General features: G+C 72.7%; 106 protein-coding genes, 1 other RNA gene and 2 pseudogenes (1 of these 109 only partly in view). 44 read left to right on the top strand and 65 right to left on the bottom strand.

Features of this window, described 5'->3' with window-relative positions; genetic code table 11:
* The 4 genes from BZZ08_RS05200 to BZZ08_RS05185 form a co-directional block, all read right to left on the bottom strand.
* Positions 1-612: the 5' portion of a DUF5336 domain-containing protein gene (locus tag BZZ08_RS05200; RefSeq protein ID WP_104630939.1), read on the bottom strand. It extends 267 nt beyond the left edge of the window; 612 of the gene's 879 nt are visible here — the first part of the coding sequence; its start codon is at positions 610-612; the stop codon falls past the left edge of the window.
* Between the two features lie 158 nt (positions 613-770).
* Positions 771-1,760 carry an N-acetylmuramoyl-L-alanine amidase gene (locus tag BZZ08_RS05195; protein WP_104630938.1) on the bottom strand — a complete coding sequence of 330 codons (990 nt, stop codon included), beginning with the start codon at positions 1,758-1,760 and terminating at the stop codon, positions 771-773.
* 22 nt (positions 1,761-1,782) lie between these two features.
* A complete protein-coding gene (locus BZZ08_RS05190; protein ID WP_104630937.1) occupies positions 1,783-2,463 on the bottom strand; it encodes a class I SAM-dependent methyltransferase in 681 nt (226 codons plus the stop codon).
* A 156-nt stretch (positions 2,464-2,619) separates the two neighbouring features.
* Positions 2,620-4,377: an MFS transporter gene (locus BZZ08_RS05185; RefSeq protein ID WP_104630936.1), complete on the bottom strand. Its 1,758-nt coding sequence runs from the start codon at positions 4,375-4,377 to the stop codon at positions 2,620-2,622.
* A gap of 225 nt (positions 4,378-4,602) precedes the next feature.
* Here BZZ08_RS05185 and BZZ08_RS05180 point away from each other — a divergent pair, with 225 nt between their 5' ends.
* On the top strand, positions 4,603-6,057 hold the full coding sequence (locus BZZ08_RS05180) for an MFS transporter (RefSeq protein WP_241965383.1): 1,455 nt from the start codon (positions 4,603-4,605) through the stop codon (positions 6,055-6,057).
* Between the two features lie 167 nt (positions 6,058-6,224).
* On the opposite strand, the gene BZZ08_RS05175 is transcribed toward BZZ08_RS05180, so the two are convergent.
* The 4 genes from BZZ08_RS05175 to BZZ08_RS05160 are packed head-to-tail and all read right to left on the bottom strand — an operon-like array spanning position 6,225 to position 9,813.
* Entirely contained in the window at positions 6,225-6,857 is a 633-nt protein-coding gene (locus BZZ08_RS05175; RefSeq protein ID WP_104630934.1) for a response regulator transcription factor, read from the bottom strand.
* Between the two features lie 56 nt (positions 6,858-6,913).
* Entirely contained in the window at positions 6,914-8,137 is a 1,224-nt protein-coding gene (locus tag BZZ08_RS05170; RefSeq protein ID WP_104630933.1) for a sensor histidine kinase, read from the bottom strand.
* Between the two features lie 36 nt (positions 8,138-8,173).
* Positions 8,174-8,890, bottom strand: coding sequence for an ABC transporter permease (locus BZZ08_RS05165; RefSeq protein ID WP_104630932.1), 717 nt, complete (start codon positions 8,888-8,890; stop codon positions 8,174-8,176).
* On the bottom strand, positions 8,887-9,813 hold the full coding sequence (locus tag BZZ08_RS05160; RefSeq protein ID WP_104630931.1) for an ABC transporter ATP-binding protein: 927 nt from the start codon (positions 9,811-9,813) through the stop codon (positions 8,887-8,889). Before BZZ08_RS05160 ends, BZZ08_RS05165 begins: the two co-directional genes overlap by 4 nt.
* A 214-nt stretch (positions 9,814-10,027) precedes the next feature.
* On the opposite strand from BZZ08_RS05160, the gene BZZ08_RS05155 reads away from it, so the two are divergent.
* Positions 10,028-10,909: a MaoC/PaaZ C-terminal domain-containing protein gene (locus tag BZZ08_RS05155; protein ID WP_104630930.1), complete on the top strand. Its 882-nt coding sequence runs from the start codon at positions 10,028-10,030 to the stop codon at positions 10,907-10,909.
* A gap of 120 nt (positions 10,910-11,029) precedes the next feature.
* Here the strand turns inward: BZZ08_RS05155 and BZZ08_RS05150 are convergent, their stop codons facing one another.
* Positions 11,030-11,197, bottom strand: a complete 168-nt coding sequence (locus BZZ08_RS05150; RefSeq protein WP_104630929.1) for a hypothetical protein — start codon at positions 11,195-11,197, stop codon at positions 11,030-11,032.
* Positions 11,198-11,294: 97 nt separating this feature from the next.
* Positions 11,295-12,524 (bottom strand): hypothetical protein, encoded by a 1,230-nt coding sequence (locus BZZ08_RS05145; protein WP_104630928.1) that lies wholly within the window; start codon positions 12,522-12,524, stop codon positions 11,295-11,297.
* 209 nt (positions 12,525-12,733) lie between these two features.
* Between BZZ08_RS05145 and BZZ08_RS05140 the strand changes: the two genes are divergently transcribed.
* From BZZ08_RS05140 to BZZ08_RS05130, 3 genes are read left to right on the top strand one after another with little or no spacing between them, the layout of a single operon-like run.
* On the top strand, positions 12,734-13,618 hold the full coding sequence (locus BZZ08_RS05140; RefSeq protein ID WP_104630927.1) for a Nif3-like dinuclear metal center hexameric protein: 885 nt from the start codon (positions 12,734-12,736) through the stop codon (positions 13,616-13,618).
* Positions 13,615-14,358: a CT398-like coiled coil hairpin domain-containing protein gene (locus tag BZZ08_RS05135; RefSeq protein ID WP_198601305.1), complete on the top strand. Its 744-nt coding sequence runs from the start codon at positions 13,615-13,617 to the stop codon at positions 14,356-14,358. Before BZZ08_RS05140 ends, BZZ08_RS05135 begins: the two co-directional genes overlap by 4 nt.
* Before the next feature lie 34 nt (positions 14,359-14,392).
* The gene (locus BZZ08_RS05130; protein ID WP_104630925.1) at positions 14,393-15,592 is read left to right on the top strand and encodes a bifunctional RNase H/acid phosphatase; all 1,200 of its coding nucleotides are present in this window, start codon (positions 14,393-14,395) and stop codon (positions 15,590-15,592) included.
* Here the strand turns inward: BZZ08_RS05130 and eda are convergent.
* The 4 genes from eda to BZZ08_RS05110 form a co-directional block, all read right to left on the bottom strand.
* On the bottom strand, positions 15,567-16,253 hold the full coding sequence (eda, locus tag BZZ08_RS05125; RefSeq protein WP_104630924.1) for a bifunctional 4-hydroxy-2-oxoglutarate aldolase/2-dehydro-3-deoxy-phosphogluconate aldolase: 687 nt from the start codon (positions 16,251-16,253) through the stop codon (positions 15,567-15,569). The two genes, BZZ08_RS05130 and eda, sit on opposite strands and share 26 nt — an antisense overlap.
* Positions 16,254-16,350: 97 nt before the next feature.
* Positions 16,351-17,133 carry a peroxide stress protein YaaA gene (yaaA, locus tag BZZ08_RS05120; protein ID WP_104630923.1) on the bottom strand — a complete coding sequence of 261 codons (783 nt, stop codon included), beginning with the start codon at positions 17,131-17,133 and terminating at the stop codon, positions 16,351-16,353.
* Between the two features lie 34 nt (positions 17,134-17,167).
* Positions 17,168-17,788 (bottom strand): hypothetical protein, encoded by a 621-nt coding sequence (locus BZZ08_RS05115; RefSeq protein ID WP_104630922.1) that lies wholly within the window; start codon positions 17,786-17,788, stop codon positions 17,168-17,170.
* A complete protein-coding gene (locus tag BZZ08_RS05110; RefSeq protein WP_104630921.1) occupies positions 17,785-18,546 on the bottom strand; it encodes a MerR family transcriptional regulator in 762 nt (253 codons plus the stop codon). Before BZZ08_RS05110 ends, BZZ08_RS05115 begins: the two co-directional genes overlap by 4 nt.
* A gap of 203 nt (positions 18,547-18,749) precedes the next feature.
* Here BZZ08_RS05110 and BZZ08_RS05105 point away from each other — a divergent pair, with 203 nt between their 5' ends.
* The 3 genes and pseudogenes from BZZ08_RS05105 (at position 18,750) to rnpB (ending at position 20,914) form a co-directional block, all read left to right on the top strand.
* Positions 18,750-19,583: an AraC family transcriptional regulator gene (locus tag BZZ08_RS05105; RefSeq protein ID WP_104630920.1), complete on the top strand. Its 834-nt coding sequence runs from the start codon at positions 18,750-18,752 to the stop codon at positions 19,581-19,583.
* A gap of 19 nt (positions 19,584-19,602) precedes the next feature.
* Positions 19,603-20,430, top strand: a pseudogene (locus BZZ08_RS40065) (DMT family transporter); the annotation flags it as partial.
* Between the two features lie 70 nt (positions 20,431-20,500).
* An RNA gene (gene rnpB / locus BZZ08_RS05095) (RNase P RNA component class A) lies at positions 20,501-20,914 on the top strand.
* A 64-nt stretch (positions 20,915-20,978) separates the two neighbouring features.
* On the opposite strand, the gene BZZ08_RS05090 is transcribed toward rnpB, so the two are convergent.
* Complete coding sequence (locus tag BZZ08_RS05090; RefSeq protein ID WP_104630919.1) at positions 20,979-21,779, bottom strand: 8-oxoguanine DNA glycosylase OGG fold protein; 801 nt, start codon at positions 21,777-21,779, stop codon at positions 20,979-20,981.
* A gap of 8 nt (positions 21,780-21,787) precedes the next feature.
* Positions 21,788-21,898: pseudogene (locus BZZ08_RS40060) on the bottom strand (LLM class flavin-dependent oxidoreductase); the annotation flags it as partial.
* A gap of 405 nt (positions 21,899-22,303) precedes the next feature.
* On the opposite strand from BZZ08_RS40060, the gene BZZ08_RS05080 reads away from it, so the two are divergent.
* Positions 22,304-23,305, top strand: coding sequence for a glycoside hydrolase family 11 protein (locus BZZ08_RS05080; protein ID WP_104630918.1), 1,002 nt, complete (start codon positions 22,304-22,306; stop codon positions 23,303-23,305).
* 34 nt (positions 23,306-23,339) lie between these two features.
* Positions 23,340-24,344, top strand: a complete 1,005-nt coding sequence (locus BZZ08_RS05075; RefSeq protein ID WP_104630917.1) for a polysaccharide deacetylase family protein — start codon at positions 23,340-23,342, stop codon at positions 24,342-24,344.
* Between the two features lie 70 nt (positions 24,345-24,414).
* On the opposite strand, the gene BZZ08_RS05070 is transcribed toward BZZ08_RS05075, so the two are convergent.
* Together BZZ08_RS05070 and BZZ08_RS05065 are read right to left on the bottom strand one after the other, a co-directional pair.
* Positions 24,415-24,756: a MazG-like family protein gene (locus BZZ08_RS05070; protein WP_104630916.1), complete on the bottom strand. Its 342-nt coding sequence runs from the start codon at positions 24,754-24,756 to the stop codon at positions 24,415-24,417.
* A gap of 30 nt (positions 24,757-24,786) precedes the next feature.
* Positions 24,787-25,329: a DoxX family protein gene (locus tag BZZ08_RS05065; RefSeq protein ID WP_104630915.1), complete on the bottom strand. Its 543-nt coding sequence runs from the start codon at positions 25,327-25,329 to the stop codon at positions 24,787-24,789.
* A gap of 152 nt (positions 25,330-25,481) precedes the next feature.
* Here BZZ08_RS05065 and BZZ08_RS05060 point away from each other — a divergent pair, with 152 nt between their 5' ends.
* On the top strand, positions 25,482-25,808 hold the full coding sequence (locus BZZ08_RS05060; RefSeq protein WP_104630914.1) for a nuclear transport factor 2 family protein: 327 nt from the start codon (positions 25,482-25,484) through the stop codon (positions 25,806-25,808).
* A 214-nt stretch (positions 25,809-26,022) separates the two neighbouring features.
* Here the strand turns inward: BZZ08_RS05060 and BZZ08_RS05055 are convergent, their stop codons facing one another.
* Positions 26,023-26,814 carry an SDR family oxidoreductase gene (locus tag BZZ08_RS05055; protein WP_104630913.1) on the bottom strand — a complete coding sequence of 264 codons (792 nt, stop codon included), beginning with the start codon at positions 26,812-26,814 and terminating at the stop codon, positions 26,023-26,025.
* Positions 26,815-26,946: 132 nt separating this feature from the next.
* Here BZZ08_RS05055 and BZZ08_RS05050 point away from each other — a divergent pair, with 132 nt between their 5' ends.
* On the top strand, positions 26,947-28,617 hold the full coding sequence (locus BZZ08_RS05050) for an alkaline phosphatase D family protein (RefSeq protein WP_104630912.1): 1,671 nt from the start codon (positions 26,947-26,949) through the stop codon (positions 28,615-28,617).
* Here the strand turns inward: BZZ08_RS05050 and BZZ08_RS05045 are convergent.
* Complete coding sequence (locus BZZ08_RS05045; RefSeq protein ID WP_198601296.1) at positions 28,604-29,662, bottom strand: Gfo/Idh/MocA family protein; 1,059 nt, start codon at positions 29,660-29,662, stop codon at positions 28,604-28,606. The genes BZZ08_RS05050 and BZZ08_RS05045 overlap by 14 nt on opposite strands.
* Before the next feature lie 147 nt (positions 29,663-29,809).
* Here BZZ08_RS05045 and BZZ08_RS05040 point away from each other — a divergent pair, with 147 nt between their 5' ends.
* The 6 genes from BZZ08_RS05040 (at position 29,810) to BZZ08_RS05010 (ending at position 35,913) form a co-directional block, all read left to right on the top strand.
* On the top strand, positions 29,810-31,114 hold the full coding sequence (locus tag BZZ08_RS05040) for a multidrug effflux MFS transporter (RefSeq protein ID WP_104630910.1): 1,305 nt from the start codon (positions 29,810-29,812) through the stop codon (positions 31,112-31,114).
* The gene (locus tag BZZ08_RS05035; RefSeq protein WP_198601295.1) at positions 31,081-32,238 is read left to right on the top strand and encodes a serine hydrolase domain-containing protein; all 1,158 of its coding nucleotides are present in this window, start codon (positions 31,081-31,083) and stop codon (positions 32,236-32,238) included. The genes BZZ08_RS05040 and BZZ08_RS05035 overlap by 34 nt, the downstream gene beginning before the upstream one ends.
* Positions 32,239-32,658: 420 nt before the next feature.
* Complete coding sequence (locus BZZ08_RS05025; protein WP_104630909.1) at positions 32,659-33,648, top strand: small ribosomal subunit Rsm22 family protein; 990 nt, start codon at positions 32,659-32,661, stop codon at positions 33,646-33,648.
* A gap of 57 nt (positions 33,649-33,705) precedes the next feature.
* Positions 33,706-34,368, top strand: a complete 663-nt coding sequence (locus BZZ08_RS05020; protein WP_198601304.1) for a response regulator transcription factor — start codon at positions 33,706-33,708, stop codon at positions 34,366-34,368.
* A gap of 54 nt (positions 34,369-34,422) precedes the next feature.
* Positions 34,423-35,076: a TetR/AcrR family transcriptional regulator gene (locus BZZ08_RS05015; protein WP_104630908.1), complete on the top strand. Its 654-nt coding sequence runs from the start codon at positions 34,423-34,425 to the stop codon at positions 35,074-35,076.
* A gap of 105 nt (positions 35,077-35,181) precedes the next feature.
* Positions 35,182-35,913 carry a bifunctional DNA primase/polymerase gene (locus BZZ08_RS05010; protein WP_104630907.1) on the top strand — a complete coding sequence of 244 codons (732 nt, stop codon included), beginning with the start codon at positions 35,182-35,184 and terminating at the stop codon, positions 35,911-35,913.
* Positions 35,914-35,931: 18 nt separating this feature from the next.
* On the opposite strand, the gene BZZ08_RS05005 is transcribed toward BZZ08_RS05010, so the two are convergent.
* Genes BZZ08_RS05005 through efeO form a run of 4 tightly spaced genes read right to left on the bottom strand, consistent with a single transcriptional unit; the run spans position 35,932 to position 40,183 of the window.
* Positions 35,932-36,921: a hypothetical protein gene (locus BZZ08_RS05005; protein WP_198601294.1), complete on the bottom strand. Its 990-nt coding sequence runs from the start codon at positions 36,919-36,921 to the stop codon at positions 35,932-35,934.
* Positions 36,881-37,753, bottom strand: coding sequence for an iron uptake transporter permease EfeU (gene efeU, locus BZZ08_RS05000; protein WP_104630906.1), 873 nt, complete (start codon positions 37,751-37,753; stop codon positions 36,881-36,883). Before efeU ends, BZZ08_RS05005 begins: the two co-directional genes overlap by 41 nt.
* 2 nt (positions 37,754-37,755) lie before the next feature.
* Positions 37,756-39,012: an iron uptake transporter deferrochelatase/peroxidase subunit gene (gene efeB, locus BZZ08_RS04995; protein WP_104630905.1), complete on the bottom strand. Its 1,257-nt coding sequence runs from the start codon at positions 39,010-39,012 to the stop codon at positions 37,756-37,758.
* Between the two features lie 16 nt (positions 39,013-39,028).
* Entirely contained in the window at positions 39,029-40,183 is a 1,155-nt protein-coding gene (gene efeO, locus BZZ08_RS04990; protein WP_104630904.1) for an iron uptake system protein EfeO, read from the bottom strand.
* A gap of 304 nt (positions 40,184-40,487) precedes the next feature.
* Between efeO and BZZ08_RS04985 the strand changes: the two genes are divergently transcribed.
* Together BZZ08_RS04985 and BZZ08_RS04980 are read left to right on the top strand one after the other, a co-directional pair.
* Positions 40,488-41,132, top strand: coding sequence for a PhzF family phenazine biosynthesis protein (locus BZZ08_RS04985; protein WP_104630903.1), 645 nt, complete (start codon positions 40,488-40,490; stop codon positions 41,130-41,132).
* A 104-nt stretch (positions 41,133-41,236) separates the two neighbouring features.
* Positions 41,237-41,449 carry a hypothetical protein gene (locus BZZ08_RS04980; protein ID WP_087809693.1) on the top strand — a complete coding sequence of 71 codons (213 nt, stop codon included), beginning with the start codon at positions 41,237-41,239 and terminating at the stop codon, positions 41,447-41,449.
* Positions 41,450-41,539: 90 nt separating this feature from the next.
* Here the strand turns inward: BZZ08_RS04980 and BZZ08_RS04975 are convergent, their stop codons facing one another.
* Entirely contained in the window at positions 41,540-42,187 is a 648-nt protein-coding gene (locus BZZ08_RS04975; RefSeq protein WP_104630902.1) for a biliverdin-producing heme oxygenase, read from the bottom strand.
* 131 nt (positions 42,188-42,318) lie between these two features.
* Complete coding sequence (gene map, locus BZZ08_RS04970) at positions 42,319-43,176, bottom strand: type I methionyl aminopeptidase (protein ID WP_104630901.1); 858 nt, start codon at positions 43,174-43,176, stop codon at positions 42,319-42,321.
* A 57-nt stretch (positions 43,177-43,233) separates the two neighbouring features.
* On the opposite strand from map, the gene BZZ08_RS04965 reads away from it, so the two are divergent.
* Positions 43,234-43,476, top strand: coding sequence for a hypothetical protein (locus BZZ08_RS04965; RefSeq protein WP_198601293.1), 243 nt, complete (start codon positions 43,234-43,236; stop codon positions 43,474-43,476).
* Here BZZ08_RS04965 and BZZ08_RS04960 read toward each other — a convergent pair whose 3' ends face one another.
* Both BZZ08_RS04960 and BZZ08_RS04955 read right to left on the bottom strand, forming a co-directional pair.
* Positions 43,477-44,805: an MFS transporter gene (locus BZZ08_RS04960; RefSeq protein ID WP_104630900.1), complete on the bottom strand. Its 1,329-nt coding sequence runs from the start codon at positions 44,803-44,805 to the stop codon at positions 43,477-43,479. It abuts the gene before it with no gap.
* Positions 44,806-44,947: 142 nt separating this feature from the next.
* On the bottom strand, positions 44,948-45,562 hold the full coding sequence (locus tag BZZ08_RS04955) for a hypothetical protein (protein WP_104630899.1): 615 nt from the start codon (positions 45,560-45,562) through the stop codon (positions 44,948-44,950).
* Positions 45,563-45,693: 131 nt separating this feature from the next.
* On the opposite strand from BZZ08_RS04955, the gene npdG reads away from it, so the two are divergent.
* Both npdG and BZZ08_RS04945 read left to right on the top strand, forming a co-directional pair.
* Entirely contained in the window at positions 45,694-46,413 is a 720-nt protein-coding gene (gene npdG, locus BZZ08_RS04950) for an NADPH-dependent F420 reductase (protein WP_104630898.1), read from the top strand.
* A 53-nt stretch (positions 46,414-46,466) separates the two neighbouring features.
* The gene (locus BZZ08_RS04945) at positions 46,467-46,667 is read left to right on the top strand and encodes a hypothetical protein (protein ID WP_198601292.1); all 201 of its coding nucleotides are present in this window, start codon (positions 46,467-46,469) and stop codon (positions 46,665-46,667) included.
* A 6-nt stretch (positions 46,668-46,673) separates the two neighbouring features.
* Here BZZ08_RS04945 and BZZ08_RS04940 read toward each other — a convergent pair whose 3' ends face one another.
* Entirely contained in the window at positions 46,674-47,471 is a 798-nt protein-coding gene (locus tag BZZ08_RS04940) for a site-2 protease family protein (protein ID WP_104630896.1), read from the bottom strand.
* A gap of 198 nt (positions 47,472-47,669) precedes the next feature.
* Between BZZ08_RS04940 and BZZ08_RS04935 the strand changes: the two genes are divergently transcribed.
* Entirely contained in the window at positions 47,670-51,362 is a 3,693-nt protein-coding gene (locus BZZ08_RS04935; protein WP_241965382.1) for an AfsR/SARP family transcriptional regulator, read from the top strand.
* A gap of 12 nt (positions 51,363-51,374) precedes the next feature.
* Here the strand turns inward: BZZ08_RS04935 and BZZ08_RS04930 are convergent, their stop codons facing one another.
* The 3 genes from BZZ08_RS04930 to panB all read right to left on the bottom strand — a co-directional run bounded on the left by BZZ08_RS04930 (position 51,375) and on the right by panB (position 54,293).
* Positions 51,375-52,199, bottom strand: a complete 825-nt coding sequence (locus tag BZZ08_RS04930; protein WP_104630894.1) for an ABC transporter permease — start codon at positions 52,197-52,199, stop codon at positions 51,375-51,377.
* A complete protein-coding gene (locus BZZ08_RS04925; RefSeq protein ID WP_104630893.1) occupies positions 52,196-53,227 on the bottom strand; it encodes an ATP-binding cassette domain-containing protein in 1,032 nt (343 codons plus the stop codon). Before BZZ08_RS04925 ends, BZZ08_RS04930 begins: the two co-directional genes overlap by 4 nt.
* A gap of 190 nt (positions 53,228-53,417) precedes the next feature.
* Positions 53,418-54,293 carry a 3-methyl-2-oxobutanoate hydroxymethyltransferase gene (gene panB, locus BZZ08_RS04920; protein WP_104630892.1) on the bottom strand — a complete coding sequence of 292 codons (876 nt, stop codon included), beginning with the start codon at positions 54,291-54,293 and terminating at the stop codon, positions 53,418-53,420.
* A 319-nt stretch (positions 54,294-54,612) separates the two neighbouring features.
* Between panB and BZZ08_RS04915 the strand changes: the two genes are divergently transcribed.
* Both BZZ08_RS04915 and BZZ08_RS04910 read left to right on the top strand, forming a co-directional pair.
* Entirely contained in the window at positions 54,613-55,665 is a 1,053-nt protein-coding gene (locus BZZ08_RS04915) for an endonuclease/exonuclease/phosphatase family protein (RefSeq protein WP_104630891.1), read from the top strand.
* A gap of 115 nt (positions 55,666-55,780) precedes the next feature.
* The gene (locus BZZ08_RS04910) at positions 55,781-57,007 is read left to right on the top strand and encodes an MFS transporter (RefSeq protein ID WP_104630890.1); all 1,227 of its coding nucleotides are present in this window, start codon (positions 55,781-55,783) and stop codon (positions 57,005-57,007) included.
* Between the two features lie 100 nt (positions 57,008-57,107).
* On the opposite strand, the gene BZZ08_RS04905 is transcribed toward BZZ08_RS04910, so the two are convergent.
* Together BZZ08_RS04905 and BZZ08_RS04900 are read right to left on the bottom strand one after the other, a co-directional pair.
* On the bottom strand, positions 57,108-57,326 hold the full coding sequence (locus BZZ08_RS04905; protein ID WP_104630889.1) for a hypothetical protein: 219 nt from the start codon (positions 57,324-57,326) through the stop codon (positions 57,108-57,110).
* Positions 57,327-57,727: 401 nt separating this feature from the next.
* Positions 57,728-58,306, bottom strand: coding sequence for a TetR/AcrR family transcriptional regulator (locus BZZ08_RS04900; RefSeq protein WP_104630888.1), 579 nt, complete (start codon positions 58,304-58,306; stop codon positions 57,728-57,730).
* Positions 58,307-58,396: 90 nt separating this feature from the next.
* On the opposite strand from BZZ08_RS04900, the gene BZZ08_RS04895 reads away from it, so the two are divergent.
* On the top strand, positions 58,397-58,843 hold the full coding sequence (locus BZZ08_RS04895) for a DUF1772 domain-containing protein (RefSeq protein WP_104630887.1): 447 nt from the start codon (positions 58,397-58,399) through the stop codon (positions 58,841-58,843).
* Between the two features lie 34 nt (positions 58,844-58,877).
* Here the strand turns inward: BZZ08_RS04895 and glnA (BZZ08_RS04890) are convergent, their stop codons facing one another.
* On the bottom strand, positions 58,878-60,239 hold the full coding sequence (gene glnA, locus BZZ08_RS04890; protein WP_104631010.1) for a type I glutamate--ammonia ligase: 1,362 nt from the start codon (positions 60,237-60,239) through the stop codon (positions 58,878-58,880).
* A 289-nt stretch (positions 60,240-60,528) separates the two neighbouring features.
* Between glnA (BZZ08_RS04890) and BZZ08_RS04885 the strand changes: the two genes are divergently transcribed.
* The 3 genes from BZZ08_RS04885 to BZZ08_RS04875 all read left to right on the top strand — a co-directional run bounded on the left by BZZ08_RS04885 (position 60,529) and on the right by BZZ08_RS04875 (position 63,687).
* Positions 60,529-61,197: a DUF3105 domain-containing protein gene (locus tag BZZ08_RS04885; protein WP_104630886.1), complete on the top strand. Its 669-nt coding sequence runs from the start codon at positions 60,529-60,531 to the stop codon at positions 61,195-61,197.
* The gene (locus BZZ08_RS04880) at positions 61,194-61,820 is read left to right on the top strand and encodes a DUF305 domain-containing protein (RefSeq protein WP_104630885.1); all 627 of its coding nucleotides are present in this window, start codon (positions 61,194-61,196) and stop codon (positions 61,818-61,820) included. The genes BZZ08_RS04885 and BZZ08_RS04880 overlap by 4 nt, the downstream gene beginning before the upstream one ends.
* Positions 61,821-61,926: 106 nt before the next feature.
* Entirely contained in the window at positions 61,927-63,687 is a 1,761-nt protein-coding gene (locus BZZ08_RS04875) for an NAD+ synthase (protein WP_198601291.1), read from the top strand.
* Positions 63,688-63,714: 27 nt separating this feature from the next.
* Here BZZ08_RS04875 and BZZ08_RS04870 read toward each other — a convergent pair whose 3' ends face one another.
* From BZZ08_RS04870 to BZZ08_RS04860, 3 genes are read right to left on the bottom strand one after another with little or no spacing between them, the layout of a single operon-like run.
* A complete protein-coding gene (locus tag BZZ08_RS04870) occupies positions 63,715-64,161 on the bottom strand; it encodes a VOC family protein (RefSeq protein WP_104630883.1) in 447 nt (148 codons plus the stop codon).
* 56 nt (positions 64,162-64,217) lie between these two features.
* On the bottom strand, positions 64,218-64,472 hold the full coding sequence (locus BZZ08_RS04865; protein ID WP_030189135.1) for a Txe/YoeB family addiction module toxin: 255 nt from the start codon (positions 64,470-64,472) through the stop codon (positions 64,218-64,220).
* Complete coding sequence (locus BZZ08_RS04860; RefSeq protein ID WP_052839935.1) at positions 64,469-64,732, bottom strand: type II toxin-antitoxin system Phd/YefM family antitoxin; 264 nt, start codon at positions 64,730-64,732, stop codon at positions 64,469-64,471. Before BZZ08_RS04860 ends, BZZ08_RS04865 begins: the two co-directional genes overlap by 4 nt.
* A gap of 174 nt (positions 64,733-64,906) precedes the next feature.
* On the opposite strand from BZZ08_RS04860, the gene BZZ08_RS04850 reads away from it, so the two are divergent.
* On the top strand, positions 64,907-67,918 hold the full coding sequence (locus BZZ08_RS04850; protein WP_104630882.1) for a bifunctional [glutamine synthetase] adenylyltransferase/[glutamine synthetase]-adenylyl-L-tyrosine phosphorylase: 3,012 nt from the start codon (positions 64,907-64,909) through the stop codon (positions 67,916-67,918).
* Between the two features lie 124 nt (positions 67,919-68,042).
* On the opposite strand, the gene BZZ08_RS04845 is transcribed toward BZZ08_RS04850, so the two are convergent.
* Both BZZ08_RS04845 and BZZ08_RS04840 read right to left on the bottom strand, forming a co-directional pair.
* Positions 68,043-68,906: a phosphatase PAP2 family protein gene (locus tag BZZ08_RS04845; protein ID WP_104630881.1), complete on the bottom strand. Its 864-nt coding sequence runs from the start codon at positions 68,904-68,906 to the stop codon at positions 68,043-68,045.
* A gap of 94 nt (positions 68,907-69,000) precedes the next feature.
* Positions 69,001-70,035 (bottom strand): LacI family DNA-binding transcriptional regulator, encoded by a 1,035-nt coding sequence (locus BZZ08_RS04840; protein WP_104630880.1) that lies wholly within the window; start codon positions 70,033-70,035, stop codon positions 69,001-69,003.
* A 390-nt stretch (positions 70,036-70,425) separates the two neighbouring features.
* Here BZZ08_RS04840 and BZZ08_RS04835 point away from each other — a divergent pair, with 390 nt between their 5' ends.
* From BZZ08_RS04835 to BZZ08_RS04805, 7 genes are all read left to right on the top strand, one after another.
* On the top strand, positions 70,426-71,697 hold the full coding sequence (locus BZZ08_RS04835; protein ID WP_104630879.1) for an extracellular solute-binding protein: 1,272 nt from the start codon (positions 70,426-70,428) through the stop codon (positions 71,695-71,697).
* A gap of 115 nt (positions 71,698-71,812) precedes the next feature.
* Complete coding sequence (locus BZZ08_RS04830; RefSeq protein ID WP_104630878.1) at positions 71,813-72,817, top strand: carbohydrate ABC transporter permease; 1,005 nt, start codon at positions 71,813-71,815, stop codon at positions 72,815-72,817.
* Positions 72,818-72,830: 13 nt separating this feature from the next.
* Positions 72,831-73,742, top strand: coding sequence for a sugar ABC transporter permease (locus BZZ08_RS04825; protein WP_104630877.1), 912 nt, complete (start codon positions 72,831-72,833; stop codon positions 73,740-73,742).
* A 110-nt stretch (positions 73,743-73,852) separates the two neighbouring features.
* Positions 73,853-75,535, top strand: coding sequence for a glycoside hydrolase family 13 protein (locus tag BZZ08_RS04820; RefSeq protein ID WP_104630876.1), 1,683 nt, complete (start codon positions 73,853-73,855; stop codon positions 75,533-75,535).
* A gap of 88 nt (positions 75,536-75,623) precedes the next feature.
* Positions 75,624-76,184, top strand: a complete 561-nt coding sequence (locus BZZ08_RS04815; protein WP_104630875.1) for a GNAT family N-acetyltransferase — start codon at positions 75,624-75,626, stop codon at positions 76,182-76,184.
* Positions 76,185-76,290: 106 nt separating this feature from the next.
* Positions 76,291-81,705: a pullulanase-type alpha-1,6-glucosidase gene (gene pulA, locus BZZ08_RS04810; protein ID WP_198601290.1), complete on the top strand. Its 5,415-nt coding sequence runs from the start codon at positions 76,291-76,293 to the stop codon at positions 81,703-81,705.
* 55 nt (positions 81,706-81,760) lie between these two features.
* The gene (locus BZZ08_RS04805) at positions 81,761-82,117 is read left to right on the top strand and encodes a 5-carboxymethyl-2-hydroxymuconate Delta-isomerase (protein ID WP_104630873.1); all 357 of its coding nucleotides are present in this window, start codon (positions 81,761-81,763) and stop codon (positions 82,115-82,117) included.
* A gap of 3 nt (positions 82,118-82,120) precedes the next feature.
* Here BZZ08_RS04805 and BZZ08_RS04800 read toward each other — a convergent pair whose 3' ends face one another.
* The 5 genes from BZZ08_RS04800 to BZZ08_RS04780 form a co-directional block, all read right to left on the bottom strand.
* Entirely contained in the window at positions 82,121-82,786 is a 666-nt protein-coding gene (locus BZZ08_RS04800; protein WP_198601303.1) for a TetR/AcrR family transcriptional regulator, read from the bottom strand.
* An 80-nt stretch (positions 82,787-82,866) separates the two neighbouring features.
* Positions 82,867-83,943 (bottom strand): PDR/VanB family oxidoreductase, encoded by a 1,077-nt coding sequence (locus BZZ08_RS04795; protein WP_104630871.1) that lies wholly within the window; start codon positions 83,941-83,943, stop codon positions 82,867-82,869.
* Positions 83,940-84,830 carry a metal-dependent hydrolase gene (locus tag BZZ08_RS04790; protein ID WP_104630870.1) on the bottom strand — a complete coding sequence of 297 codons (891 nt, stop codon included), beginning with the start codon at positions 84,828-84,830 and terminating at the stop codon, positions 83,940-83,942. Before BZZ08_RS04790 ends, BZZ08_RS04795 begins: the two co-directional genes overlap by 4 nt.
* A gap of 144 nt (positions 84,831-84,974) precedes the next feature.
* The gene (locus BZZ08_RS04785; protein WP_104630869.1) at positions 84,975-86,906 is read right to left on the bottom strand and encodes a hypothetical protein; all 1,932 of its coding nucleotides are present in this window, start codon (positions 86,904-86,906) and stop codon (positions 84,975-84,977) included.
* A gap of 61 nt (positions 86,907-86,967) precedes the next feature.
* Positions 86,968-87,477: a tetratricopeptide repeat protein gene (locus tag BZZ08_RS04780; RefSeq protein WP_241965381.1), complete on the bottom strand. Its 510-nt coding sequence runs from the start codon at positions 87,475-87,477 to the stop codon at positions 86,968-86,970.
* A 132-nt stretch (positions 87,478-87,609) separates the two neighbouring features.
* Here BZZ08_RS04780 and BZZ08_RS04775 point away from each other — a divergent pair, with 132 nt between their 5' ends.
* A complete protein-coding gene (locus BZZ08_RS04775; RefSeq protein ID WP_104630867.1) occupies positions 87,610-88,053 on the top strand; it encodes a hypothetical protein in 444 nt (147 codons plus the stop codon).
* A 74-nt stretch (positions 88,054-88,127) separates the two neighbouring features.
* Here BZZ08_RS04775 and BZZ08_RS04770 read toward each other — a convergent pair whose 3' ends face one another.
* The 8 genes from BZZ08_RS04770 to BZZ08_RS04730 form a co-directional block, all read right to left on the bottom strand.
* Positions 88,128-89,675: a DUF1996 domain-containing protein gene (locus BZZ08_RS04770; protein ID WP_104630866.1), complete on the bottom strand. Its 1,548-nt coding sequence runs from the start codon at positions 89,673-89,675 to the stop codon at positions 88,128-88,130.
* A 158-nt stretch (positions 89,676-89,833) separates the two neighbouring features.
* Positions 89,834-90,487 (bottom strand): LuxR C-terminal-related transcriptional regulator, encoded by a 654-nt coding sequence (locus BZZ08_RS04765; protein WP_104630865.1) that lies wholly within the window; start codon positions 90,485-90,487, stop codon positions 89,834-89,836.
* Positions 90,472-91,749: a sensor histidine kinase gene (locus BZZ08_RS04760; RefSeq protein WP_104630864.1), complete on the bottom strand. Its 1,278-nt coding sequence runs from the start codon at positions 91,747-91,749 to the stop codon at positions 90,472-90,474. Before BZZ08_RS04760 ends, BZZ08_RS04765 begins: the two co-directional genes overlap by 16 nt.
* Before the next feature lie 53 nt (positions 91,750-91,802).
* Positions 91,803-92,831, bottom strand: coding sequence for an SDR family oxidoreductase (locus BZZ08_RS04755; RefSeq protein ID WP_104630863.1), 1,029 nt, complete (start codon positions 92,829-92,831; stop codon positions 91,803-91,805).
* Between the two features lie 70 nt (positions 92,832-92,901).
* A complete protein-coding gene (locus tag BZZ08_RS04750) occupies positions 92,902-93,483 on the bottom strand; it encodes a winged helix-turn-helix domain-containing protein (RefSeq protein ID WP_104630862.1) in 582 nt (193 codons plus the stop codon).
* 340 nt (positions 93,484-93,823) lie between these two features.
* Positions 93,824-94,753 (bottom strand): DUF6891 domain-containing protein, encoded by a 930-nt coding sequence (locus BZZ08_RS04740; RefSeq protein ID WP_104630861.1) that lies wholly within the window; start codon positions 94,751-94,753, stop codon positions 93,824-93,826.
* A 56-nt stretch (positions 94,754-94,809) separates the two neighbouring features.
* Complete coding sequence (glnII, locus tag BZZ08_RS04735) at positions 94,810-95,850, bottom strand: glutamine synthetase (RefSeq protein WP_104630860.1); 1,041 nt, start codon at positions 95,848-95,850, stop codon at positions 94,810-94,812.
* A gap of 136 nt (positions 95,851-95,986) precedes the next feature.
* The gene (locus BZZ08_RS04730) at positions 95,987-96,463 is read right to left on the bottom strand and encodes a MarR family transcriptional regulator (protein WP_104630859.1); all 477 of its coding nucleotides are present in this window, start codon (positions 96,461-96,463) and stop codon (positions 95,987-95,989) included.
* Positions 96,464-96,575: 112 nt separating this feature from the next.
* Here BZZ08_RS04730 and BZZ08_RS04725 point away from each other — a divergent pair, with 112 nt between their 5' ends.
* Positions 96,576-97,448, top strand: a complete 873-nt coding sequence (locus tag BZZ08_RS04725) for an alpha/beta fold hydrolase (RefSeq protein WP_104630858.1) — start codon at positions 96,576-96,578, stop codon at positions 97,446-97,448.
* 3 nt (positions 97,449-97,451) lie between these two features.
* Here the strand turns inward: BZZ08_RS04725 and BZZ08_RS04720 are convergent, their stop codons facing one another.
* The gene (locus BZZ08_RS04720) at positions 97,452-98,147 is read right to left on the bottom strand and encodes a hypothetical protein (protein WP_104630857.1); all 696 of its coding nucleotides are present in this window, start codon (positions 98,145-98,147) and stop codon (positions 97,452-97,454) included.
* Positions 98,148-98,262: 115 nt separating this feature from the next.
* Positions 98,263-98,622 carry an arsenate reductase family protein gene (locus BZZ08_RS04715; RefSeq protein WP_104630856.1) on the bottom strand — a complete coding sequence of 120 codons (360 nt, stop codon included), beginning with the start codon at positions 98,620-98,622 and terminating at the stop codon, positions 98,263-98,265.
* A gap of 175 nt (positions 98,623-98,797) precedes the next feature.
* Between BZZ08_RS04715 and BZZ08_RS04710 the strand changes: the two genes are divergently transcribed.
* A complete protein-coding gene (locus tag BZZ08_RS04710; RefSeq protein ID WP_052840238.1) occupies positions 98,798-99,112 on the top strand; it encodes a hypothetical protein in 315 nt (104 codons plus the stop codon).
* Between the two features lie 55 nt (positions 99,113-99,167).
* Here BZZ08_RS04710 and pspAB read toward each other — a convergent pair whose 3' ends face one another.
* The 3 genes from pspAB to BZZ08_RS04695 form a co-directional block, all read right to left on the bottom strand.
* Positions 99,168-99,746, bottom strand: coding sequence for a PspA-associated protein PspAB (gene pspAB, locus BZZ08_RS04705; RefSeq protein ID WP_104630855.1), 579 nt, complete (start codon positions 99,744-99,746; stop codon positions 99,168-99,170).
* A gap of 36 nt (positions 99,747-99,782) precedes the next feature.
* On the bottom strand, positions 99,783-100,697 hold the full coding sequence (gene htpX, locus BZZ08_RS04700; RefSeq protein WP_104631009.1) for a zinc metalloprotease HtpX: 915 nt from the start codon (positions 100,695-100,697) through the stop codon (positions 99,783-99,785).
* Positions 100,698-100,761: 64 nt separating this feature from the next.
* Positions 100,762-101,133 (bottom strand): winged helix-turn-helix transcriptional regulator, encoded by a 372-nt coding sequence (locus tag BZZ08_RS04695; protein WP_104630854.1) that lies wholly within the window; start codon positions 101,131-101,133, stop codon positions 100,762-100,764.
* A 93-nt stretch (positions 101,134-101,226) separates the two neighbouring features.
* Between BZZ08_RS04695 and BZZ08_RS04690 the strand changes: the two genes are divergently transcribed.
* Positions 101,227-102,066 (top strand): SDR family oxidoreductase, encoded by an 840-nt coding sequence (locus BZZ08_RS04690; RefSeq protein WP_104630853.1) that lies wholly within the window; start codon positions 101,227-101,229, stop codon positions 102,064-102,066.
* Between the two features lie 23 nt (positions 102,067-102,089).
* Here BZZ08_RS04690 and BZZ08_RS04685 read toward each other — a convergent pair whose 3' ends face one another.
* Positions 102,090-102,350, bottom strand: a complete 261-nt coding sequence (locus tag BZZ08_RS04685; RefSeq protein ID WP_198601289.1) for an SCO2583/SCO2584 N-terminal domain-containing protein — start codon at positions 102,348-102,350, stop codon at positions 102,090-102,092.
* 160 nt (positions 102,351-102,510) lie between these two features.
* A complete protein-coding gene (glnA, locus tag BZZ08_RS04680; protein WP_104630851.1) occupies positions 102,511-103,920 on the bottom strand; it encodes a type I glutamate--ammonia ligase in 1,410 nt (469 codons plus the stop codon).
* A 220-nt stretch (positions 103,921-104,140) separates the two neighbouring features.
* Here glnA (BZZ08_RS04680) and BZZ08_RS04675 point away from each other — a divergent pair, with 220 nt between their 5' ends.
* Positions 104,141-104,608, top strand: coding sequence for an RDD family protein (locus tag BZZ08_RS04675; protein WP_104630850.1), 468 nt, complete (start codon positions 104,141-104,143; stop codon positions 104,606-104,608).
* Between the two features lie 106 nt (positions 104,609-104,714).
* Here BZZ08_RS04675 and BZZ08_RS04670 read toward each other — a convergent pair whose 3' ends face one another.
* From BZZ08_RS04670 to lipB, 4 genes are all read right to left on the bottom strand, one after another.
* Entirely contained in the window at positions 104,715-105,419 is a 705-nt protein-coding gene (locus BZZ08_RS04670; protein WP_104630849.1) for a DUF4191 domain-containing protein, read from the bottom strand.
* Positions 105,420-105,489: 70 nt separating this feature from the next.
* Complete coding sequence (locus BZZ08_RS04665) at positions 105,490-105,720, bottom strand: SCO2195 family GlnR-regulated protein (RefSeq protein ID WP_104630848.1); 231 nt, start codon at positions 105,718-105,720, stop codon at positions 105,490-105,492.
* Between the two features lie 244 nt (positions 105,721-105,964).
* Positions 105,965-106,918 carry a lipoyl synthase gene (gene lipA, locus BZZ08_RS04660; RefSeq protein ID WP_104630847.1) on the bottom strand — a complete coding sequence of 318 codons (954 nt, stop codon included), beginning with the start codon at positions 106,916-106,918 and terminating at the stop codon, positions 105,965-105,967.
* A 156-nt stretch (positions 106,919-107,074) separates the two neighbouring features.
* Positions 107,075-107,875: a lipoyl(octanoyl) transferase LipB gene (gene lipB, locus BZZ08_RS04655; protein ID WP_104630846.1), complete on the bottom strand. Its 801-nt coding sequence runs from the start codon at positions 107,873-107,875 to the stop codon at positions 107,075-107,077.
* Between the two features lie 234 nt (positions 107,876-108,109).
* On the opposite strand from lipB, the gene BZZ08_RS04650 reads away from it, so the two are divergent.
* Positions 108,110-109,573 carry a regulator gene (locus tag BZZ08_RS04650; RefSeq protein WP_104630845.1) on the top strand — a complete coding sequence of 488 codons (1,464 nt, stop codon included), beginning with the start codon at positions 108,110-108,112 and terminating at the stop codon, positions 109,571-109,573.
* Between the two features lie 14 nt (positions 109,574-109,587).
* Here BZZ08_RS04650 and BZZ08_RS04645 read toward each other — a convergent pair.
* The coding region (locus tag BZZ08_RS04645; RefSeq protein ID WP_198601288.1) for an NAD(P)/FAD-dependent oxidoreductase at positions 109,588-110,457 on the bottom strand (870 nt) is incomplete at its 5' end.

The following is a 110,457-nucleotide window of genomic DNA, read 5'->3' as shown; positions in this document are numbered from 1 at the left end:
CTGCCCCGGCTGCGGCTGGCCGCCGAAGGCCGGACCCGGCTGACCCGGCTGCCCGGGGTGGCCCGGCTGGCCGCCGTACGGCTGCTGCTGGGCGCCCGGGTAGCCGTAACCACCCTGGGGCTGGCCGCCGTAGGGCTGCGGCGCGGCCGGGCGGGGGGCCGGGATCAGGGTGCCCTTGAGGGCGGGGAGCAGCGGCGTGGCCACGGCCGCGGCGGCCATGAGCAGCGTGGCGATGAGGGCGAGGATCAGGCCGATCCCGGCCCCGATGTTGTCCAGGCCCCCGTCGTTGTCGAAGGCGCCCGCCGGGTCGAAGATGTTGCCGAGCGCGCACCACGCGGCGAAGACCGTGAACGCGGTGCCGAACTGGCCGAGGTCGAGACCGGCCACCTTCATGGGCTGCGGCATGGCGCGGTTCACGACGACGAGCGCGGCGCCGATGACGCCCGCCAGGACGACACCGAGCACGACCGAGCCACTGCCCCACAGGCTGGGGATCTCCGCGCTGTCCGGCGCACCGTCGATCGAGTAGATGTCGAGGAACGACGCGATCAACAGCAACACCGCTGCTCCGATCACCACGCCGTCGCCTCGAGTGAGCGAGCGGATATTCACTTCAGGTCCTTCGTAGGTCGTCTCGTCGTCGGTAGAGGCGTCGCTGTCACGATGGCGCCGAAAGGTTCCGGTGTGAAGCGCGGGGGTGGCCCCTCATCGTACGGACGACACTATCGTCCGGACCTCGGGGCTGTCCGCAGGGACCGGAGCGCCGATCGCTACCCGCGCAGGAAACTCACGATTCCCTCAGACATCCCTTGCGCCGCCTTCTGCCGCCAACTGCCGCTGGTCAGCAGGGCCGCGTCCTTGCCGTCGCGCATGTTGCCGCACTCGATGAACACCTTGGGAACCGTTGACAGATTGAGACCGCCCAGGTCCGTGCGCGTGACCAGACCGGTGCCGTCGCCGAGGTAGTTGGCGGGTGCGGTGCCCGTGACCCGCACGAAACCGCCCGCGACCCGCTCGCCCAGTTCGGCGGAGGGCGCCACGATCGCACGGGTGTCGGCGGGCCCGTCGTGCACCTGCCCCGGCAGGATCACGTGGAAGCCGCGGTTGCCGGCCCCCGACCCGTCGGCGTGGATCGAGATCGCGGCGTCGGCCTTCGCCTCGTTGCCGATCCGGGCCCGCTCGTCCACACAGGGTCCGTACGGACGGTTGCCGTCCTGCGTCAGCTTCACCGTCGCGCCCTGCGCCTCCAGCAGGGTGCGCAGCCGGTGGGCCACGTCGAGGGTGAACTTCGCCTCGGGCCAGCCCGCGTCGGTGGCCGTGCCCGTGGTGTCGCACTCCTTCCAGTGCGTACCGACGTTCACCTTGCGGTTGATCTCGGACGCGTGCCGGAAGTTGGCGGGGTTGTGGCCCGGGTCGATGACGACGACCTTGCCCTTGAGGGTGCCGGAGCCCGCGGCGGGCGCGGACTTCGAGGCGGACGCGGACGGCTTCTCGGACGTGGGCGCCGGTGACGGACCCGCGGGCTTCCTGGCGTCGCGGCCCGGGGAGCCGGGGGCGTCGGACGAGGCAGCCGCCGACGTCCGTACGCCCGCCGCGCGGCCGCTGTCGCCGCCCCCGTCGTCCGGGCCGCCGACCGCCGCGTACACCCCCCAGCCGAGCAGCGCCCCGGGCACGAGCGCGGCGACCGCCACGGTCAGCGGGCGGCGCAGCGGGGAGCGGCGGGGGTGGGGAGGGTCGAAGTCCGGGCCTGTGTACGACACGTCAGCGACTCTAACCGTGCCCTCAGATCCCCGCGCCGGTTCGCCGCAGGACGCGCAGCGAGTCGGTCGCGGCGACCTCGGTGAACGCGCCGGACGCCAGCGCCCTGAGGTAGACCCGGTACGGGGCCTGGCCGGTGAACTCGTCGGCCGGGTCCGGGAAGACGTCGTGGATGACCAGCAGCCCGCCGTCGGCCACGTGCGGGGCCCAGCCCTCGTAGTCGGCGTTCGCGTGCTCGTCGGTGTGGCCGCCGTCGATGAAGACGAGGCCGAGCGGGGTGTTCCAGACCGCCGCGACCTGGGGGGAGCGTCCGACCAGGGCGACCACGTGCTCCTCCAGACCGGCCCGGTGCAGGGTGCGGCGGAAGGTGGGCAGGGTGTCCATCACGCCCAGCTCCGGGTCGACCGTCTCCGGGTCGTGGTAGTCCCAGCCCGGCTGCTGCTCCTCGCTGCCCCGGTGGTGGTCGACGGTGAGCGCGGTGACCCCGGCCCGGCGGGCCGCGTCGGCCAGCAGCACGGTGGAGCGCCCGCAGTAGGTGCCGACCTCCAGCAGCGGCAGCCCGAGCCCGCCCGCCGCCACGGCGGCGGCGTACAGCGCGCGGCCCTCGTGCGCGGGCATGAACCCCTTCGCGGCCTCGAAGACGGCCAGGACGTCGGGGGAGGGGGAGGGAGCGGAGTCGGGGATGGAGTCGGGGGCCGCGGTCATGGGGGCCTTTCGGTGGTGCGGGTGCGGGTGCGGGTGCGGGTGCGTGGGGACGGGGGCGCCGGTCCGGTGGCGGGGGTGTGCCGGCGCCCCATGCTGCCGCACCCCCTGCCGCGTGGTGCGACAGGGGGTGCGGGGACCGGCCGGGGCCGGGTGGGGTCAGGCCGGGACCGTCTCGCCCGGCAGCGACAGGTCCAGGTCGACCGGGCGGTCGCCGCCGTGGGTGGCCGCGTGGGCGAGCGGGGCGTGGCCCGCGGCGCGGGCGGCCAGGACGTACGGGCCCTCGGCGGGCACGGCGAGGGCGTAGCTGCCGTCGCCCGCGGAGAGGGTCGCGCCCGCCTGCCGTCCGTGCCGGTCGATGAGCGTGACCTTGGCGCGGGGGACGGGGGCGCCGTCGGCGGCCAGCACCCGGCCGCGGAAGCCGTGCGGCGGCTGTCCGGCCCCGGCGAGCGCCTGCTCGGCGCGGGCCAGGTTCGCGTCCTCCTCGCTGCTCGCCCGCAGCTGCGAGACCGCGGACGGGGTGCGGCGCGGGAGGAAGAAGGCCAGCACCAGGCCGACGACGACGGCGCCCGCCGCGATCATGAAGGAGACGCGGAAGCCGTGCAGGGTGGGGACGGCGACACCGCCCGCGTCGTTCGCCGTGTTGGCGAGCACCATGCCGATGACGGCGCTCGACACCGACGTACCGATGGACCGCATCAGCGTGTTGAGGCCGTTGGCGGCGCCCGTCTCGGAGGCCGGGACCGCGCTGATGATCAGGGCGGGCAGGGAGGAGTAGGCGAGGCCGATGCCCGCGCCGATCAGCACCGAGGTGACGACGGTCTGCCAGGCGGCGCTCATCAGGCCGAGGCCGCCGGCGTAGCCGATCCCGATGATCACCAGGCCGATGATGAGGGTGGTGCGGGGGCCGTAGCGGGCGGACAGGCGGGCGTAGACCGGGGCGGTGAACATCATCGTCAGGCCCAGCGGGGCCACGCACAGGCCCGCGACGACCATCGACTGACCGAGGCCGTAGCCGGTCTCGGAGGGCAGCTGGAGGAGCTGCGGCAGGACGAGGGAGATGACGAAGAAGGAGACGCCGACCATGATCGAGGCGAGGTTGGTGAGCAGCACCTCGCGGCGCGCCGTGGTGCGCAGGTCGACCAGCGGGGCCGCGACGCGCAGCTCCATCAGGCCCCACAGGAGCAGGACCACGACGGCGGCGGCGAACAGGCCGAGCGTGGTGGGCGACGACCAGCCCCAGTCGCTGCCCTTGCTGATCGGCAGCAGGAAGAGGATCAGACCGGCCGTCAGGCCCAGCGCGCCCGGCAGGTCGAAGGAGCCCTTGGCGCGCAGCGGGGACTCCGGCACGACCAGCAGGGTCAGGGCGATGGAGACGACACCGAGGCCGGCGGCGCCGTAGTACAGGACGTGCCAGTCGGTGTGCTGCGCGACCAGGGCCGCGGCGGGCAGCGCGAGGCCGCCGCCGACGCCGATCGAGGAACTCATCAGCGCCATCGCCGAGCCCAGCCGCTCACGGGGCAGCATGTCGCGCATCAGGCCGATGCCGAGGGGTATGGCGCCCATCGCGAAGCCCTGGAGCGTACGGCCGACGATCATCGGGATCAGGGCGTCGGTGAGCGCGCTGAGCAGTGCGCCGACGACCATCACCGACAGGCTGGCGATCAGCATGCGGCGCTTGCCGAACAGGTCGCCGAGCCGGCCCATGATCGGGGTGGCCACGGCTCCGGACAGGAGCGTGGAGGTCAGGACCCAGGTGGCGTTGCTGGGTGAGGTGTCCAGAAGTCGGGGCAGGTCCTTGATGACCGGGACCAGCAGGGTCTGCATCACCGCGACGACGATGCCCGCGAACGCGAGTACCGGGACGGTGGCCCCGCTCGCTCGCCGCGCGGGTTCGTCGGTCGTCGTGTGGGACATGGGGTGGGGCCTCCAGGCCGGAGTGTGTGGACGCGGTGCGTGATCGGATACGTGCAGACTGAACCTCGTGCGCCGGGGCAACTATTCCGTTGCTTCGAGTCGCTAACTAATTCTTGACCTTCTCTTGGGGTGACCGCCAGAGGGCGATTACGTCGCGGGACCTAGGCCGGTCCGGGGCCGAAATACCGATGCAAGGGGTGCACCGGGGTTGAGACCATGACACCCATGCTGGAAGCCAGCGGTACCTCCACCGCCCCCCGAATATCGCCGCGCCGTACCCCACCCACCTGGCTGGTCGTCGCGATCGCCTGCGCCGGACAGTTCCTGGTTGTCCTCGACGTGTCCGTCGTCAACGTCGCCCTGCCGTCGATGCGGGCCGACCTCGGGTTGAGCGCGCAGGGGCTCCAGTGGGTGGTCAACGCCTACGCCATCGCCTTCGCCGGGTTCATGCTGCTCGGCGGACGGGCCGGTGACCTGTACGGGCGCAAGCGGATGTTCCTGGTCGGGCTCGGGCTCTTCACGCTGGCCTCGCTGGGCGGCGGTCTCGCCCAGGAGGGCTGGCAGCTGCTGGCCGCCCGCGCCGTCCAGGGGCTCGGTGCCGCCGTGCTCGCCCCCTCGACGCTGACCATCCTGACCGCCGCGGTGCCGGAGGGCGCGGCGCGGGCCCGCGCGATCGCGACCTGGACCGCGGTGGGCGCGGGCGGCGGTGCCGCGGGCGGCCTGGTGGGCGGCGCCCTGGTGGACGGGCTGTCCTGGCGCTGGGTACTGCTGATCAACGTGCCGGTGGGCGCGGTCGTGCTGGGCGGCGCCGCGCTGTGGCTGGCCGAGAGCAAGGGCGGCCCGCGGCGCCGCCTCGACCTGCCGGGCGCGCTGCTGGTGACCGCCGGTCTGGCCACGCTGGCCTACGGCATCTCGCAGACCGAGTCCGAGGGGTGGGCGGCGACGGCGACCCTGGTGCCACTGCTGGCCGGGCTCGCGCTGCTCGGGCTCTTCCTCCTCGTCGAGGCGCGGACGGCGGCGCCGCTGATGCCGCTCGGGCTGCTGCGGCTGCGGTCGGTCGCGTCGGCGAACGTGGCGATGCTGGTGTCCGGCTCGTCGATGTTCTCGATGTGGTTCTTCATGACCCTGTACGCGCAGAACGTGCTCGGCTACTCCCCGCTGGAGGCGGGCCTGGCCCTCGTGCCCAGCTCCCTGGCGGTGATCCTCGGCTCGAAGGCGGCCCCGCGGTTCCTGCCGGTGCTCGGGGCCCGCAACGTGGCCGTGCTCGGCACGCTCGTCGCGGCGGTCGGCTTCGGCTGGCAGTCGACGATGACCGCGGACGGCGGCTATCTGACCGCGATCATGATCCCCGGCGTGCTGATGATGCTGGGCGCGGGCATCGCGGCGACCCCGCTGGCCTCGCTGGCCATCTCCGGCGCGGCGCCCGGGGACGCCGGACTGGTCTCCGGGCTGATCAACACCTCCCGGACGATGGGCGGTTCGCTGGGACTCGCGGTGATGTCGACGATCGCGGCGGCGCGGGCCGGGGGCGAGGACGCGGACCCGGTGGCCCTGACGGACGGCTACGCGCTGGTCTTCCGCACGGCGGCGGCCGTCCTCCTCGCCGCGGCCCTGCTGATGTGGTCCTGGCTCCCACCGGGACGCCCGAAGCCCGAGCCGACGGCCCACAGCACGGACTGATCGCCCCCAAGGGGCACCCTCTCGCGCCGGGTTCCTGGAGCGCCCCAAAGGGGCGCGGGGCCGTATCCATGTGCGGCTCCGCCGCGGGGCGCGAACGGCCCCCACCGGCCCGCGGCCGACGAACCGCTCCGCCCCGCGGCCGACGAACCGCTCCGCCCCGCGGCCGGTCAGAGCCACCCCTGCCGCCGCGCCGCGCGGAGCGCCTCCGTGCGGTTGCGCGTCGCGGTCTTGCCGATCGCGGCGGAGAGGTAGTTGCGGACCGTGGACTCGGACAGATGCAGCGCGCCGGCGATGTCGGCGACCGTCGCACCGTCCGCCGAGGCCCGCAGGACGTCGCACTCCCGCGCCGTGAGCGGGCTGGGCCCCGCGCTCAGCGCGGCCGCGGCGAGCGCCGGGTCGACGACCGTCTCTCCGGCCAGCACCCGGCGGATCGCGCCGGCCAGCTCCTCCACCGGGCCGTCCTTGACCAGGAAACCCGCGGCGCCCGCCTCCATGGCCCGCCGCAGATACCCGGGGCGGCCGAACGTCGTCAGGATCAGCACCCGGCAGCCCGGCATCCGCTTGCGCAGCTCGGCGGCGGCGTCCAGGCCGCTCAGGCCCGGCAGTTCGATGTCGAGGAGGGCGATGTCGGGGCGGTGCGTGAGCGCGGCGGGGACGATCTCGTCACCGGCCGCCACCTGCGCGACCACCTCGATGTCCGCCTCCATCCCGAGCAGCAGCGCCAGCGCGCCCCGCATCATGCCCTGGTCCTCGGCGAGGAGGACGCGGACGGGATGGGCGCGGGGCGTCTGGTCGGTCACGGGGCAAGGGTAGAGGGCGGGCGCGGCGGGGGCCGGGGTGTCGCACGGCGCGAGGGCTACGCCGGTGCGCCCACCGGTTTCCCCTCCGCCGGCACCGGCAGTTCCGCCGTCACCGAGAAGCCGCCCCGCGGCTCCGCCCCCGCCGTCAGCGAACCGCCCGCCGTGGCGAGGCGTTCCCTGAGCCCGGTCAGACCGGTGCCCGGCCCCTGGGCGGAGAGCGCGGTGCCCGCGCCGTTGTCCGTGACCGTCAGCCGCACCCGGTCTCCGCTGCCCGCGACCGCGATCTCGCACCGGCTCGCCCCGCTGTGCCGTACGACGTTGGTGACCGCCTCCCGCACCACCCACCCCAGCAGCGCCTCCGCCTGCGGGGGCAGCGGCGGGCCGGAGCGGCGCACCACCGGGTCCACGTCCGCCGCGCTCAGCGCGGAGCGCGCCCGGTCCAGCTCGGTGCCGAGGCTGCCCTCCCGGTAGCCGGTGACCGCCTCGCGGACCTCGGTCAACGCCTGGCGGCCGACCGACTCGATGTCCGTGATCTGGGTCAGCGCCGCGTCCAGGTCGCGGGGCGCCAGCCGACGGGCCGCCTCCGACTTGACCACGATCACCGACAGCGTGTGCCCCAGCAGGTCGTGCAGGTCCCGCGAGAACCGCAGCCGCTCCTCCGCCACCGCCCGCGTGGCCAGTTCCTCCCTGGCGGCGCGCAACTGCCGTACGGCGTCGGACAGGCTCAGGATCGCGGCCGTCACCATGGTCGACAGGAAGGTCCCGTAGGCGATGTTCAGACCGTTCCAGCCGTCCTTGACGCCCGCCACGACACCCGCCGCCACCGCCAGCGACCAGCCCCAGCGGCCCAGCCACCGGCCGCGCAGCGCCGCCCCCGCGGCCAGGCCGAGCAGCGGGAAGAACAGCAGCCAACTGCCCCCGTACGCCAGGGCCAGACCGCAGGTCACCAGCGCCATGGCGGCCAGCGCCAGCCGGGTGGACGGCGACTCGCGCAACTCCTTGTCGAAGGACCGGAAGGCGACATAGATGTAGAGCGAGTTGAAGACGAACAGGCCCGCCCCGCCGATCCAGGGGTTGGAGTCGTTCCCCTGGAAGATGTTCGCGAGGCTGCCCAGCCCCATCAGCAGCCACGGCAGCAGCGTGAAACCGGTGGGCGGCGGCCCCATCCGCTCCGACCGCTCGCCCGCCCCGGCCGCGTCGGCCGGATCCGACTGCCGTGCCAGCTGCCACGCGTCCAGGCGGCACGACATACCGCGCAGCCGCCCTCGGGTCCCGGTCATGGGTGTCGGCTCCTTTCCACTTGGGCGTTCGGGCGCTCAGTCGGTCGCCGCGACACGGCGGTAGGACAGGACGGCGTACGCGCCGAAGGCCAGCAGCCATCCCGTCAGGACGAGAATGGCACCCGCGGGAGGCGCGTGCCCTGTGGCGACCGAGGTGCCCAGCTGGGCGAAGCGGTTGGTCGGGGTGTACGCCGACACCGCGCGCAGCCACTGAGGGAACAGCGCCAGCGGGAACCACAGTCCGCCGAGCACCGCGAGACCGAGGTTGGCCACCATGTTCGCCACCCCCGTGGTCTGCCCGGTCAGCCGGTAGCCGTTGCCGAGCCCCAGCAGCGTGAAGGGCACCGACCCCAGCCAGAGCAGCAGCGCCAGCGCCGCCCACTGCCAGGCGTCCAGCCGTACGCCGTTGAGCAGGCCGCCCGCGGCCAGCACGGCCGTGATCGCCGGCAGCACGGTGACCGAGGCGGTCAGGGCACGGCCCACGACCACCTGGTGCGGGCGCATCGGAGTCACCCGCAACTGCCGCAGCCAGCCGATGGCACGGTCCTCGGCGACCCCGCCGCCGGTGTTGAGGGCGGAGCCGACCGCGCCGTACGCGGCCATGCCGACCATCGCGCCCGTCTTCCAGTCGCCCGCGTCGCCCCCGAGGTTGGTGAACAGCAGGTACATCAGCACCGGCATGGCCACCCCGCCGACGACGAAACCGGGGTCGCGCAGCGTGCGGCGGGTTTCGAGGATCAGGTAGTCCCTCATCGCACGCTCTCCTTCTCCGGCACCGGTGCCGCCGTCGTCAGGGCCAGGAACGCGTCGTCCAGGGACGCGGGGGCGACCTCCAGGCCGCGTATCGCGCCGAGCCGGGCGAGGGCGATCACGGTCGCGTCGGAGTCGTCGGTGCGCAGCACCGCGCGGTCCCCGCGCACCTCCAGTGCACGGACCCCGGGCAGCAGCGCCAGGTCCTCGGTGGGCCGTCCGGCCAGGTCGAAGGAGACGCGGCTGCCGCCCGCCGCCCGGCGCAGCTCGTCGCCGGTGCCGTCGGCGACGACCCGCCCCCGGTCGACGACCAGGATCCGGTCGGCGTGCGCCTCGGCCTCCTCCAGGTAGTGGGTGGAGAAGAGGACCGTGCTGCCGCGCCGGGCGTAGGCCCGCATCGACCGCCAGAAGGCGTGCCGGGCCTCCACGTCCAGGGCCGCCGTCGGCTCGTCCAGGACCAGCAGGTCGGGGCGGCCGGCCAGGGCGAGCGCGAACCGCACGCGCTGGGTCTGCCCGCCGGACAGCCGGTCCACGCGCCGCCCGGCCAACGGCCCGATCCCGGCCAGCTCCAGGGCCTCCCCGACGGGCATCGGCGCCGGATAACGGCCGGCCACGAAGGCGACCAGCTCGCCCACGGTGACCCGGGGCACCGCCCGTGCCTCCTGGAGCATGGCGCCCACCCGGCCGGCGCGCACGGCCCGCTCCGGAGGCCCGCCGAACAGCTCCACGGTGCCCCCGTCGGGCGGGCACAGGCCGAGCAGCAGCGCGATCGCCGTCGACTTGCCCGCGCCGTTGCGGCCGAGCAGCGCGACCGTCTCACCGCGCTCGATGTCCAGATCCACGCCGTCGACGGCGCGGACGTCGCCGTACGCCTTGGATGCCCCCGTGAAGGACACGGCGGGAGTGGCGCCCTGTGTCGGTCTCATACCGGTGACGCTACGGAGCGGGCGGGGACGGGCGGCAGATGCGGTTGTCCGGAGTTGGCGATGACAAATGTCATGGGTGGCCGGCGTCCCGTACGGTCGGGGCTGTCCGTGATCGTCGTCGTGCCCGGGTCGTCGTGACCGGGTCGTCTTGCCAGGGTCGTCGTGCCCGGGTTGTCGTGCCCGGGTTGTCGTACCGGGGAGGAGCAGGAGGGTCATGCCCATCGACGCGGCCGGGGTACTCGGCGCCGCACCCCGGGTCCGGGAGATCGCCTGGGACCACAAGGACGTCCAGCTCTACCACCTCGGCGTCGGCGCCGGCCGTCCCGCCACCGACCCGCGCGAGCTGCGCTACACCCTGGAGTCCCGGCTGCACGTCCTGCCGAGCTTCGCGACGGTGGCCGGCGGCGACGCCCCGGGCGTGATCCGCGCGCTGTCCGTGCCCGGCGTCGACGTCGACCTCGCCCACGTCCTGCACGGCGGGCAGCGACTGCGCCTGCACCGGTCCCTTCCGGTGCGCGGCCGGGCCACCGCGGCCTCGCGCGTCGTCGCCGCGTACGACAAGGGCACGGCGGCCGTCCTGGCGCTGCGCACCGAGGTCACCGACGCGGACGGACCGCTGTGGACCGACGAGGCCGAGGTCTACGTACGCGGGGAAGGCGGCTGGGGCGGTGAGCGGGGCCCGTCCGGACGCCCCTCGCCCCCGCCCGCCGGGCCGCCGGACCACGTCGTCGAACGGGCCCTGAGGGAGGACCAGGCGCTGCTCTACCGGCTCTCCGGCGACTGGAACCCCCTGCACGCCGACCCGGAGTTCGCCGCGCGCGCCGGCTTCGAACGGCCCGTCCTGCACGGCCTGTGCACCTACGGCGCCACCCTCAAGACGGTCGTGGACACGCTGCTGGACGGCGACGTGTCCCGGGTGCGCGCCTACCGCACGCGGTTCGCCGGGGTGGTGTACCCGGGGGAGACGCTGCGGGTGCGGATGTGGGGGCCCGCCGGGGCGGGTGGTGCCGGTGCGGGAGAGGTCCGGGTGGCCGTGAGCGCCGTCGAGCGCGACGACGCGCCCGTCCTCGCCGACACCGTCGTCCGGTACGGGTGAACGACCACGGCCCCGTCCGCCGGATGCGACGAACGGGGCCGGAGCCGCTTGCTTTCCGTACCTGTACCTGTACCTGTACCTGTGCCTGACCTGCACCTGTGCGGGTGCCGGTCCGTGCCGTCAGGCGGCCGTCTCGGACTCCTCGGCCGGCCTGCGGTGGCGGCCCCTGGGAGTCGCCACGCCCTCCTGGCTGGAGACCGGTCCGCGGTGCTTGCCGTGGCCGGTGTCGGACTCGGGAACGTCGGCACCGGCGGCCTGTATCGGCTGGGTCGTGCTGGTGTCGTTCATCGGAAGGAATTCACCCCGTCAACATGATCTTTCCTACAGCCGGGCGAGTCTAACCGGCACACCTCGGGCGGAATCCAGGCGGCCGCGCCAACCGGCACTACTTCGTTACAAGCCGTGCCAGCGGGGCCTGTTGCAGCGGTACGGGGCGGGGCTGAGCCGGGGTGGGAGCGGGCGTCGAGGTGTCCGTCACGCCGGGTTCGCGGGGTTCGCGGGGTTCGCCCGGAGCCGTATCGTCCGGAGTCGGTTCTTCCGGGTCCCCGGGCCGCTCGCCGCCCGCGCCGGGAACGCCGCGAACGCCGGGTGCGGCGAGCCGGGCCACGCCGCAGGGCGACCGCGGGGTGGAGCACGGCAGCCGCAGCTCGCCGTCCGGGGTCCACAGCCCGGCGCCCGTCAACCACCCCTCGGGCGCCGGAAGATGCCGTACGTGCCGCTCGGCGGGCCGCCACACTCCGACCCAGCTGCCGAACGCGCCGTCCACCCGCAGGGCCACCGCGCAGCGTTCCGGAGTCAGCACCTGCCCCGGCTGGACGGCGAACGGCGTCACGACGCAGTCCGGCAGCCGCAGGCACTCCGGGAAGCGCACCGGCAGCGTGCTGCCCAGCACCCCCCAGCCGAGCCGCTCCCGCCCCGGCGAGGGCGCGTCCGAGCCGATCAGCACCAGCCCGCTGTCGGGGTCGGCCAGCAGGAGCCGGTCGTCGCTGTCCGCCGCGATCTGCAGCAGCGGCGACACCTCGCCCTCCCGCTCCAGGTCCACCACGACCGCCTTGACGCGCCCGCCGGTCTCCCGGTCCACCGCCAGCATCCGGCCGGTGCGGTCCAGCCAGACCCCGCCCGAGCACCGGCCGGGGATCTCGGCCACCCGCTCCGGCCCGAAGGCACCGCCCGCCACCTGCCACAGCACCGTCGACCGCGGACCGGCCGCGAGGGCGTACGCCCGCTCGCCGCCCGGAACCGGCGGCAGCAGCCGCAGCCCGGTACCGTCCGCCGGGCACTCGACCGCGCCGAGCGGCAGCTCGCCGGTACCGGGCCCGGTCGGGTACAGCAGCGCGAAGACGTGCCGGCCGGCCGCGATCCGGTGGACCAGGACCCGCCCGTCGCCCATCGGCTGCACCTCGGTGCCGGGCTCCTCGGGCTGGTTGCCCGGCAGCGGCACCGCGTACGGCTCGGGGCCGTCCAGGGTCCAGCGCTCCGGGAACCACGAGTCGCCGCCCTCCCCGCTCCGGGCGAGACGCGCGGCGTAGGCACCCTCCGCGGTGATGCTGCAGCCCGCCCGCGGACCCCCGCCGTTCCCGGGGTCCGCCGAAGGCTCGATCGCACAGGCCGTCATCGTTCGGTCACCTCCGGCGACGAAGCTAGTTTTCGTACGCGCGGGCGGGGGACCGGCAGCCGCCCCCATCACACATACGTGTGTCACAGGAACGATTCACCTGAGGGAAGGGCACGGCGTGTGCTGCGCCGGAGCGGACGGCCGCGGCGGCGGGCGGCGTGCGCATCGGCGGGTACAACGGCCCAGAACCTCCAGGTAGCCTTGCACGCGTGCCCCGTCTGTCAGAAGTCATCGCCGCGCTGGACAACCTGTGGCCCGCCGAGCGGGCCGAGTCCTGGGACGCGGTCGGCACCGTCGTGGGCGAGCCCGGCCAGGAGGTCTCCCGCGTCCTGTTCGCCGTGGACCCCGTCCAGGAGATCGTCGACGAGGCCGTGAAGCTCGGCGCCGACCTGCTCGTCACCCACCACCCGCTGTATCTGCGCGGGACGACGACGGTCGCGGCGTCCACCTTCAAGGGCCGCGTGGTGCACACGCTCATCAAGAACGACATCGCCCTGCACGTCGCCCACACCAACGCCGACGCCGCCGACCCGGGCGTCTCCGACGCGCTGGCCGGTGCCCTCGACCTGAGCGTCGTACGGCCCCTGGTGCCGGACCCGAGCGACCCCGAGGGGCGCCGCGGCCTGGGCAGGGTGTGCGAGGTGCGGCACCCCCTGACGGTCCGCGAGTTCGCCGCCCGCGCCGCCGAGCGGCTGCCCGCCACGGCGCAGGGCATCCGCGTCGCCGGCGACCCGGAGGCGACCGTGCGCACCGTCGCCGTCAGCGGCGGCTCCGGCGACAGCCTCTTCGACCACGTACGGGCGGCCGGCGTCGACGCCTTCCTCACCGCGGACCTGCGACACCACCCCGTGTCCGAGTTCTCAGCGTTCTCTGCGTTCTCCGCGAACCGCGCCCACAGTCCCCTCGCGCTGCTCGACGCGGCGCACTGGGCCACCGAGTGGCCCTGGTGCGAGCTGGGCGCGGCCCAGCTCGACGAGATCTCCGACCGCAACGGCTGGGACCTCAGGGTCCACGTCTCGAAGACGGTCACCGACCCCTGGACCGCCCACGTGGCGTCCGCCCCGACCTCTAGCGCAATGGGAGCCCCCAACTGAAAGCCGCGCCCGCCGACCAGATCCGACTCCTCGACGTCCAGGGCCTCGACACGCGTCTCCAGCAGCTCGCGCACAAGCGCCGGTCCCTGCCCGAGCACGCCGAGATCGAGTCGCTGACCAAGGACCACACCCAGCTGCGCGACCTGCTCGTGGCCGCGCAGACCGAGGAGAGCGACTGCGCCCGCGAGCAGACCAAGGCCGAGCAGGACGTGGACCAGGTGCGCCAGCGCGCCGGCCGCGACCAGCAGCGGCTGGACTCCGGCGCCGTCACCTCCCCGAAGGACCTGGAGAACCTCCAGCGCGAGATCGCCTCCCTCGCCAAGCGCCAGGGCGACCTGGAGGACGTCGTCCTGGAGGTGATGGAGCGCCGCGAGTCCGCGCAGGAGCGGGTCGCCGAGCTGACCGAGCGGGTCGGTGCGGTGCAGGGCAAGATCGACGACGCCACCGCGCGCCGTGACGCGGCCGTCGAGGAGCTGGACGGCGAGATGGCCTCGGTGACCAAGGAGCGCGAGGTCATCGCCGGCTCCGTCCCCGACGACCTGCTGAAGCTCTACGACAAGCTGCGCGAGCAGCAGGGCGGCGTCGGCGCGGCCAAGCTGTACCAGCGCAGCTGCCAGGGCTGCCGCCAGGAGCTGGCCATCACCGAGCTGAGCGAGATCCGCTCCGCGGCACCCGACACGGTCGTACGCTGCGAGAACTGCCGCCGCATCCTGGTGCGTACGGCGGACTCCGGGCTGTAGGGGGCCGGTCGGTGGCTGATCGGCGGGAGACGCGGTGACCGGTTCCGCGCGGGAGTTCGTGGTCGAGGCCGACGGCGGGTCACGGGGCAACCCGGGGCCCGCGGGCTACGGCGCGGTGGTGCTGGACGCGGCGACGGGGGAGACCCTGGCGGAGGCCGCCGAGTACCTCGGGGTCGTCACGAACAACGTCGCCGAGTACCGGGGCCTGCTGGCCGGCCTGCGCGCGGCGAGGGAGCTGGACCCGGACGCCGCCGTGCACGTCCGCATGGACTCCAAGCTCGTCGTCGAGCAGATGTCGGGCCGCTGGAAGATCAAGCACCCGGACATGAAGCCCCTGGCGGCCGAGGCGGCCCGCGTCTTCCCACCGGGGCGCGTGACGTACGAGTGGATCCCCCGCGCGAACAACAAGCACGCCGACCGCCTGGCCAACGAGGCGATGGACGCGGGCGCACGCGGCGAACAGTGGTCACCGTCCACGTCGACGGCGGACCTGGACTCGGGCGACGCCGTCGACGTTCCCGCAGCCCGTGTCACCGCCGAGACCTCGGGCGAGGCCGACGTGCGGGCCGCGAAGGCCGTGGCCTCGCCCGGCTGGGGACCTCCCGACATGGGTGCCCCCGCCACCTTCGTCCTCCTGCGGCACGGGGAGACGCCCCTCACCCCGCAGAAGCGGTTCTCCGGGAGCGGCGGCAGCGACCCCTCCCTGTCGCCCGTCGGCCGCGAGCAGGCCGAGAAGGTCGCCGAGAGCCTCGCCCGGCGCGGCACGATCGAGGCGGTCGTCGCCTCGCCCCTGGCCCGCACCCGCGAGACCGCCGGCATCGTCGCCGCCCGCCTGGGGCTGGAGGTGACGGTCGAGGAGGGGCTGCGCGAGACCGACTTCGGCGCGTGGGAGGGGCTCACCTTCGGCGAGGTGCGCGACCGCTACCCCGCCGACCTGGACGCCTGGCTGGCCTCCCCGGACGCGGAACCGACCGGCGGCGGCGAGAGCTTCGCGGCCACCGGCGCCCGGATCGCCGTCACCCGCGACCGGCTCGTCACGGCGTACGCGGGCCGCACGGTGCTGCTGGTCTCCCACGTCACGCCGATCAAGACGTTCCTGCGACTCGCCCTGGGCGCCCCGCCCGAGTCGCTGTTCCGGATGGAGCTGTCGGCGGCGTCGCTGTCGGCGGTGGCGTACTACGCGGACGGCGGCGCCAGTGTCCGCCTGTTCAACGAGACGTCCCACCTGCGCTGAGTCCACCCGCGCCGAGTCCGCCTGCGCCGAGCGCCGCCGCCTCCCGGGCCAGTGCTTCGACGCGCCCCCAGTCCCGGCCGGCCACCGCGTCCTTGGGCAGCATCCAACTCCCCCCGACGCAGCCGACGTTGGGCAGCGCCAGATACTCCGGCGCGGAGGCCGCGGAGATGCCGCCGGTCGGGCAGAAGCGGGCCTGCGGCAGCGGCGCGGCGAGCGCCTTGAGATAGGCGGTGCCGCCCGCGGCCTCGGCCGGGAAGAACTTCATCTCCCGCACCCCGCGCTCCAGCAGCGCCACCACCTCCGACGTGGTCGACACCCCCGGCAGGAACGGCACCCCGGACGCCCGCATCGCCTCCAGCAGCGCGTCCGTCCACCCCGGGCTGACCAGGAACCGCGCCCCGGCCGCCACGACCTCCGCGACCTGCTCCGCCGTGATGACCGTGCCCGCGCCGACCACCGCGCCCGGTACCTCACCGGCGATGGCCCGGATCGCGTCGAGGGCGACCGGCGTCCGCAGCGTCACCTCGATCGCGGGCAGCCCACCGGCGACGAGCGCCCTGGCGAGCGGCACGGCGTCGGCGAGGTCGTCGACGACCACGACGGGCACGACGGGCGCGAGATCCAGTACCGAGGCGGGGGAGGAGGGCAGCGGAGAACTCATGCCCTCATCGTGCCGCCCAAACGCACTCCCTGCAATCTCCGTTGCAGTCAGCGCAACGGTCGCGATCGGCGCATCGATCGGCGCATCGATCGGCGGATCAGTGCACCTCGTCCACCAGCACGTCCAGCGACCACGGCCGCCCGGCCTTCGCGGGCGCCGCCGCCTCCACCTCGTACCCCAGGTCCCGCAGGGACTCCACCAGCTCCGCGGGCCCCGCGGGCGCGGTCCCGGACGCCAGCAGACTCCGTACGATCCGCCCCTTGGTCGCCTTGTTGAAGTGGCTGACCACCTTCCGGGTCGGCGCGTGCAGCACCCGCACGGTCGCCGTCCGCGAGGCGACCTCGCCCGTCGGCTTCCACGCCGCCGCGTACGCCGCCGAACGCAGGTCGAGCACCAGCCCGTTCCCGGCCGCCTCCGGCAGGGCCTCGGCCATCGGCACCCGCCAGTGCGCGCCCAGTGCACCGAGCCCGGGCAGCTTCACACCCATCGAGCACCGGTAGGAGGGGATCCGGTCGGTCACCCGTACGGCACCCCACAACCCCGAGAACACCAGCAGCGACCTGGCGGCCCGCCGCTTGGCGGCGGCGTCCAGCGAGGCCAGGTCCAGGGCGTCGTACAGCACACCGGTGTAGATCTCCCCGGCCGGACGCGCGCCCGCCGTCAGCAGCTCCACGTTCTTGGCGACCTCGCCGCGCAGCCCCTCGCTCAGCCCGAGCACCTCGCGCGCCTTCTCCTCGTCGGCGGCGCACAGCTCCACCAGCTCGCCGAGGACGGCCTCCCGGGCCGCGGTGAGCCCCGGCAGGGACAGCGACCCGGTCTTCAGCGGGGCGCCCCGGCCGGACGCGGCCTTCCCCTCGGACGGCGGCAGCAGGACAAGCACACGTACTCCTTCACGACAAGCTCCGGGCCCCCGGTCAGGGTACGGCGTACCCCTCCCGTGTCTGCTCGACGGCCCGTACGAGCGCCCCGGGGTCGTCGGCGTGACACCGCACCACGCGGACCTCGCGCCGCCGCCCGAAGAAGGAGACGTGGGCGACGGGCTCGGCCAGTTCGACGGTGACGGAGGTCTGGGACCCCACGGCGAGATCCAGCTCGCCGTCGGCCCGTGCGTGCGTCGTACGCAGCTCACGCCGGACGGAGGCGATCCGCTCCAGCGGTATCCGCACGTCGACGTGGACGGCCCGCCGGATCCGCAGCGTCCCGGCGGCCGGGTCCAGGACGTGCGGCCGGACCACGGACGCGGCGTGCAGCCCGACCACGATCAAGACCGTGTACACGTCCAGCACCAGCACCACGTGGTGCACGGCGGGCCAGCTCCGCAGCAGCACGGACAGCATCACGGACTCGACGACACACACGAACGCGAACCCGGACATCATCGCGCCCTGCCCCCGCGCGTACCCGAAGACCGACCCGCCGGCCACCGCCCCGTGGGTCCGCCGGACCGCCCACAGCCACAGACTGGCCAGCAGCCGCAGCTCGTGCCGGAGCAGGAGGTACGGGACCGTGACGAGAGACGCGCCCGGGCCCGTCATGACCGCCGCTCCCGCGACACGAGGGCGAGCGCCTGCCGCACCGCCTCCGCCTGCCCCGGCGCGAAGTCGGCGTACATGGCGCGCAGGACGCCGTGGCCGGAGTCGAGGTCCACGCCCCCGGTGGGCAGCAGCTCCGCCGGGATGCAGTCGGCGAGCGTCCGCGCGGCCCCGGCCACCCGGGGATCGTCGGCATCGGCGTCCGCCAGCTCGTCCAGCAGGGCGTACGCCCGGTGGGCGCGCGCCACCGACTCCGGCGACTCGAACGCGCCCCGCAGCGTGGCCAGCAGCCCCTCCCGCTCCTCCGGGCCCACCGCGCTCTCCATGAACGCCAGCATCTCCCGGTCCCGGACGGCCATCGGCGAACCGGACACGTCCCCCATCCCGGCGAACAACCCGGCCAGCTCCGGCGAGACCGGCCCCTCGGCCGGCAGCCCGCCCTCCGTCTCCAGCAGCGCCCGCAACCGCGCCCGGCGCTCCCGGATCGCCGCCTCCTGCCGCGCGAGATCCGCGTCCAGTTCCTCCAGCACCTCGGCGAGATCCTTCCCGGCCTCGTCCGCGAGCACGTCCCGCACCTCCGCGAGCCCGAGCCCCAGCTCGGTCAGCCGCCGGATCCGGGCCAGCACGACGACGTGCCGCAGGGTGTACGTCCGATACCCGTTGGCCAGCCGCTCCGGCTCGGGCAACAGGCCCTGGTGGTGGTAGTGCCGCACGGTCCGCGTGGTGATGCCCACGGCGCCGGCGAGTTCTCCGATCCGCATGGCCCCAGTAGAAACGTTGACGCTGCGACAGGGTCAAGCGCGACGAGCCCGCCTTCCGGACAGGGACCTCGCGCCTGTGCCACGATCGAGGAAACGTTTCCGATGATCGAGGAAACGGCTCCCGATCTCCTCGGACAGGTGGCTCCTTCGACCTGGACACCACCGACTTCCTCTGATCCCGTAGGGGCAGGGGGTGGGCGGCGGTGGACGCACGCGGCGAGCAGGCACGCTGGACCAGGGCACGGCTGGGGACGGCCGGCCCGCCCCTCGACCTCCTCACCGCCCGCTTCGACCGGCACGTCTACGCCCCGCACGCCCACGACGAGTACACGGTCGGCGTCACCGTCGGCGGCCTGGAGGTCATCGCCTACCGGGGCGGGCACATCCACTCCGGGCCGGGCTCCCTCGTCGTCCTGGAGCCGGGCGAGGTGCACACCGGCGGCCCCGCCGCCCCCGACGGCTACTCGTACCGCGCCCTGTACGCGACCCCGAACCTCCTCACCGACGGCACCCGCGGCGCCGCCCTCCCGCACTTCCGCGAGCCCGTCCTCGACGATCCCGAACTCGCCGCCGCGCTGCGCGCCGCCCACATGGACCTGGCCCGCTGCCCCGACCCCCTGGAGGCGGAGTCCCGCCTGCCCTGGCTGCTCACGGCGCTCGCCCGCCGCCACTCCACGGCCCGCGCGGCCGACGACCCGGTCCCCGGCGCCGACCGCGTCGCCCGCGTCGTACGCGACCGCCTCGCCGACGAACTCCTCGCCCCGCCGTCCCTGGCGGCCCTCGCCACCGACCTCGGCCTGTCCCGCTACCAACTCCTGCGGGCCTTCCGTACGGCGACGGGGATACCGCCGTACGCCTGGCTCGCCCAGCACCGGGTGACCAGGGCGCGCGGACTCCTGGAGACGGGCCTGCGCCCCGCCGAGGTGGCGGCGCTGGTGGGCTTCGCCGACCAGGCACATCTGACCCGCTGGTTCCGGCGGGTCCTCGGGGTGACCCCGGCGGCGTACCGCAACAGCGTTCAAGACCACGTGGGGTGAGACGGCCGAGACTCGCCGCATGACTGCACGCGGCTGGTTCCTGTTCTCCCTGATGGGAGTGGTCTGGGGCGTTCCCTACCTGATGATCAAGGTGGCGGTGGACGAGGTGTCCCCGTCCGGAGTGGTGTTCGCGCGCTGCGCCCTCGGCGCGGCCCTCCTGCTCCCCTTCGCCCTGCGCAAGGGAGACCTCCTCGGCACCGTGCGACGCCACTGGAAGCCGATGCTCGCCTTCGCGGTGATCGAGATCATCGGCCCCTGGTGGACCCTGACGGACGCCGAACGCCACCTGTCCAGCTCCACCGCCGGACTGCTGATCGCGGGCGTGCCGATCGTCGCCGTCCTCCTGGCCCGCTTCTTCGGCGCCGAGGAACGAGTCGGCGCCCGCCGCGTCACCGGACTCGGCCTCGGCCTCGGGGGCGTCGCCGTCCTCACCGTGCCGCACCTCACCGGCGGCGACGCCCGTTCGCTGGCCGAGGTGCTGGTGACGGTCGTCGGTTACGCCACCGCCCCCCTGATAGCCGCCCGCCACCTCAAGGACGTCCCCACCCTCCAACTCATCACCCCCTGCCTCACGCTGGCCGCCGTCGTCTACGCTCCGGCCGCCTTCCTGACCCGGCCCGCCGCCCTGCCCTCGGGGGAGGCCCTGGCAGCCCTGGCCGGCCTCGGCCTCGTCTGCACCGCGATCGCCTTCGTGGCCTTCCTGGAGCTGATCAAGGAGGTCGGCCCGACCCGGGCCGGCGTCATCACCTACGTCAACCCGGCGGTCGCCGTCGCCGCGGGCGCCCTCCTCCTGGACGAGGACCTCACCCTCGGCATCGGCGTCGCCTTCACCCTGATCCTGGCCGGCTCGGTCCTCGCGACGGCCGCCGCCGGTCCGGGGCGGGAGGTCCGCCGGGTACCATGGTCGACACGGCAGACGAGCCGGGCGGGCGGCCGCGTGGAGTCCCTCACGGGACTTCCCGAGGAACGTCCGGGCTCCACAGGGCAGGGTGATGGCTAACGGCCACCCGGGGTGACCCGCGGGACAGTGCCACAGAAAGCAGACCGCCGGAGGCTTCGGCCCCCGGTAAGGGTGAAACGGTGGTGTAAGAGACCACCAGTGCCCAGGGCGACCTGGGCAGCTAGGTAAACCCCACCCGGAGCAAGGTCAAGAGGAGACGCCTTCTCGCAAGAAGAGGCGCCTCTGCGCGGACGATCGAGGGCTGCCCGCCCGAGTCCGCGGGTAGACCGCTGGAGGCCGGTGGCAACGCCGGCCCTAGATGGATGGCCGTCGCCGACGGGACCGCGAGGCCCCGTCGGAACAGAACCCGGCGTACAGCCCGACTCGTCTGCCGCCCTCCGCCGCTTTGCCTGAGGAAGGGCCTCTGAACTGCACCGGAGACCCTTTCCGGTGGGCTATTCGGGATTCCAGGCGCCGCTGAACAGAGCCAGCTCGAGCACGTCCGGAGCCGCGGGCCAGTCGATCGTCGCGGCCGTGAGTCGAGCATGGGCCGCGTGCATCCACCGAAGGTAGACGTCGTATCGGTGGGGACTCCAGCCACCGTCGCGCCAGATCCACCGGGCGACCGCCCCGGACCATTCGTAGCCATGCGCGCGTCCGGCCTTCGAGGCGTGCCTGCGCAGGACACCGGCCAGCACTCGGTCGAGGATCAGGGGGCGCGGGCCCTTCACCTCCGGCAGCGCCAGACCCGCGAAGTAGAGGAACTTGGTGAAAAACGACGGCCCGAGGCCATGGAGCGTATTCAGCAGCTCGTAGGCCGCGACCGCGCCCTCATCGACGAGCAGGGACACCGCTTCCGTGAGGACGGCCTCGGCGTTGGGCTGGGCGAGCACCTGACGAGTGCGGTATGGGCCGTAGCCGCTACCGCCGTACCCCCAGACCTGCGTCGCCACGAATGCCTTCGCCCAGCTCTCGGACCGCTCCGCGGCCCGGACTGCGGCTACGACCTCGGCTCGGCTCACCGAGGCCGACTCGTCCACCGCCCGGTCGGCGAAGGTGATGGGCCAAGGCGTTACGGCCGTCCACTTGGCCGGCGCGTACAGGATGGTGTGAGGGCCGCTGCCGTCCGCGTACCGCCGACCGCGCTCCGGGTCGGCCAGCCACCGACCCAGTGCCTTCACCGCGCTGTCCGGCAGCGGTGGTTCGAGCATCGCCTCATCGAGCTGGTCGGCCCGCCGCTGGTCGTACCTCGTCACTGTCGTCGCCCGAGCTTCAGCGGCAGCCGGTCCTGGACGGGCCGGGCGAAGGTGAACAGGCCGTCGTAGGAGAAGAACTCGCCCTCGTACGTGATGGCGCCCTCGTCGAGGAAGGTGCGCAGGCGTGGAATCCGAGGTCGTCGGCGAGCCGGATCGGCTCCAGGGGCTCGGCCAGGGGGTGGTCGGGGAGCATCGCGTAGCTGAACTTCACGAGCGCCAGCCCCCGTTGTGGGGAACGGTGCTCTGCCTCAACCGAGGATGTGAGTCCGGGCGGGGCCGTCCAGGGAGCGGTGCGTCGAAATTTTCGGTGGTGGGCATCCCTCTTTCCGGTGGGACTGGTGAGGGGGTTCCGCTTGCGGGGCGCAGTCCTGGGGTGAGTGCGGGGTGATCTGCGTATTCGGCACACCAGAGCCGCCACCCCGCGCGTCGAAGGTTTCGAAACATCTACCGAAACTGTTGACGCTTGATGGGTGCAGGTCAACACTGTCGCCGATGTCCGAACCCGCAGGAGAGGAACACCCCCCATGAACCTGCTCGTCCCACCGAGGCGTCGCAGACGAGGTCCCGTCACCCTGCTCATCAGGAGCGCGTGGGCCGTCGCCCTCGCCGCGCTCGCCGCGCTGATGCTGCCGGGCACCGCCCAGGCCGACACGGTCGTCACGACCAACCAGGAGGGCACCAACAACGGCTACTACTACTCGTTCTGGACCGACAGCCAGGGCACCGTCTCCATGAACATGGGCTCCGGCGGTCAGTACAGCACCTCGTGGCGCAACACCGGCAACTTCGTCGCGGGCAAGGGCTGGAGCAACGGCGGGCGCAGGACGGTGCAGTACTCGGGCAGCTTCAACCCGTCCGGCAACGCGTACCTGGCGCTCTACGGGTGGACGTCGAACCCGCTCGTCGAGTACTACATCGTCGACAACTGGGGCACCTACCGGCCCACGGGTGAGTTCAAGGGCACCGTCACCACCGACGGCGGTACGTACGACATCTACAAGACGACGCGCTACAACGCCCCCTCCGTCGAGGGCACCCGCACCTTCGACCAGTACTGGAGCGTCAGGCAGTCGAAGCGGACCGGCGGCACCATCACCACCGGCAACCACTTCGACGCGTGGGCGCGGGCCGGGATGCCGCTCGGCAACTTCAGCTACTACATGATCATGGCCACCGAGGGCTACCAGAGCAGCGGCAGCTCCAACATCAACGTCGGGGGGACCGGCGGCGGTGGCGGCGACAACGGGGGCGGTGGTGGCGGCGCGTGCACCGCGACGCTGTCCGCCGGGCAGAAGTGGAGCGACCGGTACAACCTCAACGTCTCGGTCAGCGGTGCCAGCGACTGGACGGTGACGATGAACGTGCCGTCCCCGGCGAAGGTCCTGTCGACCTGGAACGTCAACGCGAGTTATCCCAGCGCGCAGACGCTGACCGCGAAGTCGAACGGGAGCGGCAGCAACTGGGGCGCCACCATCCAGGCCAACGGCAACTGGACCTGGCCGAGCGTGTCCTGCAGCGCGGGCTGACCCACCCCACCAGCGGAGAGGAGGAATCACTCGTATGCGTACCAGACCACGTGCGTCCTCGCGCCCCCTGCGCACCCTGGCCACCGGCGTCGCCGTCACCGCGCTCGCCGCCGCGGGCACCGTCGTGGCCGGCGCCGCCCCGGCCCAGGCCGCGGCCTGCAACGGCTACGTCGGGCTCACCTTCGACGACGGCCCCTCCGGCACCACCCAGTCCCTGCTCAACGCGCTCAGGCAGAACGGGCTGCGGGCCACCATGTTCAACCAGGGGCAGTACGCCGCCCAGAACCCGTCCCTGGTCCGGGCCCAGGTCGACGCCGGTATGTGGGTCGCCAACCACAGCTACACCCACCCGCACATGACCCAGCTCAGCCAGGCCCAGATGGACTCGGAGATCTCCCGGACCCAGCAGGCGATCGCGGGCGCGGGGGGCGGGACGCCCCGGCTGTTCCGGCCGCCGTACGGCGAGACCAACGCGACGCTCCGGTCGGTCGAGGCCAAGTACGGGCTGACCGAGGTGATCTGGGACGTCGACTCCCAGGACTGGAACAACGCCAGTACCGACGCGATCGTGCAGGCCGTCTCACGCCTCGGCAACGGCCAGGTCATCCTCATGCACGACTGGCCCGCCAACACGCTCGCGGCCATTCCTCGCATCGCGCAGACCCTGGCCGGCAAGGGACTGTGCTCCGGCATGATCTCGCCGCAGACCGGCCGCGCCGTCGCCCCCGACGGCAGCGGCGGCGGAGGAGGCGGAGGAGGCGGGGGCGGCGGGGGTGCCTGTACCGCGACGCTGTCCGCCGGCCAGCGGTGGGGCGACCGGTACAACCTCAACGTCTCCGTGAGCGGTGCCGCCGACTGGACGGTGACGATGAACGTGCCGTCCCCGGCGAAGGTCATGACGACCTGGAACGTCAACGCGAGTTATCCCAGCGCGCAGACGCTGACCGCCAAGTCGAACGGCAGCGGCGACAACTGGGGTGCCACCATCCAGGCCAACGGCAACTGGACCTGGCCGAGCGTGTCGTGCAGCGCGGGCTGACCAGGCGGTGACCGGTCCGCACCCGTGACCGACTCCCACGGGTGCGGGCCTTCTGGCTGCCCCGGCCCCCTCACTCACCCAGCGAGCGTCCCGCCACCCGCGCCAGGTGCCGGCCGAAGACCTCCCGGGCCTCGGGTGTCAGGGTCCGCAGGGCCACCATCGCCGTGATCACGACGTCGCACAGCTCCGCCGCCACGTCGTCCCAGGTGTGGGTGACGCCCTTCCTCGGATTCTGGCCGGTCGCGCCGATCACCGCCTCGGCGACCTCGCCGACCTCCTCCGACAGCTTCAGCATGCGCAGCAGCAGGCCCTCCCGGCCGCCGACGGGCTGGTCCGCCTCCAGCCACTTCCACAGGTTCTCGACGGTGTTCCAGAGGTCGTCGGCCCGCGCGCCGTCCGTCGTGTCGCTCATGTGGAGCAGCGTGCCCCGTTCCCGCGGGCGTCAGTCGAAGAGTGCTTCCTGCCGCCCCTCGGCGGCCCTGCGCAGCCGCCTGTTCCGCGCGCCCACGACCACCGTCGTGGCCGCCGCCGTCACCGCGAGGGCGGCCGGGACCATCCAGTTCCGGTTGACCGCGTGGCCGAGGGCGTGGTCGAGGGAGAGGCGGCCGGGTCCCGAGACGGCGAGGCCCGCGGCGGTCAGACCGAGGGAGACCGCGTACTCGTAGCCGCCGGCCTGGGCGAAGAAGCCGTTCGGGGCGTGCACCGCCGCGGCGCCCGCCATCGCGCCGGCCGCGGCCGCGCCCGCGGCCGGAGTGGCCAGGCCCAGCGCCAGCAGTGTCCCGCCGCCCGCCTCGGCGAGGCCCGCCGCGGTGGCGCTGGCCCGGCCCGGTGCGTAGCCCATGGCCTCCATGGCCCGGCCGGTCTCCCCGAGGCCGGTGCCGCCGAACCAGCCGAGCAGCTTCTGTGTGCCGTGCGCGGCCAGGACGCCGCCGGTCCCCAGGCGGAGCAGCAGCAGCCCCAGATCACGCCGGTCACAGCACTTCACGTCGACTCCTCGCGGACGGTGGCGGCTCATCTGTCCACCGTCGCCCGTCGGCGGCGTCCGGGCCCGTCACCGGGCGCCGTTCGGGTGGCGGCGGGTGGGTGGAGGGCGGCGGCCCGGTGGCGGGGGTGCGGGGCCGGTGTGACGCTGCGGCCATGACGATTCAGACCACGCGACTCAGCGACCCGGCCGTCCGCGCCTTCGTCGCCGCCGTCAACGCCCACGACCGCGAGGGCTTCCTCGCGCTGCTCGCGCCGGACGCCACCATGGCCGACGACGGGGACGACCGGAACCTCGACCAGTGGATCGACCAGGAGATCTTCTCCTCCAACGGTCACCTGGAGGTCGACCGGGAGACGAACGGCGGTCGCGCCCTCATCGCCCGCTACCGCAACGACACCTGGGGCGAGATGCGGACCCGGTGGGACTTCACCGTGGACGAGGACGGCCGGATCGCACGCTTCGAGACCGGGCAGGCGTAACCGGGAAATGGTGCGGCAGCCGTTCCGTGCACCGGAGTGCCGGTGGACGGAACGGCTGCCGCCTCCCCCCTCGGTATGGTCCGTGGAGCGTTGCGGAAGGGCCTTGCGGAAGCCCAACGCCTCAAGTGTGAAGTTCCGGTGAAGGAGATTTGAGCATACGTTCTCCACCGGCCGCAATACCGTGGATGTTGAAATTCCGATTGTGTGAACCGGCTCAGCCGCGCCCCACGTACGGCATCGCCGTCGCCATGACCGTCGCGAACTGCACGTTGGCCTCCAGGGGCAGCCCGGCCATGTGCCGCACCGTGCGCGCGACGTCGGCGACGTCCATCACGGGCTCGGGTGCCGTCTCCCCGTTGGCCTGGAGCGCGCCGGTCTGCATGCCGGCCGTCATGTCGGTCGCCGCGTTGCCGATGTCGATCTGGCCGACCGCGATGCCGTAGCGGCGGCCGTCCAGCGACAGCGACTTGGTCAGGCCGGTCAGCGCGTGCTTGGTCGCCGTGTACGCCACCGAGTGCGGTCGCGGCGTGTGTGCCGAGATCGAGCCGTTGTTGATGATCCGGCCGCCCTGCGGGTCCTGCTCCTTCATCTGCCGGTACGCCGCCTGCGCGCACAGGAACGCCCCGTTGAGGTTGGTGTCCACCACGTGCCGCCAGGCCTCGTAGGGCAGTTCCTCGACCGGCACCCCGCCGGGGCCGAACGTACCGGCGTTGTTGAACAGCAGGTCCAGCCGCCCGAACCGGTCGCGCACGGCGTCGAACAGGGCCGCCACGTCCTCGGGGCGCGACACGTCGGCGCGGACGGTGAGGGCCGTGCCGCCGCCCGACGGTGCCGTCGCGGCCGTCTCCGCCAGCGGCTCGGGGCGGCGGCCGGCCAGGGCCACCGACCAGCCGGCGGTGAGCAGCTCGACGGCGACCGCCCGGCCGATGCCGGATCCGGCACCCGTGACGACGGCGACCTTCGGTGCGCCGGTGCTTTCCTCGTCGCTGGTTCTCACGGTGTTCATGAGTCGGCAGGGTACGGGTCGCGGAACATGCGGAACTCATCCGTCCGACATGCGATCGCCATGTCCGCGCCAAGCTCGGGTCGTTCCCGGCCCTTCGAATTCCCCTTGCAACCACCGCAAGGGGAGGAACGGATGACACCCGCGAACCACCAGGCCCCGACCCCGGTCCCGGCCCAGTCGCAGTCCTCGCACGCGCCCGAACTCCGCGCCGCCGCCCGCAGCATGGGCCGCCGCCGCTTCCTGACCGTCACCGGTGCCGCCGCCGCGCTCGCCTTCTCCGTGAACCTGCCGGCCGCCGGCACCGCGAGCGCCGCCGAGCTGGACGCCGCGCAGCTCTCCGCCGACCCCTTCACGCTCGGCGTCGCCTCGGGCGACCCCCAGCCCGGCTCCGTGCTGCTGTGGACGCGCCTGGCCCCGGTCCCGTACCAGGCCGACAGCGGACTGCCCGCCAAACGCGTCGAGGTGAGCTGGGAGGTGGCCCTGGACGAACGCTTCCGCCGCGTCGTCAGAAGGGGCCGGGCCACCGCCCACCCCGAGTTCCACCACACCGTGCACGTCGAGGTCGACCACCTCGCGCCCGGCCACGTCTACTACTACCGCTTCCGCGCCGGCCGGTACGTCAGCCCGGCCGGCCGCACCCGCACCGCGCCCGCCCAGCACAGCCGGGTCTCCGACCTCACCTTCGGCCTCGTCTCCTGCCAGAAGTACGACGAGGGCTACTACACCGCGTACAAGCACCTGGCCCAGGAGGACGTGGACGTCGTCTTCCACCTCGGCGACTACCTCTACGAGTACGCCGTCAAAGCCACCGGCGGCTCCCGCGCCTACCCCGCGGGCACCCTGCCCGCCCACTTCAACCACGAGACGGTGACGCTGGAGGACTACCGCCTGCGGTACGCCCTCTACAAGTCGGACCCCGACCTGCGGGCCGCGCACGCCGCGCACCCGTTCGTCGTGACCTGGGACGACCACGAGACCGAGAACAACTACGCCGACGAGACGCCGGAGAACAGTGTCCCGCCGGAGGAGTTCCTCATCCGCCGGGCCGCCGCCTACCGCGCCTACTGGGAGAACATGCCGCTGCGCCGGCCCCAGCTGCCCGACGGCCCCGACCTGAAGCTCTACCGCCGCCTGCACTGGGGGCGCCTGGCCCAGTTCGACGTGCTCGACACCCGGCAGTACCGCTCCAACCAGGCGTACGGCGACGGCTGGCAGTTCCCCGGGCCCGAGTCCGAGGACCCGGGCCGCACGCTCACCGGCGACGCCCAGGAGCGCTGGCTGATCAACGGCTGGCACCGGTCCGACGCCCTGTGGAATGTGGTGCCCCAGCAGGTCACCTTCGCCCAGCGCTACAACATGACCACCACGCCGTCCAAGGTCTCCATGGACTCCTGGGACGGCTACCCGGCCTCCCGCGAGCGGGTCCTGGCCGGTGCGCAGGCCGCCGGGATCGAGAACCTCATGGTCCTCACCGGCGACGTGCACGTCTCCTACGGCTTCGACATCAAGCGCGACTTCGACGACCCGGACTCCCGGACCCTGGGCACGGAGATCGTCACCACCTCGATCACCAGCGGCGGCGACGGCTCGGCGAAGCCGTCCAACTGGGACACCCTCATGACCGCCAACCCGCACCTGAAGTTCTTCAACGGGCTGCGCGGCTACGCGACGGTGTCACTGGGCCGCGAGTCGGCGCGCGCCGACTTCAAGACGGTGTCCCACGTCAGCAGCGAGGGCGCGCCGCTCACGACCGCCGGGTCCTTCGTGACGGAGGCGGGGGAGCCGGGGCTCAAGCCGGCGTGACGACCGGCTCCGCCGCGTCTCCCAGCCCTCCCTGCTCGCCCTGTTCGCCCTGCTCTCCCGGGTAGCGGACGCCGACGCGGTCCCGGATCGCGTCGAGCGTCCGCATCACGGCCAGCGTGCCGTCGAGGGGCACCAGCGGTGACTCGGTCTCCCCGGCGCGCAGGGCCCGCATCACCTCCTCGGCCTCGTGCCGCAGGCTCTCGCGGGGCCCGTCGGCCGGGTCGGCGCGGAACTCCTGCGGGTCCCGGCCGGTGCGGTGCAGCACGAAGTGGTCCGGGAAGAAAAAGCCGTTCGGGACGTCGATGCGGCCCTCGGAGCCGGTGATCGACGCGGAGTTGGGCGTACCGCCGGTGATGGAGCAGTGCACCGAGGCGAGAGCGCCGCTCTCGTAGGAGAGCAGTGCGCCCGTCTGGAGATCGACCCCCTCCTCGGAGAGCACCGCTCGCGCCGCGACGTCCGAGGGCTCACCGAGCAGCAGCTGTGCGAACGACACCGGGTACACCCCCAGGTCCAGCAGCGCGCCGCCGCCCTGCGCGGGATCGCGGAGCCGGTGCGCGGGCGGGAAGGGGCCCGCGAGGCCGAAGTCCGCCTGGAGGCTGCGGACCTCGCCGATCGCGCCGTCGCCGACCAGCGCCTTCAGGCGCCGCACCAGCGGGTTGCAGTACATCCACATCGCTTCCATGAGGAAGACGTTCTTCTCCCGGGCGAGCGCGACCAGTTCCGCCGCCTCCCGCGCGTTCAGCGTGAACGGCTTCTCGCACAGCACGTTCCGGCCCGCCTCCAGGCACAGGCCGGCCGCGGTCCGGTGCGCCGAGTGCGGGGTCGCGACGTACACCACGTCGACGTCCTCGTCCCGCGCCAGCGTCTCCCACGCGCCGTACGCCCGGGGTATCCCGAACCGCTCGGCGAACGCCTTCGCCGACGCCTCGGTCCGCGACGCCACCGCCACGACCTCCGCGTCCGGCAGATCGACCAGATCCGCCGTGAACCGCGCCGCCATCCCGCCGGTCGCGAGAATCCCCCAGCGCACCTTCTGTCCGGTCACCGCTGACACCCTGCCCCACCCTCACTCAGGTTCGTTCGTCGTTCGTCGTTCGTTCGTCGTGCGTGCGTCGTTCGAGTTTGTTCGTTCGAGTCCGTACGAGCTGAGAGCATAGGTGGCGGATCTGTAGAAGAGGGAGGGGCACATCACATGCCCGAGCGCGGGCCGTCCATACCGCACCAGTCACCGGACACGACCACCACACCAACGACCCGTCACACACCGACGACCGTCCCTTCGCTGCCCGCCGCCCGGCGCATCGGTCTGCTCGTCACCCTCATCCTCGGCAGCCTGACCGCCACGCCGCCGCTGGCGATGGACATGTACCTCCCCGCGCTCCCGGAGGTCACCCGGTCCCTGAGCGCACCGGCCGCGACCGTCCAGCTCACGCTCACCGCCTGCCTGGCCGGCATGGCCCTCGGGCAGATCGTGGTCGGCCCGATGAGCGACAAGTGGGGGCGCAGGCGTCCCCTGCTGGCCGGTCTCGCCGTCTACGTCGTCGCCACCGCGCTGTGCGCCGTCGCGCCGAACGTGGAACTCCTCGTCGCCTTCCGGCTGGTGCAGGGGCTCGCGGGCGCCGCCGGGATCGTCATCGCCCGAGCCGTCGTACGCGACCTGTACGACGGCGTGGCCATGGCCCGCTTCTTCTCCACCCTCATGCTGATCTCGGGTGTCGCGCCGGTCGTCGCGCCGCTCATCGGCGGGCAGATCCTGCGCGTGACGGACTGGCGGGGTGTGTTCGTCGTCCTCGTGGTCGTCGGGGTGGTACTGGGCGTCGTCGTGTGGGCCAGGCTGCCGGAGACGCTGCCCGTCGAGGAGCGGCACGCGGGCGGGGTCGGCGACACCCTGCGCGCGATGCGCGGCCTGCTCGCCGACCGGGCCTTCACCGGGTACATGCTCGTCGGCGGCTTCGCCTTCGCCTCGCTGTTCGCCTACGTCGCGGCGTCGCCGTTCGTCATGCAGGAGATCTACGGGGCGTCCGCGCAGACGTTCAGCCTGCTGTTCGGCCTCAACTCGATCGGCCTCGTGGTGGTCGGGCAGATCAACGGCAAGATCCTCGTCGGGCGGGTCAGGATGGACCGGGTGCTCGGCCTCGGCCTCGTCGTCGTGATCGCCGCCGCGACCGTGCTGCTGCTGATGTCCCTGGGCGTCTTCGGCGAGGTCGGGCTCGGGCCGGTCGCCGCCGTGCTGTTCGTACTGATGTCGGCGATGGGCATCAGCCTGCCCAACACGCAGGCGCTCGCGCTGATGCGGGTCAAGAAGTCCGCCGGTTCCGCCTCCGCGCTGCTCGGCACGTCCTCCTTCCTCATCGGCGCGGTGGCCTCGCCGCTGGTCGGGATCGCGGGGGAGGACACCGCCGTACCGATGGCCGTGGTCCAGCTGGTGGCGGCGGTGGTGGCGCTCGGGTTCCTCGTCACCCTGTGCCGGCCCTCCGCCAAGGGGGAGGACAGCTGAGCGCTCCGAGACTGCGCCTCGACACCCCGGAGCGGGCCGGACTCGACCCCGGGCAGCTCCGTCGTGCCGTCGCCCAGGTGCGCGGCCTCACCACCGGCGAACGGCCCTGGGCGGCGGGCGCGGTCGTGGCCGTCGGACGCGGGCCCGTGCTCGCCGTCGAGGAGGCGGCGGGCTGGGCCGTGCGCTACGCCTCCTACGACCCGCGCACCGACACGGGCGTGGAGCTGCCGGCGGCCTCGCGGGTGCCGGTGACCGTGGACACGCCGTTCGACCTCGCCTCGCTGACGAAGCTGTTCACTGCGGTCGCCGCCGTGCAGCAGATCGAGCGGGGCACGCTCGGCATCGACGCGGAGGTCGGCGCCTACCTGCCGGACTTCCGGGCCGCGGCCCGGCACCACGTCACCGTACGGCAACTGCTCACCCACACCTCCGGACTGCGGCCCGAACTCCCGCTGTACGACTGTGCCGACGGCGAGGAACGGCTGCGGCGGCTGCGGGCGGAGCCGCCGGTGGGGGTGCCGGGCACGTACTGCTACTCGGACCTGAACATGCTGCTCCTGCAGCAGGTGCTGGAGCGGATCACCGGGCGGGGTCTGGACGTCCTGGTCCGGGACGGGATCACCCGGCCGCTGGGCATGACGGCGACGCGCTTCGGACCGTGTCCGGACGCCGCGGCCACGGAGGACCAGCGGCGGCCGTGGGCCAAGGTGGACCGGGGGATGCTGCGCGGGGTCGTCCACGACGAGAACGCCTGGGCGCTGGGCGGGGTGGCGGGGCACGCGGGGCTGTTCTCGACGGGGCGGGACCTCGCGGTCTTCTGCCGGACGCTGCTCGCGGGCGGCTCCCACGGGCCGGCGCGGATCCTCGGGCCGGACTTCGTGGAGCTGCTGCTGGCCGCGCCGGGGCTGGGCTTCGCCCTGGACCAGCCGTGGTTCATGGGTGAGCTGGCGGGGCGTGGGGCGGCGGGGCACACCGGGTTCACGGGGACGATGCTGGTCCTCGACCGGGCGACGGACACCTTCGCGGTCCTCCTCGCCAACACGGTCCACCCACGCCGCCGGGCTCCGGACAACCGGCCACGCGCGGCGCTGTGCACACGGGTGGCACGGGCGGTGCGGGTCTGATCGCTGCGGGGTGCCTGCGGCGCCGGTGCGGGTTCGGTGGGGGTGCGCGTAGCGCCTGGGGTCCGGTGGGTGGGTCGGGGCCGCGCCGGGGGATGTCCGTCCTCGGAACGGCGCGGAATCGGGTGCTTACAGGGCTCGCGGCGTTGACGCGCCAACCGCTGCGGGCGGACACCCCCCGACACGACCCCTTCCCGCCGTACGCGGCTGCGGCTCGCCATCCCTCCAGGGGCCCGCCCCGCCGTGCGCGGCTGTCCGTCCATCCCGCTCAGCTGCGGGCCCCCCATGCCTGAACGGCCTGGGAGGTGCCCCCAGGCGGCACGGGTGGGTGCAGCGGCACCCGCTACGCCGAGCCGCGCGCCCCACCCCCGCGCCGGGTGGCCGAGGAACCCCGCCCCACGGAGTGCCTCGTACAATCGCCGGGTGAGTCACCCCGCCGCCCCCGCCGACACCCTGCGGGCCGCCCTCGCCGACCTCGTCGACGGGTTGCCGCCCCGGCAGGCCGCGCAGGCCGTGGAGCGGCTGATCGCCAACTACCGCGGGGACACCCCGACCGACGCCCCCATCCTGCGCGACCGCGCCGACGTCGTCGCCTACGCCGCCTACCGCATGCCCGCCACCTTCGCCGCCGTGCGCTCGGCGCTGGACGCGTTCGCCGCGGCCGTGCCGGGATGGGTGCCCGGCGGTCACGTGGACGTGGGCGGGGGGACCGGCGCCGCGACCTGGGCCGTCAGCGACACCTGGGACGGGACCCGTCCGGTGACCGTGCTCGACTGGGCCGAACCCGCCCTCGCCCTGGGGCGGGAGATCGCCGCCTCGCTCCCCGCCCTGCACGAGGTCCGCTGGCAGCGTGCACGGATCGGAGCGGCGCTCGCCATCGAGAGCGCCGACCTCGTCACGGTGTCCTACGTACTCAACGAGCTGACCGGTGCCGACCGCGCCGCCCTCGTCGACGCCGCCGCCGCTGCCGCGCGGGCGGTCGTGATCGTCGAGGCCGGCACCCCCGCCGGATACGCCCGTGTCATCGAGGCCCGCGACCGGCTGATCGCCGCCGGGTTCCGGGTCGCCGCACCCTGCCCGCACAGCGCCGCCTGCCCCATCGTGCCCGGCACGGACTGGTGCCACTTCGCGGCCCGCGTCAGCCGGTCCAGCCTGCACCGGCAGGTCAAGAGCGGGTCCCTCGCCTACGAGGACGAGAAGTTCAGCTACGTCGCCGCCACCCGGCTCCCCGCCGAACCCGCTGCCTCCCGGGTGGTCCGGCGACCCCAGATCCGCAAGGGCCAGGTACTGCTCGACCTCTGCGAGCCCGACGAGCGACTGCGGCGCCGTACGGTCACCAAGCGGCACGGCGACCTCTACAAGGCGGCCCGCGACGCGGCCTGGGGCGACTCCTGGCCGGCAGGGGAAGACTGACCCGCCCGACGAGACCTGGAAGTGGACCTCCCCGTGGAACGTGACGTGCACCGCGCCCTGCGGATCGTGATCGCCGAGGACGATCCGCTGCTGCGCGAGGGGCTTGCCCTGCTGCTGCGGGCCGAGGGCCTGGACGTGGTCGCCACCGCGGACACCGCCGACTCGGTGCTCGCCGCCATCGACGAGCACGAGCCCGACGTGGCCATCCTCGACGTGCGCATGCCGCCCACACACACCGACGAGGGGGTCCGCGCGGCCGTCGAGGCGCGGCGGCGGCGCCCGGGACTCGCCGTCCTGGTGCTGTCCGCGTACGTGGAGCAGTCCTTCGCCACCGACCTGCTGACCGGGGGAGTGGGCGGCCTCGGCTATCTGCTCAAGGAACGCGTCGGGCGGGTCGAGGAGTTCATGGACGCCCTCGGCCGGGTCGCGGGGGGCGGTACCGCCATCGACCCGGAGGTCGTCGCCCAGCTGTTCACCCGGACCCGGCAGGACACCCGGCTGGAGCGTCTCAGCCCGCGCGAGCGGGAGGTGCTCGGTCTGATGGCCGAGGGCCTGGGCAACAGTGCCATCGCCGGACGGCTCGTGGTCACCGACGGTGCCGTCCACAAGCACATCCGCAGCATCTTCGCCAAGCTCGACCTCTCCCCGGCCGACCAGGTCGACCGGCGGGTGGCGGCCGTACTGCACTATCTGGAGAACGCGCGGGCACCACGCCACTGAGCGGCCGCACCGACGGCGAGACGTTCCGTCTTGTCAACCTGGTAGCTTCGGAGCATGGCCACCATCCGGACATCCGCCCACCCCACGCATCCTGCCTCCGAGCGGCCGCACCCCGACGCCAGCCGGCGCAGCCAGCGGTCCCGCCAGGCCATCTACGACGCCGCCCTCGCCCTGGTCGGCGAGGTCGGCTACCCGAAGACCACCATCGAGGGCATCGCCGCCCGCGCCGGCGTCGGCAAGCAGACGATCTACCGGTGGTGGTCCTCGAAGGCGGACGTCCTGCTGGAGGCCTTCCTCGACCTGGGCGAGCGGCTCGTGGAGGCCGCCGGCGAGGAGGCGTACACCATCCCGGACACGGGTGACGTCGCAGCCGACCTCAAGGTCGTTCTGCGCGCCACCGTCGACGAACTGCGCAATCCGAAGTTCGAGGCCCCCTACCGCGCCCTGGCCGCGGAGGGCGTCGTCAACGAACAACTGGGCCGGACCTTCGTCGCCCGGCTCCTGGAGCCGTCGCTCCAGCTCCACGCCGACCGGCTGCGGGTCGCCCAGGAGGCAGGCCAGGTACGGCAGGACATCGACCTGCGGATCGCGCTGGAGCTGTTCGTCTCCCCGCTCGCCCAGCGCTGGCTCCAGCACACGGGGCCGTTCTCCCACGCCTACACCGACACCCTCGTCGACTACGCGCTGCACGGGCTCGCCCCGCGGTGACCAAGGAAGCCTGACCAGGGGAGTTTGTCCCTTCGCGACCCCGAAGCGCGGAATGGTGCGACGATAGGGCATGCTGGTGCGCACGACGGCGAGGCAAGGGGATAGATGAGCGCGGAGTTCGGCGGTCGGAGCGGTCTGCAGGGCAAACTCTCCTCGTGGCTGCGCGGACGCCGGCCCAAGGAGGCCGCCGGAGACGGTGGCCGGGAGGATCTGCTGCTCGCCGCCGCCGGTGCCGGACTGCCCCTGGCGCCCGCCGCGCACCCCGCCGGATACCGTTGCTCCTGCGACCGTGTGGGCTGTCCCACCCCCGCCCGGCACCCGGTGTCGTTCGCCTGGCAGACGCAGTCCACCACCGACCGCTCCCAGATCGAGCGCTGGGCCCGGCACCAGCCCGAGGCCAACTTCATCACCGCGACCGGCATGGTGCACGACGTCCTGGACGTGCCGCTGGAGGCCGGCCGGGAGGCGCTGGAGCGGCTGCTCGCCGCCGGTGTCGAGGTCGGGCCGGTCGCCGAGAGCGACGACGGACGCATGCTGCTGTTCACCCTCACCCGCGGCACCCCCGAGGACGAGGACGAGTGGTGGCCCTGCGAGCTGGACTGCCACCCCGAGACCATGGACGAGCACCCCGGGCTGCGCTGGCACTGCCGCGGTTCCTACGTGCTGGTGCCGCCGGCCCGGCTGCCCGGCGAGGACCGGACCGTGCACTGGGTGCGCGGCCCCGAGCATCCGCTGCCCGACCCGCTGACGCTGCTGGAGACCCTCACCGACGCCTGCGGCCGGCACGCCGGTGAGGAGAGCGACCACGAGGGAGCCTCCTGGCCGCTGCGCCGCTGAGCGTTTCCGGCGGGAGGGCTACTCGCCCTTCCCCGACGTCAGGCCCTGGACCCGGCCCAGCACCTGCACCTGTCCGTCCGCCGGGTCGAGCGCGACCTCGTTGGAGACGAACTCCATCGTCAGCGACTGCTTGATCTCGCCGTCCGTCAGCGCCAGCACGTCCTTGTTCGGCGTCGGCACGGACGCGCCCCGCGCGGCGGTCCGCTTCTCGAAGTGCCGCGTGGTGAAGAACACCAGCGCGTCGCCGTCCTTCGTGCGCAGCGCCAGCGGCGCGTAGTCGCCGTTCGTCAGCGGCTCGTCGATGTACTGGGTGACCAGGCCGGGGCGGATCGACCGCTTCTCGCGCAGCGCGCGCCAGGAGCTGGTGTGCACGCCGTCCGCGAAGCTCTTGCCGCCGTCCTGCAGATACGTCGTGTACCCCTTGCTCAGACCGGCCGGCGGGACGCTCACGTCGGTGGAGTTCGCGGGCACGGCCTCGGCCCAGCCGTCCGGGTCGGTCTTGAACTCGGGCATCTTGCCGGGGGCGACCAGCGTCAGGTACGCCGCCTCCCAGGTCTCCTCCAGGCCGTTGCGGGTGAACACCAGCAACCAGCGTGCCGTGCCACCCTTGTTGGCCTTGGTGTCCGCGACGAACCAGCGCGGCCAGCCCGCCTTCTTCGGGATCGTGAACTTCGCGTCGGTCAGCTCCAGCGGCTCGTGCGCCGGATTGCCGTCCGGGTGGTTGGCCGCCCCCGCCTTCAGCCGCGCCGCGTCGATCGCGCCGAGGGCGCCGGTGGTGTAATCGGCGTCCAGGGAGGCGTCGTACGCCTTGTCGGCCGCGTTGTACGCGGTGGCGAACTCCTCCAGCGCCTTCGCGGCCTCGGCCCGGGTGGCCGAGGGGAGCACCTCGCGCTCACCGTGCACCACCACGCAGCCGCTCGCCGTCAACGACAAAGCGGTCGCCGAGGCGGATATGAGCGCGTACTTCTCAAGCCTGCGGGGCCTTCGAGGGCCGCGATCCTGGCTCATCAGGTTCCTTCACCTTCCCCTTCCCGGAGGCGAACCCTACCGGGGCGAGGAAGAGCGCGAGCGTCGGGACCAGGTACAGCAGCCACACCGTGACCTGGAGGACGGTCGGATCGGGCTGGAAGTTGAACACGCCCTTGAGCAGGGTGCCGTACCAGCTGGCGGGGTCGACCGTGTTGCTGATGTCGAAGGCCAGGTTCGTCAGGCCCGGCACCAGGTCGGCCTCCTGCAAGTCGTGCACGCCGTACGCCAGGACGCCCGCCGCCACGACGACCAGCATGCCGCCGGTCCAGGTGAAGAACTTGGCCAGGTTGATGCGCAGCGCGCCCCGGTAGAACAGCCAGCCGAGCAGGACCGCGGTGGCCAGCCCGAGGGCCACGCCGATCAGCGGGCGCGGGGTGCCGTCGCTCGCCGCGTGCACCGACGCCCACACGAACAGGGCGGTCTCCAGGCCCTCCCGGCCGACGGCCAGGAACGCGGTGGCCACCAGCGCGCCGGTGCCCATCGCGAGGGCCGCGTCCAGCCTGCCGTGCAGCTCCGCCTTCAGGTGCCGGGCGGTGCGCCGCATCCAGAAGACCATCCACGTCACCAGGACCACGGCCAGGATGGAGAGCGAACCGCCCAGCGCCTCCTGCGCCTTGAAGGTCAGCTCCTGCGAGCCGAACTCCAGCGCGCAGCCGAAGCCGAACGCGATGGCGATCGCGACGCCGATGCCCGCCCAGATGGGCTTCAGGGCGTCCCGGCGGCCCGTCTTGACCAGATAGGCGATCAGGATGCAGACGACGAGTGAGGCCTCCAGGCCCTCGCGCAGTCCGATCAGGTAGTTGGAGAACACGGTTACGCCTCCTTGCCGAACAGCGTGCTGCCCCACCAGTCGTCCGCGTCGCGGACCCCGGGCGGCACGGCGAAGACCGCCGAACCCACGTGCTGGATGTACTCGTTGAGCGCGTCCGTCGCCAGATTCCGCTGGACGGGGACGAAGCCGGTGCGGATGTCGCGCTGGTAGGCCAGGAAGAACAGGCCGGCGTCCAGGCGGCCCAGGCCGTCCGTGCCGTCGGTGAAGGAGTAGCCGCGGCGCAGCAGCGTCGCCCCGCCGTTGGAGTCGGGGTGCGCGAGCCGGACGTGCGCGTCGGGCTTCATCGCCTTCAGGAACGGCTCGTCCCGCTCCTTGGCCTTGCCGACCGGGGCGCCCTCGCCCTTGTCGCGGCCGAACACGTCCTCCTGCTCCTGGAGGGAAGCCCGGTCCCAGGTCTCGATGTGCATGCGGATGCGCCGGGCGACCAGGTAGGAGCCGCCCGCCATCCACGCCGGGCCGTCCTTCTCGGCGGCCCAGACGAACTTCTCCAGCCGGTCCCGCTCCGTGCCCGCGATGTTGCGGGTGCCGTCCTTGAAGCCGAGCAGGTTGCGCGGGGTCTGTTCGCCGGGCGTCGTGGACGAGGTCTTGCCGAAGCCGAGCTGCGACCAGCGCACCACGACCTTGCCGAAGCCGATGCGGGCGAGGTTGCGGATCGCGTGCACGGCGACCTGGGGGTCGTCGGCGCAGGCCTGGACGCACAGGTCGCCGCCGCTGCGGGCCTTGTCCAGGTTGTCCCCGGGGAACTTCGGCAGGTCGGCCAGGGCCTCGGGGCGCCGGTCGGCGAGACCGAACTTCGCGAAGAGCGACGGCCCGAAGCCGATGGTGAGGGTCAGCCGCGACGGCCTGAGGCCCAGCGCCTCGCCGGTGTCGTCGGGCGGGGCCTCGGGCAGTCCGCCGTAGGCGCCCTCGCCCACCGCGTGACCGGCGGTCATCCGGCGGGCCGCCGCCGTCCACTCCTTGAGCAGCGCCACGAACGCGGCACGGTCCTCGGTCGCCACGTCGAACGCCGCGAAGTGCAGGCGGTCCTGCACCGGCGTGGCGATGCCCGCCTGGTGCGCCCCGTGGAAGGGGACGGCGGAACCCGCGCCGGCACCGGCCGGGTCCACGTCGTCGCCGGCGCGGTCCATCGCCACCGCCCCGCCGGCCGCCGCGGCGGCGCCGAGCGCGAGGCCCGCGCCGCCCCAGCCGATCAGCGCCCGCCGGGAGGGGGAGGGTGCGGGGGAATCGGTGTCCGTCATCGTCGTCTCCCCGCGCCTACTTGGTGACCACGGCCGCGGCGAGCTTGGACAGCGGCTCCGCGAGCGCGTTGACCGCGTCCGACAGCTCCTTGCGGTCCGCCTTGCCGACCTTGTCGTAGGAGGTGAACTCGTAGGAGCCGGGGTTCGGGCGGTACTGGTCGAGCAGCTTGTCCAGCGCCGCGAACTGGCCGTCCAGCTCCGTCGTCAGCGCCGCGTCGTTCTCCTTCGCGACCGGCTTCAGCAGCGCGTACGACTGCTGCGCGCCCTCCACGTTGGCCTTGAAGTCGACCAGGTCGGTGTGCGAGTAGCGCTCCTCCTCGCCGGTGACCTTGCCGGTGGCGACCTCGTCGAGCAGCTCCTTGGCGCCGTTGGCCATGGAGGTGGGGGTGATCTCGGCCGAGCCGACCCGGTTCTGCCAGTCCTTCAGGTCGGTGACCAGGGTGGCGGCGAGTTCCTTCTCCCGGTCGCCGATCCTGCCGTCCTGCCAGAGCGCCTTCTCCAGGCGGTGCCAGCCGGTCCAGTCGGTCGCCGGGTCCTGGCCCCCCTCCAGACCGTCCTCGCGGACGTCGACCTTCGGGTCGATGTCGCCGAAGGACTCCGCGACCGGCTCGGTGCGCTCCCAGCCGATGCGGGACGGGGCGTACGCCTTCTTCGCGGCCTCCACATCACCGGCCCGGACGGCCTTCGCGAACGCCTCGGCCTTCGGCAGGGTCTCGTCGGCCTGCTGCTGGACGTACTGGCGGTAGGCGGCCACGGCCTTGTCGAGGCGCGGGTCACGCGCGGCGGCCTTGCCGCCGGTGGCCCTGACGTCCTGGCGGATGCCCTTGCCCTTCATGCCGGGCTTGCAGGCGATCCGGTAGTCGCCCGCCTTCACCTCCGCGGTGACCCGCTGCTTGGTGCCGGGACCGATGTTCTCCCGCTCGGTGACCACCCGGTCGTCGGGGAAGAGGAGGTAGACCTCGGTGACCTTGGAGCCCTTGTTCTCGACGGCGAGTTCGACGTGACCGGCCGGGAACTCCGACTTCGACACCTCGCAGGCGTCGTCCGTCGCCGTCACCGTGATGACGTGCTCGCCGTCCTCGGCGCCGCTCTTCTCCGTGCAGCCCGTGACGGCGGCCAGGGCCGCGGCGGTGGCGACGGCGGTGACGACGGAGAGTCTGGCGGCTCGCATGCGGGGCTCCAAAGGATGGCCGAAAGTACGCGTGACGGGCCTCATAGGGAAGGTGAGGCTGGCCTAACATACCTAAGGATTTCCTAAGCAAAACCCGTTCATGCGGTGATCCGAATCTCATGGACGGTGTATGGGCACGGGCCGGTCACGGTGGCTCAATGAAGTGCCCATAGGAGAGTCAAGGGACCGTCAAGGATGGCCTGCCGGGGGACGGCCGGCGTCACGGCGAGCGGCGCGGGACGACGGCAGGGGCGGTCGGACCCGGCGCGCTCCGGCCGCCCGGGGGCGATGCTTGAATGCCCCGGTGACCGACTACGACGTACTGCGCGTCTTCTGCGCTCCGAACGGCGGATACGGCAACGAACTCGGCGTCGTCCGGGAGGGTTCCGTGCTGCCGGAGCCCGAGCGGCGGCAGGAGCTGGCCGCCAAGCTGGGCTTCAGCGAGACCGTGTTCGTCGACGACCCGGAGCGCGGCGTCGTCGACATCTACACGCCCACCCTGCGGCTGCCCTTCGCCGGCCATCCCTGCGTCGGCGCCGCCTGGCTGCTCGACGTGCCCGAACTCGTCACCCCGGCCGGGGTGGTGGGCGCCCGGCTGGACGGGGAGTTCAGCTGGATCGAGGCCCGCCCCGAGTGGGCACCGCCGCGCACCCTGCGCCGGTACGCCACCGTCGCCGAGGTCGACGACCTCGCGGTGCCGCCGAAGGGGGAGTGGATCTACGCCTGGGCGTGGGAGGACGAGGCGGCGGGACGGGTACGCGCCCGTGCGTTCCCCGGGCGTGACGACGGCATCGACGAGGACGAGGCGACCGGTGCGGCGGCGCTGCTGCTGACCGGACGGCTGGGCCGCGCCCTCAACATCACCCAGGGGGTCGGCTCCCAGATCCTCACCGCCCCGCAGCCCGAGGGCTGGGTCGAGATCGGCGGGCGGGTGCGCCTGGAGCGGTGACGGGAGACCCGTACGGCACCTCCGTACGGGTGGAACAGCGTGTGCGCGCGACGGTGAGGGGGGACCTCTGGGCCTGACCGCTCAGTCTCCCCGAGAGGAAACCCATGCGCATCCGCTCCGCCCTCGCCACGGTCCTGCTGACCGCCGCCATGACCGCCGGTGGTGCCGCGACCGCCACCGCCTTCGACGGCCCCATGCACGGTGACGAGGACGCCACCTGCAGCCCGTACTTCGGCGCCATCACCACGGACAGCACCGGCGACCTGTACTTCGGCGGCATCAACTGCCGCAGCGACGACTACGACATCGACAACTGAGTCGGTCCGGCCGTTCGCTCTCCCGGTCCCCCTCGGCCCAGACGGCCGAGGGGGACCGGTGTGTCCGCGGGGCACCGGCTCCGGCGTCGCTCACGCGGAGAGCGGGAACTCCTCGCCCAGTGCCCGGAAGACCGCCGTGTTCAGGTCGAAGGCGCGCTTGCACTCCGCGACGACCCGCTGCTTCTCCAGGTCGTCCGCGCGGATGCCGTCCAGCAGTGCGCGGTACTCCCGCTTGAAGGCGGCCGGGTTGGAGATCTCCTGGAAGACGTAGAAGCGGACTCCGTCGCCCTTCCTGGCGAAGCCCCACGTCCGCTCGGCCTTGTCGCGGATGATCTGACCCCCCGACAGGTCGCCTAGGTAGCGCGTGTAGTGGTGGGCGACGTACCCCGCCGGCCAGTCCTCGGCGCACTCGCGCACCCGGTCCGCGTACGCCTCGGTCGCGGGCAGGGCGGTCAGCCCCGCGCGCCAGCCGGCGCCGCGCAGGTGCGCCAGGTCCCGCTCCAGGGAGGCCAGCCGCAGCAGCTCCGGCCGGACGAACGGCCCGGCCACCGGGTCCGCCGCCAGCCGTCCGGCGGGCGCCTCCAGGGCTTCGTAGACGAACCACAGCTGCTCGGTGTAGCGCGCGTACGCGTCCACGCCGAGCCGGCCCCCCAGCAGGTCGCTCATGAAGGTGGAGGTCTCCGCCTCCACGTGCTGCTCGTGGGACGCCGTGCGGATGAGGGTCGAGAAGGAGTCCATGGAGGTGATTTTCTGTGGTTAGGCTTGCCTAAGTCAATAGGTTGCCGACGGGCTGTCGGTAAAAGCCTACCCACTGGGACGCCAAACGGCCCGCCCTCCGAGGAGAGCGGGCCGTCCGGGGACGTGCGAGGTCAGGGAAGCGTGAGGATCTCCGCGCCCGAGTCCGTCACCACCAGCGTGTGCTCGAACTGCGCCGTGCGCCTGCGGTCCTTCGTCACGACCGTCCAGCCGTCGTCCCACATGTCGTACTCGTGGGTCCCGAGCGTCAGCATCGGTTCGATCGTGAAGGTCATCCCGGGCTGGATGACGGTCGTCGCGTGCGGGCTGTCGTAGTGCGGGACGATGAGCCCCGAGTGGAACGACGAGTTGATGCCGTGGCCGGTGAAGTCCCGCACCACCCCGTACCCGAACCGCTTGGCGTACGACTCGATGACCCGGCCGATGATGTTGATCTGCCGGCCCGGCCTGACCGCCTTGATCGCGCGGGCCAGCGACTCCCGGGTCCGCTCGACCAGCAGGCGGCTCTCCTCGTCCACGTCGCCGACCAGGTAGGTCGCGTTGTTGTCGCCGTGCACCCCGCCGATGTACGCCGTCACGTCGAGGTTCACGATGTCGCCGTCGCGCAGCACCGTGGAGTCGGGGATGCCGTGGCAGATGACCTCGTTGACCGAGCTGCACAGGGACTTCGGATAACCGCGGTAGCCGAGCGTCGAGGGGTAGGCGCCGTGGTCGCACATGTACTCGTGCGCCACCCGGTCCAGCTCGTCCGTCGTCACGCCGGGCGCGATGTGCTTCGCGGCCTCCTCCATCGCCCGCGCCGCGATCCGCCCGGCCACGCGCATCGCCTCGACGGTCTCGGGCGTCTGCACCTCCGGCCCGGTGTACGGCGTCGGCGCGGGTTTGCCGACGTACTCGGGCCGGCGGATGTTTCCGGGCACGGAACGGGTGGGAGACAGCTCCCCTGGTACGAGCAGCGACTGGCCAGACATGCAGCGAGTCTAACCAGCACGCATGGGGGAACATGTCGGTGGCGAGAGGAGCTGCCCATGGCCCTGTTCAAGAAGCGCACGGTCGGCAAACCGGGCGAGTGGTACTACTGCCTGGAGCACCAGAAGGTCGAGGAGGGCCCGGACTGCCCGGGCAGGGACCGCTTCGGGCCGTACGCCTCCCGCACCGAGGCCGAGCACGCGATGCAGACCGCCCGCGAACGCAACCTGGAGTGGGAGAACGACCCCAGGTGGCACGACGCCTCCGCCCCGGGAAGCGCCGACGGCGACCGGGACGACTGATCAGCCGCCCGCGGCGGCTGCGCGCTTCTCGCGCAGCCGCACCGCGTGCTCGTTGGTCCGCACGTCGTACGTCATCATCGTCGGCAGGCACAGCGCCAGCAGCCCCACCGCGCCCGCGCACAGCAGCCCGCCCGACCACACCGACGCCCGCACCCCCGCGAGCGCGGCCGTGCCGCCCGCCCGGACCTGGCCGAGCTGCGGGCCCACCGAGTACGACAGCAGCTCGATCCCGGCGAGCCGGCCGCGCAGCTCGTCGGGGATGGTCTGGTTCCACATCGCGCTGCGGAAGACACCGCTGACCATGTCGCAGGCCCCGGCGAGCACGAAGCACAGCAGCACCAGCCACACGTTCCCGGCGAAGCCCGCCGCGGCGATCGCCACCCCCCACCCGGCCGCCGCGAGCACCACCATCCGCCCGTGCCGGTGCACCCGCGAGGTCCACCCGCTGCTCACACTCACCAGCAGCGAGCCCGCCGGGATCGCCGCGTACATCAGTCCGAGCGACCACTCGGCGTCCAACTCGTCGGCCAGGAACGGCAGCACCGCGAGCGGCATCGCCAGGAGCATCGCCGCGATGTCGACCGCGTACGTGCCCAGCAGCTCCTTGCGGCTCCACGCGTACCTGGCCCCCTCCGCGATCGCCGCCCACGACGGGCTGCGCGCCTCGTGCGAGGCCGGTGCGGAGGCGAGGCCCGCCACCAGGGCCACCGAGGCGAGGAAGGTGACCAGGTCCACCGCGTACGCCCAGCCGAGGCCCGCGTACGCCACCACCACGCCCGCCAGCGCCGGTCCCGCGATCCCGCCGACCTGCCAGCGCAGCGAGTTCAGCGAGGCGGCGGCCGGCAGGTGCTCGTGGGCCACGATCCGCGGGATCAGCGAGTCCAGGGCCGGGCGCTGCACCGCGCCGAGTGCCGAGGTGAACGCGGCGATCACGTACAGCGGCCACACGGCGGGGCTCGGCATCAGCGCGTTGACCAGCAGCGCCGCGCACAGCGCGCCCTGACCGGCCTCCGTCCACAGGATCAGCTTCCGCTTGTCCCAGGCGTCGGCGAGCGCACCCCCGTACAGCCCGAACACCACCAGCGGCACCAGCTCCACGGCACCGATCGCGCCCACCGCCGCCGCCGAGCCTGTCAGCTCCTTGATCTGCACCGGCAGGGCGACGAACGTCAGGAAGCTCCCGAAGTTCGTGATCAGACCCGAGACCCAGAGCCGCCGGAAGTCCCGGGAGGCCCGCCAGGGGGAGAGATCGGGCAGCAGGGCACGCAGGCCTGTGGGCGCGCCGACGGCCTTCTCGGCGGAGGCGTCGGCGGGGGAGGTGTCGGTCACGAGGGGTCATCGTCGGGCGACCGCACGAGCACCGGCAACCGGTTTTCCCCGGGGCGGCGGGGGCGCGGCCCTCTTGGGCCGGGCGGTGAAGGGTCCGGCCGGGTCGCGGTGGGCGCGGTGGTCAGCGGGCGGGTCCCGGGCCCTACCAGCCGGACGGCGGGGGTGCCGTGAGGTGGTCGGCGAGGCGGGACAGGCGGTCACGGAAGCGGCGGCGGCCCCGGGGCGGCGGCACCGCGTTCTCCCCGGCCGACGCGCTGACCAGGTGCTGCACCGTGTCCAGGTCCAGCTCGGCGCCGTCCGGGACGGTCAGCGTCTCGTGCGCCATCGCCGTCAGCTCCCGCTCGCCCGGTGCGCGGTCGGTGCCCAGCGCCAGCACCGTCGCACCGGCCCGGCGGGCGTCGTGCACCCGCTCGAGCAGCGGAGCACCGGGGTCGTCGGGCGTGACCACCAGCAGCGTCTCCCCGCGCCGGGCCGCAGCCAGCCGCCCCAGGCCGACCGCGAGGTGCGCCGGGTCCGACGGGCGCGCGCCGTGCCGCACCAGCGTCGGTGCCAGCTCCGGCGTTCCCGACCAGGCGGCCTCGTCCACCAGGTGCGCCGCCAGGTGCCAGGGCTCGAACCCGGGGGTGCCCACCAGCAGCAGGCCGCCCCCGTGCGGGACCACCGACCCCCGCAGCGCCCCCGCGAACCTCCGGGTGGCCCCCAGCCACTCCGTCCCGGCGAGCACTTCCCGCAGCAGCGCGACCCGTACGGCGTCCATGCGGCCGCATCCTGCCGCAACCCGGTGCGCGCGGTCCGGCGTTCGCCCCGGATTCACCCGGCCCGGGGACCGCCGCCCGCCGGGCGGCACCCGTCCCCGTGGGCCCGCCCTCGCGGACGTAGGGTCGCCCCATGACCTCTACCGACAGTGCTGCACAGAAGGCCCCCGCCAAGGCTCCGGCCAAGGACCCCTGGGACCTGCCCGACGTGTCCGGGCTGGTCGTCGGCGTGCTCGGCGGCACCGGGCCCCAGGGCAGGGGCCTCGCGTACCGCCTCGCCAAGGCCGGCCAGAAGGTGATCGTCGGCTCCCGCGCCGCCGAGCGCGCCGCGGCCGCCGCCGAGGAGATCGGACACGGCGTCGAGGGCGCCGACAACGCCGAGACCGCCCGCCGCAGCGACGTCGTGATCGTCGCCGTGCCCTGGGACGGACACGGCAAGACCCTCGCATCCCTGCGCGCGGAACTGTCCGGCAAGCTCGTCGTCGACTGCGTCAACCCGCTCGGCTTCGACAAGAAGGGCGCCTACGCGCTCAAGCCCGAGGAGGGCAGCGCCGCCGAGCAGGCCGCCGCCCTGCTGCCGGACAGCCGGGTCGCCGCCGCCTTCCACCACCTCTCGGCGGTCCTCCTCCAGGACCCGGAGATCGACGAGATCGACACCGACGTGATGGTGCTCGGCGAGGAGCGGGCGGATGTGGAGATCGTGCAGGCCCTCGCGGGCCGCATCCCCGGCATGCGCGGCGTCTTCGCCGGGCGGCTGCGAGGCGCCCACCAGGTCGAGTCGCTGGTCGCCAACCTGATCTCCGTCAACCGCCGCTACAAGGCACACGCCGGGCTCCGCGTCACGGACGTATGAGGCGATGGGGGACACTGGTCGGTACCAGTGTCCCCCCGACAGGAGCCGTTCCCATGCCCCGCCTCGCCCTCTACGCCCTGGTCGTCTGCGTGCTCGCCGTGGCCGCCGCCGTCGTCTCCTTCGTGCGGGGCGGCGTCGCGATCGGCGTCGTGTGGGTGCTGCTGTCGGGCCTGTCGTCGAACATGTGCTGGTACTACGCCAAGCGCGGCCGGGACGCCCGCCGCGCCGACTCGTCCACCTCCGTCACCGGCTGAGCGGTCTCAGCCGCCCGGCGTGCACAGCGGGTCGGTCTGCCAGAAGCGGTACAGCTCGAAGCCGCAGTACGTGTCGGTCTCGCCGATCCCCAGGCCGCGCAGCAGCGCGTCGATCGCGTCGAAGAACACGCCGTTGAGCGCCGGGATCCACAGCAGCGCGAACACGATCAGCAGCCCGAACGGCGCGAGCGGCTCCACCTGCCGCCGCACGTTGTACGACAGCCAGGGCTCGATCACGCCGTAGCCGTCCAGGCCGGGCACCGGCAGGAAGTTCAGGATCGCGGCCGTGACCTGGAGCAGCGCGAGGAACGCCAGCGCCAGCCGGAAGTCGCGCGGCACGCCGTCCAGCGCGTCCAGCCAGAACGGCGCCGTGCACACGACGGCGAACAGCACGTTCGTCAGCGGGCCCGCCGCCGAGATCAGACTGTGCCGCCAGCGCCCCCGGATCCGCCCGCGCTCGATGAAGACCGCGCCGCCGGGCAGGCCGATGCCGCCCATGATGACGAACAGCACCGGGAGCACGATGCTCAGCAGCGCGTGCGTGTACTTCACCGGGTTCAGCGTGAGGTAGCCCTTCGCGCCGACCGAGATGTCGCCGCTGTGCAGCGCGGTGCGGGCGTGCGCGTACTCGTGCAGGCACAGCGACACGACCCACGCGGCCGTGACGAAGAGGAACACGGCGAGACCCGGCTGCTCGGCGAAGCCGGTCCAGGTGGCCCAGCCCGTGACCGCGGCGACGGCGACGATCCCGAGGAAGACGGGGCTGATCCGCCGGTCGCTGGGGCGGGCGGTGGCGGTGGACATGGAACTCCCTGACGGTCGGGCACGCGTGACGGGCACCCGCGGGGTGCGGGACTGCCCGACCGTACCGGGCGCACGGGGAGAACGTCTCGTGCGGGGCGGACGGTTCCGGGACGGGCGGGGAGGGCGGCGGAGGCCTCGGCCGCGCCGTGCGGCCAAAACCCCGTGACCGGCTCCGACGGCAGCGGGGACAATGGTCCCGTGCGCTATCGCATCCTCGGCACCACACAGGCACTCCGTCCCGACGGCACGGCCGTCCCGCTCGGCGGGGCGCGGCTGCGTGCCCTGCTAACCGTGCTCGCCCTCCGGACCGGCCGCGCCGTCCCCGCGGGGCTGCTGGTGGAGGAGGTCTGGGACGGGGACCGGCCCGCCGACGCGCCGGGCGCCCTGCAGGCGCTGGTGGGGCGGCTGCGCCGGGCGCTGGGCGCGGACTCGGTCGCCTCCGCCGACGGCGGCTACCGGCTGGCCGCCGCCCCCGACGACGTCGACCTGCACCGCTTCGACCGGCTCGCGGGGGAGGGCACCCGCGCCCTCGCCGACGGCGACCCGGCCAAGGCCGCCGTCGTGCTCGACGACGCCCTCTCCCTGTGGCGCGACCCCGTCCTGCCCGACCTGCCCGACCGCACCGCCGAGGCGGCCCGCTGGACGACCCGGTGCCTGGACGCCCTGCGCGCCCGCCACACCGCCGCCCTCGACCTCGGGCAGGCCGAGTACGCGCTGCCCGAGCTGACCGCGCTGTGCGACGGCCACCCCCTGGACGAGCCCCTCCAGGCGCTGCGGCTGCGCGCCCTGCGCGACACCGGCCGCACCGCCGAGGCACTGGCCGCCTACGAGGCCGTACGCCGCCTCCTGGCCGACCGCCTCGGCGCCGACCCGGGACCCGAACTCCGCGCCCTCCACACGGAACTCCTCAGCCCCGCACCCGGCCCGGCGTCCCGCCCCGGCCCGGGTGCGGTGTCTGGTTCGGCCCCGGGTTCCGGTCCGGCCCCGCGACCCGCCGTCGCGCCCGGCTCCGGTACGGGGTCTGCCTCAGGGGGGTGGCCTGCCTCCGGCACGGGACCCGAGTCGGGTTCGCGGGCTGCTTCCGGGGGACGGCCCGCCCCTGGCACGGCGCCCGCCACCGGCCAGGGGGCCGCCACCGGACCGCGGCCGACCAGCAACCCAGCCGCCGGTACCGCGCCCGCGCCCGGCACGGCCTCCGCCCCTGGTACGGCCCCCACCACCGGACCGCAGTCGACCCGCGACCCAGCTGCCGGCACGGCCCCCGTGCCCGGTACCGCGCCCGCGTCCGCCATACCGTCGGAAGCCGGCGCCGCGGCGTCCGATGCCGTCGCCGTGCCCGTCCCGGAGGGGTTCCGACCCCGGGGCAACCTGCGCGCCCGGCTCACCTCCTTCGTCGGGCGGGACGGCGACGTGGAGGCGTTGCGTGCCGACCTGGCGGCCACCCGGCTCGTCACCCTCCTCGGTCCCGGCGGCGCCGGAAAGACCCGGCTGTCGCAGGAGGCCGCCGAGGGGGCCGGGGACACGGCGCGGGACGGGGTGTGGCTGGCCGAGCTGGCCCCCGTCGACGACCCCGCCGACGTACCGGAGGCCGTGCTGACCGCCGTAGGCGCCCGCGAGACCGTGCTCTACCGCGCCGGTGCCGAGGAGATGCGGGCCGTCACCGGCGCCGACGGGCAGGCCGGCGCCGTCGAGCGGCTCGTCGAGCACTGCGGCCGGCGCCGCATGCTGATCGTCCTCGACAACTGCGAGCACGTCGTCGACGCCGCCGCCCGCCTCACCGAGGAACTCCTCGCCCGCTGCCCCCACCTGACCGTCCTCGCCACCAGCCGCGAACCCCTCGGCGTACCGGGGGAGTCGCTGCGCCCCGTGGAGCCGCTGCCCGAGCCCGCCGCGCTGCGGCTGCTCGCCGACCGGGGCGCCGCCGCCCGGCCCGGGTTCCGCGTCGACGCCGACGAGGGGACCGCGGCCGCCTGCGCCGAGATCTGCCGCCGCCTCGACGGCCTGCCGCTGGCCATCGAACTGGCCGCCGCCCGGCTGCGCATGCTCACCCCGCGCCAGATCGCCGACCGGCTCGACGACCGCTTCCGCCTGCTCACCTCCGGCAGCCGCACCGTCCTGCCCCGCCAGCAGACCCTGCGCGCGGTCGTCGACTGGTCCTGGGACCTGCTCGACGCGGACGAGCGCGAGGTGCTGGGGCGGCTGTCCGTCTTCGCGGGCGGCTGCGACCTCGCCGCCGCCGAGGCCGTGTGCGGCCCCGCCGCGCTGGACGCCCTCGGCTCCCTCGTCGACAAGTCCCTCGTCGTGGCCGCGCCCGTGACCGACCGCCTGTCCGGCGACGGCATGCGCTACCGGCTCCTGGAGACCGTGGCCGAGTACGCCGGCGAGCGCCTCGACGAGTCCGGCGCCCGCCCCGCCGCCGCCCGCGCCCACCTCACGTACTACCGCGAACTCGCCCGCACCACCGACCCGTTGCTCCGCGGCCCGCAGCAGCTCGCCGCCATCGAGCGGCTGGAGCGCGAGTACGAGAACCTGCGCACCGCCCTGCGGCACGCCATCGCCGAGCGCGACGAGCAGGAGGCCCTGTGCCTGTCGCTGTCGCTGGTCTGGTACTGGCAGATGCGCGACCTGCGGGTGGAGGCGCGGAACTGGTTCGCCGAGGTGATGGCGCTCGGCCCGGACCCCTTCGCCGAACCGGTCAGCCCCGCCCAGCCGGTGTGGGAGCGGTGCACCTCCGCCCCGCCCCCGATGACCGGCGAACTCCTCGCCGAGGCTCGGCGCGGGGTGCACCTGGCCCATCTGGCCTGCATGGACACGGAGCTGGACGCCTGGCAGAACCCGGCGGCCCAGCGCAAGCTGCGCACCATCGCGGAGACGTACGAGCCGGGCATGCCGCAGACCTGTTCCAGCCCCGGCCTGCTCTGGTTCTTCGCCGTGATGCTCACCGGTGACATGGAACGGCTGCGCGAGATCATGGACGCCACCGTGCGCACCTGCCGCGAGACCCCGGGCTACGAGTGGGAGCTGGCCGGCGGCCTGCAGATGCGCGCCAACATGCTCGCCAACCGCACCGCCTGGGCGGGGGACGCGGCCCGCGACGCCGACGAGGCGCTGGAGATCTACCGCCGCCTCGGCGACGCCTGGGGCATGGCCGAGGCACTCTCCGGGCGGGCCGAGGCCCGCGAGCGCGTCGGCGAGTACGAGCTCGCCGCCGCCGACTACCGGGCCGCCGCGGAACACGCCGAGCGGCTCGGCGCCCACGCCCAGGTGGACATCCTCGACGCCCGCCTCGGCAGCGTGCTCCTTGAGGCGGGCGACACGGAGCGGGGCGAGCGCGTCCTGCGCGGGGTGCTCGACCGTACGGCGGGCACGGGCCACAACGGCGCGATGCCCGCCGCCCGGCTGTTCCTCGCCGGGTACCTGGGCATGACCGGCCGCCGGGCCGAGGCCGGCGAGCAGCTGCGGCTGCTGCGCGAGGAGTTCTCCATCGCCCACTTCGTGGTCTTCGACGCCTTCATCCTCGCCGCCGAGGCCTGGCTCGCCACGCTGGAGGACCGGCACGAGGAGTGTCTGTGCCGGATCCGCAGGGCGCTGCGGAAGGCCGAGGACCCGCTGTCCGCGGCCATCGCCCCGCACATGCGCTCCGCGTACCTGACCATCGCCGCGATGGCCCTGGCCCGCCTGGACGGCGGGCACGGCGCCGCGGACGGCGCCCGGTGCCTCGGGGCGGCCGACGCGCTGCTGCCGCCGGGGCACGTGTCGACGGGCATGGAGCGGGACGCGCGCGGGCGGGCCGTCGAGCGGGTCCGCGAGGCGCTCGGCACCGAGGCGTACGACACCGCGTACGCCGAGGGCGGCCGGCTCTCCGTGGAGGAGGCCGTCGCCCTCGTCTGACGCGTGCGCCCGTCAGCTCTTCGTGCGGAACTTGTGGACGGCGATCGGCGCCATCACCGCCGTCAGCACGGCGGACCAGGCCAGCGTCACCCACAGGTCGTGCGCGATGGGGCCGCCCACCATCAGGCCGCGCGCGGTGTCGGCCAGCGAGGACAGCGGGTTGTAGTCCGTGAACGCCCGCAGCCATCCCGGCATCGACTCGGTCGGTGCGAAGATCGACGAGCCGAACTGCAGCGGCATCAGCACCAGGAACCCCATCGCCTGCACGGACTGCGCGTTCTTCATGATCACGCCGAGGGTCAGGAACACCCACATCAGCGCCGAGCCGAACACCGCGGACAGCCCCACCGAGGCCAGGAGCCCCGCCCAGTCGGTGATGTCGAAACCGACCAGGACGGCGACGACCATCAGCACCGCGGTCGCGAACAGCATCCGCAGCAACTCCACCGCGATCTTCGCGAACAGCACCGAGCCGCGGCCGATCGGCAGCGACCGGAAGCGGTCCATGACACCGGAGTTGAAGTCCTGGTTGAAGCCGGTCCCGACCCCCTGGGCCATGTTCATGCCCATCATGGCCATCAGGCCGGGGATGACGTACTGCACGTACGCCTGCTGACCGCCGCCCAGGGACTGCCCGATGGAGCCGCCGAACACGTAGACGAACAGCAGCGTGAAGACGATCGGGAAGAGGATGGCGTCGAACATCGACTCCGGGTCCTGCCGGATCCACAGCAGGTTGCGGCGGATCAGCGCGCCGGTGTGCCGCAGGTGGGCGCGCGGGGTGATCCGCGCGTCCGGGGTGATCGTGGTGTCGGGGGTGTACGTGGTGGCGCTCATACGGCGACCTCCTCGCGGGTGTCGTCGGTGGCGGGAGCGGGATCCTGCGGGGCACTGGCGCGGTGGCCGGTGAGGGACAGGAAGACCTCGTCCAGGCTGGGGAGTTCGGTGGTGACGGAGGAGACGGTGATGCCGCGCGCGGTGACCGCGCCGACCACGGCCGTCAGCTGCTCGTCGCTGAGGATCGGCACCAGGACGGTCCCGCGCTCGGTGTCCACCGTGGAACTGGCGAGCCCGGTGATGCCCAGCTCGTCCAGGTAGGCGGCGAGCGGACGCAGCTGGAGCGGGTCGGCCGGGCGGACCCGCAGGGTGCGGCCGCCGACCTTGGCCTTCAGCTCCTCGATGCCACCGTTCGCGATGACCTTGCCGCGGTCCACGACGGTCAGCTCGGAGGCGAGCTGCTCGGCCTCCTCCATGTACTGGGTGGTGAGCAGCACGGTGACGCCGTCGCCGACCATGCGCTTGACCTCGTCCCACACCTCGTTGCGGGTGCGCGGGTCGAGGCCGGTGGTGGGCTCGTCCAGGAACAGCACGGCCGGGTGCCCGATCATGGAGGCGGCCAGGTCGAGGCGGCGCCGCATGCCGCCGGAGTAGGTGGCGGCGGGCCGCTTGCCGGCCTCGGTGAGCGAGAACCGCTCCAGCAGCTCGTCGGCGCGGGTGCGCGCGTCCCGGCGGGACAGGTCGAGCAGCCGGCCGATCATGTAGAGGTTCTCCCAGCCGGGGAGCTTCTCGTCCACGGAGGCGTACTGCCCGGTCAGTCCTATGACCCGGCGCAGCTGCCGCGGCTGCCGTACGACGTCGTACCCGGCGACGTGCGCCCGGCCGGAGTCGGGGGTGATGAGGGTGGACAGGATGCGTACGAGGGTGGTCTTGCCGGCGCCGTTCGGCCCGAGCACGCCCATCACGGTGCCCTCGCGCACATCCACGTCGACGCCGTCCAGTGCCTTGGTCTCGCCGTAGTGCTTGACCAGCCCCCGCACGGTGACCGCGCTGTCCGCGGCCCGGGGGATGTCGTCGATTCGCTTCATGCCCCAGACGATGGCAGGCCCCACCGACAAACCGCCGACATCCCACCGACAGCAGGACCTGCGGCGCCGACATCCCACCGACAGCGCGCCCCGGCCCGGGGAAGCACTCGGCCCCGCCGACGGGGGAAGATCGGCGGGGCCGGTGGTCGTACCGCGATGGCCTACTGGTGGACGGTGCCGGTGGACGGAGCTAGTGGACGGAGTGCTCGTCCGCGGGGAACGTCCCGCCGACGACGTCCTCGGCGTACGCCTTCGCCGCGTCGCCCATGACCTTGCGCAGGTCGGCGTACTGCTTGACGAACTTCGGCACCCGGCCGCCGGTCAGCCCGAGCATGTCGGTCCACACCAGCACCTGCGCGTCGGTGTCCGGGCCCGCGCCGATGCCGACCGTCGGGATGTGCAGGGTCCGCGTGACCTCGGCGGCCAGCTCGGCCGGCACCAGCTCCAGGACGACCGCGAAGGCGCCCGCGTCCTGCACCGACTTGGCGTCGCGCAGCAGCTGCTGGGCCGCCTCCTCGCCGCGGCCCTGCACCCGGTAGCCCATGGAGTTGACGGACTGCGGGGTGAGGCCGATGTGCGCCATCACCGGGATGCCGGACTCCACCAGCAGCTCGATCTGCCGGTGCGAGCGCTCACCGCCCTCCAGCTTGACCGCCCCGACCCCGGCCTCCTTGACCAGCCGGGTCGCCGAGCGCAGCGCCTGCACCGGGCCCTCCTGGTAGGAACCGAAGGGCAGGTCGCCCACGATCAGGGCGCGGCCGGTGCCCCGTACGACCGCCGCCGAGAGCATCGTCATCTCGTCCAGCGTGACGGGCACGGTGGTCTCGTAGCCCAGGTGGCAGTTGCCCGCGGAGTCGCCGACGAGCATCACCGGGATGCCGGACTCGTCGAAGACGGAGGCGGTCATGGCGTCGTACGCGGTGAGCATGGGCCACTTCTCGCCGCGCTCCTTGGCGGCGGTGATGTCCCGGACGGTGATACGGCGGTTGATCTTGCCCCCGTACAGCGCCCTGCTCCCGTCGGCGGGGGTGCGCTGCGGCGTCTGGGCAGCCGAAAGCTGCGTCATGGCAACGGCTCCTTCATGTCATCTCGAGGCGCCCTGACGGCGTCCCCGGATCCCTTCCATGGTGGCACTGGTGGCGCCCCGACGGCTAGGGGACCCCCGTCACGTACCCCGTCACGGGTCAGAGCGTGTCTCATGGGGTCGAATGTGCCCGTTCTGTCACAGAGCCGCCCGTCCCGGTGCGGCGCGGAACTCCGCGGGGCGGCCCGTACGTCCTCGTGCCGTACGGCCGTCCAGGGACGGCGGGATCGGAACCGATCATCCCCTATGGTGCTGAGTCACAGGGGGCGACGGTGTGCACAGCAGGCAGTGAGGCAACGGTATGGCGCAGCAGGCGTACGTGACGGAGACGGACGGCGGCGGCTCGGACTCCGAGCGCCGGGGAACCCGGATTCGACGCCTGTTCGGCCGGACGGTCAGCGGCTGGCGCGGCGACCGGCGGATCTGGCGCCGGGGCCTGGTCACGGCCGTGGTCGCGCTGCTCCTGGCGGCGGTCATGGCGGCCCACTCGCACATCCCGAACGCCATCGGCAACCTCGGCAGCCTCACCGAGACCTTCCTGCCGTGGTTCGGCCTGCTGATCCCGGTCCTGCTGGTGATCGCCCTGGTCCGCAAGTCGGTGACGGCGCTGATCGCGCTGGTGCTGCCGGTGAGCGTGTGGCTCAACCTCTTCGGCGGCCTGCTCTTCGACAAGACCGGCTCCGGCGGCGACCTCACCGTGGCCACCCACAACGTCAACGCCGACAACGCCGACCCGGAGGGCACCGCCCGCGCGGTGGCCGCCGCCGGCGCGGACGTGATGGCCCTGGAGGAACTGAAGGCGTCCGCCGTCCCGACGTACGAGAAGGCGCTGGCGGCGAAGTACCCGCACCACGCGGTCGTCGGCACCGTCGGGCTGTGGAGCAAGTACCCGGTCAGCGACGTGAAGCCGGTCGACATCGAGCTGGGCTGGAAGCGCGCGATGCGCGCCACCGTCGCCACGCCGTCCGGACCGATCGCGGTGTACGTCGCCCACCTGCCCTCCGTACGGGTGAAGCTGGAGGCCGGTTTCACCGCCCGGCAGCGGGACAAGAGCGCCCAGGCCCTCGGCGAGGCCATCGGCCACGAGAAGCTGCCCCGCAAGATCCTCCTCGGCGACCTCAACGGCACCATGAACGACCGGTCGCTCACCGCGATCACCTCCCAGCTGCGCTCCCCGCAGGGTGCGGTGGGCGACGGCTTCGGCTTCAGCTGGCCGGCGTCCTTCCCGATGGCCCGGATCGACCAGATCCTGGTCACCGGCGTGGAACCCATGACCAGCTGGACCCTCCCGGCGACCGGCAGCGACCATCTGCCGATCGCCGCGCGTGTGAAGGTCGACACAACGGCTTCCTAGAATTCGTCTGCGGAATACCCGCCCTGAGAGTCTTTGTTCCGTACGGGAACATACAGTCGTCCCCCTGTGCCCCGTCCTCCCGTACGGACCCCGCTCTCGAAAGGCGAGACCCTTCATGCCCCTGGCCCTGCTCGCCCTTGCCGTGGGCGCCTTCGGCATCGGTACCACCGAGTTCGTGATGATGGGCCTGCTGCCCGACGTCGCGGACGACCTGAACATCTCCCTCCCCACCGCCGGACACCTCGTCTCCGCCTACGCGCTGGGCGTCGTCATCGGCGCCCCGCTGCTCGCGGCGGCGACGACCCGGATGTCCCGCCGTGCCGTCCTGATCGCCCTCATGGCGCTGTTCGTGGTGGGCAACGCCCTGTCGGCCGTCGCCCCCGGCGAGATCTCCCTGCTGGCCGCCCGCTTCGTCAGCGGCCTGCCGCACGGCGCCTTCTTCGGCGTCGGCGCGGTCGTCGCCACCGGCATGGTCGCGCCGGAACGCAAGGCCCGCTCCGTCTCGCTGATGTTCCTCGGCCTCACCGTCGCCAACATCGTCGGCGTCCCCGCCGCCACGGCCATGGGCCAGCAGCTCGGCTGGCGGGCCACCTTCCTCGGCGTGAGCGCGATCGGCGTGGCGGCGATAGCGGCGCTGGCCCTGCTGATCCCGCGCGACAGCGCCCCCGCCCCCGCCACGGGCCTGCGCGGCGAACTGGCCGCCCTGCGCTCCCTGCCCGTCTGGCTGGCGCTGGGCACGACGGTCGCGGGCTTCGGCGCGCTCTTCGCGGCGTACAGCTACATCACGCCGATGCTGACCGACGCCGCCGGGTTCGCCGAGACCAGCGTTACGCTGCTGCTCGCCCTGTTCGGCGTCGGCGCCACCGCGGGCAACCTGCTGGGCGGCCGCCTCGCCGACCACTCCCTGCGCGGCACCCTCTTCGGCGGCCTGGCCTCTCTCGTCGTCGTCCTGGCGTTGTTCCCCCTCCTCATGCGTACGCCGGTCACGGCGGCCGCGTCGGTGGCCCTGCTCGGCATGGCCGCCTTCGTCACCGGCTCGCCCCTCCAGCTCATGGTCATGGAGAAGGCCGCCGCGGCCCCGTCCCTGGCCTCCTCCGCCAACCAGGCCGCCTTCAACCTGGCCAACGCGGGCGGCGCCTGGATCGGCGGCCTCGCCCTGGCCGCGGGCCTCGGTACCACGTCCCCGGCGACGGCGGGCGCGGCCCTGGCGGTCCTCGGCCTCGCGGTCGCGGGCACGGCGTGGGTGGTGGACCGCCGTCGTACCGTCCCCGGCGCGGTGCCCGCACGGGAACGTGTGGTCGCGGGACACGTACCGGAGGCGGTGGAGTCGGTACGGCGCTGAGGGCGCCCGGCACGGGCCGGGCAGCGCGGCTCGGCGGGCCCTGCCGGGCCCCGGGCCCCGGGCGCGCTGGTCCGGGGCCGGGGGTGGTGCGGGGCTGCGGTCAGACGCTCGTCGTGTGGGCGTGGGCCGCCGCGCCGCCGAAGGGTGCCGAGGCGCCGAGGCCGGTGGTGAGGGAGAACGCGCCGGCCTCCGCGTACAGGCCGGCACCGAGCGCGCCGTCGCCCGCTATCAGGGCCGTGCTGATGGCGAGACCGCCGGAGACCTGGTCAAGGGCCGCGTCGGAGATCTCGGCCGTGTCGACCCGGGGGACAGTGTTCATGGCAGGTCTGTTCCTTTCGTGGGGAAGGGGAGCGGTGCGGTGCGCAGGCCCGGCCTCCGGAGTTCGGGGCCTCCGGACGGGCCGCCGGCGTGCCGCGCACCGATCAAAGCACGGGGGTGAACGGCCCACCATCGACGAGCCGTTGACCGCCGCCGCCCGGCGTCGCCGGATTCACCGGTGTGTGAATGCGGTCAGGGAAAGCGGTCGGATCTTCACGTCATCCCCCGGGGCACGGGGCTCTTCGGCGCCGCGACACGCGCAGCCTGCCCGGAGGGCCCACACCATGTCCCGACCGTGCGGCCGAGCGATGGACGCTGTGGAGATTCCCGGGTTTTCCGGGACCGATCCAGGGCCGCGTTCCGGCGCGAGGGGTGTGACACATCGGCGCCCAGCGGCACGGGTCAGACCACGGCGAGTCGGTCCACGAGCAGTTCCACCCGCTGTTCGGTGTACTCCGGCGGCAGCCGTCCCGACCGGGTCAGGGTCGCCACCCCGTGCAGGGACGCCCAGAACACCTCGGTGAACAGCCCGAGTTCGATGCCGCTCCCGGCGACCTCTCCGAGGCACTCCAGCAGCGCGGCGAAGGCGTCCTTGAGCGGTTCCGGAGTGTCTTCCTGTGCGTACGCCAGCCCGCCGTCGAGTTGGAAGATGGCGTCGTAGACGGCCGGGTTGCGTTCGGCGAAGGCCAGGTAGGCGCGGGCGAGGGCGTACACCCGGGCGCGCGGGCCGTCGGCGGCGGCGGTCGCGGCCCGCACCGCCGCGGCCATCTCGGTGGCGCCCTGGAGGGCGACGGCGCCGATGATCTCGCGCTTGCCGCGGAAGTGGCTGTAGAGGACGGGCTGGCTGTACTCGATGCGCTCGGCGAGCCGACGGGTGGTGACCGCGTCCCAGCCCTGCTGCTCGGCGAGTTCACGGGCCGTCGCCACGATGAGGCGCTCGCGCTCCGCCCGTTCCCGCTGCTTGCGTTCCTGTACCGACATGATTCGATCCTAGCATCGCTAGACAACGGAGCATCGGCAGTACTAGCTTTGCCTCATCAGCTAGCAACGCTAGATTTTGAAGGGGTCGCCATGCTCAACGCACTCGAGGTCATCACCACGGTCGTCGTCGGAGTGATGGTGGGGGTGGAGTTCGCCGTCGCCTTCGTCATGAACCCGATCCTCAACGCCCTCCCGGAGGACAGCCGTCAACTCGGCCACGCGCACGGGGGCCGGATGCTCGGCGCCGTGATGCCGGTCTGGTACATCGGCTCGGTCGTCCTCGTCGCCATATGGGCCGCAGCCGGATGGCATCACCACGGCACCGGCCTCGTCGTCACCGCCGGCGGACTGCTGATCCTCAGCGTGGTCATGTCGCTTCTGCTGCTCGTCCCGATCAACAACCGGAACAAGACGTGGACCCCCGAGAACCGGCCCGAGGACTGGAAGGAGCAGACGCAGCGCTGGTTGCGCTGGCACTACGTCCGCCTTGCCGTCATCCTCGCCGCCTTCGCCCTGCTGGTCACCGCCCTCGCCTGAGCCTCCGGGCTCCGCCGGGTCGCCGACGCCCGCCCTACAGCACCGGCAGCGACTTCCGCAGCTCGAAGGCGGTGACCTGCGACCGGTACTCCTCCCACTCCTGGCGCTTGTTCCGCAGGAAGAAGTCGAAGACGTGTTCGCCCAGGGTCTCGGCGACCAGGTCGCTGCGTTCCATCAGGGCGAGGGCCTCGCCCAGGTTCTGGGGGAGGGGCTCGATGCCCAGGGCCCGGCGTTCCGCGTCCGAGAGGGCCCAGACGTCGTCCTCGGCGCCCGGCGGGAGCTCGTAGCCCTCCTCGATGCCCTTGAGGCCGGCGGCGAGCAGGACGGCGTAGGTCAGGTACGGGTTGGCGCCGGCGTCGATGGAGCGGACCTCGACGCGGGCCGAGCCGGTCTTGCCGGGCTTGTACATCGGCACCCGGACCAGGGCCGAGCGGTTGTTGTGGCCCCAGCAGATGTAGGAGGGGGCCTCGCCGCCGGCGCCCGCCGTGCGCTCGGTGCCGCCCCAGATGCGCTTGTAGGAGTTCACCCACTGGTTGGTGACCGCGGAGATCTCGGCGGCGTGGCGGAGCAGGCCCGCGATGAAGGAGCGGCCGACCTTGGAGAGCTGGTACTCCGCGCCGGACTCGTAGAACGCGTTGCGGTCGCCCTCGAAGAGCGAGAGGTGGGTGTGCATGCCCGAGCCCGGGTACTCCGAGAACGGCTTCGGCATGAAGGTGGCCTGGAGGCCCTGCTCCAGCGCGACCTGCTTCATGACCAGGCGGAAGGTCATGACGTTGTCGGCCGTGGAGAGCGCGTCCGCGTAGCGCAGGTCGATCTCCTGCTGGCCGGGGGCGCCCTCGTGGTGGGAGAACTCCACCGAGATGCCCATCGACTCCAGCATGGTGATCGCCTGGCGGCGGAAGTCCATGCCGATGTTCTGCGGGGTGTGGTCGAAGTAGCCGGAGTTGTCGGCGGGGGTCGGGACCGAGCCGTCGACCGGCTTGTCCTTCAGCAGGAAGAACTCGATCTCCGGGTGGGTGTAGAAGGTGAAGCCCAGGTCGGAGGTGCGGGCCAGGGCCCGCTTGAGGACGTACCGCGGGTCCGCGAAGGACGGCGAGCCGTCCGGCATGAGGATGTCGCAGAACATGCGGGCCGTGCCGGGAGCCTCCGCGCGCCACGGCAGGACCTGGAACGTCGACGGGTCCGGCTTGGCGATCATGTCGGACTCGTAGACCCGGGCGAAGCCCTCGATCGCGGAGCCGTCGAAACCGATGCCCTCGTCGAAGGCCTGCTCCAGCTCGGCCGGGGCCACGGCGACGGACTTGAGGAAGCCCAGAACGTCCGTGAACCACAGGCGTACGAACCGGATGTCGCGCTCCTCCAGCGTCCGGATCACGAACTCCTGCTGCTTGTCCATCTTCCGCTTCCCCATCCTTGCTGGTCAGGCCGCCTGTCTCCGGTACGGCGGGAGGCGGTCGGGCACCTGAGCATCACACCACAGCGCCGTTACGTACGCGTTGCGGACCTCCTCGGCCGGTCCACCCCGTGACCGCAGCGTAGAGGCCACCTGTTCGATCGGGCCATTCCGGGGATCCGGCCGGGACGGATCCTGTGCCCGCCCTACGAAGGACGGGCCCCGCGCCATTACGATCAGCGGACCTCACGCTCGTCCGTCTCCAGTTTCCTTCCCAGAAGGGCAACACCCCATGGGTTCCGCCAAGAAGAGCAGCAACACGGCGCGACAGGCCCGCATAGCCGAGATGCGGCGCGCCGAGGAGGCCCGCGACCGCCGGAACCGGATCCTCGCGATCACGCTCAGCACCGTGGTCGTCGCCGGTCTCGTCGTCGGCGGCGTCTTCCTGGTCCGGTCGCAGTCCGACGACTCCTCCGGCGACACGGCCTCCGACGGCAAGACCTCCGGCAAGTTCGCCACCGGCGCGGACGGCGTGCGGGCCTGGAAGGGCGACCTGGGGCGCAACCACGTCACGAAGAAGGTCACCTACCCCGTCGAGCCCCCCGTCGGCGGCGATCACAACCAGGTCTGGATGAACTGCAACGGCGACGTCTACACCAAGCCGCTGAACAACGAGAACGCCGTGCACTCGCTGGAGCACGGCGCCGTCTGGGTGACGTACACCGACGACGCTGCCAAGGCCGACGTCGAGAAGCTGGCCGACAAGGTCAAGAAGACGCCGTACTCGCTGATGAGCCCCGACGACAAGCAGAAGGACCCGATCGTGCTGTCCGCGTGGGGGCACCAGCGCACGGTGACCGGTGCCGACGACCCGAACGTGGACAAGTTCTTCGAGAAGTTCGTCCAGGGCGAGCAGACCCCCGAGCCGGGGGCCGCGTGCACCAACGGGCTGTCCCAGTGACCCCGAAACGGGCCGGCTGGGTCGCGGGGGCCGCGGCCGCGGTGCTCGTCGCGGCCGGCGGGATCACCTACGCGGTCGCCGGGGACGACGGCGGCACCGAGGTCCCGGCCGCCGACTCCGCGGACGCCGGGTTCGCGCGGGACATGTCGGTCCACCACCAGCAGGCCGTGGAGATGTCGTACATCGTGCGCGACCGCACCGACGACGAGGAGGTGCGGCGGCTCGCGTACGACATCGCGCAGACCCAGGCCAACCAGCGCGGCATGATGATCGGCTGGCTCGACCTGTGGGAGCTGCCCAAGGTGTCGTCGGACCCGCCGATGGCCTGGATGGGCATGGGCGACGCGCCCTCCGCCGGTGCGGGCTCGCTGATGCCCGGGATGGCCACCGACGCCGAGATGAAGAAGCTCGGGACCCTGGACGGGAAGCGGGCCGAGGTCTACTACCTCCAGCTGATGACCGAGCACCACAAGGGCGGCGTCCACATGGCGAAGGGCTGCGTCGAGCGGTGCACGGTCGGCGTGGAGAAGCGGCTGGCCCGGGGGATGGTGGAGTCGCAGGAGTCGGAGATCCGGCTGATGGCCGACCTGCTGGCCGAGCGGGGGGCGAAACCCCGGCCGTGAGGGCGTGAGGCCGTGGGGCCGTGAGACGAAGTGTGTGAGGTCCCGGACATCACGCGGTCACACTTCCGTCGCCCCATCGCGTCGTTCTGACGATTACAGTGGACGCGTGCCTCGACTACGACTCGCCCTGAACCAGATCGACTCCACCGTCGGCGACATCGACGGCAACGCCGAGTCGGTCCTGCGCTGGACCCGGCACGCGGCCGGGCAGGGAGCGCACCTGGTGGCGTTCCCGGAGATGGTGCTCACCGGATATCCGGTGGAGGACCTGGCCCTCAGGTCGTCCTTCGTCGAGGCCTCCCGCGCCGCCCTGCGCTCCCTCGCGGCACGGCTGGCGGAGGACGGCCTCGGCGGGGTCCCCGTGGTCGTCGGCTACCTCGACCGTTCGGCGACGGCCCAGCCGAGGTACGGCCAGCCCGCGGGCGCCCCGCAGAACGCCGCGGCCGTGCTGCACGGCGGCCGGGTGGCGCTGAGCTTCGCCAAGCACCACCTGCCGAACTACGGCGTCTTCGACGAGTTCCGCTACTTCGTGCCCGGCGACACCCTGCCCGTGGTGCGGGTGCGCGGCGTGGACGTGGCGCTGGCCATCTGCGAGGACCTGTGGCAGGACGGCGGCCGGGTGCCGGCCGCCCGCTCGGCGCGCGCCGGGCTGCTGCTCTCCGTCAACGCCTCCCCGTACGAGCGCGACAAGGACGACACCCGGCTGGAGCTGGTGGGCAAGCGGGCCCAGGAGGCCGGGTGCACCACCGCCTACCTCGCCATGACCGGCGGACAGGACGAGCTGGTCTTCGACGGCGACTCGATCGTCGTCGACCGGGACGGGACGGTCCTGGCCCGGGCGCCGCAGTTCACCGAGGGCTGCGTGGTGCTGGACCTCGACCTGCCCGCCGCCGAGACGGAGCCGCCCACGGGCGTCGTGGACGACGGACTGCGCATCGACCGGGTGGTGCTCTCCGAGCAGCCGGCGCCCGGACCCGCCGCCGGACCGTGGCTGTCCGGCGGCCACGCCGAGCCGCTGGACGACGACGAGGAGGTCTACTCGGCGCTCGTCGTCGGCCTGCGCGCGTACGTCGGGAAGAACGGTTTCCGCTCGGTGCTGATCGGGCTGTCCGGCGGCATCGACTCCGCGCTGGTCGCGTCGATCGCCTGCGACGCGCTCGGCGCCCGGCACGTGTACGGCGTCTCCATGCCGTCCAGGTACTCCTCCGGGCACTCCCGGGACGACGCGGCCGAGCTGGCCCGGCGCACCGGCCTGAACTACCGCACCGTGCCCATCGAGCCGATGTTCGACGCGTACACGGGCGCGCTGGAGCTGACCGGCCTGGCCGAGGAGAACCTCCAGTCCCGGCTGCGCGGGACGCTGCTGATGGCGCTCTCCAACCAGGAGGGCCACCTGGTCCTGGCCCCCGGCAACAAGTCGGAGCTGGCGGTCGGCTACTCGACGCTCTACGGCGACTCGGTGGGCGCGTACGGGCCGGTCAAGGACGTGTACAAGACGTCGGTCTTCCGTCTCGCCGAGTGGCGCAACCGCGCGGCGGCCGCCCGGGGACAGACCCCGCCCATCCCCGAGCACTCGATCACCAAGCCGCCGAGCGCGGAGCTGCGCCCGGGCCAGGTCGACACCGACTCGCTGCCGGACTACCCGGTGCTGGACGCGATCCTCGCCCTGTACGTCGACGGGGACCGCGGCGCGGACGAGATCGTGGCCGCCGGGTACGACCGGGAGCTGGTGACGCGGACGCTGCGCATGGTCGACACCGCGGAGTACAAGCGGCGGCAGTACCCGCCGGGCACCAAGATCTCGTCCAAGGGCTTCGGCAAGGACCGCCGCCTGCCGGTCACCAACCGCTGGCGGGAGAGCGGCTGAGGAGACCGGCCCGGGCGGCGGGGCCGGTCAGCCCGCGCGCTTGAGGTCGGCCAGCACCTTGTGCAGCGGCTCCGCCACCCGGCGCCGGTACTCCTGGATCGCCCAGCCGTTGCCGTCCGGGTCCTTGAAGTACATGAAGGTGGCGCCGTCGTCCGGGGCGTACTGCACCGGCTCCGAGACCTCCAGACCGCGCGCGGTCAGCTCCGCGTGCGCCGCCTTGATGTCCGCGACGCAGAGCTGGAGGCCCTGGTACGAGCCCGGTTCCGGCCGGGTCTGCCCCTGAGCCATGTCCCAGATGGCGTCGCCGAGGGCGACCGAACAGCCGGAGCCCGGGGGCGTCAGCTGGACGATCCGCATGCCCGGCATGACCTCCTGGTCGATGTCGACGTGGAAGCCGACCTTGTCGCGGTAGAAGTCCCGGGCGCGGTCGATGTCGGTGACGGGGAGCGGGATGACTTCGAGCGTGAAGTCCATGGCGTGACTCCTTCGGCTTTCGCCGGTCGCGGGTGTCGGGTCCGTACTGGCGGGTGTCAGTAGTGGTAGCGCGCCTGGACGATGACCAGCAGGTCATCGGTGGGCTTGTACACAAGACGGTGCGTGTCGTCGATGCGCCGAGACCAGTAGCCGGACAGGTCGCCCTTGAGCGGCTCCGGCTTGCCGATGCCCTTGAAGGGGTCACGGGCGATGTCGGCGATCAGTCTGTTGATCCGCTTGGTCACCTTCCGGTCGCTCTCGGCCCAGTGGACGTAGTCCTCCCAGCCGTGGGACGTGAAAGTGATCCTCACGCCCGCTCCGCGTCCGGGTCGATCAGCTCACGCTGCCGTGCGTCGCCCGCCTCGGCCTCCGCGATGGAGTCGAGCAGGCGGCGGGCGTTCCTCGGCGAGCGCAGGAGATGCACCGTCTCCGTCCACGCCGTGAAGTCCTCCTCGGACATCAGCACGGCGTTCCCCTTGCGGGAGGTGATGTGCACCGGGGCGTGGTCCTCGTTGACCTGCTCTATCAGCGGGAACAGATTCTGACGGGCTTCGCTGGCGGTGATGGACATACCAGTGCCTCCCTTCCTCGGCTTGTACAAGATATCGTACGAGTCGGGAGCGGGCCACCGGAAAGCGGGAGCGGTACGTCCCGGCGCCCGCACGCCGTTCCCCGGCTACGCTCAGCCCGTACGACCTTGATCCGACCCGGGCCCACGCGCCCCACTGTCCGACAGGAGGCCGAGATGACGGCGCCGGGGCGCAGGAGCAGTACCTTCACGCGGCTGCTGCGGCACGGCTTCACCGATCCCTCCGCCGCCGAACGGCTGCTGGACGGGGCCGAGCTGGCCGAGCTGCGCGCCGACCCCGTCCTGCTGGAGGCGCTGGGCGCCACCGCCGACCCGGACCTCGCCCTGCTCGGGCTGGTACGGCTCCTGGAGGCGCAGCCAGACCCCACCGCCCGCCAGGAGCTGCTGGACACCCTGATAGCGGCCAAGCCGCTGCGCGACCGCCTCCTCGGTGTCCTCGGCGCCTCCGAGGCGCTCGCCGACCACCTCGCCCGGCACGCGGGGGACTGGCAGACCCTCGTGACGTACGAGCCGCGCGACCTGCACCGCGGGGTCGAGGAGTTCGAGCGGGGGCTCGCCGAGGCCACCGACCCGGTGTCCCTGCGCGTCGCCTACCGGCGCTGCCTGCTGTCCATCGCCGCCCGCGACGTGTGCGGCACCATCGACGTCGCCGAGACCGCCGCCGAGCTGGCCGACCTCGCCACCGCCACCCTGCGCGCCGCCCTGGCCCTCGCCGAGGCCGCCGCCCCCGAGGACGCCGCGCGGTGCCGGCTGGCGGTGATCGCGATGGGCAAGTGCGGCGGCCACGAGCTGAACTACGTCTCCGACGTCGACGTGATCTTCGTGGGCGAGCCCGCGGAAGGCGCGGCCACCGGCGCCGACGCCGACGAGACCAAGGCGCTGCGCGCCGCGACCTCGCTGGCCTCGCACATGATGCGGATCTGCTCCGAGACCACCGTCGAGGGCTCCATCTGGCCCGTCGACGCCAACCTCCGCCCCGAGGGCCGCAACGGCCCCCTGGTGCGCACCCTCAGCAGCCACCTCGCCTACTACCAGCGCTGGGCCAAGACCTGGGAGTTCCAGGCGCTGCTCAAGGCCCGCCCGGTGGCCGGCGACCCCGGACTCGGCGCCGAGTACGTCGCCGCCCTCCAGCCCCTGGTGTGGCAGGCCGCCGACCGCGAGAACTTCGTCCCGGACGTGCAGAAGATGCGCCGCCGGGTGGTCGAGAACATCCCGGTCGCCGAGGTCGACCGGCAGCTCAAGCTCGGGCCGGGCGGCCTCAGGGACGTCGAGTTCGCCGTGCAGCTCCTCCAGCTGGTGCACGGGCGGGCGGACACCTCCCTGCACAGCGGCACCACGCTGGACGCGCTGGCGGCCCTCGCCGCGGGCGGCTACGTCGGCCGCGCCGACGCCGCCCAGCTCGACGAGGCGTACCGCTTCCTGCGCTCCATGGAGCACCGCATCCAGCTGCACCGGCTGCGCCGCACCCACCTCGTGCCCGAGGACGAGGCCGACCTGCGCCGCCTCGGCCGCTCCCTGGGCCTGCGCACCGACCCGGTGAGCGGGCTGCTGCGCGCGTGGAAGCGGCACGCCTCCGTCGTACGCCGGCTGCACGAGAAGCTGTTCTACCGGCCACTGCTCGACGCCGTCGCCCAGCTCGCGCCCGGCGAGGCCCGGCTGAGCCCCGAGGCCGCCCGGGAGCGCCTGGTCGCCCTCGGGTACGCCGACCCGGCCGCCGCGCTCAGGCACCTGGAGGCGCTCGCGTCCGGCGTCACCCGCAAGGCGGCCATCCAGCGCACCCTGCTGCCCGTGCTGCTCGGCTGGTTCGCCGACTCCGCCGACCCGGACACCGGCCTGCTGAACTTCCGCAAGGTCTCCGACGCGCTCGGCACCACGCCCTGGTACCTCAGGCTGCTGCGCGACGAGGGCGCCGCCGCCGAGAACCTCGCCCGGGTGCTCTCCGCCGGGCGGCTCGCCCCCGACCTGCTGATGCGGGCCCCGGAGGCCGTCGCGCTGCTCGGCGACGGCGTGGCCGGGGGACTGCGGCCGCGCGGCCGGGCACAGCTGGAGCAGGAGACCCTCGCCGCGGTCCGGCGCGCCGACGACGCCGTACAGGCCGTCACCGCGGTGCGCGGCGTACGGCGCCGGGAGCTGTTCCGCACGGCCGCCGCGGACATCGTCGGCTCCTACGGCACCGAGGCCCAGCCCGTCGCGGCCGACCAGGGCGCCCTGGTGGACCTGGTCGGCGACGCCGTGTCCGACCTGACGGCGGCGACGCTGGCGGGGACGCTGCGGGCGGTCGTGCGGGAGAAGTGGGGCGACGTCCTGCCGACCCGGTTCGCGATCATCGGCATGGGCCGCTTCGGCGGACACGAGCTGGGCTACGGCTCGGACGCGGACGTGCTGTTCGTGCACGAGCCCCGTGACGGGGTGGACGAGCGGGAGGCGGGCGACGCCGCCAACAAGGTCGTCTCCGAGATGCGGCGCCTGCTCCAGGTGCCGAGCGCCGACCCGCCGCTGCTCATCGACGCCGACCTGCGGCCCGAGGGCAGGTCCGGGCCGCTGGTGCGGACCCTGAAGTCGTACGAGGCCTACTACCGGCGCTGGTCGCTGGGGTGGGAGTCGCACGCCCTGCTGCGGGCCGAGTTCGTCGCCGGGGACGAGGAGCTGGGGCGGCGCTTCATCGAGCTGATCGACCCCCTGCGCTACCCGGCGGGCGGGCTCGGGGAGGACGCCGTACGGGAGATCCGCCGGCTCAAGGCCCGTATGGAGTCCGAGCGGCTGCCGCGCGGGGCCGACCCCAAGCTGCACGCCAAACTGGGGCCGGGCGGGCTCTCCGACGTGGAGTGGACCGTGCAGCTCTTCCAGCTCCGGCACGGGCACGAGATCGCCGGGCTGCGGACCACCGGGACGCGTGCGGCGCTGGCCGCCGCCCGGGACGCCGGGCTGGTCTCGGCGGAGCACACCGAGATCCTCGACGAGGCGTGGGTGCTGGCGACACGGGTCCGCAACGCGGTGATGCTGGTCCGCGGGCGGGCCGGGGACACCTTCCCGACCGACCCGCGCGAGCTGGCGGCCGTCGGCCGCTACCTGGGCCACGGCTCGGGCCACGCGGGCGACATGCTCGACGAATACCGCCGCACGGCCCGCCGGGCGAGGACGGTGGTGGAGGACCTGTTCTACACGTAGCTGCTACCGCCCCCTGCCGCAGCTGCGGGCAGTCGTGCCGCTGGGGCGGCACGGGTGGGCGCAGCGGCACCCCGCCACGCCGGGCCGCGCACCCCCCCCCGGCCACGCTGGCCCCGGGCACCCGTCAGGCCCGCCCCGGCGACCACACCCTCCGCCGCCGCGCAGCGACCGGCACCAGCCGAGGCAACGCGTAGGGCAGCTTCCCGTACCACGCGGCAGCCACCCCGTACCCGAACGCCAGGCACAGCACACCCCCCACCGCGTCCAGCCAGAAGTGGTTCGCCGTCGCCACGATCACCACCAGCGTGAGCGCCGGATACACCAGCCCCAGCACCCGCACCCACGGCACCGACGCCAACGCGAAGATCGTCAGGCCGCACCACACCGACCACCCGATGTGCATCGACGGCATCGCGGCGTACTGGTTGGACATGTTCTTCAGGTCACCGGACGCCATCGACCCCCACGTCTGGTGGACCATCACCGTGTCGACGAAGTGCCCGCCGTTCATCAGCCGGGGCGGCGCGAGCGGATACAGGTAGTAGCCGACCAGGGCGACACCCGTGGTCGCGAAGAGCACCAGCCGGGTCGCCGCGTAACGGCCGGGGTGACTGCGGAAGAGCCACACCAGGACACCCAGGGTCACCACGAAGTGCAGCGTGGCGTAGTAGTAGTTCATGCCGACGACGAGCCAAGTCACCGAGTTCACGGCGTGGTTGACGGACTCCTCGACGGCGATGCCCAGTTGCTGCTCGACGCGCCAGATCCAGTCGGCGTTGCGCAGGGCCGCCGTCCGCTGTTCCGGCACCGCGTTGCGGACCAGGGAGTACGTCCAGTAGCTGAGCGCGATCAGCAGGATCTCGAACCAGAGGCGGGGCCGGCGCGGGGCGCGGAGCCGACGCAGGAGTCCTCTCCCCGTCGTCTCAGTGACGGGGTGCCGAACGCCGTCCTCCTGGCGTTCCCGAGTCCTCACGGTCGCGTCACCCATAGGCATGAAGTCTGCCAGAAAAGCCCTGTCCCACCGATCATCCCCCAGGTGGATCCGACCCGCATCCGGCCCGGAGCCGCCGCCCCCCGAGGGGTCAGGGGCGGCCGCGCTCACCCGGTGCCGACGCCGTCGAGCCGCGCACCACCAGCTCCGGCATGAACACGAACTCGCTGTGCGGCGCGGGCGTCCCGCCGATCTCCTCGAGCAGCGTGCGCACCGCGGCCTGCCCCATCGCGGGCACCGGCTTGCGGACCGTCGTCAGCGGCGGGTCGGTGAAGGCGATCAGCGGCGAGTCGTCGAAGCCGACCACCGAGACGTCCTTGGGCACGTCCAGGCCCAGCTGCCGCGCCGCGCGTATCGCGCCCAGCGCCATCATGTCGCTGGCGCAGACCACCGCCGTGCAGTCCCGTCCGATGAGCGCGGAGGCCGCCGCCTGGCCGCCCTCCAGGGTGTACAACGAGTGCTGGACCAGCTCCTTCTCCACCGTCTCGGCGCTCAGGCCCAACTGCTCCTGGACCGTGCGCACGAAGCCCTCGATCTTGCGCTGCACCGGCACGAACCGCTTCGGCCCGAGGGCCAGCCCGATCCGGGTGTGGCCGAGCGAGACGAGGTGGGTGACCGCGAGGCTCATCGCGGCCCGGTCGTCGGGGGAGATGAACGGCGCCTGCACCTGCGAGGAGAAGCCGTCGACGAGGACGAACGGCACGCCCTGCGCGCGCAGCCGCTCGTAGCGCTGCATGTCGGCGGTGGTGTCGGCGTGCAGCCCCGAGACATAGATGATGCCGGCGACCCCGCGGTCGACCAGCATCTCGGTCAGCTCGTCCTCCGTGGAGCCGCCCGGCGTCTGGGTGGCGAGGACCGGCGTGTAGCCCTGGCGGGTCAGCGCCTGGCCGATGACCTGGGCCAGCGCCGGGAATATCGGGTTCTCCAGCTCCGGGGTGATCAGGCCCACCAGGCCCTCGCTGCGCTGCCGCAGCCGCACGGGGCGCTCGTAGCCCAGCACGTCGAGGGCAGCGAGCACGGACTGGCGGGGGGTGGCGGCGACGCCCGGCTTCCCGTTCAGGACGCGGCTGACGGTCGCTTCGCTCACCCCCGCCTGGGCGGCGATGTCGGCAAGCCGTGTGGTCACAGGGGTGGACTGTACCGGTCGGCCGCCGCCTTGCACACCGATCGGGCGCCGTGGGCGGCCGGTTGGACGGCCCGTCGGACGGCCCGGCGCGGGCTGCTGCGTCATCGCGCTCCCTCGAGAAAGTGGCGGCAAGAGCTTGCAGAGTCTTGCACAACCGGCCCGATACCGCTCGGACCCCGTAAACAAGCGTCTCATGACGGTCGCCGAGAGGTCACGCCCGGATAACTTCGGAGATCTCTTGCACATTTTTGCTGCAAGACCTTTCGCCGGGCTTTCAACGCTGTTACGTTCACGTCGCCCGACGGCGGCGATGACGCGGTCGGTGACGGCAGGAGCGGCGGACGGGCCCGCACCCTGCACCACACGGGCTTTCACCCTCAAGGAGAACTCATGCGGCGTGGCATAGCGGCCACCGCGCTGGTGGCGTCCCTCGCCCTGGCGGCGACGGCGTGCGGCGGAGACGACGGCGGCGACAGCGAGTCGGGCGGACCGGTCACCATCACTTACTGGGACACCTCCAACGCGACCAACGAGGCGCCGACCTACAAGGCCCTGGTCAAGGAGTTCGAGGCCGCCAACAAGGGCGTCAAGGTCAACTTCGTCAACGTGCCGTTCGACCAGGCGCAGAACAAGTTCGACACCGCCGCGGGATCCAAGGGCGCCCCCGACGTGCTGCGCTCCGAGGTCGGCTGGACGCCCGCCTTCGCCAAGAAGGGCTTCTTCCTGCCGCTGGACGGCACCGAGGCCCTCGCCGAGCAGGACAAGTTCCAGCCCAACCTGGTCGAGCAGGCCAAGTACGAGGGCAAGACCTACGGCGTCCCGCTGGTCACCGACACCCTCGCCTTCGTCTACAACAAGGAACTGTTCAAGAAGGCCGGCGTCGAGGCCCCCAAGACCTGGGACGACCTGAAGAAGGCCGCCGCCACCATCAAGGACAAGGCCGGCGTCGACGGCTACTGGGCCTCCACGGCCGGCTACTACGCGCAGCCGTTCCTGTACGGCGAGGGCACCGACACGGTCGACGCCGACGCCAAGAAGGTCACCGTCGACTCCGCCGAGGCGAAGAAGGGCTACGGCACCTGGCTGAGCCTCTTCAACGGCAAGGGCCTGCACAAGGCCGACACCACCGCGGACGCCTACGCCCACATCCAGGAGGCGTTCGTCAGCGGCAAGGTCGCCTCGATCATCCAGGGCCCGTGGGAGATCACCAACTTCTACAAGGGCTCGGCCTTCAAGGACAAGAACAACCTCGGCATCGCCACCGTCCCGGCCGGCTCCACCGGCAAGGCGGGCGCCCCGACCGGCGGCCACAACCTGTCGGTCTACGCCGGTTCGGACAAGGCCCACCAGGAGGCCGCGCTGAAGTTCGTGAAGTTCATGACCTCGGCGAAGTCCCAGGAGACCGTCGCCCTGAAGAACTCCACGCTGCCGACCCGCGACGACGCCTACACCGAGAAGGTCAAGGCCGACCCGGGCATCGCCGGCTTCCAGACGGTCCTGCCCGCCGCCCAGCCGCGCCCGGCGCTGCCCGAGTACAGCTCCCTGTGGACGCCGCTGGACGACGAGCTGCCCCAGATCGCCGGCGGCAAGCAGTCCCTGGACGAGGGACTGGGCGACGTCGAGACCGCGATCGCCAAGCTGGTGCCGGACTTCAGCAAGTAGGTCCACCCGACCGCCGGGCCCCCGCACCGGGGGAGGGGCCCGGCGGTCACCGGCCGTGCGCCCCGCCCCGACCGCTCACCCCTGACCTTCCCGATGCTCCCGAAGGTGTCGAACCATGACAGTCGCCATCGACCGCGCGACCGGCAAGCGCCGCGGTGACCGCACCCCGCGGCCCGGCCTCGGCCGCCGTCTGAAAGACGGCTACCAGAAGCACTGGTACGCCTACGCCATGATCGCGCCGGTGGCCGTCGTGATCGGCGTCCTCGTGCTGTACCCGCTGGGCTACGGCCTCTACCTCACCCTCACCGACGCCAACAGCCTCAACAGCGCGCGCACCATCGGCGTCAACGAGATCGAGGCCACCTACAAGTTCGTCGGCCTGGACAACTACGCCGACATCCTGTGGGGCCCGACGGCCTACGACCGCTTCTGGTCGCACTTCATCTGGACCGTCGTGTGGACGGCGGTCTGCGTCGGCCTGCACTTCTTCATCGGCCTCGGGCTCGCCCTGCTGCTCAACCAGAAGCTGCGCGGGCGCACCTTCTACCGGCTGATCCTGGTCCTGCCCTGGGCCGTGCCCACCTTCGTCACCGTCTTCGGCTGGCGCTTCATGCTCGCCGACCAGGGCATCATCAACTCCGCCCTGGACTGGCTGCACCTGCCGACGCCGGCGTGGCTGGAGGACACCTTCTGGCAGCGCTTCTCCGCGATCATGGTCAACACCTGGTGCGGTGTGCCGTTCATGATGGTCTCGCTCCTCGGCGGCCTCCAGTCCATCGACAACAGCCTCTACGAGGCCTCCGAGATGGACGGCGCCAACGCCTGGCAGCGCTTCCGCTACGTCACCCTGCCCGGTCTGCGGTCCGTCAGCTCCACCGTGGTCCTGCTCGGCATCATCTGGACCTTCAACCAGTTCGCCGTGATCTTCCTGCTGTTCGGCAACACCGCCCCCGACGCGCAGATCCTCGTCACCTGGGCGTACCAGCTCGGCTTCGGGCAGCAGCCGCGCGACTTCGCGCAGTCCGCGGCCTACGGCATCCTGCTGCTGGCCATCCTGATCGTCTTCACCTCCTTCTACCGCCGCTGGCTGAACCGCAATGAGCAGCAGCTCGCGAACTGAGGCAGGAGCCGCCATGAGTACAAGCACCGCGCCCACCCAGGCCCCCGCCGAGCAGATCACCGCGCCCGCCGCGCCGCCGCGCAAGGTGCGCCGCCGCGGCGAACGCAGCCGCGCCGCGTCGTTCGCCTCCCACGGCGTGCTGACCCTCGCGAGCCTCGTCGCGCTCTTCCCGGTCGGCTGGCTGGTCTACCTGTCCCTCGGCCCGGACAAGAACGACTACCTGCACCCCGGACGCATCTGGTCGAAGATGACCTTCGACAACTACGCGTTCGTGCTCCAGGACACCAACTTCTTCGACTGGCTGAAGAGTTCGCTGATCGTCTCGCTGGGCACCACCGTCATCGGCGTGCTGGTCGCCGCGACGACCGGCTACGCGGTCTCGCGGATGCGCTTCCCGGGCTACAAGAAGCTCATGTGGGTCCTGCTGGTCACCCAGATGTTCCCCATCGCGGTCCTGATCGTGCCGATGTACCAGATCCTGTCGAAGCTCCAGCTCATCGACAACTACTTCGGCCTGATCCTCGTCTACTGCTCCACCGCGGTGCCGTACTGCGCCTGGCTGCTCAAGGGCTACTTCGACACCATCCCGTTCGAGATCGACGAGGCCGGGCGGGTGGACGGGCTGAGCCCGTTCGGCACCTTCTTCCGGCTGATCCTGCCGCTGGCCCGGCCGGGCCTCGCGGTCGCCGGCTTCTACAGCTTCATCACGGCCTTCGGCGAGGTCGCCTTCGCCTCGACGTTCATGCTGAGCGACACGAAGTACACCTTCGCCGTCGGACTGCAGAGCTTCGTCAGCGAGCACGACGCGCAGCGCAACCTGATGGCGGCCACCGCCGTGCTCGTCGCGATACCCGTCTCCGCGTTCTTCTACCTCGTGCAGAAGAACCTGGTGACCGGCCTCACCGCGGGCGGCACGAAGGGCTGATCGCCGCCCGACCCGAAACGTCCGGCCGCGGTGCCATCCGACCCCGCTGCACCGCGGCCGGCCGCCTCTCGCGCCACCACGCCTCCACTCCGTTACGTACCAAGGACGACATGAGCCAGCAGCCTTCCGCCGCACCGGCCCCCACCTCCGCCGTCGCCACCGTCTCCGAGCGCCACGACTGGTGGCGGGACGCGGTCATCTACCAGGTGTACCCGCGCAGCTTCGCCGACAGCAACGGCGACGGCATGGGCGACCTGGAGGGCGTCCGCACCCGCCTGCCGTACCTGCGCGACCTGGGCGTGGACGCCGTGTGGCTCAGCCCCTTCTACGCCTCCCCGCAGGCCGACGCCGGCTACGACGTCGCCGACTACCGGGCCGTCGACCCCATGTTCGGCACCCTCCTGGACGCCGACGCGCTGATCCGCGACGCCCACGCGCTGGGCCTGCGCATCATCGTCGACCTGGTGCCCAACCACTCCTCCGACCAGTACGAGTGGTTCAAGCGCGCCCTGGCCGAGGGCCCCGGCTCCCCCTCCCGGGACCGCTACCACTTCCGCGCCGGCAAGGGGAAGAACGGCGAACTGCCGCCCAACGACTGGGAGTCCATCTTCGGCGGGCCCGCCTGGACCCGGGTCACCGAGCCCGACGGCACGCCGGGGGAGTGGTATCTGCACCTGTTCGCCCCCGAGCAGCCCGACTTCAACTGGGAGCACCCGGCCGTCGGCGACGAGTTCCGCTCCATCCTGCGGTTCTGGCTGGACATGGGCGTGGACGGCTTCCGCATCGACGTCGCGCACGGCATGGTGAAGGCCGAGGGCCTGCCCGACCTGGGATCCCACGAGCAGCTGAAACTGCTGGGCAACGATGTCATGCCGTTCTTCGACCAGGACGGCGTCCACGACATCTACCGCCAGTGGCGGCTGATCCTCGACGAGTACAGCGGCGAGCGCATCTTCGTCGCCGAGGCGTGGACCCCGACCGTCGAGCGCACGGCGAACTACGTCCGTCCCGACGAGCTGCACCAGGCGTTCAACTTCCAGTACCTGGGCACCCACTGGGACGCCGAGGAGCTGCGCACGGTCATCGACCGCACGCTGGACGCCATGCGCCCGGTCGGGGCCCCCGCCACCTGGGTCCTGTCCAACCACGACGTGACCCGGCACGCCACCCGCTTCGCCAACCCGGCGGGCCTCGGCACCCAGATCCGCCTGGCCGGCGACCGCGCACTGGGCCTGCGCAGGGCCCGCGCCGCGACCCTCCTGATGCTGGCCCTGCCCGGCTCCGCCTACGTCTACCAGGGTGAGGAGCTGGGCCTCCCGGACGTCGTCGACCTGCCCGACGAGGTACGCCAGGACCCGGCGTACTTCCGCGGCGCCGGCCAGGACGGCTTCCGCGACGGCTGCCGGGTGCCGATCCCGTGGACCCGTGCGGGCTCCTCGTACGGCTTCGGCGACGGCGGCAGCTGGCTGCCGCAGCCGGCGGGCTGGGGCGAGCTGAGCGTCGAGGCGCAGACCGGCGAGCCCGGCTCGACCCTGGAGCTGTACCGCGAGGCCCTGGCCGTCCGCCGCTCCACCGCCGACCTCGGCGCGGGGGACGCGGTCGAGTGGCTGCGCGCCCCCGAGGGCGTCGTCGCCTTCCGGCGCGGTGACTTCGTGTGCGTCGCCAACACCACCGGCGAGTCGGTGGCGATGCCCGCGTACGGGCGCGTCCTGCTGGCCAGCGGTGAGATCACCGAGGCGGCCGGCGAGGCGAAGGTACCGGCGGACACCACGGTGTGGTGGACCAGGGCCTGACACCACCCCCGGACCGCCCGAGGGCCCGCCACGTGCCGGACGGGCAGGTGGCGGGCGCTCGGCGACCGGTGTGCGGTAGACAGACCCCATGTCCGAGACGTATCCCTGGCCGGCCCCCGCCCCGCTGCGGGGAGCCCGCGTACAGCTGGAACCCCTGACGGTCGCACACTCCCGTGAAGCGGTGGACTTCCTCGACGACGTGCGTCTGCACCGGTGGATCGGCGGTTCTCCGCCCACCGAAGAGGAGTTGCAGCGGCGCTACCGGCGGCAGGCCGTGGGCCGGTCGCCCGACGGCCGGCAGGGCTGGCTGAACTGGATGCTGCGCCGGCACACCGACGGCAGGCTGGTCGGCACGGTGCAGGCGACGCTCCACCGGCCCGGCCCCGACCGGGTCGAGGCCGAGCTGGCCTGGGTCGTCGGTCACGCCTTCCAGGGCGCGGGCTACGGCAAGGAGGGCGCCGCCACCATGGCGCTGTGGCTGCGCGAGCGGGGAGTGTCGCGCTTCGTGGCCCATGTGCACCCGGAGCACCGGGCGTCGGCCGGGATCGCCCGGTCGCTGGGCATGGAACCGAGCGGTGAGGTACACGACTTCGAGGAGTTGTGGACCACCGCTCCGGACGCCGAGTGGCGGCCCGGCCGACGGATGTGAAAGTTCTTTCCGATGCTTTCAAGGCTCTTGCCGCAAGACTTGCGGCAGCGCTACGGTCTCGCCGGGGTCGGACCCAACGAGCCGTACTCGCAAGGAGCTCACGCCTGTGATACCGAGATGGCCGGTGCCCGTCACGCGCCGCACCGCACGAGTGAGACGGGTCGCGGCCGTCGCCGTGACCGCGCTCGCCGCCGCCCTGCTTCCCCCGCTCGCCGCGCGGGCGGACGCCCCGCCCGCGCCCCCGTCCGACGCGAAGCTGGCGAAGACCGCCGCCCGCCACGACCTGACGCGTGAGCAGTTCTACTTCGTCCTGCCGGACCGCTTCGCCAACGGCGACCCCCGCAACGACAAGGGCGGCCTGACCGGCACCCGGCTCACCACCGGCTACGACCCCACCGACAAGGGCTTCTACCAGGGCGGCGACCTCAAGGGCCTGACCGGGAAGCTCGACTACATCAAGGGCCTGGGCACCACGTCCATCTGGATGGCGCCCATCTTCAGGAACCAGCCCGTGCAAGGGACCGGCGAGAACGCCTCGGCCGGCTACCACGGCTACTGGATCACCGACTTCACCCAGGTCGACCCGCACTTCGGCACCAACCAGGACCTGAAGAACCTCATCTCCAAGGCCCACGCCAAGGGCATGAAGGTCTTCTTCGACGTCATCACCAACCACACCGCCGACGTCGTCGACTACGAGCAGAAGTCGTACGACTACCTCTCCAAGGGCGCCTTCCCCTACCTGACCGAGGACGGGCAGCCCTTCGACGACGCGGACTACGCCGACGGCTCGGGCCGCTTCCCCCGCGTGGACGCCGGTTCCTTCCCGCGCACGCCGGTCGTCCCGGCCGCCAAGAAGAACCTCAAGGTCCCCTCCTGGCTCAACGACCCGGCGATGTACCACAACCGGGGCGACTCCACCTGGGCCGGCGAGTCGGCCACCTACGGCGACTTCAACGGCCTCGACGACCTGTGGACCGAACGGCCCGAGGTCGTCAGCGGCATGGAGAAGATCTACCAGCGGTGGGTGAAGGACTTCGCCGTCGACGGCTTCCGGATCGACACCGTGAAGCACGTGAACATGGAGTTCTGGACCCAGTGGGCGACCGCGCTGGACGCCTACGCCGCCAAGAAGGGCCGCGACGACTTCTTCATGTTCGGCGAGGTCTACTCCGCCGACACCTCCGTCACCGCGCCCTACGTCACCCGGGGCCGCCTGGACTCCACGCTGGACTTCCCCTTCCAGGACGCGGCCCGCGCGTACGCCTCCCAGGGCGGCAGCGCCCGGAAGCTCGCCTCGGTCTTCGGCGACGACTACAAGTACACGACCGACAAGGCCAACGCGTACGAGCAGGTCACCTTCCTCGGCAACCACGACATGGGCCGCATCGGGACCTTCCTCAAACAGGACGACCCGAAGGCCACCGACGCCGAGCTGTTGAAGAAGGACAAGCTCGCCAACGAGCTGATGTTCCTCAGCCGCGGCAACCCGGTGATCTACTACGGCGACGAGCAGGGCTTCACCGGCGCCGGCGGCGACAAGGACGCCCGCCAGCCGATGTTCGCCTCCCGCACCGCGGACTACCTCGACGACGACCAGCTCGGCACCGACCGCACCCACGCCGAGGCGGCCTACGACCCGGGCGCACCGCTCTACCGGCAGATCAGCGCGCTCGCCAAGCTGCGCAAGGCCCACCCCGCCCTCGCCGACGGCGTCCAGACCGAGCGGTACGCCGCCGACGGCCCCGGCGTCTACGCCTTCTCCCGCACCGACGCGAAGACCGGCACCGAGTACGTCGTCGCCTTCAACAACGCCGACGCCGCGAAGACCGCCACCTTCGCCACCGGCACGCCCGGCATGACCTTCCGCGGCCTCTACGGCACCGACGCCACCGTCAAGTCCGGCGCCGACCAGAAGGTCACCGTCACGGTCCCCGCCGGATCGGCCGTCGTCCTCAAGGCCGCCCGCCGGCTCGCCGAGCCCGCCGCCGAGCCGGCCGTCACCCTCCGCGCCCCGGACCCCGGCGCCACCGGCACCGTCGAACTGACCGCCGACGTCGCGGGCGGACAGCTCAACCGCGTCGTCTTCGCCGCCCAGACCGGCGACGGCGCCTGGCGCACCCTCGGCACCGCCGACCACGCGCCCTACAAGGTCACCCACACCGTCGACGCGGACACCCCCGCCGGCACCGCCCTGCGCTACAAGGCGGTCGTCGTGGACTCGGCGGGCCGCACCACGAGCGCCATGGCCGCCTCCACCACCGGCACCCCGCCCGCCGAGGAGGTGCCCACCGCCGCCTCCCGGGACTACGCGGTCGTCCACTACAAGCGGGCGGACGGGAACTACGACGACTGGGGCCTGTACGCCTGGGGCGACCTCGCCGACGGCGAGGCGACCACCTGGCCGGACAGCCACCCCTTCACCGGCCGGGACGCCTACGGCGCCTTCGCCTACGTCAAGCTCAAGCCCGGCGCCGCCGACGTCGGCTTCCTCGTCATCGACAAGGACGGCGACAAGGACGTCGCCGCCGACCGCACCATCGACGTCACGCGGACCGGCGAGGTGTGGATCGAGCAGGGCAAGGAGCAGGTCGCCACGGAGCGGCCGGAGTACCCCGCCCAGGACACCGCCAAGGCCGTACTGCACTACCACCGCGCCGACGGCGACTACGACGGCTGGGGCCTGCACGTCTGGGGCGACGCCGCCAGCCCCACCGACTGGGCGAAGCCGCTCCAGCCGGTCAGGACCGACGCCTACGGCGCGGTCTTCGAGGTGCCCCTCACCGAGGGCGCGAGCAGCCTCAGCTACATCGTCCACAAGGGCGACGCGAAGGACCTGCCCACCGACCAGGCCCTGGACCTCAAGGCCGACGGCCACGAGGTGTGGCTGCTGAGCGGCCAGGAGCCGTATCTGCTGCCGCAGCCCGCGGGCTCCGCGGCGGCCGTCGACCTCACCACCTCCAAGGCGGTCTGGATCGACCGGAACACCGTCGCCTGGAACGGCTCCGAAGGCGCCGCCTCCACCCAGCTGCTCGCCTCCCGCACCGGTTCCATCGCCGCCGCGGACGGCAGGCTCACCGGCGACGACCAGCGGTGGCTCCGCCTCACGAGGAGCACCCTCACCGACGCGCAGAAGGCGAGGTTCCCGCACCTGAAGGAGTACACCGCCTGGTCGGTCGACCCGCGCGACCGCGACCGGGTCCGCGAGGCCCTGCGCGGCCAGGTCGTCGCCTCCCAGCGCACCGCCACCGGCGCCCTGCTCGCGGCGACGGGCGTGCAGACCGCGGGCGCCCTGGACGACCTGTACGCGGACCGGGCGACCGGAGCCGGCCTCGGCCCGGTCTTCCGGCACGGCAGGCCCACCCTCTCCGTGTGGGCGCCGACCGCACAGGACGTCTCCCTGGAGATCGGCGACCGCACCGTGCGGATGCGGCGCGACGACGCCACCGGCGTCTGGTCCGTCACCGGCCCGAAGTCCTGGAAGGGCAAGCACTACCGGTACGCCGTCAAGGTCTGGGCGCCCACCGCGGGCGAGGTCGTCACCAACAAGGTCACCGACCCGTACTCGCTCGCCCTGACCACCGACTCCGAGCGCAGCCTCGTCGTCGACCTGGACGACCGCTCCCTCGCCCCGCGCGGCTGGGCCGACTACGACAAGCCCGAGGCGGTGCCGCTCAGGGACGCCCAGATCCAGGAGCTGCACATCCGCGACTTCTCCGTCGCCGACCCGACGGCGGACGCGGACCACCGGGGCACCTACCTCGCCTTCACCGACGAGAAGAGCGACGGCTCGAAGCACCTGCGCGAGCTGGCCGAGGCCGGCACGTCCTACGTACACCTGCTGCCCGCCTTCGACATCGCCACCGTCCCCGAGAGGAAGTCCGAGCAGACGACGCCCGACTGCGACCTCGCCGCCCACCCGGCCGACTCCGAGAAGCAGCAGGAGTGCGTGACGAAGGCCGCCGCGAAGGACGCCTTCAACTGGGGCTACGACCCGTACCACTACACGGTCCCCGAGGGCTCCTACGCCACCGACCCGGACGGCACCGAGCGCACCGTCGAGTTCCGGAAGATGGTCAAGGCCCTCAACGACGACGGCCTGCGCGTCGTCATGGACGTCGTCTACAACCACACGGCCGCGAGCGGACAGGCGGAGACCAGCGTCCTCGACCGGATCGTGCCCGGCTACTACCAGCGGCTGCTCCCCGACGGCTCCGTGGCCGACAGCACCTGCTGCGCCAACACCGCCACCGAGAACGCCATGATGGGCAAGCTCGTCGTCGACTCGATCGTCACCTGGGCCAAGGAGTACAAGGTCGACGGCTTCCGCTTCGACCTCATGGGCCACCACCCGAAGGCCAACATCCTCGCGGTCAGGAAGGCGCTGGACGAGCTGACCCTCGCGAAGGACGGCGTCGACGGCAAGAAGATCATCCTGTACGGCGAGGGCTGGAACTTCGGCGAGGTCGCCGACGACGCCCGCTTCGTCCAGGCCACCCAGAAGAACATGGCCGGCACCGGCATCGCCACCTTCTCCGACCGGGCCCGCGACGCCGTGCGCGGCGGCGGCCCCTTCGACGAGGACCCCGGCGTCCAGGGCTTCGCCTCCGGCCTCTACACCGACCCGAACTCCTCGAAGGCCAACGGCACCGGGGCCGAGCAGAAGGCCCGCCTGCTGCACTACCAGGACCTGATCAAGGTCGGGCTGACCGGCAACCTCGCCGACTACGCCTTCACCGACACCGACGGCAAGGAGGTCAAGGGCTCCGAGGTCGACTACAACGGCGCCCCCGCCGGATACGCGGCGGCACCCGGCGACGCCCTCGCCTACGCCGACGCCCACGACAACGAGTCCCTGTTCGACGCGCTCGCGTTCAAGCTGCCGCAGGACACGTCCGCCGACGACCGGGCCCGCATGCAGGTCCTCGCCCTGGCGACCGCCGCCCTCTCGCAGGGCCCGGCGCTCTCCCAGGCGGGCACCGACCTGCTGCGCTCCAAGTCGCTGGACCGCAACTCCTACGACAGCGGCGACTGGTTCAACGCCCTCCACTGGAACTGCGCCGACGGCAACGGCTTCGGCCGGGGCCTGCCGCCGGCCGCCGACAACCGGGACAAGTGGCCCTACGCCAAGCCCCTGCTGGGCTCGGTGCGGGTCGGCTGCCCGCAGATCACCGGCGCCTCGGCGGCGTACCGGGACCTGCTGAAGATCCGTACGGGCGAGCGGGACTTCTCCCTCGCCACGGCCGGGCAGGTCCAGTCCCGGCTCTCCTTCCCGCTCTCCGGCGCGGACGAGACGCCCGGCGTGATCACCATGCGCCTCGGTGACCTCGTGGTCGTCTTCAACGCCACGCCCGAGCGGCAGGAGCAGCGCGTCGAGGCGGCGGCCGGGACCGGCTACCGGCTGCACCCGGTGCAGGCGGCGGGGGCGGACCCGGTGGTGAGGGAGTCGGCGTACGCGGCGAAGACCGGCACCTTCACCGTGCCGGCCCGTACGGTCGCCGTGTTCCAGCGGGCCGGCTGAGGGCGGGGGGACTGCGGTTAGGGTGAGCCCTGCTGTTGACGCAACGGGAGGGCTCATGCCGCAGATCACCGTCGACTACTCCGACCGGCTCGCCGACGACTTCGACCGGCCCGCCTTCGCGCGGGCCCTGCACGAGGCGGTCGTCGAGATCGCGGCCGCGAAGCCGCCGGCCTGCAAGACGCAGTTCCGCCGCACCCAGGACACCGTGGTCGGCCCGGACGCCGAGGGGCACGCCGTCGTGCACGTCACGCTCGGGCTGCTCGCCGGGCGCACCGACGAGACCAAGGTGCGGCTGACCGAGGCCGTGCTGGAACTGCTGCGGCAGTACGCCAAGCCGGGCGACGGCCTCGCGCTGCACGCCTCCGCCGAGGTCCGCGACCTGGACCCGTCGTACCGGAAGTTCGAGAGCTAGGTCCTAACCGGCCAGGGTGATCAGCCGGCCGACCAGGTCCCCGAAGGGGCCGTCGGCCGGCTCCTCCGCGATGACGCGGCGCAGGAGGGCGCCCATCTCCTCGTCGTAGGCGGCGCTCACCGCCAGCAGCGCGGCGAAGTCGTGCACGAGCTGCGCCTCCAGTTCCGCGCGCGGGATGCGGCGCCCGTCCAGCCAGAGCAGCGCCGTCGACTCCGCGAGCGAGATCCAGGAGCGGACGACCAGTTCCAGCCGCGCGGGCGGCTCGGTGACGTCCAGGTGCGAAAGGATCTGGACATACGCGGCCTGCCGTACGGAGTCCACGAGTGCGTTGGTCGTCGAGGAGCCGACGGCCGGGCCGCCGCGCATCAGGGCCGAGAAACCCGGGCCGTGCTCGTCGACGAAGGCGAAGTAGCGTCCCATCACGCGCAGCAGCCGCGCGCCCAGCGGGCCCTCGCGCGGCTCCACGAACCGGGCCGCCAGGTCGTCCGAGGCACGCTGCAACGCGGCCTCGTACAGGCTGAGTTTGCCGGGGAAGTAGTGGTAGACCAGCGGGCGCGAGATGCCCGCGGCCGACGCTATCTCGTCGATGGAGACCTCGTCGGGCGAGCGGCGGCTGAACAGATCGAGCGCGACGCCGATCAACTGCTGCCGCCGCTCCTCGACGCCCATTCTGCGGCGCACCCCGGTAGTCATACGAACACCTTACCGATCGAATCCGGCCCCGAACGGGCCGGACCGGGCATCGGCGTTCACATGTCGAGCACGAGCCGCACACCGCGGCACCGGGAGACACAGATGAGCATCGAGTCGCCGCGTTCCGAGTCGGTCAGCAGCTCGTCCCGGTGATCGATCTCGCCCTCCAGCACCTTCTGTTGGCAGGTCCCGCACCAGCCCTGCTCGCAGGAGTACGGCGTGTTCGGCAGCTCGGCGCGCACGGCGGCCAGCACCGAGGAGTCGCCGGGCACGGTCAGCGTGCGCCCGCTGCGGCGCAGCTCCACCTCGAACTCCCCGTCGCCGTCGGCCGTCGTACGCGGCGCGAACCGCTCCAGGTGCAGTGCGGCGCCCGCCGGGAGGCGTTCGGTGACGGCCGCCATCAGGCCCTCCGGGCCGCAGCAGTACACGGCCGCGCCCTCGGGCAGGTCCGCCAGGAAGGCGTCGAGATCGGGCCGCCCGGCCTCGTCCTCGGCGACGACGGCGACCCGCCCGCCGTCCGCGTCCAGCTTCTCGATCTCCTCCAGGAACGGCATCGACGCCCGCGTCCGCCCGCCGTACAGCAGCCGCCACTCGGTGCCCTCCGGCAGCGCCCGCAGCATCGGCAGCACGGGTGTGATGCCGATGCCCCCGGCGACGAACGCGTAGGCGGGCGCCTCGACCAGCGGGAAGCGGTTGCGCGGCCCGCGCACCTCCAGTTCCGTCCCCTCCTGCACCTGCTCGTGCACCTCGCGCGAGCCGCCCCGCCCGTCCTCGACCAGCCGCGCGGCCACGGTGTACGACGAGGTCTCCTCCGGGTCGCCGCACAGCGAGTACTGCCGTACGAGACCCGAGGGCAGCACCAGGTCCAGGTGGGCGCCCGGCTCCCAGCGCGGCAGGTCGGTCCCCTCCAGGCGCAGCCGCACCACCCCGTCGGCCAGCCGCTCGTGCGCGGTCACCAGCAGGGTCAGCGCGCGGGAGCGGGGCCGCCCCGAGACCGGCGGGTCCAGCGCGGGCAGCGGCCACAGCGGCGAGCCCTGGACCCGGCGCCGCAGCGCCCCGCGGACGACGAGCGCGGCACCGGCCGTACCGGCCGCGAGGAGCAGAGCCGTCACCGGCTTCGGATCCGGCCTCATGCGGCACTCTCCCGGGACTTCTCGGCGGTCACGGCGGCCACGGCGGCGGGGGAGCCGGCGAGGTAGGCGACGGCCTGCTCGGTGGAGCACTCCTTGGACGGGTGGTACGAGCGGCTCAGATAGCCGGGTATGGACCGGGTGATCGCGCCGGTCGAGGGCAGCAGGCCCTGCCGGCCGCGCCGGTGGAAGTCCCGGAACGTGGCCCGGCCGTCGACGAGCGTCGGGTCGTTCGCCATGAAGAACCTGGTCCCGCGCTGCCACAGGAACACCAGCGCGGTGAACGCCGTCGCCCAGGTCCGCACCCGCCGCGCGTAGTCCCCGTCCACATGCTGGAAGAGGTCGAAGGCGACGGAGCGGTGCTCGACCTCCTCGGCGCCGTGCCAGCGCAGCAGGTCCAGCATGGTCGGATCGGCGCCCCGCCGGTCCAGCGCGTCCGCGTTGAGGACCCAGTCGCCGAGGAAGGCCGTGTAGTGCTCGATCGCCGCGATCAGCGCCACCCGCTCCAGCAGCCACCAGCGGCGCGGGCGCCCCGGCGGCAGGGTGCGGTCGCCGAGCAGCTTCTCGAAGAGCCAGTCGACCTGCGCGGTGTACGGCGTCGGGTCGAGCCCCTGGTCCCGCAGATGCGGCAGCACCTCGTCGTGGGCCTGGGAGTGCATCGCCTCCTGCCCGATGAACCCGATGACGTCCTCGCGCAGCCGCTCGTCCCGGATGTACGGCAGCACCTGCTGGTAGACGTGCACGAACCACCGCTCCCCGGCGGGCAGCAGCAGGTGCAGCACGTTGATGGTGTGGGTCGTGAAGGGGTCCCCCGGCACCCAGTGCAGCGGTGTGTCCGCCCAGGCGAAGGACACCTTCCGGGCCTTGAGCGGGACATGCTTGTGAGACATGGCGTCAATGTACTGACGGGTACGGTCCGGCGGAACCCTCCTGCCGGTACTTGTTGACGCCAGTGTCAACTAGGCCGGTGCCGACCAGGCCGGTGCCGACCAGGCCGGTGCCGACCAGGCCGGTGCCGACCAGGCCGGCACCGGCTAGCGCAGGCCGCCGATCGTCCGCCCGCCGTCCAGCGTGCCCTTCAGTTCGGCCCGCGCACCCTGCTCGGCCTGGGCCGTCAGCAGGTTGCCGTCGGCGGCGTCCTCGATGCCGCCCGTCGCCTCGATCGACTCGGTGTCCGGGCCGCCCGCCGCGAGCAGGTACCAGTGCCCGCCCTCCGACTTCCACAGCACCCCGGCCAGCACCTGCGGATCACGCTCGCCGCACGCCGGCACGTCCTGCGCCTTCGCCGCCACCGCGCCCTGCGCCCCGCCCGGCGTCCGGAACTGCGCCAGCACCCGGGCCCCTTCGCCGCGCCAGGTCTCGGCGCGGGTGCACACCCAGTCTCCCGACCCCGTCCCGTCGGGCAGCGGCTGCCTCGCGAACTCCCAGGCGTTCACCGACCGCACCCCCTGCCCGCGCACCGTGCCCAGCGAGCACGCGTACGGCGCCCAGGCAGCCAGCGCCTTCCCGCCCGAGGCGTCCTTCGCGGAACCGGGGCGCCCGGTGGTGAGCCGGGCCGGCACCAGCTCGCCCAGGTCGGTCACCACCCGGGTGTCCGAACCGTCGGTCAGCTCCAGCACGTTCCACGACGTGCACGCCCCGGACCGCTGCTGCACCGGGCTGGCCAGCGGGGACGTCACGCCGTCGGTGAGCGTCAGCTCCCTGGGTCCGGAGGCCGCCCCGGCGAGATCGCGCCCGGCCGCCTCCGTCACCCACGGGGCCGTCAGATAGCGGACATTGCCGTCGGCCCGGCCCAGGACCACCGCGGTCGCCGTGGCCCGCCCGGCCCCGTCGGTCCGCGCGAAGTCCAGGGCGGCACCGGCGGAACCGTCCTTCGGCTCGGCGTACCGGACGAGGCGCAGACCGTCGTGCAGGATCACCACCTGCGCGTTGTCCACGTTCCCGGCGTACAGCAGCTGCGGCGGACCGGCCGGACCGCCGGTCTGGGTCCCCGGCGTCGCGGACACCCCCACGCTCTCGCCGGGCCGGGCCCACACGGCCAGGGCGCGGCGCAGCAGCTCCTCGTCGCCGGTGAGGTCACCGCGCGCCGGCCACACCGAGAAGTCCGTGCGCGCGGACGTCTCCCACGCGGCGGGCGCGGCCTTCGCCAGCCTGCCCGGATCGAGCGCGGCCTCGGCCGCCGGGTTCCGCGCGTACGGCGGGGCGGCGGCGCCGTCCGGCCCCCAGCCGTCCCCGGGCAGGCCGAGGAGCGCCGCGCACACCACCAGCGCCGCCCCGGCGACCAGCGCGGCCTTCATGTGCTGCCGCCGACGCAGCAGATCGGTCGGCCGGGCCTGCAACGAGCAGGGGTCGAACTCGGGCGAGCCGAGCAGCGCGTACTGCCCCGGCACCCCGTCGGCCTCCCGCAGCGCGGCGTCCACGTCGGCGACCCCGGCGGCCGCGAGCACCTGCCGCACCCCGTCGTCGGGGAGCCGCTCCAGACCGCGCAGCACGTACGCCGCCCGGCCGGGACCGGAGAGGGCGGACAGCTTCTGGTCCAGGGCGAGTTCGTCCGCGCCGCCCGAGCGCGGGAAGAGCTTGAGACCCCGCACGTGGGGCAGCACCGGCGGCAACTGCGACCGCCTGGGCCAGGCCCGCCGCCGCAGCGGAAGCCCCGCCTCCAGCGCCGTACGCACCACCCGCAGCCGGACCAGCGCGTACCCGGGGTCGACCTCGCGGCCGGTCGCCTGGGCCGGGATCACCGGGGTCGTCGTCCGGTTGCGGGGCAGGGCGCGCTGGGTGAGCGCGTGCGCGGTCAGGACCCGGCGGCCCCGGCCGAGACCCGGCGGCAGCACCAGGTAGGCCAGCCGGGCCAGGCGCGGATAGTGCTCGACGAGCGCGGCCTCGGCCTGCTCGACGTCGACGACCGGGTCGGCCGGGGAGGCGGCGGACGGTGCGGGGCGCGGGGCGACATCCTGTGGCTGCACGTTCAGCAGAACGAGCGAACGGGGCGATGGTCACCGTACGACCGGCCCGCGCGGGGTGACGCTACTCCTCCGGTTCCACCAGCAGCCGCGCGTAGTTGGCCATCGAGCGCTGGTAGCGCGGCAGATGGGGCGCGAGCGCGCCGAGTACCAGGGCCAGGCCCTCGCGGTCGCGGCCCATGCTGGACAGGCAGAGCGCGAGCGTGGCCCGCACGGCGTCGTCCAACTCGTCCGAATGCGCCACCAGTTCCGGCGAGAGCAGCCGCACGCCCTCCTCCGGGTGCCCGGTGTTCCGCAGGGAGCTGGAGAGCTGGATCTTCGCCCGGCGACCCTTGTAGGCGCTGGCCTCGCCGAGCCCGCGCTCCAGCGCCTCGCGGTACAGCGGCACCGCCCGGTCGGAGTGGCCCGTCGAGTCCCAGGCGCAGGCCCGCTCGAACAGGCCGAGGGGGCTGTCGGCGGGCAACTCGTCGGCGAGGGCGTCGATGACCGCCCGGAAGTCGGCGGCACCCTCCTCGGCGTAGTCGTCGAATGCCGCCCAGGCGGCCGTCACGCGCTCTTCCCAGTCCTGGTCCACGGTGCCACTCTCGCACGCCGTCCGCACAACGGCACCCGAGCTCCTGAGTACTTCGCGCCCCGCGCCCGTATCGATGACGAGAGCCCCCAGGGGCTCCGTGCGGCATGTCGCCACAGCGGACCGGAGGAACACATGAGGCTGACCCGACCGATGCTCGCGCCGGCCGCCCTGGCGGCGGCCCTGGCACTGACGGGCTGCGGCGCCGACGGGGACGGTGCGGAGGCCGTACCCGCGACGGCGAGCGGCAGCCTGGAACACCTGGCCGCCGAGGCCGAGTGCGCCCCGGACATGCAGACCGACGCGGACACCATCCGCCAGGCCCTGTGCGGCAAGGGCGACGGGAAGTACGTCCTCGCCACCTTCTCCACCGACCGCGGCCAGCGCGAGTGGATCAACACCGCCAAGGACTACGGCGGCTACTACCTCGTCGGCCGCAAATGGGTCGCCGTCGGCCACGAGGACGTGGTGGCCAACCTGCGCGGCCGGCTCGGCGGGACCCTGGAGCAGGGCGTCCAGCACGGGGGCGGCGGTGGGCACTCGGCCGGGCACGGCGAGCACGCCGGGCACGGCGGCTGACGGACGCGGACGCGCGAAGAGGGCCGGTGACGGATGTCCGTCACCGGCCCTCTCCCCCTACCGGGCCGGTACCGCTACTGGCAGTCCTCGCCGCGGTTGATGCAGTCGACCACCTCGTTCATCAGGTCCTCGTCCATGACGTTGATGAAGTCGTTGTGATCGGTGATGGGTTTGTGCAACTGCTCCGGGAAGCTGTCCACGGCGTACGGGTTCCGCACCTGGCCGTTCTCGACGGCCGGGGTGGGGATGTCGTACGCGAGACGGACCTGGAGCTGGGGAACGGCCTGGAAGCCGTTCGGGCAGCTGCCGTCCTCCTGGACGAACGCCATGTGGTCCCGGTGGTTGGCGCTGTCGATGTTCTGACCGTCCCAGCAGCTCTGGAAGTTGGTCGTCCGCAGCACCTGGCTGCCCTCGGGGCACAGCGGGTACTTGTCCGTCACCTGCCGGTCCTCGAAGCCCGAGCAGCTCCACGAGGTGTTGGCGTTCGCGTCGCCGTTGGTGAAGGACTTGGCGTCACCGGTGATGATGCGCAGGAACTTCGGCATCGCGACCACGTCGCCCTGCCGGCTGCCGACGAACTTCAGCTCGGCCTTGGCAGGCTTGAGGATCTTGCCGATGTTGCCCTCGGCGCCACCGCCCTGGTCGTTCGCGTCGAACTCCTGCGTACCGTCCTGGAGGCGCAGCACCGGCCAGTAGTACGTGGACTTGTCGCCCTGGTTCTGGCACGAGGTGTCCGCGTTCGCCAGGTCCTCGTCGCTGGAGAAGGCGTCGTTGTCCTGGTTGCCGACGTAGTCGTGCGTGTGGTGCGCGCCGTTGTCGACACCCGGGGCGGCGATCAGGTTGTCGCTGTTGAACAGGTTGTTCTCGTTGACGCCGCAGTCCGTGGTGAAGGTGCCGGCGGAGCCGCCGTCGCCGTTGGCGGCCAGGCCGTTGCGGCTGTCGCGGGAGTTGGGCTGGACGTCGTTGATGTCGATGAAGTCGTCGGCGACCGGACCGGCGACACCGTTGCCGTTGTCGTCCTGGTTCTGCCCGCCGTCGCCCTGGCCACCGTCGCCCTGGCCGTCACCGTTCTGGCCATCACCGTTCTGACCGCCGCCGTCCTGGCCACCGTCGCCCTGGCCGCCGTTCTGGCCGTCGCCGTTCTGCTGCTGGTCCGCGGGACGTCCCTGGCATCCGGCCAGCTCGTCCAGGTTGTCGTCGGCCTTGCCGCCGGCCCGGTTGATCTCCAGCTGGATCCGGTCGATGAGCGCCTTCCGCCGGTCCTTGAGCGGCCCGAGAATGCTGTTCTGGACGAACTGCGCGTCACCCGCCTGCGCCCGCCGCGTGGTGGCCAGGCGCTGGTAGGCGTCGGTGATCTGGCTGTCCATCGAGGCCAGTTCGCCGTCCACCTCCCCGCGCGCCCGGTCCGGCACGTCACGGATCTGCTGACCGACGTCGGGGCAGTCGATCGTCGCGACCTGCGCGGCGGCCGACCTGGTCCGGTTCTGGCCGGAATGCTCCTCGTGCGCCGAAGCGTAGAAATTGGCCCAGACCAGCCCGCCCCCGCCGACCGCCAGGGCCGCCGCCCCGGCTACGATCTTGGTGGCCAGCGGCGTACGGCGTTTTCTTGTGTTGCGTCCCATGGAACTCCTCTGACTTCCTTGCGGGGCATCGCTTGCGGGGCATCGAGGGCGCCCGACAGGAGTGAAGCGGCTCCCATCCATACGGAAGCCGCTCCAGGGGTGTTCACCCGTCTCGGGAATTGCTGGGGCCCGTGGGACGGGCGGGACGTGCGAGAAGGTCAGCGGCCGTGGTCCAGATACGCCAGAACCGCCAGGACACGGCGGTTGTCGTCGTCCGACACCTCAAGGCTCAGCTTCGCGAAGATGTTCGCCGTGTGCTTCGCGATCGCCCGCTCCGTGACGACGAGCTTGGCGGCGATCGCCGCGTTGGTCCTGCCCTGCGCCATCAGCTCCAGCACCTCCAGCTCGCGGGGGGTGAGCCGCTCCAGCGGCCGGTCCTCCGCCGCGCGCCGGCTGAGCAGCTGCTGGATGACCTGCGGGTCCATCGCCGTACCGCCCGACGCCACCCGCCGTACGGCGTCCACGAACTGCTCCGCGTCGAACACCCGGTCCTTGAGCAGGTACCCCACCCCGCCGCTCCCGTCGGCCAGCAACTCGCGGGCATACAACTGCTCCACGTGCTGGGAGAGGACGAGGACCGGCATCCCCGGCCGGTCGCGGCGGGCCTGGAGCGCGCATTGCAGGCCCTCGTCGGTGAGCGTGGGCGGCAGCCGGACGTCGACCACGGCGACGTCCGGCTCCAGTTCGGCCAGCGCCCGGGACAGCTCGGGGCCCGTCTCGACGGCCGCGGCGATCTCGAAGTCGTGGGCCTCCAGGAGCCGGACCAGTCCGTCGCGCAGCAGGAACAGGTCTTCGGCTAGGACAACGCGCAAGGGATCTCCATGGTGACCATGGTGGGGCCGCCCGCGGGCGAGCCGACGGCCAGGACACCGTCGAATGTACCGAGTCGCCGCTCCACCCCGGCCAGGCCCGAACCCGCTCCGATCAGGGCGCCGCCCTTGCCGTTGTCGGTGACGGAGACGCGCAGGCTGCCCTCTTCGTGGTGTACGTCGATCCAGATCCGGTCGGCGCCGGAGTGCTTCACGGCGTTGGTGAGGATCTCGCTGACCGCGAAGTACGCGGCCGACTCCACGGGTGCCTCGGCGCGGCCGGGCAGGTCCACCTCGACCTCGACGGCGACGGGCAGCCGCAGGGCCAGGGCGCGTACCGCGTCCCCCAGGCCGCGTTCGGCGAGCACCGGGGGATGGATGCCGCGCACGAGGTCGCGCAGTTCGGTCAGGGCGTCGGCGGAGGACTGCCGGGTCCGCGCGAGCAGTTCCCTGGCCTTCGCCGGGTCCTTCTCCAGCAGCGCCTCGATGGTGCCCAGGTCCATGCCGACGGCGACCAGCCGGGCCTGCGCCCCGTCGTGCAGGTCGCGCTCGATGCGGCGCAGTTCGGCGGCGGAGGTGTCGACGGCGTCGCGCCGGGTCTCGGTCAGGACCCGTACCCGCTCGGCGAGTTCGCCCTGCCCCGAGCCGAGCACCGCACGCGTGAGCCGGAAGTGGGCGCGCAGCACGAGGGGGGAGAGCCGGAGCGCGGCGAGGAGGAGCACGACGCCCAGGCCGGCCGCGTAGAGGGCGGAGGTCTGGCCGGTGACCCGGACGAAGCCGTACCAGTACCCGTCGGGCAGCACCCGCCACAGCCCGGCCCCGATGGCGAGGCCCTCCAGCGGGTAGAACGGCAGGGCGAAGGCCAGCAGCGCGGTGACGAAGCCCGCGGTCATGTCGACGGGCAGCCAGCGGATGTCCCGCCAGGTCGCCGGGTCACGGAGCATCCCGAAGGTGCGGGTCCACGGATTGGCGTCCTCGGGCAGCGGCCGGTACATCCGCGGGATCCGCACCCCGCCCCACTCGGCCGCGAGCAGCCGCCGCCGGTCCGCGAACGCCCGTACCCCCGTCAGCACCCACGGCGTGGTGACGATGCCGACCCCGATCGGGACGAGGGCGATGGACACCATCGTCAGGCAGAAGCAGATCACCGCGCCGGGCAGGGAGACGAGCGCCAGCGCCAGCCCCCGTACGGCCGACAGCGCCACGTCCCTGGCCCGCGCGGGTGTCCGTGGCTGCCGGGTGCCGCTCTTCGTCTCGATGCTCATGACGTCAGTCTCGCCGAGGCGACTGGGGCGGGGCACGGGGCCGGGCACCCCGATCAGGGGGTGGTGTCAGATACACCCCCGCCGGGTCCGCCTGCGGCGAGCACCTTCGCCTCCGTCTCCGGGTCCAGACCGACCGGGGGCCGGTCCGGGCGCCGGGGTGCCGTGCCGCCGAGGTCCCGCAGCCAGGCCCAGGTGTCGGCCACGGTGTCACCGACGGGCCGGCAGACGAGGCCCGTCGCCAGGGCCCGGGAGACGTCCGCGGTGTGCAGCGCGTCGTGCAGGTCGCTGCCCGGGGGCGTCCACACCGGCAGCTGCACCCATGGCTCGACGCCGGCGGCGATCACGGTCTCGGGGTCGGTCCAGCGCAGCTCCGCGGTGCCGCCCGTGACCGTCGCGCAGGCGTCCAGCAGTTGTCCCGTCGTGGTGTGCCCCGGCGGGGAGACCAGGTGGTACGGCCCGCTCAGCTCCCGCTCCACCGCGCCGAGCATCCAGCCGGCGAGGTCGCGCACGTCGATGTACTGCAGGGGCAGGTCCCGCGGGCCCGGCGCGAGGACCGGGCCGCCGCGGGCCACCCGGTTCAGCCACCACGGCAGCCGGCCGATGTTCTCGTAGGGGCCGAGGATCAGCCCGGCCCGCACGAGCACCGAGCGGTCGGCGCCGAAGGCGTCCAGGACGGCCAGCTCGGCGCCCCGCTTGTCCCGGGCGTAGTCGCGCTGCCCGGCGTCCGCCGAGGCGCCCTCGACCAGCGGGGCGTCCTCGGTGTACCCGGCGGGCGGGGCCCAGGCGTACACCGAGCAGCTCGACACGTACACGTACCGTCCGGCGCGGTCCCGCAGCAGCCGCGCCGCGTCCCGCACCGCGCGGGGCGCCGCCGACCAGGTGTCGACGACGGCGTCCCAGGTGCCCTCGGCCAGCGCGTCGAGCCCGTCGGGCGCGGTGCGGTCACCGTGCAGCGCCCGCGCTCCCGGCGGCGGGGCGTGCCGTCCGCGGTGCAGGACGGTCACCTCCCAGCCGCGGCCGAGCGCCGCCTCGACCACGGTCCGCCCCACGAACTCCGTACCGCCCAGCACCAGTAGCTTCATGCCGCCACTGTGCCGGGCGCGGCGGCCGGCGGGAACGCCGCTCTGCCGTCAGCAGACGGGCGGTGGGGGTTCAGCGTCCCGTGGGCGGCGTGTACTTGTAGCCCACGCGCCGCACGGTCTGGATCGTGTGCCGGTGCTCCGCGCCGAGCTTCCGGCGCAGCCGGGCCACGTGCACGTCGACGGTGCGGCCGTCACCGACGTGTCCGTAGCCCCACACCGTGGTGACCAGCTGGTCGCGGGTGTGCACCCGGTTGGGATGGGTGACGAGGTGGGCGAGCAGTTCGAACTCCAGGTAGGTCAGGTCGAGTTCGCGTCCGTCCACGGCGGCGGTGCGCCGGGCGGGATCGATCCGGACGAGCGGGTTCTCCGCCTGCCCCAGGCTCGGGCCCCGGGCCTGGTCCGGGGCCCGGAACGGCGGCTGCCGGTCGGCCGGTACGAGTACGAGGTAGCCGACCATCGGCGGGTGTCCCGGCAGCGCCGGCAGGGTGTGCGCGGGTGCGGGCAGCCAGGTGGCACCCGGTGGCAGCAGGTCCGCGACGTCCGCCACCTCGTCCGGGGCGACGGCGCGCAGCCGGTGGCGGGGGCCGCCGGAGTCGGGGCGGACGGTGGGGGAGCCGAGGGTGACGGTGGACAGGGAACGGGTGGTCGCCATGAGACGTCAGCTCTTTCGCGCGAGAGGTTCGTCGGGAGGGGCGACGGGCGCGAGTTCATGGTCGGGCGCGTCGCGGGACGTACGTCGTGCGCACCGGCGGCAGGCGTGGAGGGCCTGCGGGATACGGCTTCTAGCGGGCCGGCGCGATCGTCGCGCGGCAACACACCCGGTCGAAGTCGTCGTGCTGACGGGAAGGCCAGAAGGGCTCGAGGTCATGGCGACCCGTCGCTGCGTACTTCCGGAAGCTGGCCATGGGCTCATTGAAGCAGACGGCGGCGGGGGAGAGGAGACTCCTCTCAGTGTGTGGACGCCGACTGGCCTGAACCAACCGCCGGACCGGTCAACCCTCCAGCCGTTTGCGCCAGTTCAGCGGGTCGACGGCGATCGCCCGGCCCGGATCGCCGTCCCACTCCGTGGACAGCCCCGATCCCGCGAACGCCGCCACGACCTCGTGGCCGACGGCCGTCGTCGTCTCCTCCGAGCCGTCGAAACCGCCGTAGTGCAGCATGAGCCCGTGTCCCTCGGCGGCGGCCTCGGTGCTCTGCCGGTGGAAGAAGACGAAGCCCCGGGCGCCCTCGCGCTCCGCGCCTATCTCCGCGGTGCCGCAGCCCCGGCAGCAGGTGAAGTTCTCCCGGGCGGTGACACCGGCCGCGTCCAGGGACTGGAAGACCCGGGTGAGGCGGTCCGGGTCGGTGGTCTCCTCGCCCCAGGTCTCCTGCTCGGCCAGCCGCTCCAGCCACAGCCGGTCCACCAACTGCCAGGCCTGGGCCACAGACACCGGCCGTTCGCCGTACTCGCCGCCGACGAGGTGGTCCTCCGCGATCCGGACCAGCACCTTGCGGCTGTCGTATCCGCAGCGCAGCCGCTCCCGGATCAGCCGCTCGATCTGCTGCCTGACCTCGTCCGGCAGCTCCGGAACGTCCTCCTGGGGCCCCAGGTCGATCGGCTCCCAGGCGACGCCCGCGTCCCAGCCGGGCTCCTGGCGGGCCCAGCCGGTCAGGAGATCGGCCACGCGGTGGCGGTCGCCGAGGTCGGCACCGAAGAACGCGTCCGCGGCGGCCCGGTACTCCAGCCGGTACTCCCCGCCCTCCTCGTGCCACAGCTGCGCGAACACGTCGGGGATGTCCGGTATCCGCTGCACCACCAGGAAACGGTCGCCGGCGCTGCCGATGCGCAACGCCAGCTCCCGCAGCTCCGCCGCCCGCATCCGGGTGTGCGTCTGCCCGTTCTCCGTCTCGACCTTGAGGGCGAGGACACCGTCGATCTCCATGTCCCCACCCTCGCACGCGCCACCGACAACGCGGCCCGAGGCCGGAGCCGGCGGGCTCAGACCTGGCCGGCCTTCTCCAGCGCCGTGCAGCAGGTGTCGACGAGCAGGCGGGTCACCACGTACGGGTCGACGTTGGCGTTGGGACGGCGGTCCTCGATGTAGCCCTTGCCGTCCTTCTCGACCTGCCACGGGATGCGCACCGAGGCGCCGCGGTCGGAGACGCCGTAGGAGTACTCGTTCCACGGCGCGGTCTCGTGCAGGCCGGTGAGGCGGTCGTCGATGCCGGCGCCGTAGTTCTTGACGTGGTCCAGCGGCTTGGAGCCCTCACCGAGCGACTCGCAGGCGGTGATGATCGCGGCATAGCCCTCGGGGCCTTCGCGCATCGCCTTGGTGGAGAAGTTGGTGTGCGCGCCCGCGCCGTTCCAGTCGCCCTTGACGGGCTTGGGGTCGAGGGTGGCGGAGACCTCGAAGTCCTCCGCGGTGCGGTAGAGCAGCCAGCGGGCCACCCACAGCTGGTCGGAGACCTCCAGCGGCGCCAGCGGGCCGACCTGGAACTCCCACTGGCCGGGCATGACCTCGGCGTTGATGCCGGAGATGCCGAGACCGGCCTGCAGGCAGTTCTCCAGGTGGGCCTCGACGACGTCCCGGCCGAAGATCTCGTCCGAGCCGACACCGCAGTAGTAGCCGCCCTGCGCGGCCGGGAAGCCGCCCTCGGGGAAGCCGAGCGGGCGGGCACCCTTGAAGAAGGTGTACTCCTGCTCGATGCCGAAGACCGGCTCCTGCGCGGCGAAGCGCTCGGACAGCTCGGCCAGCGCGGCGCGGGTGTTGCTCGGGTGCGGCGTCATGTCCGTGTCCAGGACCTCGCACAGCACCAGGATGTCCTCGCCGCCGCGGATCGGGTCGGGGCAGGAGAAGACCGGCCTGAGCACGCAGTCCGAGGAGCTGCCCTCGGCCTGGTTGGTGGAGGAGCCGTCGAAGCCCCAGATCGGCAGGGCGTCCAGGCCGGCGGGGGCGTCCGTGATGATCTTCGTCTTGGAACGGAGCTTGGCCGTCGGCTCGGTGCCGTCGATCCAGATGTACTCGGCCTTGAAGGTCACGGGGCCACATCCTTCGGGGTGGGTATCGGCGCACGTGCGGGTGCGGCGGCGCGGGGGCGGCGGGGGTGCCGCGTCTACTGCCGTGCAGCGTGCCAACGGGCGATTTCCCGACCGTTGCCCGTATGTGAACCCCGTGTTACCCGGCGTCGTTGTGGTCCGCCTCACGCCCGCCGTCCCCGGCCGCCTCCCGTACGCCGGTCAGAAAGCCCCTGATCGCCGCCAGTTCCCGCTCGTCGTACCCGCGCAGCAGTTCCACCGTCCGCCCGATCAGCGGTCCGAAGTGGGACCGGCCCAGCGCCACGGCCCGTTCGTCCACCTCGACGGTGACCCGGCGCCGGTCCCGCTCGTCGCGCACCCGGCGTACGTGTCCGGCCCGCTCCAGCCGGTCGACCAGCGCCGTGGTGCCCGCGGAGTTCAGCCCGAGCGCGGCGCCCAGGCGCCCGGCGGTCATCGCCTCGCCCGCCCGCGCGGCGTCCATGAGCGCGATGAGCGCGCGGACGTCGGTGGGATGCATGCCGTTGCGCTGCGCGAACCGGGCGCTGTGCGCGCCCAGTTCGACGGCGACCGCGCGCAGGAGGTGGACGAGCTCCATCTCCGGTCCCTGGTCGGGCATGGGGGCGCTCCCTTCGGTCCTTCGGGTGATCCTCGCTCGACAAGTATCTCGTTGGACGAGATACTACCGGAGAAGCAGGAACAGGGAGCAAGCGAGACAGGGGGCACCGCTCATGAGCGCTCGCGGTCCGTACGACGCCGGCCGTTTCCAGGACGCCTACGACAAGGTCATGGCCAAGTGGCCCGCGGGGACCGAGGCGGTGACCGTGCCCACCCCCTTCGGCGAGACGCACGTCCACGTGACCGGCCCGGCCGGCGGCCGCCCCCTCGTCCTGCTGCCGGGCGGCGGGGCGGCGACCTCCGCGTCCTGGTACGCCCAGGCCGCCGAGCTGTCCCGCACCCACCGCGTCCACGCCGCCGACCTGATCGGCGCCCCCGGCCGCAGCACACCGGCCGGCGACCGCCACCCCCGTACGGTCGCCGACCTCACCGGCTGGCTGGACGCGCTCCTCGACGGCCTCGGCATCGAGGAGACGGACCTCGGCGGCCACTCCTACGGCGCCTGGATCGCCCTGCACCACGCCCTGCACGCACCCGACCGGGTACGCCGCCTGTTCCTCCTGGACCCGACCCAGTGCTTCGCCGGGTTCAAGGCGGCCTACCTGCTGCACGCGCTGCCGATGCTGCTGCGGCCGACCCCCCGCCGGGTCCGCGCCTTCCTGGACTGGGAGACCGGCACGACGCCGCTGGACGCCGACTGGCTCGCCCTCCAGGAGGCCGCGGCCGGCTTCCCGGAGCGGAAGCCGGTCACCGGACCCCGGCCGGCCCCCAAGGCGCTGCGCGCCCTGGACGTACCGGTCCTGCTGCTCCTGGCCGGGAACAGCAGGACGCACGACCCCGCCGAGGTGGCGGACCGGGCGCGGACCCTGCTGCCGCACGTGGAGACGACCGTCCTGCCGGACGTCTCCCACCACGCGCTGCCCCAGTCCGCGCCGTCCGGGCTGGGCCGCCGCCTCGGCGACTTCCTGGCCGCGCCGGGCGACTGAGGCTCAGCCGACCTTCTCGATCAGCGCCCGTCGGATCAGGAACTTGCCCTCCTCGCGGACCTGCTCGAACGCCGCGTTGTTGAGCAGCGCACAGCTTCCCGAGACCGAGTTCACCTCCACGGTCGTGGACTTGTCGTTGTCGAGGTTGGTCACCCTGAGCCTGGTGCCCACCGGGAACTGGTTGCTGGAGGCGGCGGGCGCGCCGCCCTCGCCGGAGAGGGTGACGGTGGAACCGGCGCAGACCTGCTCGCCGGCCTGGTCGTCCGCCGGGGCCCCGGCGTCCTGGCCCGCCTGGTCCCCGGCGTCCTGGCCCGCCTCCTGCCCGGCTTGGGGCGGCTGCGCGGTCCGGGACGGTTGCGCGGTCTGGGAGTCCTGAGCCGATTCCCCGACCGCGCACCCGGACGCCGCCTGCTTGCGCTCGATCTCCGCGACGACGGCCTCGCGGTTCTCGATCCGGGCCTGCGACTGCGCGTCCGGAGCGGCCCGCTGGCCCTCGATGAACCGCTGGTTGTTGCCGAGCGCGGTGGCCAGGCCCTGGCAGACGCCCGCGTCCTGGGCGGCCTTCGTCCGCGCGTCCTCGGTGGTCTGCGCGGCGTTCGAGGCGTTCGCCATGACGAAGGCGCCGCCACCGGCCATCGTGGCGGCGCCGACCAGTAGGGCGATCTTCTTCTTCGTGCCGAGAGTTCTCCTGCGCGACATCCGCGCCTCCTGAAGAGGTAGGGGAGCGTACGCCGCTATGTACGAGATACCGAACGGAGTTGCTCACCGGTCGCGTCGACGCGGGCGCGTAACCTGCGTCACACCCTGGACCCGCCTAACGCGCCAGGGCGTCCCGGACCGCCTCGTCGGTGCGGCCCACCACGGCCGTTCCGTCGTCCGCCGTGATGATCGGGCGCTGGATCAGCTTGGGGTGTTCGGCGAGCGCGGTGACCCAGCGGTCGCGTGACGCCTCGTCACGGGGCCAGTCCTTCAGACCCAGTTCCTTGGCGGCCGCCTCCTGGGTGCGGGTGATGTCCCACGGTTCGAGTCCGAGCCGGGTGAGCACCTCGCGGATCTCCGCCGCGCTCGGTACGTCCTCCAGGTAGCGGCGGACGGTGTACTCGGCCCCTTCCGCGTCGAGCAGGCTGATCGCGCTGCGGCACTTCGAGCAGGCCGGGTTGATCCAGATCTCCATGCCGCACACGGTAACCGGAGGGGTGCGGAAACTCGTTCACCACGTGGGTCACAGCGACCCCGAAAGCCCTTGTGGGCAGGGGCTTTTGTCAGTGGTGGACGGTAAAATAGAAGCAGTGTTCGAGGGTGTCGCCGGGAAGTCCGGACGGCGCCCCGACCGCGACAGGAGGATGCCTGTGCCCGCTGCCGCACTGAAGCCGAAGCCGTTGCCCACCCAGTCCACCGCCAAGCGGCCCGTCCTGCTCGACCTGCCGTACGCGCCCGTGGAGAAGCGTCCGCTGCCGGCGGGCCGCCCCCGCGAGTGGTACGTGACGCACAACCGCCGGCTCAAGGCGATGCGCCTCGCCATCGCCCTGCTCGACTCCGGCGTCTACCTGCCCGACCAGGCGCGCAACGAGAGGATACGGAGCGCCGCGCTGGCCATCGGGGTTCATCCGCCGTCGGACACGACGTGCCACATGGTGCGGGCGTTGATGCGGTACTCGCGGTGACCCCGGCGCCGGGTGCTCTCTCCTCGGGGTGCCCGGCGTTCGCGTCCCGCGGCGCTCAGAGTCCGGGCGCTCCCCACACGGGGAACCAGCGGCCCAGGTCGGCCTCCACCGGCAGCTCGTCGTCGAGCGCGGCCCGTATCCGCAGCTCCAGCGCGTTGTCCCGCTGCTGCCGCCCGCCGGACAGCGGCGCGAAGGGGTAGAACGTACCGCGCTTGTAGAGGTAGACGAGGGCGAGCCGCCGCCCGTCGTCGGCCACGAAACCGGCCAGGGAGCACAGCAGCCGGGGGCCGAAACCGGCCGCCTCCAAGGTGCTGTTCACCGCGTGCAGGTCGTTCACCAGGACCGGCAGCTCTCCCGGGGAGCGGTACGAGACGAGCCAGGAGTAGCCGTAGGCGTCGTGGCTCAGCTCCACCGGGGTGCGGCCGGCGTCCGCGTCCAGCAGGGCGCGGATCTCGCGGTGCGTGCGCTCGAAGGCGGCGCCCTCGACCGTCGCGAAGCACACCGCCCCCTGTCCGGTCGGCCTGAACCCGGCCGCGGCCTCCAGGCCCACCGCCGCCGAGGGCAGGGCGAAGAGCCGGTCGAGATCCGGGCCCACGGCCCTGGACCGGCCGAGCAGGATGTCCAGCAGTCCCATGTCCGTATGCCCGCCCTTCCCGTGACGTCCCGCGCCTCACGCCTTGCCGGGGGCCGCCGCCTCACCCAGCTCGGCGGAGATCCGGCCCAGCTGGTCGAGCCGCTGCTCCAGGCTGGGGTGGGTGGCGAAGAACCGGCCGAGGCCGGGGTCGCTGCCGAAGGCCGGGGTGAAGTAGAAGGCGTTGAAGGCCTGGGCCGTGCGCAGGTCCTTGGTCGGGATGCGGGCGATGTCGCCGGTGACCTTGGTGAGGGCCGCCGCCAGGGCCGAGGGGCGCCCGGTGAGCAGGGCCGCGGCCCGGTCGGCCGCCAGCTCCCGGTACCGGGACAGGGCCCGGATCAGCAGGAAGCTGAGCGCGTACACGGCCGCCGAGACGCCCATGACGACCGCCAGGACCGCCATCGTGTTCTGGTCGCGGCGCCCGCCGAAGAGCTGGGAGTAGAAGGCGAACCGCACGATCAGCCCCGCGATCACGCCGAGGAACGACGCCACCGTGATCACCGCGACGTCCTTGTGCGCCACGTGCGACAGCTCGTGCGCCAGCACGCCCTCCAGCTCCGCGGGCTCCAGCCGCCGCAGCAGCCCGGTGGTGACACAGACCACCGCGTTGTCCGGATTGCGGCCGGTGGCGAAGGCGTTGGGCATCTCCATCTCCGACACCGCGACCACCGGCTTCGGCATGTCGGCCATCGCCGCCAGCCGGTCCACCACCCCGTGCAGCTCCGGATACTCGTCCCGATCCACGATCCGGCCACGCATCGCGAACAGCGCGATCCGGTCGGAGAACCAGTACTGCGCCCCGAACACCAGCGCCACGATCACCACGACCAGGACCCAGGACTTCAGCAGCGCGATCAGCGCGGCGACGAACCCCACGTACAACAGGCCGAGCAGAAAAAGAGTGATCCCCATGCGCACGGTCAACCGCCGGTCACTCCGGAAGCGGCTCTGCATCTGCACCACCTCACACGGTCGGGCACTCGTCCCGCTGTCCAGTGTGCACCCGGCACCCCGGGAGTCAGGGGGTGCCGAGTGGCGAAAGCCGCCGGGTGATCCGGTCGAAGAGGTCCGTCAGCGGCTCCCCGATGTCCCGGCCGAACTCGGTGAGCCCGTACGTGACCTGCGGCGGCGTCGTCGGCTCGACCTTCCGCCAGACCAGGCCGTCCTCGACCAGGACGCGCAGGGTCTGGGCGAGCATCTTCTCGCTGATGCCCTGGATGCTCTCGCGCAGCTCGTAGAACCGGAGGTCGTTGCGCCGCAGGGCGATCAGCACCCAGATGCCCCACCTGCTGGTCACATGGTCGACCACGTCGCGCGCCAGGCAGTCGGTGTGAAACACGTCATACCGCTCGCCGGTCTCGACCCGTCTGTGCTGGACGCCTTCCGTCATGTCATGAGCTTACCTCCAGGTATGCCCTTACCGAAAGTTAGTCCGGGCTCCTAGCGTGAAGGTCCACAGAGGACATCCGAGAAGGAGCTGGACATGATCGTGGTGACCGGGGCGACCGGGAACATCGGGCGGCCGCTGACGCGGGCGCTGGCAGCGGCGGGCGAGCAGGTGACGGCGGTGTCACGGCACCCGGCGGCGGTGCCGGACGGCGTCCGCCACCTGGTGGCCGACCTCGCCGACCCGGCCGGCCTGCGGCCCGCGCTGGCCGGGGCGAAGTCGCTTTTCCTGCTGCTCTCCGGCGACCTGCACGCCCTCGGCGCCCACCCGGCCGAGATCATCGGCGAAGCCGTGGACAGCGGGGTCCGCCGCATCGTCCTGCTCTCCACGCTCGGCGTGGTGACCAGGCCCTTCGGGGCGACGCGGATCGCGATGCGGGAGCTGGAGGACACGGTGCGGGAATCCGGCCTGGAATGGGCCGTGCTGCGGCCCGGCGGCTTCGCCTCCAACGCCCTGTGGTGGGCCGAGTCCGTCCGGGAGCGACGGGTCGTCGCCGCGCCCTTCGGCGACGTCGGAGTGCCGGTCGTCGACCCCGCGGACATCGCCGCGGTGGCGGCGGCCTGTCTGCTGGAGGACCGGCACACCGGCGGCGCGTACGAACTGACCGGCCCGGAGGTGATCACTCCGCGCGGGCAGACGGAGGCCGTCGCCGCCGCGCTGGGCTCACCCGTGGCCTTCCACGAGCTGACCCGCGACGAGGCCAGGGCCGCCATGGCGCGGAGCATGCCGGCGGAGCTGGCCGACGACACCCTGGACATCCTCGGCAACCCGAGCCCGGCCGAACTGCGCGTCAGCCCGGACGTCGAGCGCGTCCTCGGCCGCGCCCCACGCCCCTTCGCCGACTGGGCCGCCCGCAACGTCACCGCGTTCCGCTGAGACGTGCGCCGCCCCCGGTACGGCTAATACGGTGCACGGAAATTGATGTAGCCCAGCAGCACGATCACCGCGGCCACGCAGCCGAGGACCACGGCGGTGGAGACCCACGACGACCGGCGCCCGGAGCCCACGTGGTCGGGGTCGGCGCGGAAGGGGACCGGGCCGGGAGGGTTCTCCTTCCAGCGCGCGGCGAGCATCCGGGCCCGCGCGGAGGGCTCCTTGTGCTCGGCGCCGTCCGCCCACCTCAGGTCGTACTCGCGCGCCTCGTCGTCGCGATCCGGCATCTCCGGCACTCTCCCCGTCCCCCTGACTCGAACAACCGTGTCAGGAGACATGATCCCGGCCCGCCCGCGCGCTGTGAAGGGTTTTCGGCCACGCACGACGGCGCCCCCGCCCCCGGGAAACGGGGACGGGGGCGCCGGCCGGGTCGGCGTGACCCGTCGATCACACGTCGAAGTACAGCTCGAACTCGTGCGGGTGCGGACGCAGCTGCAGCGGCGCGATCTCGTTGGCGCGCTTGAAGTCGATCCACGTCTCGATCAGGTCCGGCGTGAAGACGTCGCCCTGGAGCAGGAACTCGTGGTCGGCCTCCAGGCGGTCCAGGACCGCGCCGAGGGAGGTCGGGACCTGCGCCACGTTCGCGTGCTCCTCGGGAGCCAGCTCGTAGAGGTCCTTGTCGATCGGCTCGGCCGGCTCGATCTTGTTCCTGATGCCGTCCAGGCCCGCCATCAGCAGCGCCGAGAAGGCCAGGTACGGGTTGCCGGAGGCGTCCGGGGCGCGGAACTCGACGCGCTTGGCCTTCGGGTTCGAGCCCGTGATCGGGATCCGCATCGCGGCCGAGCGGTTGCGCTGCGAGTACACCAGGTTCACCGGCGCCTCGAAGCCCGGCACCAGGCGGTGGTACGAGTTCACCGTCGGGTTGGTGAAGGCCAGCAGCGACGGGGCGTGCTTGAGGATGCCGCCGATGTAGTAGCGGGCGGTGTCCGACAGGCCGGCGTAACCCTGCTCGTCGTAGAAGAGCGGCTCGCCGCCCGACCACAGCGACTGGTGGACGTGCATGCCCGAGCCGTTGTCACCGAAGATCGGCTTCGGCATGAAGGTCGCCGTCTTGCCGTTCTTCCAGGCCACGTTCTTCACGATGTACTTGAAGAGCTGGAGGTCGTCCGCGGCCGCGAGCAGCGTGTTGAACTTGTAGTTGATCTCGGCCTGGCCGGCGGTGCCCACCTCGTGGTGCTGGCGCTCGACCTTCAGGCCGGACCGCTCCAGCTCCAGGGAGATCTCGGCGCGCAGGTCGGCGAAGTGGTCGACCGGCGGGACCGGGAAATAACCGCCCTTGTAGCGGACCTTGTAACCGCGGTTGTCCTCCAGGGCACCGGTGTTCCAGGCGCCGGCCTCGGAGTCGATGTGGTAGAAGGACTCGTTCGCACTGGTGGCGAAGCGGACGGAGTCGAAGACGTAGAACTCGGCCTCGGGGCCGAAGAACGCCGTGTCGGCGATGCCCGTGGAGGCCAGGTACGCCTCGGCCTTCTTCGCCACGTTCCGCGGGTCGCGGGAGTACTGCTCGCCCGTGATCGGGTCGTGGATGAAGAAGTTGATGTTCAGCGTCTTGTCGCGGCGGAACGGGTCGACGCGCGCCGTGGACAGGTCGGGGCGCAGGGCCATGTCCGACTCGTGGATGGCCTGGAAGCCGCGGATCGAGGATCCGTCGAAGGCCTGCTCGTCGTCGGGGTCGAACGCCTCGGCGGGCAACGTGAAGTGCTGCATGACGCCCGGCAGGTCGCAGAACCGGACATCGACGAACTTGACGTCCTCGTCCGCGATGAACTTCTTGACGTCGTCGGCGTTCTGGAACATCCAGCTCCTCCTACTCCCGACCGTCCCGCCGGGTTGGTAGATCGTTCGTGCGGCCAGTGCGGGTGGCACACGCTTCCTCGACCCTAGGGACGGGTGATTTCTCGGGCGTGACCCATTTGTTTCGCAGAAGTTAACCGGCTCCCTCCCCAGCCTAGGCCGGATCGAGGGCCCGCACACCCCGCCGTTCCCGGTACGTATACGGGCGCAGTACCGTGTTCGGGTGGACAACAGGCAAGCAATCGGATCGTGGCTCTCCGGTCCCCGCGCGGCCGTGGAAGAGGCCGGCGCCGATCTCGGGCACCGGGGTGAACAGCTCGGTCTGCCCGCGGAGGGACCGGGTTCGATCGCCCGCCCCGGCAGGCGGCTCGGCGCGCTGGCCGTCGACTGGGCCCTGTGCTCCCTGATCGCATACGGACTGATCACGGGCAGCTACGGGCAGACGGCGAGCAACTGGACGCTGCTGATCTTCTTCGTGCTGAGCGTGCTGACCGTCGGCACGGTCGGCTTCACCCCGGGCAAGCGCCTGCTGGGCCTGCGGGTCGTGGACCTCGCCACCGGCCGCCCCAGCCCGCTGCGCGCCCTGCTGCGCTCGGCCCTGCTGTGCCTCGCCCTCCCGGCGCTGATCTGGGACCGCGACGGCCGGGGCCTGCACGACCGGCTGGCGCGCACCGTCGAAGTCCGGATCTGACCCGCACGCCACACCACGCCGGCACGACGACCGGTACGGCGAAGGGGGCGGCCCGATCACTCGGGCCGCCCCCTTCGCCGTACCGGCGTCTCGGAGTCCTACGGGGTCAGCGCTGCCTGGGGTTGCCGCCCCTGGGCATCCGCATGCCCTTGGGCATCGGGCCCTTGGGCAGCGGCATGTTGCTCATCAGGTCGCCCAGGGCGCGCAGCCGGTCGTTGGTCACGGTGACCTGCGGACCGCTCAGGACGCGGGGGAGCTTGAGCATGGTCGTGCGCAGCTTCTTCAGCTCGACCTGGCCCTCGCCGGTGCCCACGAGCAGGTCGTGCACGGGGACGTCGGAGACGATGCGGTTCATCTTCTTCTTCTCGGCCGCGAGCAGGGACTTCACCCGGTTCGGGTTGCCCTCCGCGACCAGCACGATGCCCGCCTTGCCGACCGCGCGGTGCACCACGTCCTGGTTGCGGTTCATCGCCACCGCGGGGGTCGTGGTCCAGCCCCGGCCGATGTTGTCCAGTACGGCCGCCGCGGCGCCCGGCTGTCCTTCCATCTGGCCGAAGGCCGCCCGCTCGGCCCGGCGCCCGAAGACGATCGCCGTCGCGAGGAAGGCGAGCAGCAGGCCCAGGATGCCGAGATAGATGGGGTGACCGATCAAGAAACCGATCGCGAGGAGGACACCGAAGACGACGATGCCGACACCCGCGAGCACAAGACCGATCTTCTTGTCGGCCTTGCGGGTCATCTTGTAGGTCAGAGCGATCTGCTTCAGTCGCCCGGGATTCGCAGCGTCCGCTGCAGGTTCCTTCCTCGCCATGGCACGAAGTCTACGTGCCCCCGAAAGCGCCGACGACGGCAGTGCCCGGCAGGGGGAAGGCGGGACGCGGTCAGGGGCGGCCGGCGACGGACTGCCGCAGCGCGCGCTCGGTCTCGATCCGGTCCTTGGCGCGGCGGCGGTCCTCCAGGACGGAGTTCCAGGCGTTGCGCCGGGCGGTGCGCTGGCCGCCGCTCATCAGCAGCGACTCGACGGCCCGCAGGGCGGTGGTGAACGACGGGATGGCGGTGGCGCGGACGGCGGTGGCGCGGGCGGCGGTGGGGCGAACGGGCGCGGCCTGCATCGTGGAGGTCCCCCCTCGGTACGGCTCCGGGTACGGAGACGGGTGTACGTGGTGGTGTACGTGCTGTGATTCCAGGGTCACTGATTGGTGTTACCAGGGCGTGACCCGCCGGTCAAACGCACATGAATCCGCGTGGCCGGGTCCTGGAACGGGCTCGCGGCCCCGACCGGTGTCCTCATCAGCGAGGACGGTCGGGGCCGCGGCATCTCGGCCATTACCGGCCGGTAGTGACTTGTGCGGGACTTCACACGGTGGCGGACCGGCGCTGCTCCATGGCCATGCCGTAGAGCCGTCCGGCCCGGTACGACGAGCGCACCAGCGGGCCCGACATCACGCCGGAGAAACCGATCTGCTCGGCCTCCTCCTTCAGCTCCACGAACTCCTGCGGCTTGACCCAGCGCTCCACGGGGTGGTGGCGCACGGACGGGCGCAGGTACTGCGTGATGGTGATCAGCTCGCAGCCGGCCTCGTGCAGCTGCGCCAGCGCCTCGCTGATCTCCTCGCGGGTCTCGCCCATGCCGAGGATCAGGTTCGACTTGGTGACCAGGCCGTAGTCGCGGGCCTCGGTGATGACCTTCAGGGAGCGGTCGTAGCGGAAGCCGGGGCGGATGCGCTTGAAGATCCGCGGGACGGTCTCGACGTTGTGCGCGAAGACCTCGGGGCGGGAGTCGAAGACCTCCCGGAGCAGCTCCGGGACCGCGTTGAAGTCGGGGGCCAGCAGCTCGACCTTGGTGCGGCCGGCCTCGCGGTCGGCGGTCTGCTGGTGGATCTGGCGCACCGTCTCCGCGTACAGCCACGCGCCGCCGTCCGGGAGGTCGTCGCGGGCGACGCCGGTGATGGTGGCGTAGTTCAGGTCCATGGTGACCACGGACTCGCCGACGCGGCGCGGCTCGTCCCGGTCGAGCGCCTCGGGCTTGCCGGTGTCGATCTGGCAGAAGTCACAGCGCCGGGTGCACTGGTCGCCGCCGATGAGGAAGGTCGCCTCGCGGTCCTCCCAGCACTCGTAGATGTTGGGACAGCCGGCTTCCTGGCAGACCGTGTGCAGGCCCTCACTCTTCACGAGGTTCTGCATCTTGGTGTATTCGGGGCCCATTTTCGCCCGGGTCTTGATCCACTCGGGCTTGCGCTCGATGGGGGTCTGGCTGTTGCGGACCTCCAGGCGCAGCATCTTGCGTCCGTCGGGTGCGACTGCGGACACGACCGGCTCCCTAGCGTTTGATTCTTCGGCGTTCTTCAGGGTACGCCCGTTGATTTGTTGGTCGGCGTTGGTGCTGGCCCTGCTGGGGGCTGCCGCCCCCAGGCCCCCCGCTTCGGCCCTGAACGGGCCTGTCCGCAAACGCCGGACGGGCTGGTTTTATGCCGCCGGGGCCTTCTCGACCACCCGCGGCTTCAGCTCCGCGTGCTCCAGGACGTCCCGGAGATGGCGTTCGGCCACCGGGAGGACCTCCTCGATGGTCACGTCGCGGCCGAGTTCGCCCGCCAGGGACGCGACGCCCGCGTCGCGGATGCCGCAGGGGATGATCTTGTCGAACCACTTGTTGTCGGGGTTCACGTTCAGCGCGAAGCCGTGCATCGTGACGCCCTTGGCGACCCGGATGCCGATCGCGGCGATCTTGCGGTCCTCGCGGCGCTGGCCGGCGTTGGACGGGGCGTAGTCGGGGCCGTTGAGGCGGGGGTCGAACTCCTCGTCCGTCAGGCGCGGGTCGAAGTCCAGGGAGAGGCCGCCGAGCTTCGGGCGCTGCTCGACCGGGTCACCGAGGACCCAGACGCCGCTGCGGCCCTCGACCCGGCTGGTCTCCAGGCCGAACTCCGCGCAGGTGCGGATCAGGGCCTCCTCCAGGCGGCGGACGTGGGCCACCACGTCGACCGGACGCGGGAGCTTCTGGATGGGGTAGCCCACCAGCTGGCCCGGACCGTGCCAGGTGATCTTGCCGCCCCGGTCCACGTCGATGACCGGGGTGCCGTCCAGCGGGCGCTCGCTGTCCTGGGTGCGCCGGCCGGCGGTGTAGACCGGCGGGTGTTCGAGAAGCAGCACGGTGTCGGGGACCTCGTCGGCGAAGCGCGCGGCGTGCACCCGGCGCTGTTCGTCCCACGCCTCCTGGTACTCGACGCGTTCGGCACCGAACCCCATCCGGACGAAGCGCAGCTCACTCACGGCACGTGCCTCCCTGCAAGGTCGTAAGGCACGAAGCGTGCCCAAGCCACTGTACGACCGCCCGCTCGTCGTCAGCCGGGCGGGCAATCCTCACACGATCGGATGAATGCCGGGCGAATTGTGCGATCGGGTGCTTACTCTCCGCTACATTCACGCCGTTCACGAGGCCATAAGGGCTGCTCACAGGCGCTCCGGGCAATCGAACGCCCGGAAGGCAGGAGACCGCACCGCACCATGACGGAACGACCCGCGCAGCGCACCCCCAACCGCCAGCTCGCCGCGCTCATCGCCGAAGCGGGGTTCTCGAACGCGGGTCTCGCGCGTCGCGTCGACCAGCTCGGACTCGAACACGGCCTGGACCTGAGATATGACAAGACGTCCGTCACCCGGTGGCTGCGCGGCCAGCAGCCCCGCGGCACCACCCCGGCCCTGATCGCCGAGGTCTTCACCCGGCGCCTGGGCCGCCGCCTGACCGCGCAGGACCTCGGCCTGGACGCCTGCGCGCCCGTCTACGCGGGCCTGGAGTTCGCCGGGAGCCCGGAGGAGGCGGTCGACATCGTCGGCGGGCTGTGGCGCAAGGACTCCGGCAGCCACGCCGAACTGCGGAAGATCGCCTTCACCCCGGCCGGGCTCGTGGTGCCCAGCCGCGACTGGCTGATCGGCCGCGCCGACGAGAAGGTGGCCCGCACCGAGGTGCCCGTCCGCATCCCCGCGCAGGGCCGCCCCTCGACCCCCAGGCTCGCCGTCCCGCTCGACCCGTCCAGGCGCCGGGCCCCCGCCGAGCGCGGCCCCGGCCAGAAGGTCAGCGGCGGCGACCTCGCCGCGCTGCGCTCGGTCGGCGAGCTGTTCCGCAGCCTCGACGACCGGTACGGCGGGGGCCACGCCCGCCAGGCCCTGGTGCGCTATCTGGAGCACGAGCTGGAGCCGATGCTCCGCGGCACCTACGGCGAGCAGACCGGCCGCCGCCTCTTCGCGGCCGCCGCCGACCTCACCCGGCTCGCGGGCTGGACCTCGTACGACATCGCCGCGCACGGTCTCGCCCAGCGGTACTTCGTGCAGGCGCTGCGGCTGTCGCAGGCGGCGGCGGACCGGGCGTACGGCTCGTACGTGCTGGTCACCATGAGCCGGCAGGCCGTCTACCTGGGCCACGGGCGGGAGGCCGTGCAGCTCGCCCGGGTGGCGCAGCAGGGCGTGGGGACCTCCGCGCCGCCGGTCGTGCAGACCCTGCTGCACGCCGCCGAGGCGCGGGCGCACGGCGTCCTCGGGGAGGTGCGGGCGTGCACGGCGGCGCTGGTGCGGGCCGAGCGCGCGATGGAGGCCGCCCGGCCCGGCGACGAGGTGCCGCACTGGGCGCGCTTCTTCGACGAGGCGCAGCTCGCCGACGAGTTCGGGCACTGCCACCGCGACCTGCAGCAGTTCCGCGCCGCCGCCCAGCACGCGGAACGCTCGCTGCAACTGCGCGCGCCCGTCTACGCCCGCAGCCGACTGTTCTGCCGGGTCGTCCTCGCCACCGCGCGCCTCGGCCTCGGCGAGCTCGACCAGGCCTGCCAGCTGGCCGCCGAGGCGGCGGGGCAGGCGGCCGAGATGCGCTCGGTGCGGGCCGCGGAGTACGTCCGCGACTTCGAGCGCCGCCTGGAGCCGTACCGGGACGCCGCCCCGGTACGGGGTTACCGGGACAAGGTGGCCGCCCTGGGATAGCGCCGGAGCCCGGCCTAGGCCGCGTGGGCCGTCGCCGTCGGTTCCGCCGTGTGCATCGGCCGGCCCGCGCCCAGGTCGGTCAGGATCGCCGCCGAGGCCCGGTGGCCCGAGTGCAGCGCGCCCTGGGCGGTGCTGGTGTCGCGGTGGTCGCCGCACACGTACAGCCCGGCCAGCAGCCGTACCGGCCTGCGCGGGTCGTGCGGCGGGCGCATCGCGGGCACCGCCTCGGGCGTGTGGTGCACGGCGAGGGTCTCCCAGCGCGTGGTGGGGGTGCCGTAGAGGCGGGAGAGGTGCATGCGTACGGCGGTGTCGAGATCGGGCGGGGGAGGGCCGAGGACCGTCGAGGAGACCAGGGTGCGTCCGGCGGGCGCGCGGGACGGGTCCACCTGGCTGATCTGCGCCGTGTGGGCGACCGGGCCGCCCCGGTCGGCGTCGAGCAGCAGGGCCGCGCCGGTGGTCGCCGGCTCGTCGGTCGTGTGGTGGACCACCGTCACCGGGTGGAAGTCCGGCACCCTCAGGCCCGGCAGCAGTTCGGCCGCCGCGCGGGCGTCGGTCGCCACCAGCACGGCCCGGCAGCGGATGACACCGTGCTCCGCGGTGGTCACGGCGTTGGTCGCGACCGAGGTGACGCGGACGCCGGTGTGCACGGTGCCCGGCGGCAGGGACCGCGCCAGGTGCTCCGGCAGTGCCTCGGCGCCGCCCTCCGGCAGCGCGAGCCGCCCGCCGGCGAAGGCGCGCAGCGCGAGGTCCGCGCACCGGCTGGACGTGGTGAGGTCCGGGTCGTACAGCAGGGCGGCGAGCAGCGGGCGCAGGAAGCCGTCGATCGTGCGGGGCGGCAGCCCGCGGGCCGCCAGTGCCCGGGCGGCGGGCAGCTCCGGCCGGGC

The sequence above is a fragment of the Streptomyces sp. MH60 genome, assembly GCF_002939385.1.
Classification (GTDB): Bacteria; Actinomycetota; Actinomycetes; order Streptomycetales; family Streptomycetaceae; genus Streptomyces.
The sequence above is the reverse complement of the archived record's forward strand: the minus strand, read 5'-3'. Positions and strand labels throughout refer to the sequence as shown.

Excerpts from the sequence above, each read along its gene's own strand:
- BZZ08_RS04825 (WP_104630877.1), top strand. The coding sequence starts at position 72,831 with ATGAGTACAAGCACCGCGCCCACCCAGGCCCCCGCCGAGCAGATCACC.
- panB (WP_104630892.1), bottom strand. The coding sequence starts at position 54,293 with ATGACGCAGCTTTCGGCTGCCCAGACGCCGCAGCGCACCCCCGCCGAC.
- efeO (WP_104630904.1), bottom strand. The coding sequence starts at position 40,183 with ATGCGAGCCGCCAGACTCTCCGTCGTCACCGCCGTCGCCACCGCCGCG.
- BZZ08_RS04830 (WP_104630878.1), top strand. The coding sequence starts at position 71,813 with ATGACAGTCGCCATCGACCGCGCGACCGGCAAGCGCCGCGGTGACCGC.
- BZZ08_RS05145 (WP_104630928.1), bottom strand. The coding sequence starts at position 12,524 with ATGACGGCCTGTGCGATCGAGCCTTCGGCGGACCCCGGGAACGGCGGG.
- BZZ08_RS04900 (WP_104630888.1), bottom strand. The coding sequence starts at position 58,306 with ATGTCGGTACAGGAACGCAAGCAGCGGGAACGGGCGGAGCGCGAGCGC.
- BZZ08_RS04790 (WP_104630870.1), bottom strand. The coding sequence starts at position 84,830 with ATGTCTCACAAGCATGTCCCGCTCAAGGCCCGGAAGGTGTCCTTCGCC.
- BZZ08_RS04805 (WP_104630873.1), top strand. The coding sequence starts at position 81,761 with ATGCCGCAGATCACCGTCGACTACTCCGACCGGCTCGCCGACGACTTC.
- BZZ08_RS04860 (WP_052839935.1), bottom strand. The coding sequence starts at position 64,732 with ATGTCCATCACCGCCAGCGAAGCCCGTCAGAATCTGTTCCCGCTGATA.
- BZZ08_RS04685 (WP_198601289.1), bottom strand. The coding sequence starts at position 102,350 with ATGCCGGATCGCGACGACGAGGCGCGCGAGTACGACCTGAGGTGGGCG.
- BZZ08_RS04850 (WP_104630882.1), top strand. The coding sequence starts at position 64,907 with ATGACGGCGCCGGGGCGCAGGAGCAGTACCTTCACGCGGCTGCTGCGG.
- BZZ08_RS04955 (WP_104630899.1), bottom strand. The coding sequence starts at position 45,562 with ATGGACGCCGTACGGGTCGCGCTGCTGCGGGAAGTGCTCGCCGGGACG.
- BZZ08_RS04885 (WP_104630886.1), top strand. The coding sequence starts at position 60,529 with ATGGGTTCCGCCAAGAAGAGCAGCAACACGGCGCGACAGGCCCGCATA.
- BZZ08_RS05110 (WP_104630921.1), bottom strand. The coding sequence starts at position 18,546 with ATGCGGATCGGAGAACTCGCCGGCGCCGTGGGCATCACCACGCGGACC.
- BZZ08_RS04910 (WP_104630890.1), top strand. The coding sequence starts at position 55,781 with ATGCCCCTGGCCCTGCTCGCCCTTGCCGTGGGCGCCTTCGGCATCGGT.
- BZZ08_RS04835 (WP_104630879.1), top strand. The coding sequence starts at position 70,426 with ATGCGGCGTGGCATAGCGGCCACCGCGCTGGTGGCGTCCCTCGCCCTG.
- BZZ08_RS04930 (WP_104630894.1), bottom strand. The coding sequence starts at position 52,199 with ATGAGCGCCACCACGTACACCCCCGACACCACGATCACCCCGGACGCG.
- BZZ08_RS05060 (WP_104630914.1), top strand. The coding sequence starts at position 25,482 with ATGACGATTCAGACCACGCGACTCAGCGACCCGGCCGTCCGCGCCTTC.
- BZZ08_RS04725 (WP_104630858.1), top strand. The coding sequence starts at position 96,576 with ATGAGCGCTCGCGGTCCGTACGACGCCGGCCGTTTCCAGGACGCCTAC.
- BZZ08_RS04665 (WP_104630848.1), bottom strand. The coding sequence starts at position 105,720 with ATGCAGGCCGCGCCCGTTCGCCCCACCGCCGCCCGCGCCACCGCCGTC.
- BZZ08_RS05015 (WP_104630908.1), top strand. The coding sequence starts at position 34,423 with ATGGCCACCATCCGGACATCCGCCCACCCCACGCATCCTGCCTCCGAG.
- glnA (WP_104630851.1), bottom strand. The coding sequence starts at position 103,920 with ATGTTCCAGAACGCCGACGACGTCAAGAAGTTCATCGCGGACGAGGAC.
- BZZ08_RS04690 (WP_104630853.1), top strand. The coding sequence starts at position 101,227 with ATGATCGTGGTGACCGGGGCGACCGGGAACATCGGGCGGCCGCTGACG.
- BZZ08_RS05075 (WP_104630917.1), top strand. The coding sequence starts at position 23,340 with ATGCGTACCAGACCACGTGCGTCCTCGCGCCCCCTGCGCACCCTGGCC.
- map (WP_104630901.1), bottom strand. The coding sequence starts at position 43,176 with ATGTCTGGCCAGTCGCTGCTCGTACCAGGGGAGCTGTCTCCCACCCGT.
- BZZ08_RS04870 (WP_104630883.1), bottom strand. The coding sequence starts at position 64,161 with ATGGACTTCACGCTCGAAGTCATCCCGCTCCCCGTCACCGACATCGAC.
- eda (WP_104630924.1), bottom strand. The coding sequence starts at position 16,253 with ATGAGTTCTCCGCTGCCCTCCTCCCCCGCCTCGGTACTGGATCTCGCG.
- glnA (WP_104631010.1), bottom strand. The coding sequence starts at position 60,239 with ATGGACAAGCAGCAGGAGTTCGTGATCCGGACGCTGGAGGAGCGCGAC.
- BZZ08_RS04720 (WP_104630857.1), bottom strand. The coding sequence starts at position 98,147 with ATGTCGCGCAGGAGAACTCTCGGCACGAAGAAGAAGATCGCCCTACTG.
- BZZ08_RS04770 (WP_104630866.1), bottom strand. The coding sequence starts at position 89,675 with ATGGGACGCAACACAAGAAAACGCCGTACGCCGCTGGCCACCAAGATC.
- pspAB (WP_104630855.1), bottom strand. The coding sequence starts at position 99,746 with ATGGGACTGCTGGACATCCTGCTCGGCCGGTCCAGGGCCGTGGGCCCG.
- BZZ08_RS05155 (WP_104630930.1), top strand. The coding sequence starts at position 10,028 with ATGCCCATCGACGCGGCCGGGGTACTCGGCGCCGCACCCCGGGTCCGG.
- BZZ08_RS04730 (WP_104630859.1), bottom strand. The coding sequence starts at position 96,463 with ATGCCCGACCAGGGACCGGAGATGGAGCTCGTCCACCTCCTGCGCGCG.
- efeB (WP_104630905.1), bottom strand. The coding sequence starts at position 39,012 with ATGACGGACACCGATTCCCCCGCACCCTCCCCCTCCCGGCGGGCGCTG.
- BZZ08_RS05070 (WP_104630916.1), bottom strand. The coding sequence starts at position 24,756 with ATGAGCGACACGACGGACGGCGCGCGGGCCGACGACCTCTGGAACACC.
- BZZ08_RS04940 (WP_104630896.1), bottom strand. The coding sequence starts at position 47,471 with ATGTCCACCGCCACCGCCCGCCCCAGCGACCGGCGGATCAGCCCCGTC.
- BZZ08_RS05040 (WP_104630910.1), top strand. The coding sequence starts at position 29,810 with ATGCCCGAGCGCGGGCCGTCCATACCGCACCAGTCACCGGACACGACC.
- BZZ08_RS04945 (WP_198601292.1), top strand. The coding sequence starts at position 46,467 with ATGCCCCGCCTCGCCCTCTACGCCCTGGTCGTCTGCGTGCTCGCCGTG.
- BZZ08_RS05190 (WP_104630937.1), bottom strand. The coding sequence starts at position 2,463 with ATGACCGCGGCCCCCGACTCCATCCCCGACTCCGCTCCCTCCCCCTCC.
- BZZ08_RS05165 (WP_104630932.1), bottom strand. The coding sequence starts at position 8,890 with ATGAGGGACTACCTGATCCTCGAAACCCGCCGCACGCTGCGCGACCCC.
- BZZ08_RS05180 (WP_241965383.1), top strand. The coding sequence starts at position 4,603 with ATGCTGGAAGCCAGCGGTACCTCCACCGCCCCCCGAATATCGCCGCGC.
- BZZ08_RS04695 (WP_104630854.1), bottom strand. The coding sequence starts at position 101,133 with ATGACGGAAGGCGTCCAGCACAGACGGGTCGAGACCGGCGAGCGGTAT.
- BZZ08_RS04845 (WP_104630881.1), bottom strand. The coding sequence starts at position 68,906 with ATGGGTGACGCGACCGTGAGGACTCGGGAACGCCAGGAGGACGGCGTT.
- BZZ08_RS05115 (WP_104630922.1), bottom strand. The coding sequence starts at position 17,788 with ATGACGGGCCCGGGCGCGTCTCTCGTCACGGTCCCGTACCTCCTGCTC.
- BZZ08_RS04820 (WP_104630876.1), top strand. The coding sequence starts at position 73,853 with ATGAGCCAGCAGCCTTCCGCCGCACCGGCCCCCACCTCCGCCGTCGCC.
- BZZ08_RS05055 (WP_104630913.1), bottom strand. The coding sequence starts at position 26,814 with ATGAACACCGTGAGAACCAGCGACGAGGAAAGCACCGGCGCACCGAAG.
- BZZ08_RS04760 (WP_104630864.1), bottom strand. The coding sequence starts at position 91,749 with ATGAGCATCGAGACGAAGAGCGGCACCCGGCAGCCACGGACACCCGCG.
- BZZ08_RS04965 (WP_198601293.1), top strand. The coding sequence starts at position 43,234 with ATGGCCCTGTTCAAGAAGCGCACGGTCGGCAAACCGGGCGAGTGGTAC.
- BZZ08_RS04915 (WP_104630891.1), top strand. The coding sequence starts at position 54,613 with ATGGCGCAGCAGGCGTACGTGACGGAGACGGACGGCGGCGGCTCGGAC.
- BZZ08_RS04905 (WP_104630889.1), bottom strand. The coding sequence starts at position 57,326 with ATGAACACTGTCCCCCGGGTCGACACGGCCGAGATCTCCGACGCGGCC.
- BZZ08_RS04775 (WP_104630867.1), top strand. The coding sequence starts at position 87,610 with ATGAGGCTGACCCGACCGATGCTCGCGCCGGCCGCCCTGGCGGCGGCC.
- BZZ08_RS04815 (WP_104630875.1), top strand. The coding sequence starts at position 75,624 with ATGTCCGAGACGTATCCCTGGCCGGCCCCCGCCCCGCTGCGGGGAGCC.
- BZZ08_RS05005 (WP_198601294.1), bottom strand. The coding sequence starts at position 36,921 with ATGAGCCAGGATCGCGGCCCTCGAAGGCCCCGCAGGCTTGAGAAGTAC.
- BZZ08_RS05160 (WP_104630931.1), bottom strand. The coding sequence starts at position 9,813 with ATGAGACCGACACAGGGCGCCACTCCCGCCGTGTCCTTCACGGGGGCA.
- npdG (WP_104630898.1), top strand. The coding sequence starts at position 45,694 with ATGACCTCTACCGACAGTGCTGCACAGAAGGCCCCCGCCAAGGCTCCG.
- BZZ08_RS04795 (WP_104630871.1), bottom strand. The coding sequence starts at position 83,943 with ATGAGGCCGGATCCGAAGCCGGTGACGGCTCTGCTCCTCGCGGCCGGT.
- htpX (WP_104631009.1), bottom strand. The coding sequence starts at position 100,697 with ATGCAGAGCCGCTTCCGGAGTGACCGGCGGTTGACCGTGCGCATGGGG.
- BZZ08_RS04755 (WP_104630863.1), bottom strand. The coding sequence starts at position 92,831 with ATGAAGCTACTGGTGCTGGGCGGTACGGAGTTCGTGGGGCGGACCGTG.
- BZZ08_RS04750 (WP_104630862.1), bottom strand. The coding sequence starts at position 93,483 with ATGGCGACCACCCGTTCCCTGTCCACCGTCACCCTCGGCTCCCCCACC.
- BZZ08_RS04925 (WP_104630893.1), bottom strand. The coding sequence starts at position 53,227 with ATGAAGCGAATCGACGACATCCCCCGGGCCGCGGACAGCGCGGTCACC.
- BZZ08_RS04895 (WP_104630887.1), top strand. The coding sequence starts at position 58,397 with ATGCTCAACGCACTCGAGGTCATCACCACGGTCGTCGTCGGAGTGATG.
- BZZ08_RS04740 (WP_104630861.1), bottom strand. The coding sequence starts at position 94,753 with ATGGAGATCGACGGTGTCCTCGCCCTCAAGGTCGAGACGGAGAACGGG.
- BZZ08_RS04975 (WP_104630902.1), bottom strand. The coding sequence starts at position 42,187 with ATGGACTCCTTCTCGACCCTCATCCGCACGGCGTCCCACGAGCAGCAC.
- BZZ08_RS04800 (WP_198601303.1), bottom strand. The coding sequence starts at position 82,786 with ATGGGCGTCGAGGAGCGGCGGCAGCAGTTGATCGGCGTCGCGCTCGAT.
- BZZ08_RS05150 (WP_104630929.1), bottom strand. The coding sequence starts at position 11,197 with ATGAACGACACCAGCACGACCCAGCCGATACAGGCCGCCGGTGCCGAC.
- BZZ08_RS04670 (WP_104630849.1), bottom strand. The coding sequence starts at position 105,419 with ATGGCGAGGAAGGAACCTGCAGCGGACGCTGCGAATCCCGGGCGACTG.
- BZZ08_RS04980 (WP_087809693.1), top strand. The coding sequence starts at position 41,237 with ATGCGCATCCGCTCCGCCCTCGCCACGGTCCTGCTGACCGCCGCCATG.
- BZZ08_RS04715 (WP_104630856.1), bottom strand. The coding sequence starts at position 98,622 with ATGGAGATCTGGATCAACCCGGCCTGCTCGAAGTGCCGCAGCGCGATC.
- BZZ08_RS05170 (WP_104630933.1), bottom strand. The coding sequence starts at position 8,137 with ATGACCGGGACCCGAGGGCGGCTGCGCGGTATGTCGTGCCGCCTGGAC.
- BZZ08_RS05010 (WP_104630907.1), top strand. The coding sequence starts at position 35,182 with ATGAGCGCGGAGTTCGGCGGTCGGAGCGGTCTGCAGGGCAAACTCTCC.
- BZZ08_RS05050 (WP_104630912.1), top strand. The coding sequence starts at position 26,947 with ATGACACCCGCGAACCACCAGGCCCCGACCCCGGTCCCGGCCCAGTCG.
- BZZ08_RS05185 (WP_104630936.1), bottom strand. The coding sequence starts at position 4,377 with ATGTCCCACACGACGACCGACGAACCCGCGCGGCGAGCGAGCGGGGCC.
- BZZ08_RS04650 (WP_104630845.1), top strand. The coding sequence starts at position 108,110 with ATGACGGAACGACCCGCGCAGCGCACCCCCAACCGCCAGCTCGCCGCG.
- BZZ08_RS05080 (WP_104630918.1), top strand. The coding sequence starts at position 22,304 with ATGAACCTGCTCGTCCCACCGAGGCGTCGCAGACGAGGTCCCGTCACC.